The sequence below is a fragment of the Rhodanobacter sp. B05 genome, assembly GCF_002001085.1.
In the GTDB taxonomy this organism is placed as follows: Bacteria; Pseudomonadota; Gammaproteobacteria; order Xanthomonadales; family Rhodanobacteraceae; genus Rhodanobacter.
This window is the reverse complement of the sequence record NZ_MUNU01000007.1, coordinates 57,672-139,982: the sequence shown is the minus strand read 5'-3', so window position 1 is coordinate 139,982 and position 82,311 is coordinate 57,672. Positions and strand designations below refer to the sequence as shown.

Below are 82,311 nucleotides of genomic sequence, written 5' to 3'. Positions count from 1 at the left end.
GGCTCCTACGCAGGTGGTTTGCGGGTCTGCCGCGGCGCGGTGGACCCGCGCACCACCAGCTCGGGGCTGAAGCCCTCGTTGCCCTCGCGCACCGGTTCGCCGTTGGCGGCGCGCTGCAGGTCGCCGATCAGCCGTTGCGCGGCATGCCGCGCGATTTCCTCGGTGGCCTGGCGCGCGGTGGTCAGCGCCGGCCATGACTGCTTGGAGAACGGACTGTCCTCGAAGCCGGCGATCGACAGTTCGTACGGCACGTTGATGCCGTCCGAATGCGCCGCCGCCAGCACGCCGGCGGCGATCTCGTCGTTGGAGCCGAAGATCGCGCTGGGCCGGTCCTTCAGCGCCAGCAGCTTGCGCGCGCCGCGGAAGCCGTCGTCGAAGGTGTAGTCGCCGGGCAGGATCAACTTGCGATCCAACGCGATGCCGTAATCCTTCAGCGCATCCTCGTAGCCCTGGTAGCGCTCCGGGCTGGAACGATGCTCGCGCCCGCCCCACAGGAAGCCGATGCGCTGGTGGCCGAGCTGGATCAGGTGCTCGGTGATCGCGTAGGCGGCATCGCGATCGTCCACGTAGACGCAGGGATAACCGTCTTGCGGATCCTTGCGCGCCGAGATGATGCGCATGAACGGAACCTTCGCCTCGCTCAGCCTGCGGATCAGCTCCGGCTGTTCCGACATCGGCGGCGCCAGCACCAGTCCGGCCAGGTGCGAGCGACGCACCAGCGCGCTCAGCTCGTCGGCGAGCCGCGGCGAGGACGAATCGCAGGGATGGATCTGCAGGCCGAAGCCGCTGGAGCGACACACCGACAACACGCCGTGTTGCAGGTTGATGACGTAGTGCGCGTTGGGGTTGTCGTAGACCAGGCCGATCGCGTAGGCGCGCGTGCTGCGCAGACTGCGTGCGGATGGATCAGGCTGGTAGCCGAGCGCATCGATTTCGCGCTGCACCTTCTCGCGCGTGCGCGCGTGCACCGACGGCTCGTTGTTGATCACTCGCGACACGGTCTTCAGCGAGACGCCGGCCTGCTCCGCGACATCCTTGATGGTGGCACTGCGCACCCGTTGAACCTCATGCATCGTGAAGTGTATCGCCACGCGGGAATGCGCGACGCCGTGCACGCATCCTAGCGCATGCGCGGGGACGCGCAGCCAATCAGGACTGCGCCTGGCCGACCCGGTGACCGGCCAGGCCGTAGTACAGGATGTACAGGTAGCACGGCACCATCAGCACCACGAATGCAAGCTGGAAGTCGATGTGCTGCTTCAGGTGCACGAACAGCTGCGGCACGATCGCGCCGCCGGCGATGCCCATGATGAGGAGCGCGGAGCCCGCTTCGGTGTGGCGGCCAAGTCCCTTGATCGCCAGCGGAAAAATCGCCGGCCACATCATCGCGTTGGCGAAGCCGAGTGCGGCCACCAGACCCACCGAAACGTAGCCGCTGGTGGCGTAGGCGCCGATGGCAAGCAGCACGCCCAGCACGGCGGAGAGCGCCAGGTAGCGCTGTTGCGAGACGAACCGTGGAATCAGCGCCAGCCCGGCGAGATAGCCGAGCAGCATCGCGCCGAGGGTGAACGTGGTGAAGAAGCGGGTCTGTCCCAGCGGCAGATGGAAGCCCGCGCCATAGGTACCGATCGCATCGCCGGCCATCACCTCCACGCCGACGTACAGAAACAGGCACAACACGCCCAGCCACAAATGCGGAAAGCTGAAGATGCTGCCGTCCCGGTGGCCGATGCCGCTTTCGCTGTTCGCGCCGGCGGGCTTGACCTCGGGCAGCGACGAGCGAACCACCCAGATCGCCAGCACCACCAGCAGGGCGGCCATGACCAGATAGGGGACGTGCACCTTGGCAGCGAACGCGTTGAGCAGGGCGTCGCGGGCGGCCGGATCCGGCGCGGCCTTCACCTGCTGATCGATGTTGTCGATGCCGCTCAACACCAGGGCACCGAACACCAGCGGCGCCAGCGCCCCGGCCAGCTTGTTGCAGATACCCATGAAGGCGATGCGCTGCGCCGCGCTGTCGATCGGGCCGAGAATGCTGATGTAGGGATTGGACGCGGTCTGCAGCAACGCCAGCCCGGCGCCGATGACGAACAGCCCGGTCAGCGCACCGGGAAATACCCGCGCCACCACGAACTGGCCGAACATCGCCGCACCGATCGCCATCACGAACAGGCCCAGCGCCATGCCTTTCTTCATGCCGGTACGACGCAGCACCACCGACGCCGGCAGGGCGAGGCAGAAATACGACAGGTAGAACGCGAAGGGCACCAGAAACGCGGACACGTCGCTGACCTGGAACGCCAGCTTGACGAAGGTGATCAGCGGACCGTTGAGCCAGGTGACGAAACCGAAGATGAAGAACAGCACGCCGATGATCAGCATCGGTCCGAGATGGCTGCGCTGGGATGGCGTCGCCGCCAGTGTGGTGCTCATGGATGCAAGTTCTCCCCGGGTCGGCCGTGCCGCTCCGGCAGGATGACCGGGGCTGACAGGAATGTCTCCTTATTCCGCAAAAAGTGCAACGTTGTCAATCCGTGGCTCGCCGGACGGACGCCCCGGCCACCCGGACCGTTCCGCGGGGGACCCTGATCTGGCCGCTTTTGTGGCAACGCATTAGTGCGGCACGACCTCACGGACATATCGGGCGTGGCGCCGTACAAAGCCGCCAGGCCATCAGTTCAGGTGAAATCACGGATTCCCGCGCCGGCCACGCTGCATCGCCGCATCGAAACTTCGTGCAAATGCAGTCAGCCCTGTTGACAACGTTGTCATTTTGATTCCAGACTCGCCCCACATCAGGCCAATGCCCGGCCCGCGGCGTGTCCGCGCCAGGCAAACCGGGGCCACGCCGATCACGGGAGATCTCGCAGTGGGGGAAGTCGCCAACCAGCGTCACGCGGAAGCGCCGTCGAAAACGACGCCTGTCGGCGTGGCGTCGACAACCGGCACGTCGGCCGCGTCGGCGCCCGATCCGGGCCAGCCGTTCCTCGCCGCCGATGTCGGCGGCACGCATGCCCGCATCGGCCTGGTCAGTGGGCATGCCGATGGCCGGCGTCCGGTCAGCGTGTTGCATTACCACCGCTACGGCTGCGCCGACTGGGCCAGCCTCACCGCGATGCTGCTGGATTTCGTGGCGCAGCTGGCGCACACGCCGCACGCGGCGGCCGCCGCCGGCATCCGCGATTGCGCGGTCGCCTGTGCCGGCTATGTGCTGGATGACGAGATCGTCAACGGAAACCTGCCGTGGCGCGTGTCCATCAGCGACATCCGCGCGGGCCTGGGTATCCAGCGGTTGGCGGTGATCAACGATTTCGAGGCGGTCGCCTACGCCACCCAGTTCATCGACGCGGCCGAAACGCGGCCGATCATCGATGCCGTGCATCCGAAGTCCAGTGGTCCGAAGCTGGTGATGGGCCCCGGCACCGGGCTCGGTTCGGCGGTGTTGTTGCCGGGTCATCCGCGCGCCCAGGTGCTGGCCACCGAGGCGGGGCAGATTTCGCTGGCGCCCGGCAACGAGCGCGAGATCGAAATCCTGCGCCTGCTCGGTCGCGACCGGCCGTACGTGCCGGTCGAGGATGCGTTGTCCGGTCCGGGCCTGCTCAAGCTCTATCGCGCGGTGTGCGAGCTGCGCGGCGCCGATCCGCGCTGGCTGACGCCGGCCGAGGTCACCGCCGCCGCGATGGCGGGCCAGGACCCGAATGCGGTGGAGACGCTCGAGCTGTTCTGCGGCCTGCTCGGCAGCTTCGTGGGCGACCTGGCGCTGCTGTACGGCGCCAGCGGTGGCGTCTACCTGGCCGGCGGCATCCTGCCGCAGATCCAGCCTTTCCTGCTCGTCAGCACGTTTGCCGAGCGCTATTTCAACAAGGGCGTGATGCGCGCCTGGCTGCAACAGATTCCGGTTCGACTGATCGAGCACGGCCAGCTTGGTGTGATTGGCGCCGCAGGCTGGTTCCTGGACGAAGAGCGCGACAAGGGGCAGGGAACATGACATGAGCCCGATCCAGCACCACGGCGCCAAGCCGCCCGCAGTACCCGACGTCAACCCACCTGACCATCACCACCAGCACCGGACCGTCGTCAAGACGACTCTGATTCGAGCCAGCCTCTGAGGGGAGGAACACCATGAACTACCGCAAGACATTGCTCGCCGCGAGCATCATCACCAGCTTGTGCATGTCCGGTGCGATCTATGCGCAGGACAGCACTCAGGCCGACAGCACCAGCCAGGCTCAACAGGATGCCGCCAAAAAGGCCCGGGAGCTCAAGGACGTCAAGACGCTCAACACGGTGGTCGTCACCGGCATCCGCGCGACCCAGGCGATGTCGCTGGATACCAAGCGCGATGCCAATTCGCACGTCGAAGTGGTTTCGGCCGTGGATATCGGCAAGCTGCCGGCGAAGAACGTGGCCGACACCATCGCGCAGTTGCCCGGCGTGAACATCGCCGATGCCGCCGGCGCCGAAGGCGGCTTCGACGAGGCCGATCGCGCCAGCATTCGCGGCAGCGCGCCATCGCTGACCCTGACCACGGTCGATGGCCACGGTATCGCCTCGGGCGACTGGTTCATCCTTGGCGGTGGTGGCAGCCGCAGCGTCAGCTACGCCCTGCTGCCGTCGGAAGTCGTCAGCCAGGTGGTCGTGCACAAGACCTCCGAGGCCAGCCTGCTCGAGGGCGGCGCCGCCGGCACGATCGACATCATCACGCGCAAGCCGCTGGAATTCGGCAAGCCGTTTTCCGCCGAGGCCAGCCTGGGTGGCGCGTACGCCGACCTTCCAGGCAGCACCAAGCCGCAGTTCAACGGGCTGGTCAACTGGAAGAACGATTCCAATACGTTCGGCGTGCTGGTGCAGGGCTTCTACGAGGAACGCAACCTCCAGCGCAACGGGCAGGAAATGCTCGGCTATTCGTATGTGCCGACCGGTTCGGCAGTCGCCACCCAGTTGGGCCTCGGCCCAGCCACGCCCGGCAGCAACAGCACCGGCGTGTTCTACCCGAACCTGCCGGGTGCCGCGCTGTTCACGCAGACGCGCAAGCGCAAGGGTGGTTCGATCGATCTGGAGTGGAAGCCGCTCGACAACCTGACGCTGAACCTCGATGGCTTCTACTCAAAGATGGATGCCACCGACTACAACCGCAACTACATGCTGCGCGCGCGCGACCGCTTGCCGGGGGATACGCTGACCAGCTACACCTTGCAGGGCAATATCCTCACCAGTGCCGCGATGGCGGCGGAGCCCGGCGTGTCGCAGGGCATCTACGACATGATCTCGCGCCCGGGTGAAGCCGAATCCAGCCGGTACTTCACGCTCGACGCGGACTGGCAGGCCACCAGCAACCTCGGCTTCAAGTTCCAGGCGGGTACCACCAAGGGCACCGGCAGCACGCCGACCCAGGACGTGATGGAGATGGATACGGGCTATGGCCAGGCGGCCAGCTACGGGATGAATGGCCTGGGCAAACCGCTCAACTGGGCGCTCGGTGGCAACAACAGCGCCTACGACCCGAGCACCGTCGGCCTCGACTGGATCTTCGGCGACCAGGCCATCCAGGTGGTCGACAAGGAGAACTGGTTCAAGGCCGACGGCGAATTCGACTTCGATGACGGCGCGCTGTCCTCGCTGCAATTCGGCGTGCGCTACGCGAGGCATACGCATGACAGCCCGACGGCGATCGCACAAGGCATCAACTGGGGCTCCGGTATCAATCCGGGTGTTCCGATGGGTGCTGCAAATTCAGGGTTTCTCAACCCGCCCCCTGTTGGCGGCAACTATCCCGGCAGCTTCGGCAGCGATCTGGGCGTGGGCTCGATGCCTTCCGGCATCTGGTACTGGACGCCCAGCCAGCTGGCGGCACTGAACGCGAAGTATGCGAACCGGGTGGTGAACAACGATCCGGGAAGCTCGCGCTTCTATCCGAACGATATTTACTCGATGTCGGAGAACAACAGCGCGGCGTACATGCAGCTCAATTTCGGCAACTCCAGCTGGGGTGGCAATTTCGGCGTGCGCTATATCGCCACGAAAGAAAACATCGGCTACACCAGTCCGACGATCCAGGGAACCGACTACCAAAACGGTTCACCGCCTTCGGCCTTCTATCCCAATGGCTGGTACTGGAACTACAGCAAGCATCACTACGGCAAGCTGTTGCCGAGCTTCAACTTCAAGGTCAACCTGAATGACGACGGCAGCCTGCTGGCGCGCTTCGCCGCTTCGCAAACGCTGACCCGGCAAGACTACGGCCAACTGGCCGGGTTCCTCAGCCTGAGCGATCCGCAGAGCGCCACCGGCACCGGTTCCGGCTCGGGTCCCAACCCCAACCTGAAGCCGCTCATCTCGACCAACTTCGATGCGTCGCTGGAGTGGTACTTCTCGGAACGCGGTCTGCTCTCGGCCAGCGTGTACGAGATGGACATGAGCAACTACTACGACTACGGCACGGTCAACGGCACCTATCTCAACAATTACCTGACCTATGGTGGTGGCGGGACAAATCCGTCGCATACACCGGTCTACAGCAACTACCTGGTCAGCATCCCGGTCAACGTCAACGGCAACCTCAAGGGTGTGGAGCTGAACTACATCCAGCCGATCGGCGACCACTTCGGTGCCAGCGTCAACTACACGTACGCCAATGGCCATTCGACCGGCGGCACCTTCCTGTACAACCCCGATGGAACGCCGGGAAGCAACGTGGCAGGCAATCGTCCGCTGTTCGGCAGCTCCAGGAATACGGCCAACCTGTCCGCGTACTACGAGGACAGTCGCTGGAACGCGCGGATCAACTACACCTACCGCTCGTCGTTCTACGACGGCATGATGGCGGTCCAGGGCGGCTTGCTCGGCAACACCATGCCGCTGCTGCCGTACTACCAGGCGGGCACGGGCTACCTGTCGTTCTCGGCAGGCTACAAGCTCAACGACCACGTGAGCTTCTCGTTCGACGCGATGAACCTCAACAACCCGACGCTGCGCTACTACGTCCTGGGCTCACAGGCCGGCCTGGGCTTCGGCAAGGTACCCGAGGCGTTCTACACGAACGGCCGCCAGTACTACTTCAACGTGAACTTCAAGCTCTGATCCACCGCTGCATCATCGCGGGCCACGGACGGCCCGCCCTCTCCCCCTGACGGGCCCGCGGTTGTTTACGGGCCCGTTTTTTTTCCGCATGTCGTGACGTGCATGGCATGCTGATCGCCCGCGCCGGAGAACGTCGATGACCTGCCGCCCGCTACTCGCCGTCTGTGCCTGCCTGCTGCTCGGCCTGCTGCCCTCATTGCGCGCTGCACCGGCGGTCGTGCCACCCGCGCTGATTCCGCTGCCGGCAAAGCTCACACTGGCGGATGCCGGTTTTCGGGTGGACGCGCGCACGCCGGTCGTCATCGACCACTCCAGCGCCACGCGACATACGGCCAGCTACCTGATCGACTTGCTGGCACGCACCCGCGGCCTGCATCTGCGAGTGACGTCCGGCAAGCTTGAGTCACCCGCCATCGTGTTGCAGCGTGACCCGCAGGCACCCGTGGCGCAGGCCGGTGGTTATGCGCTCGACGTCACGCCGCAGGGCATCCGCATCCACGCACGCGATGACGCCGGCCTGTTCCACGGCGCGATCACGCTGTGGCAGTTGCTGACGCCCGATGCACGAACCGGCGCGGTGGACGTGCCTGGCATGCACATCCGCGACTGGCCGCGCTTCGCCTGGCGTGGCCTGATGCTGGATTCCGCGCGGCACTTCCAGAGCGTGGCCGAGATCAAGACGCTGCTCGACCAGATGGCGCAGCACAAGCTCAATACTTTCCACTGGCATCTCACCGACGATCAGGGCTGGCGCATCCAGATCAGGCGCTATCCCGAACTGACCCGCATCGGTGCCTGGCGCACGCCGCCGGACGCGGGACACGACGGCGAGCCGAAACGCTACGGTGGCTTCTACACGCAGGATGAGATTCGCGCGGTGGTGGCCTATGCCGCCGCGCGCTACATCACCATCGTGCCGGAGATCGACATGCCCGGCCATGCGCAGGCCGCGGTCGCCGCGTATCCGCAGTTCGGCGTCACCGGCCAGCGGCCGGCCGTCTCGGTCGACTGGGGCATCAATCCCTGGCTGTACAACGTCGACGACGACACCTTCACCTTCATCGACCATGTGCTCGACGAAGTGATGGAACTGTTCCCATCGAAGTACATCCATGTCGGTGGCGACGAGGCGATCAAGGATCAGTGGCAGGCCTCGCCCGCCGTGCAGGCGAAGATGCACGCGCTGGGCATCACCAGCGAGGACGCGCTGCAGGGCTGGTTCATCGCCCGCATCGGCCGGTACCTCGATCAGCACGGTCGCAAGCTAATCGGCTGGGACGAGATCCTCGAAGGCGACAACCTGCCGGCCGACGCCACCGTGATGTCCTGGCGCGGCACCGACGGTGCGATCAAGGCCGCGCTGCTCGGTCACGACGTGGTGATGTCGCCCGCGCCGGCTCTCTACTTCGACTTCGTGCAAGGCGATCTCGCCGACGAATACTCCGGCCGCCTCGGCGTGGAATCGCTGAAGGACGTGTATGCCTTCCAGGTCGTACCCGGCGTACTGAGCGCGACGCAGGCGAAGCACGTGCTGGGCGTGCAGGCCAACCTGTGGACCGAACACCTGCCCACGTTCGCCCACGTGGAACACGCCGTCTTCCCGCGGCTGGATGCGCTCAGCGAAGTGGCCTGGTCGCCGCCAGCCACGAACCATTGGCCGAGCTTCCTCGCCCGCCTGCCGGCGCAGTTCGAGCGTTACCGCGCACAGCACGTCAACGTCGCCGACGGCGCCTTCGCGGTAGACATCGCCACCGACCGCAACCTGGCACTGGCCACCGGCAAGGCCACGGTGACGCTGACGGACCAGGTCGGTGTCGCGGCCATTCACTACACGCTGGACGGCAGCGCACCCACGCCTGCCGCGCCGCGCTACGACCTGCCGTTCAACGTGACCCTGCCGGTCACCGTGCGCGCCGCCAGCTTCGCCGACGACGGCAGCCCGCTTGCCGCGTCGCGCGAACGCGTACTGGATCGCGCTGCCCTGCTCAGCCTGCCCGGCAACACGCTGCCGAACTGTCCCGCCAGCGATTTCCGCCTGCGCCTGCAACCCACGCCCGACGCGAAGAGTACTCAGCCGGTGTACGCGGTGAACGTGTTCAACACCTGCCAGCTGTTTCCCGTCACCTGGATGGATGGCGTCACCGCGATCCATGTCGATGCGGTGCGCCTGCCGCGCAACTTCGCACTCGCGCACGAGCAGAAGCTGGTGGTGTCGCGCCCGCACGCCACGCCGTTCGGCGAGCTGGTGGTGCATGCCGACCAATGCGACGGGCCGGTGCTGGCCAGCATGCCGCTGCCCGATCCGGCGCACAGCGCGCGCAACTTCACGTTGGATGCGAGGCTGCCAGCTCAGCAGGGCGAGCACGGCCTGTGCCTGATCTACACCGCGCCGATCGACGGGCCGTTGTATGCGATTGGCCGGGCGACACTCACGCCATGAGTCCCGACAGGACGGTGTCTCAGCGTCGATGAAGAGGGCGGTTACATGAGCAAACGCCTCGCCGCGTTGCACGGCTGCACCGTGGCGGCGACGTTGTTGGTCAATGGTCCGGATGACTGGATGACGCCGCGATCTGGTCCCTGCGTTCCCTCGCCGACAGATCCATCTCAAGCTCTGACGATCAACGCCGCCCGCGCAGCGCCTTGATGAACATCGCCATCGCGAGCACGCCCAGCACGAAACCGATGCCAGCCCCCCACAAACCGCCAATCGCTCCGGCCACCAGATAGCCGATGCCAAAACCCAACGGAAACAGCAGCAGGAGCGGCAGGCATCCCATCCGTCGATCCTTCAGCGCGCCGCCGCCAGCGTATCCGGCAGCGAGGGTGGATGGCGCAGCAACGCATGCTTCGCCAGCTGGGTGTCGGCGACGGACAACTCGATCAGCGGTATGACCTTGCCGCCGATCAGCGCGGCGATCGCCGCGCCGTCGCGATACAGCACGCGCGAACCGGCCAGGGCCGGCACCTTGTCGCCGACCAGCACGGTGCCGACCAGGTTCAGCGGATCGCAGCCGCTGAGGCAGACCAGCTCACCGTCGTCGTCGCGGGATCGTACCGCGCGCAACGGCGCGATCGCCTCGGGCAGGGCGAACTGCTCGCCGACCAGGCCCTCGACGAAGCGCCCGCCGCGGATCTCGCCGCGCGCCTCCAGCCGGTGATAGACGCGCAGGAGTTCACGCCACGACGGCAGCCACGGCGCCTCGCGTTCCAGCAGCTTCCAGAACACTACGCCGTAACGGCGAAGCAGAACACGCGCCACGTGTTCTGCTTCATCTGAATCGAGGCGGCGCGAAGCGCCACCATCGCCTCCTCTACCCTGTGGGGAGAGGATTGAGGTGAGGGGCTGCTCTTGCCGTGACCCTTCACCTGACTTGCCTGCGGGCACCCGCGCCTCATCCGTCCTTACGGACATCCTCTCACCCGCAAAGGGGCTCAGCAGGGGTCGCCCGGAGAGGGGAAGGGGCGTGCGCGCCAGCGACCAGCGCCCCGCATCCTCGATGCCGCCGAACTGATGTCGCCGCAGGCGCCGGTGCCGTCCGCCGTCGCGCTTCGCTGCCGGCAGCAGCAACGCGCGCAGGCCGGCAAAGCTGTCGGCGCTGACCCGGCCGGCGGCGACCAGCTCGCCGAGCGCGTCCTCCAGTTCGGCGCGCAGCAAGCGGGTGGCATCCAGCAGTTCGTCGAAGAACAGCGCGCCCTGTTCGCGCAGCGCATCGACCACGGCCTGCGCACGCGACGACAGCAGGATTTCCTGCGGATCGTTACCGGCAGCGACGGACGTCCAGACGGCCATGTCGCGCCGCGCCAGAAGCACGATCGGCGTGCTGCGCACCGGGCCACCGCCGCCGCCGCTGCCGGTGCGCAAGCGCGCCCAGCTGATCCGGCCGGCACGACACAATTCGTCCAGCCAGCTGATCGAATAGTCGTCGATGCGCGCCGGCAGGATCTCCGATTCCCAGGCGCCGGCCGCCGCCTCGTAGCCCTCGAGCTGCGCCAGTGTGGCGACCAGCGCATCCGGCCCGCTCTGCCGGGTTGCCGCGGATACATGCTGCCAGTCGAACAGGAAACGCATCAGCTGACGCCGGCTGACCGGCTCGATTTCGCGCCGCAGCCGGCCGAGCGTGTAGCGATGGATGCGCGCCAGCAGGTGACGCTCGCACCATTCGGTGTCCGTGGCATCGGCACTGAAACGGCCCTGCATCACATAGCCTTCGGACTGCAGACGCAGCAGCGCCTGTTCCGCATCATCCGCCGCGACGCCGAAGGGGAGTGCCAGCGCGGCGGCGGTCGTCGGACCGAGCCCGCCCAGTCGGCGACGTACCAGTTCCAGCAAGGCATCCTCGCGCGCCCATGGCTGCGCCGCATATTCGGCGGGTACCTCGATCGGCGGCTGCATCGATGCGCCGGGATGGAGTGCCTGCCACAACGGCAACTGTTCGGCCGCCACCCAGCACGCCATCGCAGCTGCTCCCGCGGCGAACTGCAGCCGCGTGGCGCGCTGGGCCATGGCCAGCGCCTGCAGCCGCCCATCCCAGCCATCGTTGGCAGCGATCTCGTCCGCGCCGACAAAACCCAGCAGGGTCAGCGCCTCGTGCATCTCGTCGGCATCGCGTACCTGCGGCCATGCTTCGGCGCGCACGGCATCGATCGCCGCGGCATCCAGGCGGCCGAGGTCGTCGGCGCTCTCCGTGCCGCTCAGCCCGCGCGTCTGCACGGCGCGGGTGCGGCGTTCCTCCAGCGGCGCATCGTCGAGGAAGGCATACGGTGCGGCGTTCAATACTTCGGCGGCGAGCGGACTCGGTGCGGCGAGGTCGCGCGCCACGATCTTGATGCTGCCTGCTTCGAGATCGCGCAGCACCCGCAACAGGCCATCGATGTCCATTGCCTCGCGCAGGCAGTCGTGCATGGTCTGGTTGACCAGCGGATGATCCGGCACCTCGCGTTCGCCCACGATGTTCTCCAGGCAGGCGACCTGGTCGGGGAACACCGCGGCCAGCAGATCCTCGCTCTTCATGCGCTGCAATGGTGGCGGTGTCTTCTTGCCGCCGGTGAAGCGCGGCAGGGCCAGTGCGGTTACCGCGTTCCAGCGCCAGCGCGCCGGGAACAGCGGGGCATCGAGCAGAGCCTGGATCAGCACATGCTCGGCGGTGTTCGAATGCAGGTAATGTGCGACTTCCTCCAGCGGGAAACTGTGGCTGGTCGACAGCGACAGCACGATGGCATCCTCGGTGGCTGCCGCCTGCAGCTCGAAATTGAACTGGCGGCAGAAGCGCTTGCGCAACGCCAAGCCCCACGCGCGATTGATCCGGCTGCCCCACGGCGCATGGATCACCAGCTGGGTGCCGCCGGATTCGTCGAAGAAGCGTTCCAGCACCAGGGTGTGCTGGCTCGGCAGCACGCCGAGCGCGGCCTTGGCGCGGGCCAGGTAATCGACAAGTTGCTGGGCCGCGGATTCGTCCAAGCCGAGTTCTTCGCGAAGCCATGCGAGCGCGCGGGCGTTGCTCCTCTCTCCCTGCGGGAGAGGGGTTGGGGGAGAGGGTTCGGGCGTGCTGGAATGCTGGGCGAACCCCGTACCCTCACCCCTCTCCCAAGGGGAGAGGGGCTCAAGCAAGGCGGAAATTTCTTCGCGCAGTCGCGACACGCCGAACGACAACTCGTTGCTGCGTCCTGGCGCCTCGCCCAACCAGAACGGGATGCTCGGCGGCGCGCCATGCGCATCCTCCACGCGCAGGCGGTCGCGCTCGACGCGCTGGATGCGGTAGCTGGAGTTGCCGAGCTGGAAGATGTCGCCTGCCATGCTCTCGACCGCGAAATCCTCGTTCACCGTACCCACGATGATCGCCTGCGGCTCCAGCACCACCTTGTAATCGGCCGTATCGGGAATGGTGCCGCCCGAGGTCAGGGCCGTGAGCCGTGCGCCGCGCCGGGCGCGCAGTTGTCCATGCACGGCGTCGCGATGGATGTACGCCGCGCGCGGGCCGCGGCGGGTGGTGAAACCCTCCGCCAGCATGCGCACCACGGCGTCGAACTCGGCGCGGGCCAGTTGGCGATATGGATGTGCGCCACGTACGAGCGCATAAAGTGCATCCTCGCTCCACTCGGTGCAGGCCACCTCGGCGACGATCTGCTGGGCCAGCACGTCCAGCGGTTGCGGCGGCATGATCAGCGCATCCAGCTCGCCGCGGTGCACGCAATCGAGCAGGGCCGTGCATTCGACCAGATCGTCGCGGGTCGCCGGGAACAGGCGCGCCTTCGGCGTGCCGTCGATGCTGTGGCCGGAGCGGCCGGCGCGCTGCAGGAAGGCAGCGATCGAACGTGGCGAACCGAGCTGGCAGACCAGGTCGACCTCGCCGATGTCGATACCCAATTCCAGCGAGGCCGTGGCTACCAGCACGGACAGCTCGCCGCGTTTCAGCCGCTGCTCGGCATCCAGCCGCAATTCTTTCGCCAGGCTGCCGTGATGCGCGGCGACGTGTTCCTTGCCCAGCCGCTCGGACAAATGCCGCGCAGCGCGTTCGGCCATCCGTCGCGTGTTGACGAAGACCAGGGTGGTGCGGTGTGCCTGCACCAGCTGGGCGAGACGGTTGTAGACCAGCTCCCAGCTGTCGTTCGACATCACCGCTTCCAGCGGCACCGGGGGGACTTCGATGGCGAGGTCGCGCGGGCGAGCGTGGCCCGTGTCAATGATGGTGACGTCGCTCTTCGCGTTCGCCTCCTCTCCCCTCTGGGGAGAGGATTGAGGTGAGGGGGTGGTGTGCGTCGCAACCTCATATTCGAAGGCTTCTTCGTTGTTGCTTTCCCGTGACCCCGAACCCTCATCCGCCCTTCGGGCACCTTCATTCGGCACATCCATGTGCCTCACCCTGCGGGCGGCATCCGCCGTGCAAATCGGCAGTCCTGCCGATTTGTCTCCCGGAGGGAGAAGGGAAGCCGGAGCGCCGACCAGGAAGTCGGCGATCGTTTCTATGGGCTTCTGCGTCGCCGACAGCCCGATCCGCAGCAAGCGTCGCTGGCACAGCGACTCCAGCCGCTCCAGCGACAACGCCAGGTGCGAGCCACGCTTGCTGCCGGCGATGGCGTGGATCTCGTCCACGATCACCGTGCGCGTGTCCGCCAGCATGGTGCGGCCCGACGCCGATCCGAGCAGCACGTATAGCGATTCGGGTGTGGTCACCAGGATGTGCGGCGGTTGCTTGCGCAGCAGGTTGCGCTCCACCTGCGGAGTATCGCCGGTGCGCACGGCGGTGCGGATCACCACGTCGGGCAGGCCGAGCTTCTGCAGCTCGGCGCGAATGCCTTCCAGCGGCGCTTCCAGATTCACGTGGATGTCGTTGGACAGCGCCTTCAGCGGCGACACGTAGACCACGCTGGTGGCATCGGCGAGCACGCCGCCGTGGGCGACGCCTTCGCGCACCAGCGCGTCGATCGCGGCGAGGAAGGCGGTCAGCGTCTTGCCCGAGCCGGTGGGCGCAGCCACCAGGGTGTGCTGGCCGGCCCGGATCGATGGCCACGCCGCCGCCTGCGCCGCGGTGGGCGCGCGGAAGCACTGGCGGAACCAGCCGGCCAGGGCCGGGTGGAACGCATCGAGCGGACTGGAATCCATGCGCATCGGTGGAGATCCGCGCGGGGGCGATGGAACATTCATTGGAGCATAGATGGGGTGTGCGGCGCGGTGCTCAATTGGCGACTGGTTCGATGCAAGCGCGTGGCGGGCATGTCAGTATTCACATTCGGCAGGCAAACCATGCGCGGGGGCGCAGCATGACCGTGGTTGAACAGGAGAGCGTGGTGCAGAAGGGGGCAGGGTTGTCTTCGCATCAGGAAACGGCTGGCGTTACCACCTGGCTGGACATGGCCGATGGTCAACGCCTGTTCCTGCGCGACTGGCCGCAGCCCCACGCGCGCGGGGCGGTGCTGATCGTGCATGGGCTGGGCGAGCACAGCGGCCGCTACGCGCAGCTGGCGTCATGGTTCAACCAGCGCGGGTACGCGGTGCGCAGCTACGACCAGCGCGGCCACGGCCAGTCACCCGGCCGACGCGGTGCGCTGCGGCACGGCGATGATCTGCTGGCGGATCTGGCTGCCGTGTACAACGACTATGCCGCGGCGGCGGCGCATCTCCCGCTGCTGCTGGGCCACAGCATGGGCGGTCTGGTGGCTGCGCGCGCGGTACTGGATGGCGGCGTGGTCCCGGGCGCGCTGGTGCTGTCGTCGCCGGCCTTGCGCAGCTGGGAATCGCCGCGGATGATCCGGCTGGCCGAGGTCCTCAGTCACCTCCTGCCCAACCTGCCGCTGCGCAACGGGCTCGACGCTAGCAAGCTGTCGCACGACGCGCAGGTGGTGGCCGACTATCGCAGCGACCCCTTGCGGCATGGCTGGATCACGCCGCGGCTGGCCCACTTCATCTTCAGCGATGGGGCGACCAGCATCGCCGATGCCGGCCGCCTGGAGGTACCGACACTGCTTCTGGTGGCCGACAGCGACGAGCTCGTCGATCCCGCCGGCAGCCGCGCCTTCGCCAGGGCCGCCGCAGGCACCGGGCGATTGACCACGCGCTTTTTCGCCTCGCTGTATCACGAGTTGTTCAACGAGGCCGAGCCGGGACGCAGCCAGGTGCTGATGCAGCTGGGCGACTGGCTGGGACGACAATTGCGTCACTGATAGACGTGCGCCCGAATCGCGCCCCGTGCCGGCCATGAATGTCGGCAATACTTCGGAGCAAACCCAGGGAGAGGTTTTCATGTCCGGACGATCGATCGCGCACGCGCCACGCGTGCTGGCCACCTTGCTGCTGGGCCTGCTGCTTGCCGCCTGCGGGCGCAGCCACGACGGTCATCCGCCCGCATTGCAGGGCGCACCCGCTACCGCCGGCACGGCCGCGCATCCGGCTGCGACGTCTGCGTTCGCGCTGGTCTCGGCCAGTTCGAAGACCAGCGATTCGCGCACCGCACTGACCTTGCGTTTCAACGCGCCGCTGGCCTCGGCGCAGAGCTTCGACGAGCTGATCGCGGTGACCGGTCCCAGGGGCGAGGTCGTCAGTGGCAGCTGGAGCCTGCTCGACGACGGCAGGACCTTGAGTTTTCCGTTCGTCCAGGCCAACACGCATTATGTCGTGGAGCTGAAGCCCGGCTTGCTGGCGGCGGACGGGCGCACGCTCGGCCATGCGCTGAAGCATGAAATCTATTCGGGCAACCTGCCGGCAGCGGTCGGCTTCGCCTCGCACGGCAGCGTATTGCCGGCGCGTGGCACGCGCGGCCTGCCGCTGGTGTCGATGAACGTGCACGACGCCGACGTGGAGTTCTTCCGCGTACACGACGATGCGCTGTCGGACCTGTTCTGTGCCTATCCGCGCAATGGTCATCGCGACAGCTACGAACTCGATCACGAGGTCAGCTACTACAACAAGTGTGGCGAAGGCGACGACCGCCGCAGCCGCATGCCGATCACCGAGATCGCCGATTCGGTGTATGCCAACCACTACACCCTGGGCGGCGAACCGAACGAGCGCACGGTGACCTATCTGCCCGTGCAGAACATCAGGGAACTGTCGCAGCCGGGCGTGTACATGGCCGTGGTCAAGGCGGGCGGCAGCTTCCAGGGCGGCTACGACACCGCGACTTTCTTCGTCAGCGATCTTGGCCTGCACCTGCGCGTGTACCGCGACAATGCGTTGCTGCACGTGGCCTCGCTGCGCGACGGGTCGCCGGTCAGCGGGGTCGATATCGACATCCGCGATGCGTCCGGCCGCAGCAAGCTCAAGGCCGCCACCGGCGCCGACGGCAACGCGCTGCTTGCCTACAAGGTCAAGGCCTCCGACGTGCTGGTGGCGCGCCACGGCAAGGATGTGTCGGTGCTGCCGTTCAACAAGCCGGCACTGGACGTATCCAATTTCGACATCAGCGGGCGCCGCCAGGCGCCGTTCGAAGTCTACGCCTGGTCCGGCCGCGACCTGTATCGCCCCGGCGAGACCCTGCGCGCCTCGGCTCTGCTGCGCGACGACGACGGCAAGCCGATGAAGCCGCAGTCGCTGTTCGTGCGCGTGAAGCAGCCGGATGGCCGCACCCTGGTGGAGAAGGAGCTGAAGCCGCAACAGCTCAATTATTTCGAGCTGAGCCAGGCGATCCCGGCCGATGCGCCGACCGGCCTGTGGCAACTGGAGTTTCGACTCGATCCGGCCAGCAAGGACACGGTGCAGGCGTTCCCGTTCCACGTCGAGGAGTTCCTGCCCGAGCGGCTGAAGGTCGAGCTGTCCGGCCCGCAGGCGCGCTTGCTGCCGGATCAGCCGCTGAAACTGAAAGTGGCCTCCAGCTATCTGTACGGTGCGCCGGCCGCCGGCAATCGCTTCACCGCCAAGCTGATGGTGGCGCCGGAGGTGCATCCGATCGCGGCGATGAAGGACACCTTCTTCGGCGATCCGCTGGTCGACCTGCCCAAGAGCGCCGCCGACGCGGTCGATGCCAAGCTCGATGCGCAGGGTGTGCTGGAGCAGGATGTGGCCTTGCCCGATGACGTCAAGCCGGTTGCGCCGCTGGCGGTGACCCTGTCCGGCAGCGTATACGAAAGCGGCGGCCGCGCCGTCACCCGGTTGCTCAAGCGCACCTACTGGCCCGCGGATGCGCTGGTCGGCGTGCGCCCGCTGTTCGACCCGAAGCAGGGCGCCGCGAGCGAAGCCCCGGCCGGCTTCGAGATCGCGCGCGCGAACGTCGACGGCCAGCTGGTCGCCGGCAGCCACCTGAAGGTGCGCCTGCAGCGCGAACTGCGCGATTTCTACTGGCTGTACGAACAGAACGGCGGCTGGAAATCCGATGCCAACCAGCGCCTGCAGCTGATCGACGAAAAGGACATCGACGTCGCCGCCGGCAAGTCGGTCCACGTCGAATTCCCGGTGGAGTGGGGCAGCTACCGGATCGAGGTGTACGACCCGGCCACCAAACTCACCACGGTGTTTCCGTTCTTCGCCGGCTACAGCTGGGACGACGAGAACCTCGGCAGGGAGGCGCGCCCGGACAAGGTCAAGCTGCAGCTGGACAAGGCACGCTATCGCGCCGGCGACACCATGAAGGTCACCGTGACACCGCCTCATGACGGGCCCGGCGTGCTGCTGGTGGAATCGGATCACCTGCTCTACACGAAGAACATCGACGCGAAAGCCGGCAGCACGTTCGAGATCCCGGTGACGAAGGACTGGGAGCGCCACGACGTGTATGTCACCGCCCTGGTGTTCCGCGGCGGCGAGGCGGACGAGCACACCACGCCGGCCCGTGCGGTGGGCATCGAATACGTGGCGATGGACCGCAACGACCGGCGCATCCCGCTCAAGCTCGACGCGCCGGCGCTGATGCGCCCGGGCAACCCGCTCGACGTCAGCGTGCAGGCCAGCGGACTGGCCGGGCAGCAGGCATTCGTCACGCTGTCGGCGGTCGACCAGGGCGTGCTCAACATCACCGATTACCCGGTGCCGGACGCCTGGGCCTGGATGTTCGCCAAGCGCGCGCTCGGCATCGACGCCTATGACTTGTACAGCCGCATCATCGAGGCGATGGATGGCGCGCAGGCGAAGCTGCGCTACGGCGGCGACATGAGCGGCAAGGCGCTGCCGAAGGCGGCGCGGCTCAATCCGAAGGTGCAGATCGTCGACCTGTTCGCCGGCCCGCTGGCGTTCGATGCGCAGGGCAGGGCGCAGTTGCATGTCGAGGTGCCCGATTTCAACGGCAGCCTGCGTCTGGCCGCGCTGGCTTATACCGACAGCCGCTACGGCAACGCCGACGGCAACGTCACCGTGCGCGCGCCGCTGGTGGTCGAGCCGAGCACGCCGCGGGTAATGGCCGCCGGCGACCAGGCGGTGATCAGCCTCGACCTGAAGAACCTCTCCGGCAAGGACGGCATGGCCAGGGTGACGGTCACCGGCGGCGGCCTGATCAAGGTGAACCAGGCCACGCAGAGCGTGGCCCTCAAGGACGGCGCCGGCACCACCTTGCAGATGCCGGTGACGGCCGCGGCGGGCGCCGCGGTAGCCACCGCCGACATTCATGCCCAGCTCAACGATTACCAGGTCAACCGCCACTTCGAATTCGCGGTGCGGCCGGCGTGGCCCGAAGTGGTGCGCACCACGCCGCTGGCGCTGGAGGCAGGCAAGCCCGAACACTTTGGCGCCAGTGCGATCGCCGGTTTGCTGCCGGCCACGGTGCGTGCGCGGCTCACCCTCAGCACGTTGCCGCCGTTGCCGTATGGCGCCGCGTTGCGCGGCATCCTCGACTATCCCTACGGCTGCATCGAGCAGACCACCAGCAAGGGCTACGCCGCGTTGGTTCTGGACGGCGCCACGGCCAAGGCGCTGGGTGGCCCGGTGATGAGCGACGAGGTGCGCAAGGCAGCAGTCGAAAGTGCGTTGTCACGGATCGCCTCGTTCCAGGCCAGCAACGGCCACTTCAGTTTCTGGGGCGGCTCCAGTCCGATCGAGACCTTCACCACGCCGTACGTGGTCGACTTCATGCTCGACGCACGCGACGCCGGTTTCGCGGTGCCGCAGGACGTGCTGCAGAAGGCGCTGCAACGGCTCAACGACGACCTGCTCGCCGGTGGCCATCCGTACTACGGCTACGAGCGCCACGACCACCTGCGCCTCGCCGACGAGGCCTACTCGGGCTTCGTGCTGGCGCGCGTCAACCGGGCTCCGCTGGGCACGCTGCGGGCGATCTTCGACAACGAGCGGCAGAAACTGGTGGCGCCGTTGCCGCTGCTGCACTTCGGCATCGCGTTCAAGCTGATGGGCGACAACGAGCGCGCGCAGAAGGCGATTGCCGAGGCGTTCGCCTGGAGCAAGGAACGGCCGTGGTACGTCGGCGATTACGGTTCGGAACTGCGTGACCTCGCGCTGATGGTGGCGCTCACGCACACCTACGGCATGAACAAGCCCGAGTACGACGCCAGGCTGGTCGACTGGGCGCGCAACGCCAGCGCCAACGTGCGCCAGCGCCAGCAGCAGGACAAGAACTACCGTTGGTCGTGGTCGTACCTCAGCACGCAGGAGCAGGCGGCGATCGCCCGCGTGGCCGCGGCATTCGATGCGAAGAGCCACGCACCGCTGGCCGCCTCGATGACGGTGGCCGGCAAGAGCGAAACCGCCCCGGACAGTCGCGTGTGGAGCCGCGAGCTCCGTGCCGCCGATCTCGACGCCGGGGTCAGCGTGCAGCCGACCAGCCCGGCGGCGATCTTCGCCACCCTCGACGTGGCCGGCATCCCGAAGACGGCGCCCATGCCGGACGACAGCCAGATCGACGTGCGCCGCAGTTACTTCACCACCGACGGCAAGCCGTGGAGCGGTACGCAGTTGAAGGAAGGCGACACCCTGATCGTCGAGCTGCGCATCGAGGCGCGCATGGACATCCCCGATGCGCTGGTCACCGACCTGCTGCCTGGCGGGCTGGAAGTGGAGAACCTCAACCTCGGCGGCGCGCAGCAATGGACCGGGGTGGTGATCGACGGCATCAACCTCGACCAGCACGACTCCGCCGCGCAGGTGGTGCACGAGGAATACCGCGACGATCGCTACGCCGCCGCGCTCAACCTCAGTCGCGGCGACGCAGCCCACGTGTTCTACCTGGTGCGCGCGGTGACTCCGGGCACGTACACGGTGCCGCCGCCATTGGTCGAGGACATGTATCGGCCGGCGATTCGCGGTATCGGCAAAGTCGATCCAGCGAAGATCACGGTGGTGGAACCCTGACCTCGCGATACCCGTAGGAGCCCGCTCGCGGGCGATGCTCTTGCTCCAGATGCACACCATTGATCAGATCAAGAGCATCGCCCGCGAGCGGGCTCCTACGACGATAGGGGCATGGACGTTTTCATGATCAGTTCCACTTCGTCACTCCGCTCCCGCACGCGGCGCTGGCTGCGGGGCGTGGTCATAGCGGGCGCCGCGCTGTTGCTGCTCGCCTTCGTCCTCGACCGCCTGTTCCCGCTGCACCTGCCGCCGCCGGACAGCGGCAGCACGGTGGTGCTGGCGCGCGATGGCACGCCGCTGCGCGCGTTCGCCGACGGCGATGGCGTGTGGCGCTACCCGACCACCGCGAAGAAAGTGTCGCCGCTGTATCTGACCGCGTTGCTGCATTACGAGGATCGCTGGTTCTACCGTCATCCCGGCATCAACCCGTATGCGTTGCTGCGTGGCCTCGCCGGCGGCATCGTGCATGGGCACGTCGTGTCCGGCGGCTCCACCCTGACCATGCAGGTGGCGCGCATCATCGAGCCCGGCTCGGGTTGGTTCCGTCCGCATACGTTTCGCGGCAAGCTGGTGCAGATCTTCCGTGCGCTGCAGCTGGAAGCGCACCTGAGCAAGGCGCAGATCCTCGACCTGTATCTCAACCACGCGCCATTCGGCGGCCCGATCGAAGGCGTGGAAGCGGCGTCATGGGCCTACCTCGGTAAACCGGCCAGCCAGCTGTCGCGGGCGGAGGCGGCGCTGCTGGCGGTATTGCCGCAATCGCCCAGCCGGCTGCGGCCGGATCGCCATCCCGAAGCAGCGCGCACCGCGCGCGACAAGGTGCTGCGTCGCATGCGCGATCTCGGCGTGTGGAGCGCCGCCCAGGTACGCGAAGCGGAGATCGAGCCGGTGGTCGCCCGCTCGCTGCGTGCCCCGCTGTCGGCGGCACTGCTGGCGGAGCGCCTGCATCGGCAGTATCCGCGAGAGCGGCGCATCGTCAGCACGATCGATGCGAACCTGCAGCGTGCGTCCGAGGATCGGGTCAGCAGCTATCTGTCGCGCCTGCCGGCGCAGAGCACCGCCGCGCTGCTGGTGGTCGACAATGCCACCCTGGAAACGCGCGTCTATCTCGGCACCAGCGACTTTGCCGACCCGCAGCGGCATGGTTATATCGACATGGTCAGTGCGCCACGCTCGCCGGGCTCCACCCTGAAGCCGTTCCTGTACGGACTGGCGCTGGACGACGGCCTGATCGATTCGCAAAGCCTGCTGGTCGACGCACCGCAGGATTTCGGCGGCTACCAGCCAGGCAATTTCGACGAAGCATTCAGCGGTCCGGTCAGCGCCGCCGAGGCCTTGCAGCGCTCACTCAACGTGCCGGCGGTGGACGTGCTCGACCGTGTCGGCCCGACCCGCTTCGTGGCGCGGCTGGCCAACGGCGGCATCGACCTGGGACTGCCCGATGGTGCCAAGCCGAATCTGTCGATCATCCTCGGCGGCGCGGCCACGCGACTCGAGAACCTGGTCGGTGCCTACTCCGCGTTCGCCAATGGCGGCATCGCCGGCACGCCACGCTACACCCCGCAGCAGCCGGCCAGGTTGCGTCGGCTGCTGTCGCCGGGCGCGGCCTGGATCATCCGCGAGATCCTCGGCAGCAACCCGGCCGATGTCGAAGGCGCGCCGCTCGCCGGCGTGATCAACCGGCATGCCAACGTGGCCTGGAAGACCGGCACCAGCTACGGCTACCGCGACGCCTGGGCGGTCGGCGTCACCGATCGGTGGACGATCGGCGTGTGGATCGGTCGCCCGGATGGCACGCCGTCGCCCGGTCAGTACGGCGCGGTGACCGCGCTGCCGCTGCTGTTCCAGATCGCCGACATGTTGCCGCAACGCGGTGGGCGCACGCATGCAGCGCAGCCGACCAGCGTGCGTGCGATCGACATCTGCTGGCCGCTTGGCGCCGCCGCGGCAACTACGCCGGCACCGCTGTGCCGGCAGCGCCGCACGGCATGGGTGCTCGATGATGCGATTCCGCCCACCTTCGCCGAGCGCGATCTCGGCGCCTGGTCATCCGGCCTGCTCACGCTGCGTGTCAACCGGCACGGCCAGCGGCTGAGCGGCGCCTGTCACGCCGCGCACGAACAGATGATCCAGCTCGCACGCTGGCCGGTGCTGGCCACGCCCTGGTTGAGCGTCGACGATCGTCGCGCCGCGGCATTGCCACCGCTGGCCTCGGGTTGCGCCGCCGATTCGCTCGATCTCGCCAACCCGATCCGCATCGCCGGCCTCAACCCCGGCGTCACCCTGCGCCGCGCGCCGAACAGCGATCATCCGCTGCGCGTGACGCTCAACGCGATCGGCACGCAGGGCGCGGTGCAATGGTTGCTCAACGGTCGGCTGCAAGGCAGCAGCGTGGGCGCGGCGTCGATTCTGCTCGCGCTCCCGCAAGCCGGTGACTACCGCGTGACCGCGCTGGCCGCGGATGGCGCTTTTGCCACCCTGCCGCTGCACGTGTCCGGTTGAGCGGCGCCCGCGGCCCGCGGATCGCATCCGGCGCGCCGGCGTAGCCCCGCGGACAGCGGCGGCTGCGTCATCACATCGGCCAGCCCGTGCCGTGCGGGTGCCGTGGCGCAGCGGTGAGTCAGTCGCCGCCGCTGGCGGCCCTGCGAACCGTTGATTGCAGCTCTGGCTGGGGTCGCCCGGTCGGGCCGGGCCATCCATGGGTTGCGATGACTTCGGGTATTCTCGGCCCGTCGAGAGGGAAGGCAGGGTGCTTGCGGCGAATGGGACGCTGCCGGGGGAGGCGAAAAATGGTTCTCCAGGTGAACATGGCGTGGCTCGGGCGCAGCGGCGCACCGGGTCGCAGCACCGCCGGCTGGCGCATCGCGCACCGGCTCATCTGCATGCTGTTGCTGGGCCTGGTCTGCTGGCCGCTGATGGCGGCTGGCCAGAACAAGGACACCGGGGCATTGACCTTCGGCATCCTGCCGATCGGTGGCCCGTCCGAATCGCTGGTCGCCTGGCGTCCGATGCTGGACGACATGAGCGAGGCACTGCATCAACACGTGCGCAGCATCTCGGTGAGCACCTACGAGGGTCTGGCCCAGGCGATCGCCGAGGACCGCGTGGACGTGGCTTTCGTATCCGGTCGCATGGCACTGCAGGCGGTGACCCGGGATCGCATGGAAGTGATCGCCCAGCTGACGCGCGGCGACGGTTCGCACGGCTACTATGCGGTGCTGCTGGTGCGGAAGGACTCGCCGATCCGCACGCTGGCAGACCTCTATGCCCAGCCGGGCCACTGGCGCTTCGCGCGGAGCGAAACACTGTCCACCTCGGGTTACCTGGTGCCGGAAACCGAACTCTTTGCCAGCCACAAACTGGATTCGGACACCTTCTTTGCCACTGTCAAGGTGGACAACCACCAGAACAACGCACTCGCCGTCGCCAATGGCGAAGTGGATGTGGCTACCAACAACACGGCGGACCTGGAGCGCTTCGCGCAACGTTTTCCCGATCAAGATGCGCGCTTGCATATCCTGTGGAAATCCACCCTGATTCCGCATGCGGTGATCATCGTGCGCCAGGGTCTTGCCCCTACGCTGCAGGCCGATATCGCCGCCTTCATCACCCACTATGCCAAGGATGGCCGCAATGCCGCGTCGGAGCTGGCCAAGCTGAAGCGGATCCACGACATCAGCGGCTTCGCACCGGCCAGCAACGTGGTGCTGACACCGTTCGCCGACATCGACTATCACCTCGACCGTCGGCGCGCGCTGAATGTGCGCTGGGTGAGCGATGCCGCCATGCAGGCGCGGCTGCGGAAGATCGAGAGCGAGCACCAGCAGGTTCTGCAGATGCTCGAGGGCACCGCAAGCACACCGTAGTGGTGGATCCGGGTTGTCGGCATGGCGCGTGCGGGCGATCGCAGCGGGCCGCGAGTCGGATGGCAACTGCTGCTGCGGCTTCCGGATCTGGTGGGCCCACCAGGACTTGAACCTGGAACCAGCGGATTATGAGTCCGATGCTCTAACCAATTGAGCTATAGGCCCGTGCAAGGGCGTCAGTTTACCGTAGCGTGCGCCTTGCATACGAGGATAGCGGGGCAGAACGCAGTGGTGCATGCGATGGGGCGAGGGGTAGGCTAGTCCTCCCCCACAGACCGGAGAGTACGCATGAACACCGAAGCGATAGCGAAACGGCTGGTCGAGTTGTGCCGCGAAGGGAAGTACGAGGACGCGCAGCGCGAGCTGTATGCGGATGATGCAGTGAGCATCGAGCCGGACGGTTTGCCGCCTGGCGCGTTGGGCAGTGTGCAGGGACTGGCGGCGATCTACGAGAAGGGACGGCAGTTCGGCGCGATGATCGAGGCCGTGCATGGCGGCAGCGTGAGCGAGCCGGTGATCGCGGAGAACTGGTTCAGCGTCGCGCTGGCGATGGACGTGACCATGAAGGGACGTGGCCGGGTGAACATGAGCGAGATCTGCGTGTACCGCGTGCATGGCGGCAAGATCGTGCGCGAGCAGTTCTTCTACGACGTCGGCTGAACTCCTGACTGAAATGAAGAAGCCCCGCATCGGCGGGGCTTCTTGGTCAAGCTGGCACCGTGATTACTCGACGTCGAGGAACGAGCGCAGCTGTTCGGAACGGCTGGGGTGACGCAGCTTGCGCAGAGCCTTCGCCTCGATCTGGCGGATGCGTTCGCGGGTGACGTCGAACTGCTTGCCGACTTCTTCCAGCGTGTGATCGGTGTTCATGTCGATGCCGAAGCGCATGCGCAACACCTTGGCTTCGCGCGGGGTGAGCCCGGCGAGCACGTCGCGCACGGTTTCCATCAGGCCGGTTTCGGTGGCCGAGTCGATCGGCGAGCTGGCATTGCCGTCCTCGATGAAATCGCCCAGATGCGAGTCCTCGTCGTCGCCGATCGGGGTTTCCATCGAGATCGGTTCCTTGGCGATCTTCAGCACCTTGCGGATCTTGTCCTCGGGCATCTCCATTTCCTTGGCCAGTTCTTCCGGCGTGGCCTCGCGGCCGAACTGCTGCAGCATCTGGCGGGAAATGCGGTTCAACTTGTTGATCGTCTCGATCATGTGCACCGGGATGCGGATGGTCCTGGCTTGATCAGCGATGCTGCGGGTGATCGCCTGGCGGATCCACCAGGTGGCGTAGGTCGAGAACTTGTAGCCGCGGCGGTATTCGAACTTGTCGACCGCCTTCATCAGGCCGATGTTGCCTTCCTGGATCAGGTCGAGGAACTGCAGGCCGCGGTTGGTGTACTTCTTGGCGATCGAGATCACCAGGCGCAGGTTCGCCTCGACCATTTCCTTCTTGGCGCGCCGGGCTTTCGCCTCGCCGCTGGCCATGGCGCGGTTGATGTCCTTGATGTCGATCAGCGGCAGGAACAGCTTGCGCTCGATCGCGGCCAGTTTTTCCTGCTCGGCGTCGATCGCCTCGCGGTGCACCTTGATGTTCGGCGACCACTTCTGCCGCTTGCGGCTGAGCTCGGCCACCCACTCGAGGTTGCCCTCGTTGCTGGGGAAGGTCTTGATGAACTCGGCCTTGGGCATCTTCACCTGCTTGACGAAGATGTCCAGCAGCACGCGCTCGTGATGGCGGATGTCGCCCACCACTTCGCGCAGCTTGCGCACGAAGCCGTCGATCAGCGCGCTGGGCAGCTTGAGCTTGAGGAATTCCTCGGCCATCTGGTCGCGCAGCTTGACGATCTTCTTGTCGGTGATGCTGGCCGCTTTCGGCGCGGCCTTCTGGAACTTGGCGTAGTAGTCGCGCAGCAGCTCCATGCGGCGCTTGACCTCTTCCGGGTCGGGACCGGTCGGGCCGGCTTCTTCCTCTTCCTCGGCGGCGCCCTCTTCTTCGTCGTCGCCGTCGGATTCCTCGTCGAGGCCGAGCTCGGCGGCTTCGGCGGCCGCGGCTTCCTTCTCCTTGCGGGCGAGGTCGGCGGCTTCCTCCAGGTCGAGGAAGCCGGCCAGGATCTCACTGAGGCGGCGCTTGCCGTCCAGGTGCTGGTCGTATTCCTCCAGCAGCAGTTCGATCGTCAGCGGGAAGCTGGCGAGCGCGGTCTGCACTTGGCCGAGGCCTTCCTCGATGCGCTTGGCGATGGCGATCTCGCCCTCGCGGGTGAGCAGCTCGACCGTGCCCATCTCGCGCATGTACATGCGCACCGGGTCGGTGGTGCGGCCCACTTCGGCGTCGACGGCGGAGAGCAGGGCGACGGCTTCCTCGGCGGCGGTTTCGTCGTCCGCGCCGGAGTCGGCCTTGTCGGCCACAGTATCGCCATCCGGCGCCGCGTCGTGCACCTCGATGCCGACGCCCTTGAGCACGGCCATGATGTCTTCGATCTGCTCCGGATCGACGATGTCGTCGGGCAGGTGGTCGTTGATTTCGGCGTAGGTCAGGTAACCCTGCTCCAGACCCTTCGAAATGAGGGCCTTGATTTCCGACTGTTGCTCGTGGGGAGCTTTGCTGTTCATGGATTAACCGACTGCCAAGGGGGTGCAAGAACCGGACATTATAGCGATGTGCTGCTTTTTTGACCAGTTTTCAAGGGAAAGATTCTGCAGTTCGGGCACGCAAAATTCGCGCCAAACCGCGGTACTGGCAAGCGCCGCGTGCGTCGTGCCGGGAAGCGTCGCTCAGGCCGTGTCCAGCCAGAACGTGACCGGGCCGTCGTTGACCAGCCGGATCACCATATGGGCACCGAAGCGCCCGGTTTCCACCCCCGGATGCGCGGCCCGTGCCAGTTCCAGCAGGCGCTCGAACCAGCGTCGGCCCTGCTCGGGTGGCGCCGCGCGAGTAAAGCTGGGGCGCATGCCGGAACGGGTGTCGGCGGCCAGGGTGAACTGGCTGACCAGCAGCAGACCGCCGCCGGTGTCGCTGAGCGAGCGGTTCATCCTGCCTACTTCGTCGGCGAAGACCCGGTAGCCCAGCAGTCGCTCCAGCATGCGCCTGGCCTGCGCTTCGCCGTCGTCCGGCTGCACCGCCACCAGGGCGAGCAGGCCCGCGCCGATCGAGCCGATCGTCTCGTCACCGACCTGGACACTGGCGGAGGTTACGCGCTGGATCAGGGAGATCATGGGATTCGGGATTCGGGATTCGCAAGAGCATAAGCGAAGTCCGGCCGGCCGGTGGCGGGATGGGTCCTCTACACTTTACGGACATGCGCCCCGACATCTACCTGATCTATCTCTGTCTGCGCCTGCTGGCCTTGCTGCCGTTGCGGGTGCTCCATCGCTGCGGTGCCGCTCTCGGCACGCTGGTGTTGTGGCGAGGCGGGCGCACGGCGCACCACACCGCGGTGAACCTGCGCATCGCGCGGCCAGCGCTGCCTTATGACGACCGCGCGCCACTGCTGCGCGAAGTGATGGCCGAGGGCGGCAAGTCGATCAGCGAGATCGTCAAGGTCTGGGGCAGCGACGCCGAACGCGCGCTGACGCTGGTGCGTGAGGTGCGCGGTGAAGACCTGTTCGATGCTGCGCTGGCCGCGGGCAAGGGCGTGATCATCGCCGCGCCGCACCTGGGTTGCTGGGAACTGCTGAATTACTGGCTGTGCCGCAAGACGCCGATGGCGATCCTGTACCGGCCGCCGCGCATCGCCGCCGTGGAAGGACTGTTGCGCGAGGTCCGCGGTGCGCTGGCGCCGGAGCAGATCCGAGCCGATGGCGCGGGCGTGCGCACCCTGTACAAACGGTTGGCCGCCGGTGGCACGGTGGGCATCCTGCCGGACCAGAAGCCGCGGGCGGGCGAGGGCCGGCTGGCGCCGTTCTTCGGCCGCGACGCGCTGACCATGGTGTTGTTGCCGCGGCTGGCGGCGCGCACGGGTGCCACCGTGCTGTTCGCGTTCGCCGAGCGCCTGCCGGCGGGCGCGGGCTATCGCATCCATCTGCTGGCGGCACCATCCGGCATCGACGACCCTGATGCGCAGGTCGCCTGCACGGCGCTGAATCGTGGCGTGCAGGACTGTGTCGAGCTGGCGTTTACCCAGTACCAATGGCAATACAAACGTTGGTCGGCCGATGGCCTGGTCAGCCCATACGATCGCGAGAACGGGTAGATACCGTCTCGCTCCTCGTTATGCAACCGTGCCATCGGCAGGTACGCACGACGGTGTTTCGTAGGAGCCCGCTCGCGGGCGATGCTCTTCCGAATCCCGAATCCCGAAAGATAAAGCATCGCCCGCGAGCGGGCTCCTACGTAAGATGGCCTTACGGTGGGGCCTTGTCCAGGCGCCGCAGGAACACGGTCATTTCCTTCTCGGCCTGCTTGTCGCCGCGACGGTTGGCGGCGGCGATGCCGCGACGCCAGGCATCGGCAGCGGCATCGGACTGGCCGGCTTCGAGGCAGGCCTTGCCCAGCAGCTTCCATGCCGCCGAGTAGGTCGGGTCGAAGACCACGGCGCGCTGCAACTCCTCGATCGCCGCCGTCGAGTCGTTCTCGCCGAGCAGGGCATTGCCCAGCGAGAACCGCAGCAGCGCACCATCGCGCGGGCCGCCACGTTGCTGGCGCAGGTTGTCGACCAGGGCGCTCATGCCGACCTCAAGGCTCGGTTCGATAACGCCAGTCGTCGGCCGTGTACACCTGGGTCGGCTGTGCCGGTTCCGGCGGGGTATGCCCCGCGCGGAGATCGGCCAGCGAAGTCGCCGACCAGATCACCACCCAGGACGAGCGGAACGGCTGTGCCAGCAGGGCGTAACGCAGGTCGGCCGGGGTCAGTTTTCCCGGGTGCGCCACGACCAGGCCGTCCGGATGGTCGCGCGCGTAGTCCTGCAAGGCCTGGTTGCCGTACAGCTCGGTGATCGGTTGGGTCAGCCGGCCCTCGAAATGGAACTCGCCCTCGTAGTTGCCGAGGTTGGCGAGCGGATGACCGGCGCGCTCGGCGTCGCCCAGCAGATGGGCGGCGGGGCGCAGATCCCAGCGCGGCCACAAGGTCAGCGTGAACAGGGCGTTCAGCGCGAACACGCCGACCAGCCCGGCCACCGCCAGCCGGCGCAGTTCGCCGCGGCCACGCAGCAGCAGCAGGATGCCCAGCAGCAGGAAGATCACGCTGAAATAGCGGCTGTATGGCGCGGCCGCATTGGGCCAGTCGCCATGCACCATGTTGCGATCCACCAGCAGGGGCAGCGCGAACAGCAACACGGCGAAGCCGATGCCGCCCACACCCAGCGGCCAGGTGCCGAGCCAGCCATTGTTGGCCAGTGCCGGTTGGCGCTCGCGCAACACCGCGATCGCGCCAGCCATCAACAGCACGATACCGCCAGCCTCGGGAAACAGGTAATACGGCTGCTTGCCGCTGATCAGCGAGAACACGATGAAGCTTGGTATCAGCCAGCACAGCGCAAAGCGCAGACCCGGCTCCAGCGGCCGGCGCAAGCCGGTGATGGCCACCCACACGCGTGGCCAGCCACTGAACGGAAACAGCAGCGGCAACAGCCACAGCAGGTAGAACCAGAACGGCTCGGCATGGTTCTGCAGGTTCTTGCCTTCTGACAGCTTGTCGACCACGCGGCCGGCGGTCTGGGTGAAGAACAGTCGTTGCCGGTATGCCTCGCCGCCGGAGAACCCGGCCGGCAGCGCCCATGCCAACAGCATCGCGGCGCCGAGCAGCAGCGCGAGCGTGCCGCCGCCGTACCAACGTGCGCGATGCTGACGTGCCCAGTCGTTCCACAGCGGACCGAGCAGCCACGGAAAGATGATGTGCAGCAACATCACCGGCCCTTTGGTCAGCAAGCCCAGACCGATGCACAGACCGAAAAGCAACCAGCGCGGTTCGGCCCGCTGCATCTTCGGGGTCAGGCACAGCAGGGCGGCCAGCGTCCACATGGCCAGCAACCCGTCGTACATGATCTGCAAGGCGAACAGGAACGCGCAGCCCAGCGCCAGCAGCATCCATGGCGCCGCCTTGGCCATCCACGGCCGGCTCGGGAACAGCCGCCGCGCCAGCAGCGAAATCAACACCAGTTGCGCGCCGCCGATCAGCACCTCGAGCACGCGCGGCCAGACGTCGTTGACGCCGAACGCGAACCAGCCGCCCTGAATCAGCCAGAACAGCAGCGGCGCCTTCTCGCTGTAAGGCTGGCCGTTGATGTGCGGCACCAGCCAGTGGCCCTGGTTCCACATTTCCCACGCGACCGCCAGGGTGCGGGTGGAATACAGCGGCATCGGGCCGTGCGAGAAGATCGCCAGCAGCGCCACCAGCATCCACAGCGGCAACCACGGCCACATGGTGCGCAGGTGTTCAAGACGGTTATGGGAGCTTGATGACACGGGCAGGCTCTTGGTGGACTGCGGTGATTCTAGCCTGCGCGGTGCCGGGAGCCCGACACCGGAGCGCGGTCAGGCTGGCCCCCAGTAGCCGATGCGGCGGCGCAACTTGAGTTTGCGCCACAGATTCAGCGGCTTGCGTCGGCGGTTTCTTGCGCCGCGCGCGACGAAGGCATCGATGGCGTCAAGTACGCGCTCGCTGGAACGGCCGTCGCGATACGGATGGATCGCGTCGGCGTAGTCGCGGACTGCCTGCATCAGCTCCGGTGGTCGCGCCAGCGCGCGCTCGATCGCAGGCTCGAACTGGGCCGGATCGTCGATATCGATCAGCTGGGGGCCGGGCCGGCGGTTCTTGAAGGTCACCACCGGCTTGCCGGTGAGCAGGAATTCGTTGAGCGCCGAGGACGTATCGGAGCACATCATGTCGACCTTCGGGAACAGCTCGAGGATGTTGTCGTTCTGCGCGAACGCGAGGTGTTCGTTCTGCAGCGCCTGGTAGCGCGCGCGGGTCTCCGGGTTCATCTTCGGGTGAAAGGTGACGATCCAGCGCCAGCGCCCGTCGCGGGAAAGCCGCTTCACTTCCTCGTACAGCGTCTCGGCGGCGCTCCATGAAGGCGAGAAGGTGGAGTGGTACAGGATCACCGGTGGCCGGCGCAGCGCCGGCAGCGGGCCGGCAATGTCACGCATGAAGGGGTCGAGCTTGGGCCAGCCGGTTTCCGTCACGGCGAAGTGGCCGAGCCGCTCGGCCAGCGCCTCGAACTGCGCGGTGTCGCGCGGACCGGTGGTGCAATACAGGTCGAAGAAGCCGCGGATGTAGATGTGCCGCGGCTTGCCGGCGTCGAAGCCGTGAAACACCTCGACCTTCACGCCCGGAAAGAAATGCGGCAGGTGGTTGCCCGGCGTCAGCACGGCCAACGGTTTCCACGCACGCACTTGCGACACGGTCAACAGGCGTTCGCCCTCGACCAGGTCCGCGGCCCCTGGGCCGTCGAAAAACCAGCCCGTCTCGCCGCCACGGGCGCGAATCGCCTCCTGCACCGGGCGCAGGATGGCCAGCGCATAACGCTCCGATCCGTACAGGAGATAGCGCTTGGGACCAGTCATCAGCGATCGATTTCATGCTTGTGCAGCAGGCCGGCGGCGCGCGCCACCGAATCCGGGCTGTGCACCATTTCGTAATGGCGCATGCGCTTGTAGATGGCGTAGCTTGCCGCCGTGTGGGCGATCATGAAACCCCGCCAGCCGTCGAGGAAGGCCAGCCGAAAGACGTAATCCTTGAGGAAGGCGAGCGCAAACACGAAGGGCGCCTGCCACATGCGCACCGGTTTGCGCTTGTCCAGCCAGTCCCGGCACTTCAGTTCGGTGTAGCGCAGCACCTTGAGTTGCTTGTGCACCAGGGTCGGATTGTTGGTGTGGTTGAAGGTCGCGCGCAGGGTTGGCGCGGCGCCGTCGAAGCGCAACGATTCATGTACGCGCGCATCGCTCCAGCGCGCCCGACCGCGGTGATACAGCCGCGCCAGCTTTTCGCCCACGGCCGGTCGGTACCAGCGCATCGGCCGGCCCATGTAGATCGTGCTGCGGCGCAGCCAGGCGGCTGGCGTGTCGCTCGCCATCAGCGTGGGCAGGCGCTGTTGCAGTTCGCCGGCGAGTTCGGGGCTGAGGTATTCGTCGGCATCCAGCACCAGGATCCAGTCATGGCTGCACTGGCCACTGGCAAAGTTGCGTTGCGCGCCGAAACCGAGCCAATCCTGGTGCACAACGCGCGCGCCGTGCGCCTGCGCGATCGCCACGGTGTCGTCGTCACTGCCCGAATCGACCACCAGCTTTTCGGCCGCGAACGGGACACTGTCCAGGCATCGCGCAATCGTGTCGGCCTCGTTGTGGGTGATGACGGCGAGGGTCAGCGGAAGGGCGGGCATGGGCGGATTCTAGCCGATGCATGCGGTCCGCCCGGCATGGAGTTATCATTCGCCCATGGGACGAGCACCGATGCCGGCGTCGACTGAACCGGACGCGACACGCAGCGACCGATCATCCCCGGGGACATCACACGGACGGCAAGCCTCGGGACAGAGTCTCTCGACGAGAGACTCTGAGGGTCGTCTGTCAATCAGGTGGTCGTCTGACAGCAAGATATCGGGCCTGGATGGCTTGGCGGAACAGGACCGGGCTCTGGATGTGTCTGCTTGCGGCTGGAGGTCGCGCCAACAGCAATCTGCACGAATCGTCAGCCCGGGGCAGCCCATGCGCATCAGCGTTGCCGTAATCACCTACAACTGGCCCGAGGCGCTCGAGCTGGTGCTGCGGGCGCTCGCCAGCCAGACCGAGTTGCCGTATGAAGTCATCGTCACGGACGATGGCTCGCAACCCGCCACGCGCGAGTTGCTGTTGCGCCTCGCACGCGATTATCCGGTTCGGCTGGTGCATCTGTGGCAGCCGGATGACGGCGCGCGGATGAGTCGCGCACGCAACCGCGCGATTGCCGCGGCCCGGGGCGACTACGTCATCCTGCTCGACGGTGACATGGTGGCCGAGCGTCACTTCATCGCCGATCACCGGGCATTTGCGCGACGCGGCTGTTTCGCCCAAGGTTCGCGCGTGCTGACCGACGCAAGCTCGGTCAAGGACATGCTGGGGCGCGGTCCCTCGTTCCCGGAGTTTTTCCGCCGCGGCATCGATCGACGGCGACATACCTTGCGATTGCCGCTGCTGGCACGCCTGTTTGCGCGGCCAAGCACCCGGCAGCGCGGCATCAAGAGCTGCAACATGGCGTTCTGGCGCGACGACCTGCTGCGTCTCAACGGCTTCAACGAGACGATGACCGGATGGGGCCGCGAGGATACCGAACTGGCGGTACGCGCCTTCCATGCCGGCGTGGCCCGGCGCGACCTGCGTCTGGGCGGTCTGGCGGTGCATCTTTACCATCGCACCCGCAAGCACCTCGTCGACAATCCGAACGATCGCATCCTGGAAGAGACCAAGCGTCTGGGCCTCATTCGCTGCGAGCGCGGCGTGGAGCAGTGCATGCTTGAATTCGCCGAAGCGCCGATGGACCTTCGCACTGTCCACTCAGCGGCGCTGAGCCTGCCGCCGATTCCGCCGGGCCGGATCGCGGTGGGGCGGGCTGCGGTGGCCTGAGCTCGTCGCGCCGGCTGTCAGCCCTCGTCCGGCCGGCTCAGCGCGCCGATCCGCAAGGCGAGCCCAAGCACCAGGAAGAAATAGAACGACTGCGTCATCATGCGGTAGAAGACGCTGTCGGTGAGCGCGCACAGCATGTACAGGCCGATCACTGCCACCCCGATCGAGGCCGGCGTCGCGATGTCGCCATCCGGGTCGAGCACGTGGCGGCTGAAATACCACAGTGGCACGAGGAACACGCCCAGCAGCACCAGCAGGCCGGGGATGCCACCGCTGGCGGCCGCCTCCAGGTATTCGTTGTGCGGCTGGTTGTAGCGGCCGATGATCGGATTGCTGCGACCGGCGACGATCTCCTGATGCGTGTAGGCGGCGAACTGGCCGATGCCGATGCCGGCGACGGGATGGGCCATGAAGGCACGCCCGGCCGTGCGCCACATCTCGAGCCGTTCGCGCACGGCACCCGTGGCATCGTGCCGATGATCGAAACTGGTCACTTCCGGGGCGATCGCCTCGAAACGCGACACCATCTCGTGGCGCATGCCGAACGTCGCTCCGCCGGCAACCACGCACACCGCGCCGGCCAGCAGCAAACTTGATCGCCAGCGGCCGGTGCGGCGTGCGTGCAGCAGCACCAGCAACACGAAAATCGGCGCAAACGCCAGCAACGGGCCACGACTCTGGGTCAGCAGGGCGCCATACATGCCGAAGGCCATGGCGACGACGTGCAGGACCTTTTCCCATCGACGGCTGGCGGGGACCAGAAACTGCACGAGGGCCACCGCGGAAAGCCCCAGCAGGATGGTGGCCAGTTCGATCGAGGCAGAGGCGCCCCCGTTCAGCCCGTAGGCGCGATCGATCCCCAGCACGTGGTATTGCACGAACCCTGCCGCGCCGAGCGCGATCGCGGTCAGGCTGAATCCCGCCCAGACCAGTCGCATCCGCAGCGGCAGGCTGAAGCATGCCGCCGTGGCGAGGAACAACAGGATGTGGCCGGGGCGGTCCAGCGGCCGCCAGCCAAGCTGGTGGACCAGCACGTTGACGATCACGAACCCGGTCATCAGCAACGCCGCTGCCACCGGCAGCCACGCCGCGCGGAAGCTGCGGCGCGTGCTGGCGGAACCGACGAGCAGGGCCAGCCCGATCAGAAACAACAAGCCGGTGGGCACCGCCTTGAGGCGCAGGTCGATCGAGAACGACAGCGGCATCAGGGCCACCAGGATGGAGAGCACCCATGCTTGCCAGGGTTTCAGGGTTGCCTGCACGAGGTGATCTTCCATCGGGACAACTGGGCGGGCACACGGGTCGTCGATGCACGGCTGCCATTGTGGGGCATCGCGCAGGTCGGGCGCACCGGCGCCTGTGGCAATCCATGGTTGCGTCACGGAGGTCATTCGTCGTCGTCGCCATTGTCGCGGGGAATACAGCCAGGTAATACCGCGTCCAGCCTGAACATCCACCACTCGCGCCGGTTGGCGTGGCCGGCGTAGGTGGCGCGACGCCGGTCCACGCAGGTGCCCATCGCCGTATCCAGGCTGAAGATCCAGCGCTGCGCCGGATCCTGCCGTAGCCACGCGACGGCCTCGGCGTATTGCTGCGGCCACGGCTTGAGGAAGCCGAACTCGGTGACCGGACCTTGCGCCATCAGCAGGTTCTGTTCCTTCCAGGCCAGCAGGCCGATGCTGGCCTGCGGACCGGCGATCGCACGCGCCCTGACCATCACGTCGCGCGCCGAACGGTCGCCGTTGAGCATGGGGTAGCCCCACAGGCCATACAGGCTCCACAGCACGCCCGCGAACAGCAGCCAACCCAGCGGAGCCCGGCGTACACGGGTGAATGATGCGATGACCAGCCCGGCACAGCCGATGACCAGCCCCAGCCACCAGATCTGCGGATCCAGGCTTTGCTCGATCTTCAGCGCCCAGGGCGGGTGACGCAGCAAGGCCAGTGCGGCGCCCAGGGTCAGCAACGCGCCCAGCAGCGTGGTCAGTGCGAACACCGCGAGGCGCACGCCGCGCCGGCGCAGCAGGCCGGGCAGCAGGGGCGCCAGCGCCAGTACGGCCATCGGCAGCGCGGGCAGGATGTACACATCGCGTTTGCCCGGGCTGATCGAGAAGAACAGCAGGATCAGCACGATCCAGCCCAGCGGCAGCAGGAAGCGTGCATCGCGCCGCTGCAGTCGCCGCCACCACGCCGGCAGTGCCCACGGCAGCAGCAACGACAGCGGCAGCCAGTCGACCGCGATGATGCCGAGGAAATAGAACGGCGAATGGAGATGCCCGGTCGGCGTGGCGTAGCGATGCACGGTCTGCCCGAACAGGATGTTCTGCACGTAGGCGGCGTGCTGCGGATCGCCGTCGGCACGGGCCACCAGCAGCATCGGCAGCAGCCAGCCCAGGATCGGCAGCAGGAACATGGCCACGCCACCGGCCCAGCGCCAGCCGCCGGCAGGCCGTGCCAGATGGCGCCATCCACCGCGCCGGGCAATCAGGTAAGGGACCAGCATCAGCAGGGCGAGCACACCGACGCCCTTAGTCGCCACGCCGACACCGGCAAAAAAACAGCCGACGGCAAACCAGCGCCACGCCGGCCCCAGCAGCAGGTGGCGCAGCAGGCCGTAATTGGCGAGGGTGATCCAGCCCAACAGCAACGGATCGATCTGCGCGTTGCGCATCTGGTAGGTGAAGTGGATCGTGACCAGCAAGGTGGCTGCGGCCAGCAGTGCGCTGCGATGGTTCCACAAGCGCCGCGCCAGGTCGTAGACCAGCGCCAGCGCGCCCAGGCCGGCCAGCAGGGACGGCAGCAGGAAGGCCACCCGCCAGCTGCGGGTCAGCAGGTAGGCCAGCGCCTCCAGCCACATGAACACTGGTGGCTTGTCCGGGTACAGCTCGTGGCCGCGATGCGGAAACAGCCACTGGCCGTGTTCGACCATCCAGTGCGCGACGAGGGCGAAACGCGGTTCGTCCGATGGCCACGGATCGCGCAGGCCGATGCCGAGACCGAGCAACAGCACGGCAAATACGCCGAACAGCAGCAGCTCCCCGCGGGCATCGCGTAGCCACAACGGACGGGCGCGGGACAGGGGCAGCAGGGGCTTCACGACGTGCGGCATTCTGTCTGCGAGGGGAGCGGTGCTGCCAAGCATAGCCGGCCGGTGCGGTCTTCGAGGTGTGACATGGCAATCAATCCCGCTTGCGAAGTGCCGCGTAATACATGCCGTCGAGGTCGCCATCGCCCGGCAGGATCTGCCAGCCGGTCGCGGCGGGCTGGCCCGTCGGCAGGGTGAATGCCACGACCTGCGCATCCGCCTGCGCGGCCAGCAATTCGCCGACGATCGCCTCGTTCTCCGCGCGCAGCACCGAGCAGGTGATGTAGATCAACCGCCCGCCCGGGGCAAGCAGCGGCCACAGTGCGGCGAGGATACGGCGCTGCTGCGCCTGCATGCCGGCGATGTCGCTCTCGCGCCGATGCAGGCGCACGTCCGGCCGGCGGCGCAGTACACCGGTGGCCGAGCAGGGCGCGTCGATCAGGATGCGGTCAAACGGCTGGCCCTTCCACCAGGCTTTTGGCGCGCCGGCATCGCCGATCAGCACTTTCGCATTCAGGCGCAGGCGCATCAGATTCTGGCGGATGCGTTCGGCCCGCGCCGGCTCGAACTCCAGCGCGGTCAGGTCGATGTCGGCGCGCTCGAGCAGGTGGCAGGCCTTGCCGCCGGGCGCGGCACAGGCATCCAGCACGCGCAGGCCATCGCGCAGGTCGGCGAGATCGGCGGCCACCTGGGCGGCGCCGTCCTGTACCGCGAAGTGACCATCCTCGAAACCGGGCATGCGGGTGACATCGGCGCTGTGCGGCAGAACCAGCGCATCGGCCAGCCACGGGTGTGGCGTCGCCGCGTACCCGGCTGCCTGCAACTGGTCGATCAGGATGTCGCGCTCGCTGCGCCGGCGATTGACCCGCAGCATCAGCGGCGGCTCGCGGTTGTCGGCGTCCATCACCGCGTCGGCCTGCGCCGGCCAGTCTCGCTGCAACGCGGCGGCCAGCCACGCGGGGTGGGCGTGGCGGGTCTGCGGTTTGCTGTCGAGCTTCGCCAGCAGGCTTTCGCGCTCGCGCTGCCAGCGGCGCAACACCGCGTTGACCAACCCGGCCAGCTGCGGGCGCTTGAGCGTGCGCACGGCTTCCACGGTGGCGGCCACCGCGGCGTAGTCCTGCAGTTCCAGGATTTCCAGCTGAACCAGACCCAGCACCAGCAGGGCGTGTACGGCGGGGTCCTTGTGCCGCAGCGACTTTTCCAGCAGGCCGTCGATCGCCGCATCGAAACGCAGCCACCAGCGCGCGCCTTCGCTGAGCAGGGCCATCAGCAGGGCGCGGTCACGCGGATCGGCCAGCTTCGGCGCGGAGCGTTCCATCACCTCGCGCAGCGAGGCGCCGCGCAAGGCGACGTCGGCCAGTCCCCTGGCGGCCAGCGCGCGGGTGTCGGTCTTCATCGTGGCTGGCGCAACTCGGGCCGTGCGTTGAGATAATCGATGGCGCTGATCCGCTTGCCGCCGGCGCGCTGCACGGCGGTGATGCGTAGCACGCCCTGGCCGCAGGCGACCTCGATGCCGTCCCGTCCCGCGCCCAGCACCCGGCCGGCTTCGGCGTGGTGATCCCGCGCGATCGCGTGGGCGGCGTGGATCCGCAGCATCTCGCCGGCGATCGCGCCCTCGGCGACCGGCCACGGATCGAACGCGCGCACCTGGCGCTCCAGCTCGATCGCCGCGCGGCCGAAGTCCAGCTTCGCCTCGGCCTTGTCCAGCTTGTGGGCGTAGGTCGCGCCGTCCGCCGGCTGTGGCATCGCGCGCAGCACCTCGCCGGCCAGCGTGCGACGCAGCCCTTCGGCCAGTACCTCGGCACCGAGTACGGACAGGCGATCGTGCAACGAACCACCGGTGTCGTCGCGGCGGATCGGGGTACGCCGCTGCAACATCACCGGGCCGGTATCCAGCCCGGCCTCCATCTGCATCAGGTCGACCCCGCTTGCCTCGTCGCCTGCAAGGATCGCGCGCTGGATCGGCGCGGCACCGCGCCAGCGCGGCAGCAGGCTGGCGTGCACGTTCCAGCAACCGAGTCGCGGAATCGCCAGCACCTTGCGCGGCAGGATCAGGCCGTAAGCGACCACCACCAGCAAGTCCGGCCGGTACGCCGCCAGTGCCTGTTGCACCTCGGCGGATTTCAGCGACTCGGGTTGTTCGACCGTGATGCCGACAGCCAACGCGGCCTGCTTGACCGGACTGGGTGTGAGTTTGCGCCCGCGGCCCGCCGGACGATCGGGCTGGGTATAGACGGCCACCACTTCGGCGCCGCTGGCGCGGCAGGCCTCGAAACAGGGCACGGAGAACTCCGGAGTGCCGGCAAAGACCAGCCGCAGGGTCCGGCTACACGAGGCGGATTCGTTCAAGCACTGGCCGCCTGCTTGCGCTGCTTGTCCAGCCGTTTCAGCAGCAGGCTGCGCTTGAGCGACGACAGGTAGTCGACGAACACCTTGCCTTCCAGGTGGTCCATCTCGTGCTGGATGCACACCGCCAGCGGGCCTTCGGCCTCGACGACGATCTCCTTGCCGTCGACATCCTGCGCTTTGACCCTGACCGCCAGCGCCCGCGTGACATCGGCATACAGGCCCGGAAACGACAGGCAACCTTCCTGGTAGACCTGCGAGCCGTCCTTTTCCAGGATCTGCGCATTGATCAGCGCCAGCGGCCGGTTGTGCCCCTCGCTCATGTCCGCCACCAGCACGCGCTGGTGCACATTGACCTGGGTGGCGGCCAGGCCGACACCGTTGGCGGCGTACATGGTTTCGAACATGTCGGCCACGAACTGTTTCAGCTTCGCATCGAACACGGTGACCGGCTCGGCGCGGGTGCGCAGGCGGGGATCGGGGAATTCAAGGATGGAAAGGATGGACATGGCTCACCTCGGCGCCAAAACTGCGGGCGATTTGGTAAAAACCCGCCCGGGCGCGATCTAGAATGTGCATCATTGTACGTCGGCAAGCACGCGAGCGCAGACGATTTTTGCCAACCCGCGCCTGTTGCGCGCGTTAACCATTCGGTTACACTCGACCGAGCACCTGGGGAAGGGGGATTCCCGCCAATGATCAGAAAGACAATCGTGTTGCTGGCCAGCATGCTGGTCACCGTGGCGGTGTACGCGGCGGGCGCGCAGCTGAGGGCCAATCACCCCGACAGCTATACCGTCCGCCGTGGCGATACGCTGTGGGGGATATCCGCCAAATTCCTGGCCAAGCCCTGGTTGTGGCCGGAGATCTGGCAGGCCAACCCGCAGGTACGCAACCCCCACCTGATCTATCCGGGCGACGTGCTCAACCTGTCCTTCATCAATGGGCCGAGCTTGCGGCTGGAGCCGGGCGTGCATCGCGAAGGTGAAGCGATTCCGGCAATCCCGCTGGACCAGCTGAAGATGTTCCTCAAGGACATGCGGGTGATGGATTCCAACTCCGTCAGTTCCGCACCTTATGTGGTCGGTCTGGAAGAGAACCGCCTGCGTGGCGCCGTCGGTCAGAACATCTACGTGCGCGGCCTGCAGGGCGAGCCGGGGCAGCGCTGGGCGATCGTGCGTCCCAGCCATGTGTTCCGTGGCTTCGACGAGAACAAGGCCGATGCCGATCTGGTGGCGCATGACCTGGACAGCAACGCGGCGATGGTCAATGCGCCGTGGCGCGAGGATTCGCGCAACGACGGCCACTACGGCAAGGGCGACGATCTCGGCGTCGAGGTCAGCGTGATCGGCACCGCCGAGACCCTGCGCACGGGTGACCCGTCCACCCTGCTGCTGCTCGATTCCACCAAGGAAATCCGCAGTGGCGACCGCATCATGCCGGTCGACGACAAGCCCTACGACGCTTTCTACTATCCGCACCCGCCGAAGTCGGTTCCTGCCGATGCCAAGGTGATCGGTTTCGCCGATGCGCTGGACGCGGCCGGATCGCGCCAGGTGGTGTTGCTGTCGGTCGGCTCCCGCGACGGGGTCGACAACGGCACCACGTTCTCGATCTCCGAGCCGGGCGAGACCATCCATGACGACGTGGCCAGCAACAGCTGGAACCGTGGCGTCGGCAAGACGGTGAAGCTGCCGGACGAGTACGTGGGCCACGTGATGGTGTTCCGCACCTTCGACCGGGTCAGCTACGGCCTGGTGATGGACAGCCTGCGTCCGGTGCATGTCGGTGGCCGGCTGATCCTGCCGGAATAATCGGCGCCGGCGACGACAACGGCATCTGCCTACAGGACGGCGCGGCCCACACCGCGCCGTTTCTGCTGGTGCCCACTGCGTAAACTGCAGGCGATGGACATCGACGACAAGGATGAGTTGCGCGCCTGGCTGATCGCCCTGCGCACGCCGGGCCTCGGTCCCGGCGGCCTGCGCGAGCGGCTGGATGCGGCCGGCGGTGACATCCATGCCGCATTGGCCGGATTGCAGGCGTATTCCGCGCCGCTGGGTGAGCCCGCACGGATCTGGCTGGCCCAGCCGGACGAAGGGCAACTGGTCGCCGACGAGGCGTGGCTGGCCGCGCCGGGTCATCGCCTGCTGCGTTGCACCGAGCTGGATTTTCCGCCCCAGCTGGACAATATCCCGCAACCGCCGGCGGCGCTGTTCGTGGTCGGCGACGCCAGCCTGTTGCTCTATCCCCAGGTGGCAATCGTGGGTGCGCGCGCGGCCAGCGCGGCCGGCAAGGCCCATGCGCGGGCATTCGCGCGCGCGCTGGCCGAGGCGGGTTTCGCGATCACCAGCGGCATGGCCGACGGGATCGATGGCGCGGCCCACATCGCCGCGCTGGACGCCGGCGCGAAGACGCTGGCGGTGGTGGGCACCGGGCCGGATCGGGTGTACCCGCGCAAGCACCGGGAACTGGCCCGGCGGGTCGCCGCGCACGGCGTGTTGTTGAGCGAGTTTCCACCCGGTACGGCCGCACGGGCGGATCACTTTCCCCGTCGCAACCGGATCATTGCCGGGCTGGCGCTGGGCACCCTGGTGATCGAGGCCGGCCTTCGTTCGGGTTCGCTGATCACGGCGCGGCTTGCCGCCGAACAGGGTCGCGAGGTGTTTGCCCTGCCCGGTTCCATCCATAATCCGCTCGCGCACGGTTGCCACCGGCTGATCCGCGATGGTGCGCGGCTGGTGGAGCATGCGGCCGAAATCGTCGAGGTGCTGGCCCCGCTGGCGCGTGCGCTGGGTGGCGAACTGGCGGTACGGCTGGGCCAGCCCGGCGACGGTGCCGAAGCTGATTTGCCAGTCGGCACGGGGCATATGGCGGATCCCGATTATCGTCGTCTTTTGGACGAACTTGGCCATGAGCCAGCGACAATGGACGAACTTGTGCAACGTACGGAGCTGCCGGCGGCGGCGCTGTCGTCGATGCTGTTGATGCTCGAACTCGATGTGCGGATCGAGCGTCTGCCGGGCAACCGCTACCAGCGCTTGCCGGCGGCGCGCGCGGCCCGCTGAGCTGCCGGCGCAGGCCGCCCCGCGACGGTGCGCGCTTGACAGCCGCTGGCATCACGTGGTTTCAACTATATATATGCCCGGCACGGAAACGCCGGTGGTTCACTTTCGGATATCCAGCTTCATGGCAAAAAACCTGCTCATCGTCGAATCGCCGGCCAAGGCCAAGACGATCAACAAATACCTCGGCAAGGACTTCCAGGTCCTCGCCTCCTATGGTCACGTGCGTGATCTCAAGCCGAAGGAGGGGGCGGTCGATACCGAGCACGGTTTCGCGATGGCCTACGAGGTGATCGAGCGCAACCAGAAGCACGTCGATGCGATCGCCAAGGCGGCCAAGCTGGCCGACGACATCTACCTCGCGACCGACTTGGATCGCGAAGGCGAGGCGATCAGCTGGCACATCAGCGAGATTCTGCAGGAGCGCGGCCTGACCAAGGGCAAGCGCATGCACCGGGTGGTGTTCTCCGAAATCACGCCGAAGGCGATCAAGGCCGCGGTGGCCGCGCCGCGGCAGCTTTCGCACGACCTGGTCGATGCGCAGCAGGCGCGTCGTGCGCTGGACTACCTGGTCGGCTTCAATCTGTCGCCGGTGCTGTGGCGCAAGGTGCAGCGCGGCTTGTCCGCCGGCCGCGTGCAGTCGCCGGCACTGCGCATGATCGTCGAGCGCGAGGAGGAGATCGAGGCGTTCAAGGCCCGGGAATACTGGACCATCGAGGCGCAGCTCAAGCACGTCGACGGTGATTTCAGCGCACGGCTGTCGCGGCTCAACGGCAAGAAGTTCGAGCAGTTCGACCTCACCAGCGAAGCCGACGCGACGGTTGCCCGCGACGCGCTGAAGGCGGCCGCGCGCGGTCGCCTTACCGTCAGCGAAGTCAGCTCGAAGGAGCGCAAGCGCCGCCCGGCCGCACCGTTCACCACCTCCACCCTGCAGCAGGAGGCCGCGCGCAAGCTCGGTTTCACCACCAGCCGCACGATGAAGGTGGCGCAGGGCCTGTACGAAGGCGTGGCGCTGGGCAGCGAGGGCAATGTCGGCCTGATTACCTACATGCGTACCGACTCGACCATGCTCGGCGACGACGCGATGGCCGAACTGCGCCAGCTGATCGCCCGCGACTTCGGCGGCAAGGCCTTGCCGGATGCGCCGCAGGTGTACAAGACCAAGTCCAAGAACGCGCAGGAGGCGCACGAGGCGATCCGCCCGACCTCGGCGATGCACACGCCCAAATCGGTGGCGGCCTACCTCAACGACGACCAGCGCAAGCTGTACGAGCTGATCTGGAAGCGCACCGTCGCCTGCCAGATGATCCATGCCACGCTGAACACCGTGTCGGTCGAGTTCGCCCTGCCCGACGCGGCCGGTGGCGATGCCTCGTTCCGGTCAAGCGGTACCACCGTGGTCGATCCCGGCTTCCTCGCCGTGTACGAGGAAGGTCGCGACCAGAAGAGCGCCGAGGACGACGACGAAGGCCGCCGCCTGCCGCGGCTGGAGAAAGGCGAGGCGGTGCCGCTCAAGGAAATTGTGGCCGACCAGCACTTCACCGAGCCGCCGCCGCGCTATTCCGAAGCGAGCCTGGTCAAGGCGCTGGAAGAACATGGCATCGGCCGCCCGTCGACCTATGCCAGCATCATCCAGGTGCTGCAGAACCGTGAGTACGTATTCCTTGACAGCCGCCGCTTCAAGCCCAGCGACGTCGGCCGCGCGGTCAGCAAGTTCCTCACCCAGCATTTCACCCAGTACGTCGACTACGACTTCACCGCAAAACTGGAAGACGAACTCGATGCGGTGAGTCGCGGCGAGGAGGCCTGGGTGCCGCTGATGGAGCGCTTCTGGAAGCCGTTCAAGCAGCAGGTGGACGAGAAGGCCGAGTCGGTCGACCGCAGCGAGGCGACCGGCGCGCGCGAACTGGGCACCGATCCGAAAACCGGCAAGCCGGTGTTCGTGCGGCTGGGCCGGTTCGGGCCGTATGCCGCGATCGGCGACAAGGACAGCGACGAGAAGCTGCAGTTCGCCTCGTTGCGTCCGGGCCAGAGCATGCACACTATCGAGCTCGCCGACGCGCTGGAACTGTTCAAGCTGCCGCGCAAGCTGGGCCAGGCGGAAAACGGCGACGAGGTCAGCGTGGCGATCGGCCGCTTTGGCCCGTTCGTGAAGCAGGGCAGCACCTATGCCTCGCTGAAGCCGGAGGACGATCCGTACACCATCGAGCTACCGCGCGCGCTGCAGATCGTGGCCGAGAAACTGGAGATGCTGGCGAACCGGCTGATCCTCGATTTCGGCAACGGCGTGCAAGTGCTGAACGGCCGCTACGGCGCCTACATCACCGACGGCGAGAAGAATGCGCGCATCCCGAAGGAGCAGGAGCCGAAGGAACTGACCGAGAAGCAGTGTCTCGAACTGCTGGCGGCCGCACCGGTGCGCAAGGGCCGCTTCGGCAAGAAGACCGCCACCAGGAAAACCGCGACCAAGAAGGCTGCCGCCAAGAAAGCAACGCCGGCGGTGAAGAAGGCTGCCGTGAAGAAAGCCGCGACGAAGAAGAAAGCGACCAAGAAGACGGCAACCAAGAAAACCGCCACCAAAAAAGCGGCGACGAAGAAAGCCGTGGCAGAGAAAGTCGAGGCCTGAGTGCTGCGGCGTTTCACTCTCGCCGAGCTCGATGCCGCTGCCTCGTTGCTGCACGACGGCGGCGTGCTGGCCTACCCGACCGAGGCGGTGTTCGGTCTCGGCTGCGATCCGCATGATCCGGTCGCGTTCGAGCGGATCTTTGCGCTGAAGCAACGCCCACCCACGCAGGGCGTGCTGCTGATCGCTGCGGACTTCGGCCAGGTCGAGCGTTACATCGACTTCACCGCGGTGCCGGACGAGGTGCTGCGGCAGGTGCGCGCGAGCTGGCCCGGGCCGCATACGTGGGTCTTCCCGCGTTCGGCCGAGGTGCCCGACTGGGTGGCCGGCCAGCATGCCGGCATTGCGTTGCGGGTCACTGCGCATGAACCGGCTGCCGCGCTGTGTCGTGCCTTCGGCAGTGCCCTGGTGTCGACCAGCGCGAACCCGCATGGGCGGCCGCCGGCCCGTACCGCTCAGCAGGTGGCGGATTATTTCGGCGATGCACTGGACGGCGTGCTGCAGGCGCCGCTGGGCGGCCAGCTCAGCCCCACGGTGATTCGCGACGCGCTGTCGGGCGCTATCATTCGCGCCTGAACGTGCGGGGGAGCGCACGTCGATCGCGCCAGGGGGCACGAATGGATGCGAATCATCCACGGCCGTCGTTCAGGTCGCCGTTCACATGGCGGCGCGATGCTGGCGCAGGCCAAGACATTCAAGATTCATGGAGTTTGCAGTTTGGTTATTGTCTACGATCCGTGTCAGCGCGAGCTGCCGCCACTGCTGCCGCTGCTGGAAGGCGCCGACCCGGCGCGGACCATGGCATGGCGTCATGGCGAGGCGATCAGTGCGGAGCGCTTCCTGGCCGATGTCCGCGCGGTGTCCGCCTCCCTGCCAAGTGCGGCGGCGGTGGTGAACCTTTGCGAAGACCGTTATGCCTTTCTGGTCGCGTTCTGCGCAGTGGCGTTGCGCGGCCAGATCAACCTGTTGCCTTCCTCGCGCGCGCCGCAGGCGGTGGACGAGGTGATGAGAGCTCACCCCGGTTGCTATGCGCTGGGTGAGCAGAAGCTCGATCCGCCGCCGCCGGGTTATCGGCAACTGCCGTCGCTGGAAGCAACACCGCCGGTCACGGCCGATGCCGCATGGCCGTCGCTTCCCGCCGATCAGGTGGTAGCGATCGGCTACACCTCCGGCTCCACCGGCGCGCCCAGCGCGAATCCCAAGACCTGGGGCAGTTTCCGCGCCAGCAACGCCGGCAACCTGGCGCGACTGCAGGCGACTGTCGGCGACCGTTTCGAGCTGGTCGCCACGGTGCCGCCGCAGCACATGTACGGCATGGAGATGTCCGTCCTGCTGCCCTTGCTCGGCAACGTGGGCGTGCATACCGGCCGTCCGTTCTTCCCCGGCGACGTGGCCGCGGCGCTGGCCGCGGTGCCGGTGCCGCGGGTGCTGGTGACCACGCCGGTGCACCTGCGCGCGCTGATCGAATCGGGCATCGACTTGCCGGCGATCGCGGCGATGGTCTCGGCCACTGCGCCGCTGCCGGTCGAGCTGGCTGGTGCGGCCGAGCGGCGCTTCGGCGCGCCGTTGCTGGAAGTGTTCGGCTCCACCGAGACCTGCGTATTCGCCAGCCGTCGCCCCACCGTGGACGAGGACTGGTCGCTGTATGACGGCGTGAGCCTGCACCCGCAGCCGGACGGTACGGCGGTCGAGGCGCCGCAACTGCGCGCGCCGGTCACCCTGGCGGACATCGTCAGTCTGTCCGACGGTGGCCGCCGCTTCCGCCTGTGCGGTCGTCACGCCGACATGCTGGAGATCGCCGGCAAGCGCGCCTCGCTGGCCGACCTCACCCGCCGCCTGCTGGCCATACCCGGCGTGCGCGATGGCGTGGTGTTCCAGCACGATGACGGCGACGCGCTCGGCGTGCACCGAATCGCAGCGCTGGTGGTCGCGCCGGGGTTGGACGAGCACGCCATCCTCGACACCTTGCGCCGAGCGATCGACCCACTGTTCCTGCCGCGCCCGCTGAAGCGGGTCGAGGCGCTGCCGCGCAACGAGACCGGCAAGCTGCCGCGAGCGGCGTTGCTGGAACTCCTGCAAACCCGCGGCTGAGCGCGGGCCAGGGTCTCACGGCGATCCCGTCGCAGCCGCTACAATGCGCAGCCGCGTCGTGTGGCGCGCGAGGGTGCAGGCATGAAGGTTCTGGTGATCGGCAGCGGCGGACGTGAACATGCGCTGGCCTGGAAGCTCGGGCAATCGCCACAGGTCGACGAGGTGATCGTGGCCCCAGGCAATGCCGGTACCGCGCGCGAGCCAGGCGTGCGCAATGCCGACGTGGCGATGCACGACATCGAGGGTCTGTTGCAACTGGCGAAGCGCGAGAAGGTGGGCCTGACCGTGGTCGGCCCCGAAGTGCCGCTGGTCGCCGGCGTGGTTGACAGGTTCCGCGGCGCCGGCCAGCGCATCTTCGGGCCGCGCGCGATCGCTGCGCAGCTCGAGGGCTCCAAGGCGTTCGCCAAGGACTTCCTGCAGCGACACAACATCCCCACCGCGCACTACGCGGTGTTCACCGAACTCAATCCCGCGCTGGCCCATGTACGCGAACAAGCCCATCAGAGCGGGGGCGCGCCGATCGTGATCAAGGCCGACGGGCTGGCCGCCGGCAAGGGCGTGGTGGTGGCGCTGACCCTGGCCGATGCGGAACTGGCGTTGCACGACATGCTGGGCGCGCGCAGCTTCGGCGACGCCTCGGCGCGGGTGGTGATCGAGGAATTCCTCGACGGCGAGGAAGCCAGTTACATCGTGATGAGCGACGGCAGCCATGCGCTGCCGATGGCCTCCAGCCAGGATCACAAGCGTCGCGACGAGGGTGATCTCGGCCCCAATACTGGCGGCATGGGTGCGTATTCGCCGGCACCGGTGGTCACCGCCGAGGTCGAGCAGCGCATCCTGAAGGAAGTGATCGAGCCGACCCTGCGCGGCATGGCCGCCGAGGGCGCGCCGTTCATCGGCTTCCTGTACGCGGGGCTGATGATCGACAAGCACGGCGCCCCGAAGGTGATCGAGTTCAACGTGCGCTTCGGCGACCCGGAAACCCAACCGATCATGCTGCGACTGAAATCCGACCTGGTCGAGTTGATCGACGCGGCGCTGGACGGGCGGCTGGAAAGCACCCGCGCACGCTGGGATGCGCGCCCGGCAATCGGCGTGGTGATGGCTGCGGCAGGCTATCCGGCGCGGGTGCGCAGCGGCGACCCGATCGAGGGGCTTGAAGCCGCTGCAGCGGACGATGCAAAAGTGTTTCACGCAAGTACCGCGCTCGATGCGCAGGGGCGTGTGGTGACCGCGGGCGGCCGCGTGCTGACCGTGTGCGCACTCGGCAGCGATATCGCCGCCGCGCGTGAGCGGGTGTATGCCGCGGTAGCGCGCATCCGCTACGACGGCGCATTCTGGCGTCGCGATATTGCCCATCGCGCATTGCGCCGGCACTGACCGGCGTACGCCGGCGCATGGTAGGCCATCGGACGGATTGACTTTTCCGTCCCGTCATTTTTGCGATATGCTTGCAAGCTCCCCCACGCAAGGTCGAGCCGCGCAGCCGCGCAAACGACCTCGTGCTCCCTGTTCCCGTTGAAGAGGTTTTCGCATGCGCAAGACGGTTTTGTCGCTGGTATCGATCACGGCGCTGGCCCTGGCTGGTTGCAATGGCTCCCATTCTTCGCAGCAGGCCGACTCGGGTAATCCGGGCTCGACGAGCAGCACGGCACCGGCGCCGGCCGCCACCGAAGTGAGCGGCACGATCTCTCTGCGCGCGGGGTCGCCGCAACCGTCCGCCAATGCCACCCTGGTGCTGAACCTGGCCGATGTTTCGTCCAGCGCCGCCGGTTCTGCGCCGCTGGCCAGCAAGACCTCGCCCGCCGGCGCGTTCCCGCAGACGTTCAAGCTCGGCTTCAACTCGGCCGACGTGAAGGCGGGCGACCTGTATGTGATTCAGGCGATCCTGACCGACGGCGATCGCCGCTACGTGATGCCGATCCAGGCGCCGGTGCTGGCCAAGGGCAGCAAGAACGACGGCGTGGCGATCGAGTTGGTCGCCGAGCAGACGCCGAGCGAGAAGCTGCTGGCCGCGTTCAAGGCCGAGCAGGACCAGCTCGGTGCCATGAAGGTCAGCCACGGCACCAGGCTGGAAAAGGATGCCTCGCGCGGCTGGCAGTTGTTCCGCCAGGATGGCCAGGTGCAGTTCATCCGCGAACTGGTCGACTACGGCAAGGATGGTTTCACCAGCACCGACTACGCCTACAAGGACGGCAAGCCCTGGGTGATCGTGCAGCAGACCAAGCCCAGCCGTGACGGCAAACCCACGGCCATCGATCGGGCGGGTTGGAGCGAGGACGGCACCCTGGTGCTGAAGCAGCACGAGGCCGGCAGCGACGTGCAGCCGCTTGATGCGGACGCGGCGGCGAAGCTGAAGAAGCAGGCCACCGACATTCTCGGCCTGGCGACCGGCGGCAAGAACAAGTAAGCCGTCCAGACGTCCAGACCAAAAAGGCCGCCGGGTTTCCGGCGGCCTTTTTGCTGGCGGGGTGCCGATCCGTCAGAACTTGATGCGGAAGCCCATGTTGAAGCTGTTGTTCCTCTGGCTGGTGTCGCTGAAGCGCCCCTCGTAACCGATCCAACTGGTGACATTGGGGGTCAGCTCGGCCGAGAGCCCGAGGGCGACATTGCCCCAGGCCTTGTCCGGGATGAAGCCGCTGATCGCGAACGAGCCGTTCATGGTGTTCAGCCCGGTAGTCACCAGGCGCGTCGCGTCGGCCTTGCTGTCGCGATTCCAGGCCAGCTCGGCGTATGGAGCCATGACCAGGTTGGCGACCTGCCAGTGGCCCTGCAAACGCCAGCCCAGTCGCCCGACCAGCGCCTGGCGGTGCTGCCGCCCGAACCACATCGCGGTCGCGTCGTTGCCGCGCTCGTGATAGCTGTCGACGGTGATGTCCTGCCAGTCCAGCCCGGCAAACGGGCCGGTCTTGATGTTGTCCAGGCTGAACCACCAGCCGCCGTTCACGCCGACACCGTAATGCGAGCCGTTGGTGTCGCCTGATTCGCTGACGCGTGCCGCGCCGACCTGGAAGGCGCGCTCGACACCATTGAAATCGGACTGGCCGAAGTGGCCGTAACCGCTGACATAGGCACCGCCGACGTGGTACGTCATGAAGCCCAGCGCCGAATAATCGCTCATCTGGTAACCGCCGCCGCCATGTATGTGCGCGGTGTCGTGGGCGACGCCGAGCGCGGCACCTGCCGAGAGGTTGTCGCTGGCCTTCCAGTCATAGCCGAGCGTGAGACTGGCATTGTTGCTGCTGAGCGCCGGCGAGCTTGGCGTGGCGTCGAAGCGTTGCTGGGCATAGCCGACGTTGACGAAGGCGCGGGTGCCTTCGCCCAGGCTGTCCTTGGCCATCTGGGTATTGAGGCTGCTGTCATAGGCGTTGGCCGCAGCCAGCGGCGCCTCGGGCAGCAGCGAGATCTGTTGCGGCGCCTGCAGTTCCGACATCACGACCTGGGCCAGCATCGCATGCGTGGCAGGCGTGGGGTGCACGCCGTCGGCGAACAGGTAGGTCTGGTCCGCGCCCGGTGCCACCAGGGTGCTGCCGTCGCAGTCGTGCGAGCTGGACGTGGTGCACGCGGGCGCGGTGATGTTGGTGAAACCGTATTTCGCCGGATCCGCCACGATCTGCTCGAACAGCCCGAACGTGTTGACGCCGAGGGTATGCGTGCCCAGTCCGGCGTTGAGCGTCGCGTTGTAGGACTGCGACACGCCGGTGAGGTAGGCGCTGATCCCGGGCACCAAGGCTTCATTCGCATGTGCCGACGGCGTGGCGCCGATGTCGGGCAGGTTGAACACCACCACATAGTTCGCACCGGCCTGCTTGAGCTGGTCGATGAGTACCAGTTCCTGGGTCGCCGCGGCGTTGATGTTGGCGGTGGCCTGCGCCTGGGTTTCACCTGCACCAGGGAAAATCGTGCCGATGCCGTACTGGGTCGAGTGGTAGAAGATGTCGTTGGCGCCGCCCCAGACCATGTACAGGCTGTGCGGATCGGCCTTCGCGCCGTTGGCCAGATAGCCTGTTACCTGTTGCGTGACGGTCGGAATACTCGGATCCGCGCCATCGTCGTCGGTGACCACGCCAGCGCCACCGAAGGCGTAGTCGCTGCCGCTTGCGCGCGAGGGCTGCAGGTCGAAGCCGTAGTTGTTGGCCACGATTTGCACGGCGACCTTGCCGGGGTTGACCGTGAACTTGGAGTACTCGTTGAGCGAGGTGGAGAAGAACTGGCCGGTGTCGCTGAGGCTGTCGCCGAACACCACGACGTTGTCGAACGGTGCCGATCCGGCGTGCGCGACACCGGCGCAACCCAGGGCCAGGGCCAGTGCACTGGCGAGCTTGCGCGGATGGAACATGGTGACGCTCCTGTGTTCGTTGACGAGAAGTTCTATGACAGCTAATCCTGACGCATGCCATACGTTAGCGCATGCTGCGCTGCGGATACGCATGCCGTTGGTATCGGAGCGCTCCGGATCGACGGCTTCAGCGCTTGATGGCGCGCGACAACGCGTCGGCGAAGGCGCTGTTGGCGGGGACGGCTGCCACGGGCTTCGGGGTGCTCTCGCGCGGTCGTGCGCCCCGCGCGTCGCGGGCACCGTCGCGCGCTTCGCCACCGCCGCGTCCGCCACGGGTCTGCCCGGGCTCGTCGTCCAGCCGCATGCTGAGGCCGATGCGCTGGCGCGGCAGATCGATCTCCATCACCTTGACCTTGACGATGTCGCCGGCCTTGACCGCGTCGCGCGGGTCCTTGACGAAGCCGTGCGAGAGCGCCGAGACGTGCACCAGTCCGTCCTGATGCACGCCGATGTCGACGAAGGCGCCGAACGCGGCCACGTTGGTGACGCGGCCTTCGAGGATCATGCCGGGCTTCAGGTCCTTCACGTCCTCGACGCCGTCGGCGAACGTCGGTGCGACGAACTCGGGACGCGGATCGCGGCCGGGTTTCTCCAGTTCCTTGAGGATGTCGCGCACGGTCGGTACGCCGAACTTTTCGTCGGTGAACTGCTCGGCCTTCAGGCCACGCAGGAACGCCGTGTCGCCGATGATGTTGCGCACCTCGCGCCCGCACCGGGCGATGATGCGCTCGACCACCGGATAGGCTTCGGGGTGCACGGCGCTGGCGTCCAGCGGGTTGTCGCCACCGGTCACGCGCAGGAAGCCGGCGCATTGTTCGAACGCCTTGTCGCCCAGTCGCGGCACTTTCAGCAACGCCTTGCGGTTGGCAAACGGGCCGTTCGCGTCGCGGTGTTTCACCACGTTCTCGGCGACGCCGCTGCTGAGGCCGGCCACGCGCGACAGCAGGGCGGCCGAGGCGGTGTTCACATCCACGCCCACCGCGTTGACGCAATCTTCCACGCGCGCATCGAGGGCGCGCGCCAGCTTGATCTGGTTGACGTCGTGCTGGTACTGGCCCACGCCGATCGCCTTCGGCTCGATCTTCACCAGTTCGGCCAGCGGGTCCTGCAGGCGGCGCGCGATCGAGACCGCACCGCGCAGGGTCACGTCGAGATTCGGGAATTCCTTGGCAGCAGTTTCGGAGGCCGAGTAGACCGACGCGCCCGCTTCACTCACCACGATTTTTGCGATCGTATGCGAGGCATCGGCCTTGGCCTGGCCCTTGATGAGCTCGCCGGCCAGCTTGTCGGTTTCGCGCGAGCCGGTACCGTTGCCAATCGAGATCAGGTCGACATGGTGCTGCTTGCACAGCCGCGTCAGTGACGCCAGCGACTCGTTCCACTGCCGTCGCGGTTCCAGCGGATAAATGGTGTCGGTCGCCAGCACTTTGCCGGTAGCGTCGACCACCGCGACCTTGCAGCCGGTGCGGATGCCGGGGTCCAGTCCCATCACGGTTTTCGCACCAGCGGGCGCGGCCAGCATCAGGTCTTTCAGGTTGTCGCCGAACACGCGGATCGCCTCGTCCTCGGCGCCTTCGCGTACGCGGCCGAACAGATCCAGGGTCAGATGCAGGTGCAGCTTCACGCGCCAGGTCAGCCGCACCGTTTCGCGCAGCCACGCGTCGGCGGCGCGGCCCTGGTTGCGGATGTTGGCGTGCGCGGCGACGCGGCCCTCACCTTCGGCGTGGCCCTGTTCGCTGTCGGCGGCGGGAGCAAGTTCCAGTTCGATCACGCCCTCGTTGCGCGCCCGCATCAGCGCCAACAGGCGATGCGAGGGAATCTTGCCGATCGATTCGACGTGGTCGAAGTAGTCGCGGAATTTCGCGCCTTCGTTCTCCTTGCCCGCGACCACCTTGGCGCGGATCTGCCCCTGTGCCCACAGCCAGTCGCGCAGCCCGCCGACCAGGTGGGCGTCCTCGGCGATCGACTCCATCAGGATCGCGCGGGCGCCATCCAGTGCGGCGCGCACGTCGGCCACGCCTTTCTCGGCATCGACGAAGGACTCGGCGAATGTTTCCGGGGCCAGCGTGGGATCTTCGCGCAGGCCCAGCGCCAGCGGTTCCAGCCCGGCTTCGCGGGCAATCTGCGCCTTGGTGCGGCGCTTGGGCTTGTACGGCAGGTACAGGTCCTCCAGGCGTGCCTTGGTATCCGCCGCGAGCAGGTCGGCCTTCAGGGCCTCGCCGAGTTTGCCCTGTTCCTCGACGCTGGCCAGGATCGCCGCGCGCCGCTCTTCGAGTTCGCGCAGGTAGCGCAGGCGCTCTTCCAGCAGGCGCAACTGGGTGTCGTCGAGGCCTCCGGTGACTTCCTTGCGGTAGCGCGCGATGAACGGCACGGTGGCGCCGCCGTCGAGCAGGTCGACCGCCGCGCGTACCTGTTCGGTTTTTGCGGCGATGTCATGGGCAATACGTTGTTCGATGCTTTGCATGGGGCCTTTCGAATTCCTGCGGCGACACCTTCGCGCGCCGGGTGGGCGGATAGCCGTTGATGATACCAAGCGCGTGCCGGCGCCCGGGCAGCGACGGGCCGACACGAAAACGGCGCCGCGAGTTGACTCGCGGCGCCGTCGGGTGCGCCTGCCGGATCAGGCGCTGAATGAATTGCTGTTTCCAGGCGCGGCCGGGTTCGGCTTGAACTCGCTGGCGCGGCCGTTCAGTACCAGGGTGCGCGCCAGCATGTCGTGCAGGCCCTGCTTGCGCCGGGTCCAGCCGGCCATCAGGAAGCCGATGCCGAACGTGAGCACACTGAGGAACTTGGCCAGATAGCGTACCAGCGCATGTGGGAAGCTGATCCGGTGGCCCTGCAGGTCGGTGACCCGGATGCCAAGCGCCAGCTTGCCCAGCGTGCCTTGCCACGGCGAGCTTTCGCATATGGCGAAGTACAGCCAGACCATCGCCGTGGTGATCAGCATGGGAGTGGCCATCGTGCTGTAGTACTGGCTGTAGGCGGCCAGTATCGCGTGCATGTCACCGGGTGCCGCCAGCATCGCCTGCTTCATGGTCTCCTGCGCGGCGTCGCCGCCCATTGCTTTTGAGATCAGCATTTGCGGAATGAACATGACGATCGCGTCCAGGATATAGGCCGCCACTCGTTTCCAGAATCCGGCGTGGTCCTCCAGCGCGGCGGCGGTGGTCTGCGGCAGCGCCTGCAACGGCGCACCCGGTGTCGCTTGGGGCGCGTCGCTCGCGGGGCTTGCGTCGGGGACGTCGTTGCGGAACAGCACCGACAGCGGCTGCCAGTCGGCGAGGCCTTCATACCACGCGAGATCCGCCGGGCTGACCTTGCCGCTGCGCAGCCACTCGCGCACGTCGTCCTCTTTGTATGGGCCATGCCGTTCGCCGTCGCGGCCGATCCAGATTTCCATTGTGTGCTCCCCATGCAGATCAAAGTCCGCATGATGCCATGAGAGCGCCGCCGGGCGAACTGCTCAGGCCGCCTGGCGTTTCACGTGCACCAGCAACAGCGAGATCGCGGCCGGCGTGACGCCGCTGATGCGCGCGGCCTGGCCGAGCGTGGCGGGCCGCGTGCGCTTCAGCTTGAGCAGTACCTCGGCTGACAGTCCGCGCACGCGGCCGTAGTCGAAGCCGGCGGGGATGGCGGTGTGCTCGTGCCGGCGCTGGCGTTCGATCTCCTCGCGTTGACGCTCCAGGTAGCCGGCGTACTTCACCTGCACCTCGACCTGGGCGGCCACGTCGTCGCGCTGCACCGGCGGTCCGAAACCCTCGACGCGGGCAAGCCTGGCGTAGTCAAGTTCGGGGCGGCGCAGCAGGTCGATCGCGCTGGTTTCGCGGCTCACCGCCACGCCAAGTTCACGCTGCACCGCCGTGCCCAGCGCATTGTTCGGTGCAGCCCACAGCGCGCCCAGGCGTCGCGTTTCGCGTTCGACCGCATCGCGCTTGGCGCGCAGCGCGTCGAAACGGACCTGCGGCACCACGCCCAGCTCGAAGCCCTGTTCGGTCAGGCGCAAGTCCGCGTTGTCCTCGCGCAGGTGCAGTCGGTATTCGGCGCGCGAGGTGAACATGCGGTACGGCTCGATCGTGCCGTTGCTGGTGAGGTCGTCGATCAGCACGCCGATATAGGCCTCGTCGCGGCGCGGATACCACGGCGCCTTGTCCTGCGCGGCGCGCGCGGCGTTGAGACCGGCCAGCAGGCCCTGCGCGGCGGCTTCCTCGTAGCCGGTGGTGCCGTTGATCTGGCCGGCAAAATACAGACCGGGAATCGCCTTGGTCTCCAGCCACGGGTTGAGTCCGCGCGGATCGAAATAATCGTATTCGATCGCGTAGCCGGGGCGGGTGATGTGGGCGCGCTCGAAGCCGGCAATCGACTGCACCAGGGCGAGCTGCACATCGTATGGCAGCGAGGTGGAGATGCCGTTGGGATAGATCTCGAAGGTATCCAGCCCCTCCGGCTCGATGAAGATCTGGTGCGACGACTTCTCGGCGAAGCGCACCACCTTGTCCTCGATCGACGGGCAGTAGCGTGGGCCGACGCCCTCGATCTGGCCGGTATACAGCGGCGAGCGATCCAGCGCGCCGCGGATGATCTCGTGCGTGCGTTCGGAGGTGTGCGTGATCCAGCAGCTGACCTGGCGCGGATGCTGGTCGCGCGAGCCGAGGTAGGAGAACACCGGTGCCGGCGCGTCGCCAGGCTGCTCCTCAAGGCCGCTGAAGTCGATGCTGCGCCGGTCGATGCGTGGCGGCGTGCCGGTCTTCAGGCGGTCGGCGGCGATCGGCAGTTCGCGCAGCCGCGCGGCCAGCGTGCTCGCCGGCGGGTCGCCCGCACGGCCACCTGCGTATTGCGCCTGACCGATATGGATCTTTCCGGCGAGAAAGGTGCCGGCGGTGAGCACCACGCTGCGCGCGCCGAACGACAGCCCCATCTGGGTCATCACCCCGGTGACGCGGCCCGCTTCGATGATCAGGTCATCCACCGCCTGCTGGAACAACTCGAGATTCGGCTGGGTTTCCACGATATGGCGGATCGCTGCCTTGTACAGGGCGCGATCGGCCTGGCAGCGGGTAGCGCGCACGGCCGGGCCCTTGGACGCGTTGAGCGTGCGCCACTGGATGCCGGCGCGGTCGGCCGCGTGTGCCATGGCGCCGCCCAGCGCGTCGATCTCCTTGACCAGATGGCCCTTGCCGATGCCGCCGATGGCGGGGTTGCAGCTCATCTGGCCGATGGTCTCGATGCTGTGGCTGAGCAGCAGGGTGCGCGCGCCCGCCCGCGCCGCGGCGAGCGCGGCCTCGGTGCCGGCGTGGCCGCCGCCGATCACGATGACGTCGTAGTGGGTCGGGTGACGCATCTTGTGCCCCGAGTACGCAAAAAGTGACAAAACAGGGCGCTATGGTAGCGCCATCACGCTTTCGCCGAAGGACAGTTGGCGCTGGCATGGATCCTGCTTCATCCGAGCTGCACTTTCATGGGCAGACGCTGCGCGAGGAACGCGCGCCGAGGTCGAGCGGACAGGGGTTCGATCGCGTACCGTGAGAGGAAGCAAGACGGCACCCCTAGGGGTGCCGTCGTCTTTTGCGCGCCGTGCTTTTTACCGCCTTCCGGGCCGCCCCGGCCCTGAAAGACGAAGCCCCGCGGCATGGTGGCCGCGGGGCTTCGTGCTGATAGATCTGGCGCCAGGCGGTCTCAGGAACAGGGGGAATCCAGGATGACCGTATTGCCGGGCGCCAGAAAGCGATGGTGTTGGCGTCTGCCTCAACGTACTGGGCGGAACTTGTGGCTGATATTCACCGCAAACGCGTGAACAAGGGGTGACTGAAAGGGGACTTTGTGCCGGGCCACGGCAACAGCTGACGTGGGACGTCAGTGTCGCGAAGGGTGGCGTCGACTGACTGTGAAACGAGTCACACATTGGCATGGGTGATGCATTAACCAAATCACCAACCCACTCACCGAGGAATTCGCCATGGACATGAGCTTCGATTTCCAGCCCGTTTACCCGCACCACGATCTGCTGGTCGAGATCGGCGAAGTGGAAATGGCGATGGATCATCTGAACGACTACGCCGACGACGACCGCGACTCGCTGCAGCCCGACCTGGAGTCGCGCATGCAGAGCCTGCTCGAAGCGCTCGATCATCTGGCCATCTGAACGAAACGCCCCGCGCCGGTGCGTGGCGCCGCCACGCCCGCCCGGGTGAAGTAAAACCCCGTGTTGACCGCGCCAGCCTCCGTGCAGCGATTCAGTGGTTCAGCACGTTGCCGATGATTTCAGCCAGGTTGCGCGACAAGCCGGTGCGCCCGGCCAGCTCCACGATCGCCGCCTGCGCCAACGCACGCCGCCCCGATTCCAGCCGTTGCCAGCCGTTGAACGCGGTGGCCAGTCGCGCCGCCACTTGCGGATTCAACGCGTCCAGCGCCACCAGGCGTTCGGTCAGGTAGCGATAGCCGGCACCGTCGCGGCGATGGAATCCGCTCGGGTTTCCACGCACGAATGCTCCCAGCAGTGACTGCACGCGGTTCGGATTGTGCAGGGTGAAGGCAGTGTCCTTCTCCAGTCTCATCACGCGCGGCAGCGCCGCCTTGCCGGGGTTCTGCGCCTGCACGGCAAACCACTTGTCCAGCGCCAGCGCATTGCCGGCGTAACGCTGGCGATAATCCAGCACGGCGTCTTCACCCTCGGCGGATTGTCCGCGCAGCAGCACGGCCAGCGCCGCGAGTCGGTCGGTCATGCCGGGCGCCTCGCGGTATTGGGTCGCGGCCAGCTGGCGCGCCTGCTCGCCGTTGCACAGCGCCAGCAGTTCGAGGACCCGGCGCTTGAGCCGACGCCTAGCCTGGCTGGACGCATCCAGGGCAATCGTGGTGTGCGCGGCCAGCATCCCGTAACGCTGCATCAGTGCCTCGGCGCCCAGCCGTTCGGCCAGTCGCCGCTGCAACTCCTGACGCAGTTCGTGAATGCGCTCGGGGTCGACCGCCGTCTCGTGTTCGGCCAGTTCGATCTCGCCCGGCGGGGTGAGCAGGTCGGCCAGCAGGGCATCCTCGATGAGGCCGTCATTGAACAGCCGCGCCAGCGCATCGCACCAGGCGTGCAGCGCCTCGCCGACCGCGCCATCGCGCAGGCTCTCGCAGGCGCGCGTGGCCAGCAGCTGGCCAGCTTCCCAGCGATTGAAGCCGTCGGGGTCGTGGGCCAGCAGCAGGGCCAGTTCGGCCGGCGAGTAATCGCATTCCAGGATCACCGGCGCGGAGAAGCCGCGCAGCAGGGACGGCACCGGTGCGCCATCGATGTCGCCGAAGACCAGGCTCTGTTCGGTCTGCTCCAGCACCACCACGTGTTCGCGGGTGCCGTCGGCCGGGCCGCCGTCCAGCCGCAGCGCGAGCATGTCGCCGTCGCGGGAAAACAGCGCGAGCTTGACCGGAATCGGCAGCGGCGCACGCGCGGGCTTGCCGCCGGGTGCCTGCTGGGCCAGTTTCAGCGTGTATTCCCGTCGCGCCGCGTCGTAATGCCCGTGCGCGCGCAAGCGCGGCGTACCGGGATGGCCGTACCAGGCGAGGTAGGGCATCAGGTCGGTGTGGTTGGCTTCGCCCAGCGCGATGAGGAAATCCTCCAACGTGGCGGCGCGGCCGTCGTTGCGTTCGAAGTAGCGATCCATGCCGCGGCGGAAGCCTTCCCGGCCGAGCCGGCCGGCCAGCATGCGCACCAGCTCGGCGCCCTTCTCGTACACCGTGGCGGTGTAGAAATTGTTGATCTCGCTGTACTGCGCCGGACGCACCGGATGCGCCAGCGGACCCGCGTCCTCGGGGAACTGGGCGCGGCGCAACAGCGATACATCCTCGATGCGCTTGAGCGAGGCGGAGTTCATGTCGGCCGAGAAGCTCTGCTCGCGGTAGACCGTGAGGCCCTCCTTCAGCGACAGCTGGAACCAGTCGCGGCAGGTCACCCGGTTGCCGCTCCAGTTGTGGAAGTACTCGTGCGCGACCACCGCTTCGACATGGCGGTATTCGTCGTCCGTGCTGGAATCGGGATCCGCCAGCAGGTATTTCGCGTTGAAGATGTTGAGGCCCTTGTTCTCCATCGCGCCCATGTTGAAATCGTGGGTGGCGACGACGTGGAACACGTCGAGGTCGTAGTTGCGGCCGTAGACCTGCTCGTCCCAGCGCATCGCGCGTTCCAGCGCGTCCATCGCGTAGTGGCAGCGATCGATCACGTCGGCCTCGGCCCAGATCTTCAGTTGTACCGCGTGGCCGTCGGCGCTGACGTAGTCGCGCTCGATCCGTTCCAGCCGTCCGGCGACCAGGGCGAACAGGTAGCTCGGCTTTGGATGCGGGTCGACGAAGCGTGCCCAGTGCCGGCCGCCTTCCAGTTCGCCGGCGCCGTCCGGGTTGCCGCCGGCCAGCAGCACCGGAAAGCGTGCGCGCTCCGCGCGCAGGGTCACCGTGTAGCGCGACAGCACGTCGGGTCGGTCTGGGAAGAAGGTGATGTGGCGGAAGCCCTCGGCCTCGCACTGGGTGAGCAGGAAGCCCGTCTCGCGCGGCCCGGAAAGGTACAGGCCTTCCAGCGCGGTATTGGCCGCGGGGCGCACCCGCACCCGCGTTTCCAGCACGCTGCCGTCACGCGCGCCGTCGACTTCGAGCACGCTGTCGTCGTAGCGGTAGGCGCTGGCGGGCAGTTGCCGGCCGTCGAGCACGATAGACAGCAGCTGCAGGTTCTCGCCGTCCAGCCGAAGCGCCGCCTGTTGCGCGGGATCGTGGCGCAGCTGCAGGCGCGCGGAAATCTCGCTGGCGTCGATGCCGAGGTCGACATCCATCTCGATCGATTCGACGCGCCAGGCGGGTGCGCGGTAGTCGCGCAGCCGGATCATGGCCTGGGCTTGCTCGGAAGCTGCGTGCATGGGAATGGCTTGGCTTGGGGACGGATCAGGCTAACATGAGGTGTTTTAACCGCGGGAGAATCCGGTGACTGCAGCAGGCATGGCACGCTATGGCGTGGAGCATTCCCGGCTGGGCGACCAGGCCATCGTGGTGCTGCACGACCGGCATGATCGTCGCCGCTTGCGCATCGCCCTGCGCGGGGCCGCCGTGCTGGGTTTCGAGGTGCCGTTCGCGGGTGGCCTGCATGACCTGGCCGACGGTTATCGCGACGCGAACGAGGTGCGCGACCGGCCGGGTTCGCGCTTCGCGATCATGGTGCCGTTTGCCGGTCGCATCGCCGATGCGCGTTATCGATTCGAGGGTGTCGCGCAGGATCTCGATCCCGCTGTCGTCGGCAGCGCGCGCGCGAGCCGGCACGGTTTCGTGCGCGACGCGGAGTTCGCCGTCGCCGAGCTGGTGGCAAGCGACGCCTGCGCCCGGGCCGTGCTGGGCACGGCGGCGATCCGCCCGCGGCCGGGCTATCCGCATGCGATCGACCTCGGCGTGAGCTTCACCCTGGAGGACACCGGCATCGTGCTGGAAGCGCGGATGCGCAACGTCGGTGACCGCCCCGCGCCATGTTTCTTCGGCTGGCATCCTTACTTCCGGTTGCCCGGCGGCGGCCTGGTCGACGACTGGGCATTGCGGATTCCGGCGCAGACCCTGATCCGCACCGGCGCCGACCTCATCGCGCTGCCCGGGGATGCTGCCTACGTGTCGCTGGACGATGCGCCCGCGCTGGATTTTCGCGAGCCGCGCCGGGTCGGCGACAGCATCCTCGACCAGGGTTACACCGGCCTCGATGTCGATGCCGATGGTCGCATCCGCACGCGCCTGACCGATCCGCGCAGCGGAATGGGCATCACGGTCTGGCAGGAGCGTGGCGTGATGCATGCCTTCACCGCCGACACGCTCGCCCGCGATGCGCGTCGGGCGATCGCGCTGGAACCGATGGAATGCATGGCCGATGCGTTCAACCGCCCCGAATGTGCCGAGGCGATCCGGCTGGAGCCGGGCGCCGAACGGCGTTTCCGCTGTGGCGTCGAGGTCGCCGGCGCATGAACGAGCCGATCGACAGCCTGCCCGACATCGAACAGATCCGCGCTGCCGCCGCCCGCATCGCACCGCATGCACGGGTAACCCCGGTCATGCGCAGCGCCGCCCTGGACGCGTTGAGCGGTGCCGAACTCTATTTCAAATGCGAGCACCTGCAGCGCGGTGGTGCGTTCAAGTTCCGCGGCGCCTGCAATGCGGTGTGGGCGCTGAGCGATGCGCAGGCCGCGCACGGCGTGGTCACCCACTCCTCCGGCAATCACGGCAATGCGCTGGCGCTGGCGGCGGCGACCCGCGGCATCGCCGCGCACGTCGTGGTGCCGGAAGGCGCGGTGCGTGCCAAGGTCGAGGCGATCGAGCGCGCCGGCGCGATCCTGCATCGCTGCGCGCCGACCCAGGCGGCGCGCGAGGCGATGTGCGCCGAAGTACAGCGTGCGACCGGTGCCGAGCTGGTGCATCCGTATGCCGACACCCGCGTGATGGCGGGTCAGGGCACCGTGGCGCTGGAGCTGCTGCTGCAGGCGCCCGAACTCGATGCGCTGATCACGCCGGTCGGCGGCGGCGGACTGGCCAGCGGAGTGGCGATTGCCGCGCATGCGACGAATCCCGGGCTCGCCCTGTTCGGCGCCGAACCGCAAGGTGCCGACGACGCGGTGCAATCGCTGGCCCGCGGCGAGCGGGTCAGCGGGATCGTGCCGGATACCTTGTGCGATGGATTGCGCGCCCTGATCGGGGTCTCCAATCTCGACGCCTTGCGTCGGCATCAGGTACAGGTGATCAGCGTCACCGACGCCGAAACCATCGCCGCGATGCAGCTGATCTGGTCGGAGTTGAAGCAGGTGGTGGAGGTGTCCAGCGCCACCGTGCTGGCGGCGATTCTCAGGCAGCCCGAACGCTTCGCCGGTCGCCGCGTTGGTCTGGTGATCACCGGCGGCAACGTCGATCTGCAGGCGTTGCCCTGGTAGGTCGGGTTCAGCCCGTCGCGGCTTCCACCGTGGCGTCATCGACCCTTGTCGGCGTGCCCGTGTCGGTGGCCGGCGATGCATGGCTGAACGCATGCAGGTCGAGCTGGCTGACCGGGATCGGCCGATAGTCCTCGTCGAAAGCCACTTCGCCCGGCTTCCAGCCGGCCGGCCGGCGCACCGCGCCCCAGAAGCGTTTCAGCGCCACCCAGTGCAGGCCGACCAGGCCGTAGTTGTTGTCCGCATCGACCATCGGATCGCCCACCCCGGTCGGTCGCGGTGCCAGGCCGTACAGCGCGGTGCCGAAGATCACGTCCCAGATCGACAGCACCTGGCCGTAGTTGCAGATATGCAGACGCGGTCGCTCCGGATCGACCAGCATGTGATGCAACCGGTGGAATTTCGGGTCGACGAAGACGCGCTGGAAAAACCGGCCGAAGCCGATGCGCGCATTGGTATGCGAGAAATTCTGCACCAGCTCGCCGATCAGCATCAGCCATGCGAATTCATCCGGGTCGACGCCGATCACCAGGCCGACCGTGGCCAGGATCATCGACTGGATGAAACCGTCGACCAGGCTGCCGCGGTCATTCGTCCAGCAACTCATCTGGCGCGTGCTGTGATGCATGCTGTGCAGCGCCCACCACCAGGGAATCGCGTGCTGGGTGCGGTGCATCCAGTAGTAGACGAAGTCGTAGACCACGTAGTAGACGGCGAACAGCAGATACGGATGCTGGTTGAACCACGGCATCCAGTGGGTCAGCGCCAGCGGCGAACCGGTGCTCGAGGTGGCCGTGTCGGCGCCGCCGAACAGATGGCTGAACGGGGTCAGCACCAGGTAGGTGAACAGCGGGAAGATGCCCAGCAGCATCAGCAAGGTGTAGTTGCGATCGACCAGGGTGAGCTTGCGGTCGCTCCACTGCTCGGCCGGAAACCAGGTTTCCAGCGGGCGGAAGACCAAGCCGATGATGCCGACCTGCAGCGCCGCGATCAGCAGCGAGGCGGCGATGTCGTCGGGGTTGCCCGAGAGGCCGTTCAGGTGCAGCAGGTCGAGGACTGGCACCACGGCGTGCGTACTGAGCCAGCCGACCAGGTGTTGCCATAGCGAGGGAAGATCAAACATTGGCACGTGTTCGAGAGCAGCGTGGATTCAAGGGCAGCATGGCCACATCATATCGCCGCCTCCGATCCCGCGCGCTGAACGGCTGCTCAGCCGCGGCGCCGCGCGCCGACGCCACTGACCGCCAGCAAGCCCAGCAGCACCAGCACGATGCCGGCCGCTTCCAGCAGGGATGGCTGCTCGCGCAGGATCATCCAGGCCAGCAACACGCTGAGCACCGGCACGCCGAGGCTGGACACGCTCGCCACCGTGGTGGACAGCCGCTGCAGCACGATCGACCACAACCACCAGGCGGCCGCCGAGGCCAGCAGCGCGCTGTACGCCAGGCCGCCGATGAAGGCCGGGCTCCACGTGATCGGCCGCTGCGGCACGACCAGCGCGACCAGCGCCAGCGCCACGCCACCGGACAGCATCTGCCATGCGGTGAGGTTGAGCACACCGGGCGCATGGCGGCGGAACATGCGCTTGCTCAATACCGTCCCGGCAGCCCACGCCAGGCCGCCGGCGATCGCCAGCAGCGTGCTCGTCGCGCTGCCCAGCGCATGCCATGGTTCGATGATGCACAACAGGCCGGCCGCGGCCAGCGCGAGGCCCAGCCAGTGCCGCGCCGTCGGCGTGTCGCCAAGGATCAGCCACGCCAGCAGCACCGCCCAGAACGGCATGGTGTAGGCGAGCAGGGCGACATGGCCGGCGCCGCCATCGAGCAGGGCCCACTGCTCCAGTCCCTGGAACGCGGCGGTCTGGCACAGGCCGATCAGGATCGTCGGCAGCAGCGGCGGCGGTCGCAACGATTGCCGCGAGAGCAGCAGCGCCCCGAACAGCACGGCGGCACCGATCAGGTAGCGCAGCGCCGCAAAATCGAACGGGCCGGCATACGCCAGCACCTGCTTCATCACGATCCAGCTGTAAGCCCACAACACGATCGTGGCAAGCAGGGCCAGCACGGCACCGCGCTGGGGTGGCGAAATGGATGGCATCGGCATGGGCTGGCAGGGGAATGGGCCGCAAGGAAGGCGACAAGTGTAGCGGTGTCGGCTACGGTTCGCGGATCGCCACCCGCATGATGCCGCCATGAGCAAGAGCGCCGCACCGATCCGCTGCCACTGGGCCATTGCCAGCGATGCCTTGATGTGTGCCTACCACGACACCGAATGGGGCGTGCCCCTGCACGATGACCGTGCCCTGTTCGAATTCCTCTGCCTGGAGGGTGCCCAGGCCGGCTTGTCCTGGCGCACCGTGCTGGCCAAACGTGAGCACTACCGCAAGGTGTTCCATGATTTCGAGATTGCCCGCGTCGCCGCGATGACCGACCGCGAACTGGAAAAGCTGCTGCTCGATCCGGGCATCATCCGCAATCGCCTGAAGGTCACGTCCGCCCGCAGCAATGCGATTGTCGCGCTCGGGGTGATCGACGAGTTTGGCAGTCTGGACGCCTATCTGTGGTCATTCGTCGGTGGCAACACCGTGCTCAATCGCTGGCGTGCTTCGGGCGAGGTGCCGGCCAGCACCGAGCTGTCCGATCGCATGAGCAAGGCACTCGGGAAGCGCGGCTTCCGCTTCGTCGGCAGCACCATCTGCTACTCGCTGCTGCAAGCGACCGGGATGGTCGATGATCATCTGGTCGGGTGCTTTCGACACGGCGTCGGGGGAGGCCGACCGCGTTGACCGCCACGGGCGTTGCGCCGGCCAGACATCGCTGGCGTCGATCCGCGCCCGCCACCCATCGCTGACTCTCGTGCAAGGACATCCACCATGAGCGCGCCCGACCTGTTCGACCTCTCCGGCAAGATCGCCATCGTCACTGGCGCCAGCCGCGGCATCGGCGCCGAAATCGCCAGACTGCTGGCGGCACATGGCGCGCACGTCATCGTCTCCAGCCGCAAGCAGGCCGACTGCCAGCTCGTGGTCGACGAGATCGTCGCGGCCGGCGGCTCGGCTGCGGCGGCCGCCTGCCATATCGGCGAGCTGGACCAGATCGAGGCACTGTTCGCGCAAGTCGAACAGCAGCATGGCCGTCTGGACGTCCTGATCAACAACGCCGCCACCAACCCGTACTTCGGTCCGATCACCGAGACCGATCCGGCGATCTTCCAGAAGACCGTGGACGTGAACATCCGCGGCTATTTCTACATGTGCAGCCATGGTGCGAAGCTGATGGCGAGGAAAGGCGGTGGTTCCATCGTCAACGTGGCCTCGGTCAACGGCGTGGTGCCGGGGTTCCAGCAGGGCATCTATTCGATCACCAAGGCCGCGGTGATCTCGATGACCAAGGCGTTCGCGGTGGAGTGCGCCGGAGACGGCGTGCGCTGCAACGCGCTGCTGCCGGGCCTCACCGACACGAAGTTTGCATCGGTGCTGGTCAATACGCCGGCGATCCTCAAGCAGGCGCTGGCCCATGTACCGATGCGACGCGTGGCGCAGCCTGCCGAGATGGCCGGCGCCGCGCTGTATCTGGCCTCGTCGGCCTCGTCCTATACCACCGGTGCCGCGCTCAACGTGGACGGCGGCTACCTCTCCGTCTGATTTCCGCATCCGCCGTGTCGGCGTGGAGCAAAGCTGATGACCGAAATATCCGCACACCGCGTCGCCGGCAAGAAAGCCTTCATCACCGGCGCCGCCGGTGGTCTGGGTGCCGCGATTGCCCGCATGCTGGCACGGCACGGCGCACTGGTGTTCCTCACCGATATCGACGAGGGCGGCGTACGTGCGGTGGCCGCATCGATCAATGCCGAACGCGGTTGCAACGTGGCATGGGCGGCACCGCAGAACGTGCGCGAGGAGGAACGCTGGCAGGCCGTGCTGGCCGAAGCCGATGCGGCCATGGGCGGCTTGTCCGTGCTGGTCAACAACGCCGGCATCGGCGCGCTTGGTGGCGTCGAGAGCCTGACGCCGAAGGAGTGGGCGCGGGTGATGGGCGTCAACGTCGATGCCGTCTATCTTGGCTGCAAGTACGCGCTGCCCCTGCTCAAGCAACACCAGCCCGCCGCGATCATCAACATCTCCTCGCTGGCCGCCTTCAAGGCCGACCCGGACTACAGCGTCTACAACACCTCCAAGGCCGCGGTCGCCGCGCTGAGCAAGTCGATCGCGGTCGACTGCGCGCGCCAGCGGGTCGATGTGCGCTGCAACTCGATCCATCCGGCCTTCATCCGCACCGGCATCGTCGAGCCGTTCTTCGAACAACTGGGCGAACAGGAGGCGCTGCGCAAGCTGACCCGCGGCATTCCGATGAAACGCCTGGGCGAAGTCGACGACGTGGCCTGGGCGGCGCTCTACCTCGCTTCCGACGAAAGCCGCTACGTCACCGCCGCCGAGATCCGCGTCGACGGAGGCGCCTCCGCCGTGTGAGCCCTTGATCGAGGCGCCCATCATTCCCGCCCGCAGCGGAATGACGGACCTCGAAACCTTCCACGCTTCCCCATTCCCCGGAGATTCCCATGCCCCTGATCAATCGCCGGCTCCGCCTGAAGTCCCGCCCCGAAGGCCTGGTCACGCGCGACAACTTCGACCTGGTCGAGCAGCGCGTGCCCGAGCTGAAAGAGGGCGAAGTGCTGGTGCGCACGCTGTACATCTCGATGGATCCGACCAACCGCGTGTGGATGCGCGACATTCCGCAATACCTGCCGCCGGTGGCGATCGGCGAGGTGATGCGCGCGCTGGGCCTTGGCCGCGTGGTGGCTTCGCGCTCGTCGAAGTACGGCGAAGGCGACTTGGTCCAGGGCGTCATCGGCTGGCAGGACTATCTGCTGCTGCACGAAGACGCCAAGGGCTACGTGCGCCTGCCCGCCGACCCGGGCATTCCGCTGCCGACCCTGCTTGGTGCCTGCGGCATGAGCGGCGTCACCGCCTATTACGGCATGACCGACATCGCGCCGGTGCAGCCGGGCGAAACCCTGGTGGTCTCCGCCGCCGCCGGTTCGGTCGGCTCCATCGCCGGCCAGATCGGCAAGATCATGGGCGCCCGCGTGGTCGGCATCGCCGGCGGCGTCGACAAATGCCGCCACCTCGTCGACGAGCTGGGCTTCGACGCCGCGGTCGACTACAAGGCGGCGGACTTCAGGCAGCAGCTGAAAGCGGCCACGCCCGATGGCGTGCACGTGAACTTCGAGAACGTCGGCGGCGACGTCATGAAGGCGGTGCTCGGCCGCATGGTCATCGGCGGCCGCGTGGCGCTATGCGGCCTCATCGCCGGCTACAACAGCGGCGAGCGGCCGAGCGACGACTTCGGTCCGTTCATCATGAAGCGGCTCAGCATGCGCGGGTTCCTGGTGCTCGATTACACGAAGACGAAGGAGGCCGTGGGCGCCATCGCCGGGTGGATTCGGGAAGGGAAACTGAAGACCGAGGAGACCGTTGCCGAGGGGTTGGAGAATGCGCCGGTGGTGCTCAATCGGTTGTTTGATGGGAGTCATCGGGGGAAGCTGGTGTTGCGGGTGGATGCGCAGGCGTAATGTGCGATTGCCATGCCATGTCCGGTTTCGGCCCATAAGAGCTGGTCGCGTCTGCGCTCAACCGTCGCAGCTTGCCCGGCCGTCACCTGGACCGTAAGGACCATACTGCCCCGCGCGACAGACTATCGATCAACTATTTCCATAGTTGACAAGCTGGAAAGCTCCTAGTATCTACTACATCCATAGTAGATAGCGGGCAAACAGACGCCATGAAGATTTCCCTCACCGATCGCGAAGCTGATGTCATGCAGGCGCTATGGGATCACGGGCCATCGCTAGTCGCCGAAGTCCGCGAACAATTGAGCGACAAGCTCGCCTATACGACCGTGCTCACCGTGCTGCGCACGCTCGAAGGCAAAGGCTATGTAGGACACGAAGAAGAGGGTCGCGGGCATCGCTACTTCGCAAGCGTCAAGCAGCGAGCCGCGCGCAAGAACGCCGTGCAGCATCTGACCGACAAGCTGTTCAAGGGTTCAGCCGAGTTGCTCTTTTCGCATCTGGTGTCGGAGCAAAAGCTCAGCCACGAGCAGATACGCCGCATGCGGCAACTGCTGGCCGAACGCTCCGACAAGGAGGAGCCGAGATGATTGCCTGGATGATGTATGTCGCCCTGGTCGCGCTCACGCTGAGTGCGGCGGCGCTTGCGGCCGAGCGTGCGGCAAAGGTCCGCCGGACCGCGACGCGGTGGGTGTGGATGGCAACGCTGGCCGGTTCACTGGTGCTGCCGACGGTGGTTGCCACCGTGTCGATTCGGCTCCCCGACGCCTTCAAGTTCGGCAATGCGTCGACGTCGATTGTCCTGCGCGACACAACATCAATACCGATGCCGCCGGCGCTGCTTGACCTCGAGGGTGCACAGCCATACGCGACATCCGCCCACGTCGATACGCTGTTGCGCGGCATATGGGTAGCGGCCTCCGTGCTGATGTCGCTGATCCTCGCACTAGGCTCCGTGCTTTTGCATCGGCGTAAGCGTGGTTGGAGCGAAGGACGCCTGTGTGGCGAACGTGTCCTGGTCGCGCCGGACGCGGGGCCGGCCGTCGTCGGTCTGATGCGCTCGCGCGTCGTCGTGCCGGCGTGGTTGCTGCAAGCGAGCAAAGAGCAGCAACAATGCACGATCGCCCATGAGCGCTCGCATCTGGATGCGCGCGACCCGCAGCTCGTCGCACTTGCTCTGGTGCTGCTGACGCTGATGCCCTGGAATCCGCTACTGTGGTGGCAGTTCCGCCGTTTGCGCCGTGCCATCGAGGTGGACTGCGACGCCCGCGTCCTGCAGGGTGGGCAAGACGTCGGTGCCTATTGCGAGACACTGATCCAGGTGGGCCAGCACCAATCGAGCCGCATCGGTGTGGTACCAGCGATGTCTGATTCTGCATCGTTCCTGGAATTGCGGATTCGGCACATGCTGCGCAAGCCGAAAAAGTGGACACGCGCGTCGGCGGCGGCACTGGTATGCGCTTCGCTGGGCATAGCGGTCTTTGCTGCGCAGGTAACGCCGCCCGATACAGGCCACCGGGATGCTAACGCCCCGGTCGTGCTGAGCAGCGATATGCTTGACAGCTATACAGGCTCTTACCAGATCAGCCCCATCTCGCTCGTTGCTGTGACGCGCGCCGGCAACGGTCTCACCGTCAGCATCAGCGGGCAGATCGCAGCGTCGAAACCATTTCACATCGTTCCCCTCGGCGAGACCCGGTTCGCTGTGGAGGGCAAGGACGCCGCCACCGTGCGCTTCATCACTGACGCCGGTGGCCATGCCTTGCGACTGGTCGCCTACCAGAACGGACGCGATGTTCTCGACGTGCCGCGCATCGACAAGGCTGCCGCCGACCGGATCAATGATGCGCTTGCAGCTCGCATCAAGGCGCAGAAACCGTTCCCGGGCAGCGAGAAGGCGTTGCGACTGTTGCTCAGCGATCCCGACAGCGGCGCCGGCATGAGTACTGACCTGGCCCGGGCACGCACCGAACAGAAGGCGACGAGAGAGAAGTATCTCGCCGAGCTCGGGCCGGTCGAATCCTACACGTTCACGGGCGTCAGCCAGTTCGGCTCAGACACCTACCTCGTCAAGCGCCAGCACGGTACGGAAACGGTATTTCTGGTGCTCGACGAGAAAGGAACCTTGGTAACCGCCTTCCGACACCGTTGAGTCCGTTTCACAGACGGTTTGCCCTGATGGTCCTCATGCCGGGGACCTGACCGACACCCTGCCTGCATCCGATCCACCTGTGGCCAGTTCCGGATGGCCGCAACTAGACCCCTGTGCCCGTGTTCCCCATCAAGAGTGGTGACATGAAACGTACAGCACCACGCTACGCTACCTTTCGACCGATCACTATTTGGCTTGTGTTGGCAGTTTGGATCGGCATCGGCTCTCTGTCCGCGCACGCCGCTAATCTGAAGCCGGGCACTCACGCCGGCATGCTACAGGGAGCTCTCTACCGTATCGATATCCCGGCAGACTGGAACGGCGACCTGATCATGCTGATGCACGGCTACCAGCCTGTGGGCGCGCCGATCAAAACGCCAATGACGGCAGCTGACGCGACGCCCGACTTTCTCAAGCTCGGTTACGCCGTCGCGCAGAGCCAATACGCCTCGCAAGGTTGGGCCGTAGGCGATGCTATCGTCGACAACGAACGTCTGCGCCAATACTTCATTCGCACTTTCGCCCGTCCGACCCAAACCTACATTTACGGGTTCTCGCTGGGCGGCTTGGAGACTGCGGCAAGCATCGAGCGCTACCCGCATGTCTACGCTGGCGCGCTCGTCATGTGCGGTGTGACCGTCTCGACACCCGAATTCATATCGCGCGCCGTGGTCACACCGCTGGTAGCCTTCGACGCACTAATTCCAGGCATCCTGCCCGATCTGGCCGCTCCCGACTCGCCACGGTTCATATCTCCAGCTGTCTTCAATAAGGCGCTGCAAGCGCACCCGAAGCAGGCCGCCTTGCTGGAAAAGCGTATGCAGGGCTCACCAGAAGCGCCGGCCGGCTCACTGATGCTCTATTACATGGCGCTGCGTGAATTCGAGCAGCGTGCTGGCGGCATGCCGGTTGACAACCGCAAGACCGTTTATCACGGGTTTGGCGACGATGCTGCCTTCAACCGCAAGGTGCATCGCTATGCCGGCGCGCCCTCTGCCATGGCCTATGCCCGCCGCAACGTCACATTGACCGGCCGTATCGACGTGCCGCTGGTGATGCAGTGGAACGTCTTCGATCAAACCATCCCCTCGCGATTTCATCCGATCTATCCTGACCAGGTTCGTGTGGCGGGAAACGGCAAAATGCTCACCGTGCTCGCGCCGGTCGGCAATGGACACTGCAATTTCACCGACGAGCAGATCTCTGCAGCGTTCAAGACTCTGGTGCGCGAGAGGGTAACCGGAGGACATTGATCCAATTGCAGGTACCGCCAAGTGCGGCATTTCGATGCGCATGCATCCTACATAGGCGGTGGCTTGGCCGAAGGGAAACCTCGGCGCCGATTTTCATCCGAACGGCAGCTAATTGCCTTCAAGTTGAGCGAAGCGAACGACCGGAAATGGCCGATTCTGTTGAAAAACACCCTTGTCGCGGCGTGATGGAAGTGGTTGACTGATCACCCATCGACCGAGCGAGATTTTCGCGATGATGGGACGTCAGCAGGCTGCACAATCCCCCTTGTTCTACGCCTTCAATCTTGACGATCACGTTCCCGCCAATCATCTGCTTCGTGGCATCGATCAGTTTCTCGATCTGAGCGAGCTGCATGCGCATTTGTCCGCGCACTACAGCCACACTGGCCGTCCTTCGATTGACCCGGTGTTGCTGATCCGCATGCTGATCGTGGGCTACTGCTTCGGGATTCGCTCGGAACGTCGGTTGTGCGAAGAAGTGCACCTCAACCTTGCGTATCGTTGGTTTTGCCGGCTGGGCCTGGAAGATTCGATCCCGGATCACTCGACGTTTTCGAAGAACCGGCACGGCCAGTTTCGCGACAACGACACGCTGCGGTTCGTATTCGAACAGGTGCTGGCACGCTGTCTGAGCGAGGGACTGGTCGGCGGCGAAGGATTCGCAACGGACGCGAGCGTGATCAGGGCCGACGCCAGCGGTCAGCGTGGCGTGCCAGGCGCGGAGGCGCACTGGGACAAGACAGCACCGCTCACCCGACCCGTGCGCGAGTACCTCGAAGCGTTGGACGCGGCGGAGGAGGAACGCACCCCGCCCAAGAATGTGTCGCTGACCGATCCGGCCTCGCAGTGGACCGCCGCGCCAGGCGGTCCGGCATTTTTCGCCTACTCCACCAATTACCTGATCGATACCAAGGCCGGCGTGATCGTCGATGTGGAAGCGAGCCCCGCGCATCGCACGGCGGAAGTGAATGCCACGCGCACGATGCTGGAGCGGACTGAAGCGCGCATGGGTATGAAGCCCGAGCGCCTGATTGGCGATACGGCCTATGGCTCAGCTCCCATGATGGAGTGGCTGGTCGAACAGCAAGGGATCGAACCGCACGTGCCGGTATGGGATAAATCAGAGCGATCCGATGGCACGTTTTCGCGAAGTGAGTTTGCATGGAACGAGCAGGACAACGCCTATGGCTGTCCTGGCGGCAAAGAGCTGCGCTCGAACTGGCGCGCCTTCAAAGTGCCGCGTTCCGGGGTGACCAAGGCCGACACGATCATCTATCGCGCCAGCGAGCATGACTGCCGAGACTGCTCCCTGAAAGAGCAATGCTGTCCGAACACCCCGATGCGCAAGATCGCGCGCAGCATTCATGAACATGCACGCGAGGTCGCACGCAAGATTGCCACGACGCCGCAATATCTTCGGTCACGCTGCGAACGCAAGAAGGTCGAGATGTTGTTTGCTCACCTCAAACGCATCTTGCGGCTGGATCGATTGCGCCTGCGAGGTCTGCATGGGGCGCACGATGAGTTTCTGATGGCAGCCATTGCCCAGAATCTGCGGCGAATGGCCAAGCGGTTGATGCCAACCGTGCAAGAAGCAGCAAAAGGCCTCCCCGCATAGCGCTCAAGGGCGCTCGACCCTCCGATTTTCTTCGCCGATGGATTGACGATCACGCCGCCGGCCAAGCATCCGCCGTGCAAAAAGCGAGTTTTTCAACAGAATCGGCCGAAGGCGGTCGTTCCAAAATGTCGTTTTAGCTCATTTTTGAGCGCTCCTGCTTCGAAACGGGCAGCGGCCGAAACCGCCGCACTCACGCTCAATCCGACAGCGCCAACACGCAATCATCCGCCCCATAACTGCGGCAGCACACCGCAAAGATCGACAGCTCGCTGGAAGTGAGAACAGGCCCGAGCAGGCCTTCCAGGAAGCCGCTGAAGAAGGTGCAACCGGAATGACCGGCTTCGGCGCACAGCGGGCTGTTGCGGATATGCAGCTGACCGCCTTCCTGCTCGATCTCGACCAGGGCACTGAGTGCAGGCGTGCCGATCTGCTCGATCGCTTCATTCAAGTCCAGCCTGCCGGCTTGTGCGTGGTCGCGCTCGAAGACCCAGCGCCCGATACGCTGGCCGGCCAGGCGCAACGACGATTCGCGTGCCGCTTCAGGTACCGAGCGGTCGAGGGTCAGCAGGCGCGGCATGATCTGCGGGTATTCGGTGGGCAGTTTCGACAGCACCTTGTTGACGGCGGCCTGGTCGGGTTCCAGCGGGATCAGCTCGACAAACGGCGCCTCCACCACGGGCGGTGGCGCGGCGGGTGCGCGTGTCGGTTCGGGCAGGATGAATTCGAATTCCGGCTCCGCTTGCTGCCTGTTCGCAGGCTCGGGGATCGACATCGTGGCAGGAGGCGGCGACGGTGCCGCGGTGAGCCGGGCGGGTTCGATCTCGTCGAAGGCGACGGTTGCTACAGCCGGCGTCGCCGCGGGTTTGAGCTTGTCGACCGCCGCGGTCTCGGCGGCGGGTTCAGGCTCCGGCACGGGCGGCGGCACATAATCGAGCGCGGCGCGCGAGGCGGCGAAATGCGGTCGCTGTTCGCCCTCGACAAAGGGTTCCATCTCGAAGCTGATGATGCGGTCGTAGGCTTGCAGGGCAGCTTCCAACGCGCGCTTCTTGCGCGGCGGCCCGCGCACCACGATGGTGAGCAGGATGCCGTGCGGATCCTGGACCAGGCGTTGCCGCTGCAGGGTGAAACCGTTCGCGACCGCGATGCGGCCGACTTCGATCAGCAGGCCCTCCCGTCGTTCCGACAGGGCCTGGATTTCCAGCTCGATCATCAGGCCCCCCTGTGCGCGCTGCTGGTGTACCAAGTTGTGTGTGACAGCATGCCTGAATTCGACCGCCCAAAGCGAGATGCGTGCGGGAGATCGCCAGACATGCAGTGGAGAAAGCGTGCGCCGGATCGCATGCCCGGATGAATCCGGCGCCCTGCGGGCCGTGGCGCCGCAGGGCATGTCGGGATCAAAGCAAGATGGGCTTCTTGCCGTTTGCCTTGAGTGCGTCGTTGAGGCTGCCAAGACCGGCCTGCTGCAACTGGTTCCAGCTGGCGAGCGTGCTATCCAGCGTTTGCGAAAGCAGGGTCCATGCGGATTGCGTATCCGCACTGGGGTCGGCATCGGCCCCATCGACGGCCTGCTCAAGCTTGGCCAGGTTCATCGACAGCGCGCGCAGGCTGCCCGTGTTCTGCGGCGGGCTGCCCATGCCGTTGCGCGGATCCGGGTGCAACATCACGCCGGACAGATCCTGCGTGCTGGTGATGAGCGCCTCGATCTGCGCATGCAGCGGGTTGCCGGACTGTGGCAACCGGGCATCCAGCGCCTTCAGCAGTTTGGCCGCCTTGGCACTCGCGGCGGCGGCGCGCACCTGGGCGCCCTCGACCTGGCGTGCCAGTGCGAACTCGCGCTGCATCGCGGCGACCGATACCTTCACCCGCGGGTCGGGCAACAGCTGCAGCGGCTGCCTGTAACTCTTGCCGTCCACGTGCAGCACCACGTCGTACGCCCCTGGTGGCGCCCACACGCCTTCAGCCGGACCCCGCTCCGATTCGATGCCAGCCGGCGCGGTGTAATGCAGATCCCACACGAAGCGATGCATGCCGGGCGTCGTGACCAGCCGGATCGGCCGTGGCACCCACTCGGGTGCATAGGCCAGTTTGGCCGGGTCCAGCATCGGCGGCTTGTCGTTGCTGCTGTAGCTGCGCACGAGCTGGCCTTGCGCATCGAGCACGTCCAGCGTCACCGGCCCACGCACCGAGTTCGGCAAGGCATAGTCGATATAGGCGCCATCCGGGGGATTGGCCGCCATCGGCTCGTCCTTGGGCAGCGGCGTGCCGGTGAAGCCGGCCGGGCGCGCGCGGAACGCCGGTGCCGGCTTGAACAGCACGGTGGCATCGGCGTGCACGTCCGCCACCTGGCGCAGCGCGCTGGCGTTGTCCATGATCCAGAAGCCGCGGCCGTGGGTGGCAAGCACCACGTCGTCGCCGTGCAGGGCGATGTCGCGCACCGAGGTCATCGGCAGGTTCTGTTGCAGCGACTGCCATTGCGCGCCGTCGTCGAACGACACATACATACCGCGCTCGGTGCCGGCGTAGAGCAGGCCCTTGCGCTGCGGATCGGCGCGCACCACGTTGACGAAACTGTCGCGCGGAATGCCGCTGTCGATGCGCTGCCAGCTGCCACCGCCATCGCTGGTGCGATAGATGTACGGCGTGTCGTCGTCGAGCCGATGGCGATCGACTGCGAGGTACGCCACGTTGACATCGAACGGCGACAGCTCGATCCCGGCGATCTTCGACCACGGCGTCAGCGCCTTCGGGGTGACCTGGCGCCAGTGTGCGCCGCTGTCATCGGTGCGCCAGACCAGGCCGTCGTCGGTGCCGACCCACAGTGCGCTGGCACTCGATGGTGACGGTGCGATGGAATAGATCACGCCGCGCCGCTTGCTGACATGGTTGTCGTCGGCCGCCGTGGTCGGATCGAGATTGGCCGGCGTGCCGGCATCCTCGCGCGTGAGGTCGGGGCTGATCGGCGCCCAGTGGTCACCGCCGTCGGTGGTGCGGAACAGGCGCTGGTTGGCGAAGTACAGCGTCTTGGTGCCGCGTTTGGAGAAGGTCAGCGGCAGCGTCCAGGCGCTGCGGTAATGCGCGGCCGGGTAGGCCAGGGTGGGGTCGACGCTGCGGGTCTGGTTGGTGTGCATGTCGAGCTTGTCGACCTTGTCGCCATAGACGATGTCGTGGTCGTCCGGATCGGGCGCGATCATCCCGCTCTCGCCGCCGGCGGTGACCTCGTGGAACTGCTCCATGGTGATGCCGTCGCCACTGTGGCCACGGCTGGGCAGCGCCACCGCACCGGAATCCTGCTGTGCGCCGTAGACCCAGTACGGAAACTGGTTGTCGGTACTGACGTGATAGATCTGCGCGGTCGGCTGGTTCAGCCAGCTGGACCAGGTCTTGCCGCCGTTCAAGGTGATCACGGCGCCCTGGTCGATACCGAGGATCTGCCGGTCCGGGTTGGTCGGGTCGATCCACAGCTGGTGGAAATCGTCGCCGGTAGGGTCGCCCTTCAGCGCGATGAAGTGCTTGCCGCCATCGTCCGAGCGCAACACGATGGTATCCATCACGTAGACGCGGTCGGCGTTCTTCGGATCCACCGTGAGCCGGCAGAAATACCAGCCGCGATTCCAGATGCGCTGGTCCGCGGTGATGTGGTTCCAGTGCGCACCGCTGTCGTCGGAACGGTACAGGCCACCTTCGCCACCGGTGGCATCGACCAGCGCATACACGCGGCCCGGCTGGCTCGGTGCCACCGCGATGCCGATGCGACCGGGGTGCGCGGGAAAGCCGTTGCCCTGCACCTGGCTCCAATGCGTGCCGCCATCATGCGATACATACAGGCCGCTGCCCGGCCCGTTCGAGGGCGGGTACACGCTCCACGGCGGCCGGCGGGTCTGCCACAGCGCCGCGTAGATGGTGTCCGGGTCGCCGGGCTTGAACGCGAGGTCGATCGCGCCGGTGTTGTCGTCCTTGAACAGCGCCTTGCTCCAGTGCGCGCCGCCATCGGTGGAACGGAACACGCCGCGCTCGGCATTCGGCCCGTAGGCATGCCCCAGCGCCGCGACGAACACCACGTTCGGATTGCGCGGATCGACCAGCACGCTGCTGATCTGGTAACTGTCGTCCAGTCCGATGTGCGACCAGCGCTTGCCGGCGTCGACGGTCTTGTACATGCCGTTGCCGTGGGCGATGTCCGAGCGCATGTCCGCCTCGCCGCTGCCCACGTAGATCGTCTTCGGGTCGGATGGCGCCAGCGCCAGCGCACCGATCGAGCCGACCGGCTCGCTGTCGAAGATCGGCTGCCAGGTGCGCCCCGCATCCGCGGTGGCCCACACGCCACCATCCACCGCGCCGAAATAGAAATGCCGGCTGTCGCCGGGTATCCCTGCCACCGTCAGCACCCGACCCCCGCGGAACGGCCCGACCAGTCGCCAGCTCAGGCCCTGGTATAGCGAGGGATCGACCGTGGCATGGGCGGCGAGGGTGGTGGCGAGGCCGAGGGCGAAGACGGCAAGGCAGCGACGCAGGCGCATGGAAAGCTTCCTGGTGTGGATCTGGACAAGACGTTCAGTGTAGGCCCGTTCCATGGGTCCCGCTTATGGGTCGGAAGTCATGGGGCCGATCGGGGAAGGCTGCTTTCGACGGCGGATTCAAGCGGTGGATGCAACACATTGAGAGCTGCCACGGGCAGCAGGTGTCCTTGCGTTCACCGGTGCTGCTCAAGGTTTCACAAACCGCAACGTCATCCGGTCCGATTCGCCTGCCACGTCGAGCTTCGCGTGCTCGCTGTCCGGACCGTCCAGGTCGAGTGGCAGGCGGTGCACGTTATTACTCCGACGCGGTTGCGCCGGTGCCTGCTGCTCGCGCACGACGATGCGTCGGTTCCGTCTTTTGCTCCACGCGCTGCCGTCCTATGCTGCACGGACTGCGGCGCATGCCGCTCCTGTTCGGAGGTGTGACGTGATCAAACCTGTTTCCCGCTGCCTGCTGCTGCTTCCGGCGCTCGCGCTGCCCGCGCTGGCGCACGCCGCGATGCCAAGCAGCGCGGTATCCAACCAGGTCAGCGTGGCGGGTATTCACGCCGACATGGCGCTTGATGCCACCGAGCTGGAGGCGGTGCACCTGCACTTGCACCATGTCATCAACTGTCTGGAGGGTCCGGCTGGCAAGGACTTCGATGCGAAGGCGGCCAATCCCTGTCATGGCATGGGTGCGGGAGCCATCGTCGATGCGAAGGATGAGCCCGCTGTCGAATCCAATTTGCTGTTGGCGCTGAAGCAGGCCGAACAGGGCGCGCATGCGACGACGCTCGAGCGTGCCCACGCCGACGCGCAGCAGGTCTTCAAGCTGCTGCAGCGCCATTGATTGCAGGACCACGGGCAGGGGCAGATGCCCCAACCCGTGGTCTTGACCGCTGGTCGATCCGGGCGCGGTCTTGGTGCGCCGCGTTCAGTCGCGGTCGAGGCCGCGCAGCAGGGCTTCGAGGCCTTCCTTGCCGCCGCCCGAGTCGCCGTCCTGTTCGGGTACCGTGGCCGGCACGCTGATTTCCTTGAGCTGGTGTGACTTCAGCTCGGCATTGGTCCTGGCCAGTGGCCCGTCCTGGAACGCAGTGAAGGCTTTCTGCACGTCGCCGAGTTCGCGGTTGAGCGTGTCGATGTAGGCCAGCTGGTAATCGGCGGGTCGGCCATCCCACGACATGATCGCGCCGTACAGTTCGTCGGCGTGTTCGCGCAGGCGTTCCTCGCCGGTGATCGCGCCGCCCTCGGTGGTGGCCACGATCTTCTGGCGGATCGCGTTGGCCTGTTCGCTGAGGCTGGCCAGCTGCTTGCGGCTGGCGTCCTGCGCGGGCAGGCTGGCCGCTTCGGCGTCGGCGGCGCTGCGCACGGCGTTGATGCGCGCGACCAGGTCGCTCATGTTGCCGAACAGCGTCTTGACCCGCGTGGCCGCGTCGAACTGGGCCTGGCGATCGGCGAGGCTGAACGTGTCGCGCCGGTCCAGCACCACCGTCAGCTTCGTTTCGAACACATCCTTGCCCTTGGTCATGCGCACCGTGTAGACGCCCGGCACCACGCGCGGACCGATGATCGAGTTGCCGGCGATCTGCGCCGCCGGCGGCACCCGCGGCGGCCTGGTGCGCATCGACCAGGTCACCCGATTGATGCCGCGGCGCACGCTGGCGGGCAGGCTGTCCACCAGATCACCCCTGCTGTCGAGCACATCGATCTTCAACTTGCCGAACAGGTGGCGACTGCGCTGGTAATAGGTGATCACCGCACCGTCGGTGGGGTTGGGTCCGACGAAGGCGGCATCGCCGCCGGGCCAGCCGCCGTAGCCCTGGATGCGCTGCTGCACGGGTTGCGAAGGGAGGAAGCTTGCCTCGCTGTCCAGCACCGTCGCATCGAGCGCGCGCAGCGGCGTGATGTCGTCGACGATCCAGATGCCGCGGCCGTGGGTGGCAAGCACCAGCGCGGCATCGCGATTCTGGAACGCGATGTCGCGCACCGCCACCGCGGGGAAGCGGCCACCCTTGAACTGTGCCCAGTGGCCGCCGTCGTCGATCGAGATCCACAGGCCGAATTCGGTGCCGGCATACAGCAGGTTCGGTTTCACCGGATCCTGCTTGATCACGTGCACGTAGCCGCGCAGGCCCTTGGCCTGCGTTGGCGTCACCAGCGCGGTCCACGATTTGCCGTAGTCGCGGGTCTGGTAGATGTACGGCGCCATGTCGCCGAAGCTGTGCCGGTCGAACGCGACGTAGGCGGTGCCGGGATCGAAGCTGCTGGCCTGCACCCACGACACCCACTCGCCCCTGGGCAGGCCGTGGATGTTGCCGACCACGTTGCTCCAGTGCTTGCCGTCGTCGCGGGTCAGCTGCAGGTTGCCGTCGTCGGTGCCGACCCAGATCAGGCCGGCCTGCTTCGGCGATTCGCTGATCGAGTAGATCGTGGTGTAGGTCTCGGCATACGAGTTGTCCACGGTGACGCCGCCGGATTTCTCCTGCTGCTGCTTGGCCGGATCGTTGGTGGTGAGGTCGGGCGAGATGCGATCCCAGCTCTGGCCGTGATCGCGCGAGCGGAACAGGAACTGCGCGCCCATGTAGATCGTGCCCTTCTCGTTCGGGCTCAGCGCGATCGGCGTGTTCCAGTTCCAGCGCAGCTTTTCGTTGTAGTTCGGCTTGGGCTGGATGTCGCGCGCCTCGTGCGTGTGGCGATTCACCCGGGTCACCGTGCCGCCCTGGGTTTCCATGTAGATGTAGTTAGGGTCGGCCGGATCGTCGAACATCCAGAAGCCGTCGCCGCCGCAGTAATTCGCCCACTGCGAATTGGCGATGCCGCCGGGGAAGGCCGAATCGCCGACCCAGCAGGCGTTGTCCTGCAGGCCGCCGTAGACCCGGTACGGATCGGCGTTGTCCACGCTCACGTGGTAGAACTGCGACACCGGCAGGTTGTCCGCCTTCCACCACTTGTTGCCGCCATCCTTCGAATACCACAGGCCGCCGTCGTCGCCGACGATGACGTTCTGGGTATCGCGCGGATCGATCCACACCACGTGCGAATCGCCATGGGCGCCGCCGCCGACGTTGGCGAAACTCTTGCCGCCGTCCACGCTCTGGATCAGGTTGAGGTCGGGCTTGAACAGGCGCTCCGGGTTGTGCGGGTCGACGATCAGGTTGGCGAAGTAGAACGGTCGCCACACCATCAACTGGCTCTTGTCGCGCTGCTGCCAGGTCTTGCCGCCGTCGTCGGAGCGGTACAGCGCCGAATGCGGCGACTCGACCAGGCTGTAGACGATCGATGGATTGGACGGCGCCACCGCCACCGCGATGCGGCCATACGGCTTCACCGGGAAACCCTTGTTGGCCGCACTGGTGATTTCGGTCCACGACTTGCCGCCATCGTCGGAACGGAACAGGCCGCTGGCCGACGGCGCGGTGGGCGATTCGCCGCCGGAGCGGAACGTCCAGCCCTTGCGGCGGAAATCCCACATGCCGGCGAACAGCACATTCGGGTTCTTCGGATCCATCGCCAGCGAGGAACAGCCGGTGGACAGGTTGCGGCCTTTCAGCACCAGCGTCCACGACTTGCCGCCGTCGCGGGTCTTGTACAGGCCGCGGTCGGCCGAGTCGCTCCACAGCTTGCCCGGGGCGCAGGCGTAGACGGTGTTGCTGTCCTGCGGATCGATGATGATCTTCGAGATCCGCTCGGAGCCCTTCAGCCCCATGTTCGTCCACGTTTCGCCGCCGTCGGTGGACTTGTAGATGCCATCGCCGATCGACACCGAGTTGCGCGTCCACGACTCGCCGGTACCGACCCAGACGGTGTCGTGGTGCTGCGGGTCGATCTCGATGTCGCCGATCGACTGTACCGGCTGCTTGTCGAACACCGGCGTGTAAGTGGTGCCGCCGTCGTCGGATTTCCACACGCCGCCGCTGGCGGCGCCGACGTAGATCAGCAGCTTGCCGTCCTTCTCGGGCGCGGCGGCGAGCGCGGCAATGCGCCCGCTCATGGCGGCCGAACCGATGTTGCGCGCGCCGAGGCCGGAGATCGCGCCAGCGTCGAAACGGGCCATGCCTGCGCTGCTGGCGGATGCGGCGATGGCGACAACGCTGATCAGTGACAAGGTCACGGCGAGCGCCGAAATGACGAGTTGCTTCTGCACGAGGTGTTTCATCACTTCGCTCCTTTGCCGGCGCCTGCCGGGAACGCGAACAGGCTGTCGGCCATCGGCACGTTCGCGCTGGCCTTCAGCACGGAGAGCTGCTGGCTGCCACCGCCGTCGCCGCCGCCGTCGGAGCTGGTGGTGGAGGAGAACGGGAAGTACACGCCGTTGATCCGTTCGTAATCGCCATAGTCGGTTGTCGATTTCACCAACGTGCCGCGCACCGTCATCTGACTGACCGTGCGGATGGTCAGGAAATGATCCGGGTCGAGATAGACGTATTCGACGTCGCCGTTCTTCAGCGTGAGCTTGAGCTTGTGTGCCGGGGTGCCGTCGATGTCCTCGGTGCCCAGGTAGGCCAGCGTGCTGCCCCTGGCCTTCCAATCAACCAGCGGACCGCCGATCGAGGCGTCGTCGGCC

At 66.7% G+C, this 82,311-nt stretch carries 55 protein-coding genes and 1 tRNA gene (1 of these 56 cut by a window edge); 29 read left to right on the top strand and 27 right to left on the bottom strand.

Features of this window, described 5'->3' with window-relative positions; genetic code table 11:
- Nucleotides 1–5: 5 nt before the first annotated feature.
- Together B0E47_RS02470 and B0E47_RS02465 are read right to left on the bottom strand one after the other, a co-directional pair.
- Complete coding sequence (locus B0E47_RS02470; RefSeq protein ID WP_077512188.1) at nucleotides 6–1,055, bottom strand: LacI family DNA-binding transcriptional regulator; 1,050 nt, start codon at nucleotides 1,053–1,055, stop codon at nucleotides 6–8.
- A 94-nt stretch (nucleotides 1,056–1,149) separates the two neighbouring features.
- A complete protein-coding gene (locus tag B0E47_RS02465; RefSeq protein ID WP_077512154.1) occupies nucleotides 1,150–2,433 on the bottom strand; it encodes a sugar MFS transporter in 1,284 nt (427 codons plus the stop codon).
- 436 nt (nucleotides 2,434–2,869) lie between these two features.
- Between B0E47_RS02465 and B0E47_RS02460 the strand changes: the two genes are divergently transcribed.
- The 3 genes from B0E47_RS02460 to B0E47_RS02450 all read left to right on the top strand — a co-directional run bounded on the left by B0E47_RS02460 (nucleotide 2,870) and on the right by B0E47_RS02450 (nucleotide 9,520).
- Nucleotides 2,870–3,988, top strand: a complete 1,119-nt coding sequence (locus B0E47_RS02460; protein ID WP_077512152.1) for a glucokinase — start codon at nucleotides 2,870–2,872, stop codon at nucleotides 3,986–3,988.
- 134 nt (nucleotides 3,989–4,122) lie between these two features.
- Nucleotides 4,123–7,080, top strand: coding sequence for a TonB-dependent receptor (locus B0E47_RS02455; protein ID WP_077512150.1), 2,958 nt, complete (start codon nucleotides 4,123–4,125; stop codon nucleotides 7,078–7,080).
- Nucleotides 7,081–7,216: 136 nt separating this feature from the next.
- The gene (locus B0E47_RS02450) at nucleotides 7,217–9,520 is read left to right on the top strand and encodes a family 20 glycosylhydrolase (RefSeq protein ID WP_077512148.1); all 2,304 of its coding nucleotides are present in this window, start codon (nucleotides 7,217–7,219) and stop codon (nucleotides 9,518–9,520) included.
- A 181-nt stretch (nucleotides 9,521–9,701) separates the two neighbouring features.
- Here B0E47_RS02450 and B0E47_RS16965 read toward each other — a convergent pair whose 3' ends face one another.
- The gene (locus tag B0E47_RS16965) at nucleotides 9,702–9,860 is read right to left on the bottom strand and encodes a hypothetical protein (RefSeq protein ID WP_168170995.1); all 159 of its coding nucleotides are present in this window, start codon (nucleotides 9,858–9,860) and stop codon (nucleotides 9,702–9,704) included.
- A gap of 11 nt (nucleotides 9,861–9,871) precedes the next feature.
- Nucleotides 9,872–14,689 carry a DEAD/DEAH box helicase gene (locus B0E47_RS02445; protein WP_139351309.1) on the bottom strand — a complete coding sequence of 1,606 codons (4,818 nt, stop codon included), beginning with the start codon at nucleotides 14,687–14,689 and terminating at the stop codon, nucleotides 9,872–9,874.
- Between the two features lie 242 nt (nucleotides 14,690–14,931).
- Between B0E47_RS02445 and B0E47_RS02440 the strand changes: the two genes are divergently transcribed.
- The 4 genes from B0E47_RS02440 (at nucleotide 14,932) to phnD (ending at nucleotide 24,672) form a co-directional block, all read left to right on the top strand.
- Nucleotides 14,932–15,741: an alpha/beta hydrolase gene (locus tag B0E47_RS02440; RefSeq protein WP_254422775.1), complete on the top strand. Its 810-nt coding sequence runs from the start codon at nucleotides 14,932–14,934 to the stop codon at nucleotides 15,739–15,741.
- Nucleotides 15,742–15,820: 79 nt separating this feature from the next.
- Nucleotides 15,821–20,806 (top strand): alpha-2-macroglobulin, encoded by a 4,986-nt coding sequence (locus B0E47_RS02435; protein ID WP_077512144.1) that lies wholly within the window; start codon nucleotides 15,821–15,823, stop codon nucleotides 20,804–20,806.
- A gap of 123 nt (nucleotides 20,807–20,929) precedes the next feature.
- Complete coding sequence (gene pbpC / locus B0E47_RS02430) at nucleotides 20,930–23,308, top strand: penicillin-binding protein 1C (RefSeq protein ID WP_254422772.1); 2,379 nt, start codon at nucleotides 20,930–20,932, stop codon at nucleotides 23,306–23,308.
- Nucleotides 23,309–23,595: 287 nt separating this feature from the next.
- Entirely contained in the window at nucleotides 23,596–24,672 is a 1,077-nt protein-coding gene (gene phnD / locus B0E47_RS02425; RefSeq protein ID WP_254422771.1) for a phosphate/phosphite/phosphonate ABC transporter substrate-binding protein, read from the top strand.
- 88 nt (nucleotides 24,673–24,760) lie between these two features.
- On the opposite strand, the gene B0E47_RS02420 is transcribed toward phnD, so the two are convergent.
- A tRNA-Ile gene (locus B0E47_RS02420) sits at nucleotides 24,761–24,837 on the bottom strand.
- 123 nt (nucleotides 24,838–24,960) lie between these two features.
- Between B0E47_RS02420 and B0E47_RS02415 the strand changes: the two genes are divergently transcribed.
- Nucleotides 24,961–25,332, top strand: a complete 372-nt coding sequence (locus B0E47_RS02415; RefSeq protein ID WP_077512140.1) for a nuclear transport factor 2 family protein — start codon at nucleotides 24,961–24,963, stop codon at nucleotides 25,330–25,332.
- A 63-nt stretch (nucleotides 25,333–25,395) separates the two neighbouring features.
- Here the strand turns inward: B0E47_RS02415 and rpoD are convergent, their stop codons facing one another.
- Nucleotides 25,396–27,273, bottom strand: a complete 1,878-nt coding sequence (gene rpoD / locus B0E47_RS02410) for an RNA polymerase sigma factor RpoD (RefSeq protein ID WP_077512138.1) — start codon at nucleotides 27,271–27,273, stop codon at nucleotides 25,396–25,398.
- A gap of 162 nt (nucleotides 27,274–27,435) precedes the next feature.
- Nucleotides 27,436–27,876: a D-aminoacyl-tRNA deacylase gene (dtd, locus tag B0E47_RS02405; RefSeq protein ID WP_077512136.1), complete on the bottom strand. Its 441-nt coding sequence runs from the start codon at nucleotides 27,874–27,876 to the stop codon at nucleotides 27,436–27,438.
- 83 nt (nucleotides 27,877–27,959) lie between these two features.
- Between dtd and B0E47_RS02400 the strand changes: the two genes are divergently transcribed.
- Nucleotides 27,960–28,853 (top strand): lipid A biosynthesis acyltransferase, encoded by an 894-nt coding sequence (locus tag B0E47_RS02400; protein ID WP_077512134.1) that lies wholly within the window; start codon nucleotides 27,960–27,962, stop codon nucleotides 28,851–28,853.
- Nucleotides 28,854–29,004: 151 nt separating this feature from the next.
- Here B0E47_RS02400 and B0E47_RS02395 read toward each other — a convergent pair whose 3' ends face one another.
- The 4 genes from B0E47_RS02395 to B0E47_RS02380 form a co-directional block, all read right to left on the bottom strand.
- Entirely contained in the window at nucleotides 29,005–29,328 is a 324-nt protein-coding gene (locus B0E47_RS02395; RefSeq protein ID WP_077512132.1) for a tetratricopeptide repeat protein, read from the bottom strand.
- 7 nt (nucleotides 29,329–29,335) lie between these two features.
- The gene (locus tag B0E47_RS02390; RefSeq protein WP_077512130.1) at nucleotides 29,336–31,063 is read right to left on the bottom strand and encodes a glycosyltransferase family 39 protein; all 1,728 of its coding nucleotides are present in this window, start codon (nucleotides 31,061–31,063) and stop codon (nucleotides 29,336–29,338) included.
- Nucleotides 31,064–31,132: 69 nt separating this feature from the next.
- The gene (locus B0E47_RS02385) at nucleotides 31,133–32,164 is read right to left on the bottom strand and encodes a CDP-glycerol glycerophosphotransferase family protein (protein WP_077512128.1); all 1,032 of its coding nucleotides are present in this window, start codon (nucleotides 32,162–32,164) and stop codon (nucleotides 31,133–31,135) included.
- Nucleotides 32,164–32,979, bottom strand: coding sequence for a glycosyltransferase family 2 protein (locus B0E47_RS02380; protein ID WP_077512126.1), 816 nt, complete (start codon nucleotides 32,977–32,979; stop codon nucleotides 32,164–32,166). The genes B0E47_RS02385 and B0E47_RS02380 overlap by 1 nt, the downstream gene beginning before the upstream one ends.
- A 325-nt stretch (nucleotides 32,980–33,304) precedes the next feature.
- Between B0E47_RS02380 and B0E47_RS02375 the strand changes: the two genes are divergently transcribed.
- Nucleotides 33,305–34,198 (top strand): glycosyltransferase family 2 protein, encoded by an 894-nt coding sequence (locus tag B0E47_RS02375; protein ID WP_077512124.1) that lies wholly within the window; start codon nucleotides 33,305–33,307, stop codon nucleotides 34,196–34,198.
- Nucleotides 34,199–34,215: 17 nt separating this feature from the next.
- Here B0E47_RS02375 and B0E47_RS02370 read toward each other — a convergent pair whose 3' ends face one another.
- The 5 genes from B0E47_RS02370 to def form a co-directional block, all read right to left on the bottom strand.
- Nucleotides 34,216–35,475: an O-antigen ligase family protein gene (locus B0E47_RS02370; RefSeq protein WP_077512122.1), complete on the bottom strand. Its 1,260-nt coding sequence runs from the start codon at nucleotides 35,473–35,475 to the stop codon at nucleotides 34,216–34,218.
- A gap of 110 nt (nucleotides 35,476–35,585) precedes the next feature.
- A complete protein-coding gene (locus tag B0E47_RS02365) occupies nucleotides 35,586–37,295 on the bottom strand; it encodes a glycosyltransferase family 39 protein (RefSeq protein ID WP_077512182.1) in 1,710 nt (569 codons plus the stop codon).
- 82 nt (nucleotides 37,296–37,377) lie between these two features.
- Nucleotides 37,378–38,679 (bottom strand): 16S rRNA (cytosine(967)-C(5))-methyltransferase RsmB, encoded by a 1,302-nt coding sequence (rsmB, locus tag B0E47_RS02360; RefSeq protein WP_077512120.1) that lies wholly within the window; start codon nucleotides 38,677–38,679, stop codon nucleotides 37,378–37,380.
- Nucleotides 38,676–39,602, bottom strand: a complete 927-nt coding sequence (fmt, locus tag B0E47_RS02355; protein ID WP_139351310.1) for a methionyl-tRNA formyltransferase — start codon at nucleotides 39,600–39,602, stop codon at nucleotides 38,676–38,678. The genes rsmB and fmt overlap by 4 nt, the downstream gene beginning before the upstream one ends.
- Before the next feature lie 26 nt (nucleotides 39,603–39,628).
- Complete coding sequence (gene def / locus B0E47_RS02350) at nucleotides 39,629–40,138, bottom strand: peptide deformylase (protein WP_077512116.1); 510 nt, start codon at nucleotides 40,136–40,138, stop codon at nucleotides 39,629–39,631.
- A gap of 186 nt (nucleotides 40,139–40,324) precedes the next feature.
- Between def and B0E47_RS02345 the strand changes: the two genes are divergently transcribed.
- From B0E47_RS02345 to B0E47_RS02315, 7 genes are all read left to right on the top strand, one after another.
- Nucleotides 40,325–41,443 carry a LysM domain-containing protein gene (locus tag B0E47_RS02345; RefSeq protein WP_077512114.1) on the top strand — a complete coding sequence of 373 codons (1,119 nt, stop codon included), beginning with the start codon at nucleotides 40,325–40,327 and terminating at the stop codon, nucleotides 41,441–41,443.
- Nucleotides 41,444–41,536: 93 nt separating this feature from the next.
- Nucleotides 41,537–42,697, top strand: a complete 1,161-nt coding sequence (dprA, locus tag B0E47_RS02340) for a DNA-processing protein DprA (protein WP_077512112.1) — start codon at nucleotides 41,537–41,539, stop codon at nucleotides 42,695–42,697.
- A 121-nt stretch (nucleotides 42,698–42,818) separates the two neighbouring features.
- On the top strand, nucleotides 42,819–45,320 hold the full coding sequence (locus B0E47_RS02335) for a DNA topoisomerase I (protein WP_077512180.1): 2,502 nt from the start codon (nucleotides 42,819–42,821) through the stop codon (nucleotides 45,318–45,320).
- Nucleotides 45,321–45,893, top strand: a complete 573-nt coding sequence (locus tag B0E47_RS02330; RefSeq protein ID WP_077512110.1) for a Sua5/YciO/YrdC/YwlC family protein — start codon at nucleotides 45,321–45,323, stop codon at nucleotides 45,891–45,893.
- A gap of 141 nt (nucleotides 45,894–46,034) precedes the next feature.
- Complete coding sequence (locus B0E47_RS02325; protein ID WP_077512178.1) at nucleotides 46,035–47,408, top strand: AMP-binding protein; 1,374 nt, start codon at nucleotides 46,035–46,037, stop codon at nucleotides 47,406–47,408.
- 81 nt (nucleotides 47,409–47,489) lie between these two features.
- Nucleotides 47,490–48,788: a phosphoribosylamine--glycine ligase gene (gene purD, locus B0E47_RS02320; RefSeq protein ID WP_077512176.1), complete on the top strand. Its 1,299-nt coding sequence runs from the start codon at nucleotides 47,490–47,492 to the stop codon at nucleotides 48,786–48,788.
- Nucleotides 48,789–48,942: 154 nt separating this feature from the next.
- Nucleotides 48,943–49,818 carry a YbaY family lipoprotein gene (locus B0E47_RS02315; RefSeq protein ID WP_077512108.1) on the top strand — a complete coding sequence of 292 codons (876 nt, stop codon included), beginning with the start codon at nucleotides 48,943–48,945 and terminating at the stop codon, nucleotides 49,816–49,818.
- Nucleotides 49,819–49,890: 72 nt separating this feature from the next.
- Here B0E47_RS02315 and B0E47_RS02310 read toward each other — a convergent pair whose 3' ends face one another.
- The 4 genes from B0E47_RS02310 to mnmG form a co-directional block, all read right to left on the bottom strand.
- The gene (locus tag B0E47_RS02310; protein ID WP_077512106.1) at nucleotides 49,891–51,747 is read right to left on the bottom strand and encodes an autotransporter domain-containing protein; all 1,857 of its coding nucleotides are present in this window, start codon (nucleotides 51,745–51,747) and stop codon (nucleotides 49,891–49,893) included.
- 127 nt (nucleotides 51,748–51,874) lie between these two features.
- Nucleotides 51,875–54,211: a Tex family protein gene (locus B0E47_RS02305; protein WP_077512104.1), complete on the bottom strand. Its 2,337-nt coding sequence runs from the start codon at nucleotides 54,209–54,211 to the stop codon at nucleotides 51,875–51,877.
- A 156-nt stretch (nucleotides 54,212–54,367) separates the two neighbouring features.
- On the bottom strand, nucleotides 54,368–55,147 hold the full coding sequence (locus B0E47_RS02300) for an RDD family protein (protein WP_077512102.1): 780 nt from the start codon (nucleotides 55,145–55,147) through the stop codon (nucleotides 54,368–54,370).
- A 63-nt stretch (nucleotides 55,148–55,210) separates the two neighbouring features.
- A complete protein-coding gene (gene mnmG / locus B0E47_RS02295; RefSeq protein WP_077512174.1) occupies nucleotides 55,211–57,085 on the bottom strand; it encodes a tRNA uridine-5-carboxymethylaminomethyl(34) synthesis enzyme MnmG in 1,875 nt (624 codons plus the stop codon).
- A 615-nt stretch (nucleotides 57,086–57,700) separates the two neighbouring features.
- Between mnmG and B0E47_RS02290 the strand changes: the two genes are divergently transcribed.
- On the top strand, nucleotides 57,701–57,886 hold the full coding sequence (locus tag B0E47_RS02290; protein ID WP_077512100.1) for a hypothetical protein: 186 nt from the start codon (nucleotides 57,701–57,703) through the stop codon (nucleotides 57,884–57,886).
- A 91-nt stretch (nucleotides 57,887–57,977) separates the two neighbouring features.
- On the opposite strand, the gene pepN is transcribed toward B0E47_RS02290, so the two are convergent.
- On the bottom strand, nucleotides 57,978–60,623 hold the full coding sequence (gene pepN / locus B0E47_RS02285; RefSeq protein ID WP_077512098.1) for an aminopeptidase N: 2,646 nt from the start codon (nucleotides 60,621–60,623) through the stop codon (nucleotides 57,978–57,980).
- 79 nt (nucleotides 60,624–60,702) lie between these two features.
- On the opposite strand from pepN, the gene B0E47_RS02280 reads away from it, so the two are divergent.
- Nucleotides 60,703–61,704 (top strand): aldose epimerase, encoded by a 1,002-nt coding sequence (locus tag B0E47_RS02280; protein ID WP_077512096.1) that lies wholly within the window; start codon nucleotides 60,703–60,705, stop codon nucleotides 61,702–61,704.
- Complete coding sequence (locus B0E47_RS02275; RefSeq protein ID WP_174566937.1) at nucleotides 61,701–62,660, top strand: pyridoxal-phosphate dependent enzyme; 960 nt, start codon at nucleotides 61,701–61,703, stop codon at nucleotides 62,658–62,660. The genes B0E47_RS02280 and B0E47_RS02275 overlap by 4 nt, the downstream gene beginning before the upstream one ends.
- 7 nt (nucleotides 62,661–62,667) lie before the next feature.
- Here B0E47_RS02275 and B0E47_RS02270 read toward each other — a convergent pair whose 3' ends face one another.
- Entirely contained in the window at nucleotides 62,668–63,780 is a 1,113-nt protein-coding gene (locus tag B0E47_RS02270; protein ID WP_077512094.1) for a sterol desaturase family protein, read from the bottom strand.
- An 86-nt stretch (nucleotides 63,781–63,866) separates the two neighbouring features.
- Nucleotides 63,867–64,760, bottom strand: coding sequence for a DMT family transporter (locus tag B0E47_RS02265; RefSeq protein WP_254422769.1), 894 nt, complete (start codon nucleotides 64,758–64,760; stop codon nucleotides 63,867–63,869).
- A gap of 88 nt (nucleotides 64,761–64,848) precedes the next feature.
- Between B0E47_RS02265 and B0E47_RS02260 the strand changes: the two genes are divergently transcribed.
- The 8 genes from B0E47_RS02260 to B0E47_RS02225 all read left to right on the top strand — a co-directional run bounded on the left by B0E47_RS02260 (nucleotide 64,849) and on the right by B0E47_RS02225 (nucleotide 73,248).
- On the top strand, nucleotides 64,849–65,442 hold the full coding sequence (locus B0E47_RS02260) for a DNA-3-methyladenine glycosylase I (protein ID WP_077512092.1): 594 nt from the start codon (nucleotides 64,849–64,851) through the stop codon (nucleotides 65,440–65,442).
- An 87-nt stretch (nucleotides 65,443–65,529) separates the two neighbouring features.
- Nucleotides 65,530–66,300 (top strand): SDR family oxidoreductase, encoded by a 771-nt coding sequence (locus B0E47_RS02255; protein ID WP_077512090.1) that lies wholly within the window; start codon nucleotides 65,530–65,532, stop codon nucleotides 66,298–66,300.
- 36 nt (nucleotides 66,301–66,336) lie between these two features.
- Complete coding sequence (locus tag B0E47_RS02250) at nucleotides 66,337–67,125, top strand: SDR family oxidoreductase (protein ID WP_077512088.1); 789 nt, start codon at nucleotides 66,337–66,339, stop codon at nucleotides 67,123–67,125.
- 89 nt (nucleotides 67,126–67,214) lie between these two features.
- Nucleotides 67,215–68,228: an NADP-dependent oxidoreductase gene (locus B0E47_RS02245; protein WP_077512086.1), complete on the top strand. Its 1,014-nt coding sequence runs from the start codon at nucleotides 67,215–67,217 to the stop codon at nucleotides 68,226–68,228.
- A 209-nt stretch (nucleotides 68,229–68,437) separates the two neighbouring features.
- Nucleotides 68,438–68,815, top strand: a complete 378-nt coding sequence (locus B0E47_RS02240; protein ID WP_077512084.1) for a BlaI/MecI/CopY family transcriptional regulator — start codon at nucleotides 68,438–68,440, stop codon at nucleotides 68,813–68,815.
- Nucleotides 68,812–70,377 (top strand): M56 family metallopeptidase, encoded by a 1,566-nt coding sequence (locus B0E47_RS02235; RefSeq protein ID WP_077512082.1) that lies wholly within the window; start codon nucleotides 68,812–68,814, stop codon nucleotides 70,375–70,377. The genes B0E47_RS02240 and B0E47_RS02235 overlap by 4 nt, the downstream gene beginning before the upstream one ends.
- Nucleotides 70,378–70,520: 143 nt before the next feature.
- Nucleotides 70,521–71,630 (top strand): hypothetical protein, encoded by a 1,110-nt coding sequence (locus B0E47_RS02230; RefSeq protein ID WP_077512080.1) that lies wholly within the window; start codon nucleotides 70,521–70,523, stop codon nucleotides 71,628–71,630.
- A 232-nt stretch (nucleotides 71,631–71,862) separates the two neighbouring features.
- A complete protein-coding gene (locus B0E47_RS02225) occupies nucleotides 71,863–73,248 on the top strand; it encodes a transposase (RefSeq protein ID WP_077512078.1) in 1,386 nt (461 codons plus the stop codon).
- A gap of 196 nt (nucleotides 73,249–73,444) precedes the next feature.
- Here B0E47_RS02225 and B0E47_RS02220 read toward each other — a convergent pair whose 3' ends face one another.
- Together B0E47_RS02220 and B0E47_RS02215 are read right to left on the bottom strand one after the other, a co-directional pair.
- A complete protein-coding gene (locus B0E47_RS02220) occupies nucleotides 73,445–74,458 on the bottom strand; it encodes a hypothetical protein (protein WP_077512168.1) in 1,014 nt (337 codons plus the stop codon).
- A 184-nt stretch (nucleotides 74,459–74,642) separates the two neighbouring features.
- The gene (locus tag B0E47_RS02215) at nucleotides 74,643–77,765 is read right to left on the bottom strand and encodes a hypothetical protein (protein WP_077512076.1); all 3,123 of its coding nucleotides are present in this window, start codon (nucleotides 77,763–77,765) and stop codon (nucleotides 74,643–74,645) included.
- Nucleotides 77,766–78,192: 427 nt separating this feature from the next.
- On the opposite strand from B0E47_RS02215, the gene B0E47_RS02210 reads away from it, so the two are divergent.
- Complete coding sequence (locus tag B0E47_RS02210; RefSeq protein ID WP_077512074.1) at nucleotides 78,193–78,597, top strand: hypothetical protein; 405 nt, start codon at nucleotides 78,193–78,195, stop codon at nucleotides 78,595–78,597.
- An 84-nt stretch (nucleotides 78,598–78,681) separates the two neighbouring features.
- On the opposite strand, the gene B0E47_RS02205 is transcribed toward B0E47_RS02210, so the two are convergent.
- Together B0E47_RS02205 and B0E47_RS02200 are read right to left on the bottom strand one after the other, a co-directional pair.
- A complete protein-coding gene (locus B0E47_RS02205; RefSeq protein WP_077512072.1) occupies nucleotides 78,682–81,903 on the bottom strand; it encodes a sialidase in 3,222 nt (1,073 codons plus the stop codon).
- On the bottom strand, nucleotides 81,903–82,311 hold the 3' portion of the coding sequence (locus B0E47_RS02200) for a hypothetical protein (RefSeq protein ID WP_139351304.1). The gene runs 341 nt beyond the window's last position; the window shows 409 of its 750 coding nt (coding positions 342–750); its start codon lies off the right edge, out of view; its stop codon occupies nucleotides 81,903–81,905. The genes B0E47_RS02205 and B0E47_RS02200 overlap by 1 nt, the downstream gene beginning before the upstream one ends.

Bases quoted from the DNA above. Each gene is read 5' to 3' on its own strand.
- pbpC (WP_254422772.1), top strand. From the start codon at position 20,930: ATGATCAGTTCCACTTCGTCACTCCGCTCCCGCACGCGGCGCTGGCTG.
- rpoD (WP_077512138.1), bottom strand. From the start codon at position 27,273: ATGAACAGCAAAGCTCCCCACGAGCAACAGTCGGAAATCAAGGCCCTC.
- B0E47_RS02455 (WP_077512150.1), top strand. From the start codon at position 4,123: ATGAACTACCGCAAGACATTGCTCGCCGCGAGCATCATCACCAGCTTG.
- B0E47_RS02235 (WP_077512082.1), top strand. From the start codon at position 68,812: ATGATTGCCTGGATGATGTATGTCGCCCTGGTCGCGCTCACGCTGAGT.
- B0E47_RS02275 (WP_174566937.1), top strand. From the start codon at position 61,701: ATGAACGAGCCGATCGACAGCCTGCCCGACATCGAACAGATCCGCGCT.
- phnD (WP_254422771.1), top strand. From the start codon at position 23,596: ATGGTTCTCCAGGTGAACATGGCGTGGCTCGGGCGCAGCGGCGCACCG.
- B0E47_RS02225 (WP_077512078.1), top strand. From the start codon at position 71,863: ATGATGGGACGTCAGCAGGCTGCACAATCCCCCTTGTTCTACGCCTTC.
- def (WP_077512116.1), bottom strand. From the start codon at position 40,138: ATGTCCATCCTTTCCATCCTTGAATTCCCCGATCCCCGCCTGCGCACC.
- B0E47_RS02385 (WP_077512128.1), bottom strand. From the start codon at position 32,164: ATGACTGGTCCCAAGCGCTATCTCCTGTACGGATCGGAGCGTTATGCG.
- B0E47_RS02260 (WP_077512092.1), top strand. From the start codon at position 64,849: ATGAGCAAGAGCGCCGCACCGATCCGCTGCCACTGGGCCATTGCCAGC.
- B0E47_RS02380 (WP_077512126.1), bottom strand. From the start codon at position 32,979: ATGCCCGCCCTTCCGCTGACCCTCGCCGTCATCACCCACAACGAGGCC.
- B0E47_RS02450 (WP_077512148.1), top strand. From the start codon at position 7,217: ATGACCTGCCGCCCGCTACTCGCCGTCTGTGCCTGCCTGCTGCTCGGC.
- B0E47_RS02375 (WP_077512124.1), top strand. From the start codon at position 33,305: ATGCGCATCAGCGTTGCCGTAATCACCTACAACTGGCCCGAGGCGCTC.
- B0E47_RS02435 (WP_077512144.1), top strand. From the start codon at position 15,821: ATGTCCGGACGATCGATCGCGCACGCGCCACGCGTGCTGGCCACCTTG.
- B0E47_RS02220 (WP_077512168.1), bottom strand. From the start codon at position 74,458: ATGATCGAGCTGGAAATCCAGGCCCTGTCGGAACGACGGGAGGGCCTG.
- B0E47_RS02395 (WP_077512132.1), bottom strand. From the start codon at position 29,328: ATGAGCGCCCTGGTCGACAACCTGCGCCAGCAACGTGGCGGCCCGCGC.
- mnmG (WP_077512174.1), bottom strand. From the start codon at position 57,085: ATGCGTCACCCGACCCACTACGACGTCATCGTGATCGGCGGCGGCCAC.
- B0E47_RS02305 (WP_077512104.1), bottom strand. From the start codon at position 54,211: ATGCAAAGCATCGAACAACGTATTGCCCATGACATCGCCGCAAAAACC.
- B0E47_RS02300 (WP_077512102.1), bottom strand. From the start codon at position 55,147: ATGGAAATCTGGATCGGCCGCGACGGCGAACGGCATGGCCCATACAAA.
- B0E47_RS02400 (WP_077512134.1), top strand. From the start codon at position 27,960: ATGCGCCCCGACATCTACCTGATCTATCTCTGTCTGCGCCTGCTGGCC.
- B0E47_RS02255 (WP_077512090.1), top strand. From the start codon at position 65,530: ATGAGCGCGCCCGACCTGTTCGACCTCTCCGGCAAGATCGCCATCGTC.
- purD (WP_077512176.1), top strand. From the start codon at position 47,490: ATGAAGGTTCTGGTGATCGGCAGCGGCGGACGTGAACATGCGCTGGCC.
- B0E47_RS02280 (WP_077512096.1), top strand. From the start codon at position 60,703: ATGGCACGCTATGGCGTGGAGCATTCCCGGCTGGGCGACCAGGCCATC.
- B0E47_RS02205 (WP_077512072.1), bottom strand. From the start codon at position 81,903: ATGAAACACCTCGTGCAGAAGCAACTCGTCATTTCGGCGCTCGCCGTG.
- B0E47_RS02465 (WP_077512154.1), bottom strand. From the start codon at position 2,433: ATGAGCACCACACTGGCGGCGACGCCATCCCAGCGCAGCCATCTCGGA.
- B0E47_RS02315 (WP_077512108.1), top strand. From the start codon at position 48,943: ATGCGCAAGACGGTTTTGTCGCTGGTATCGATCACGGCGCTGGCCCTG.
- B0E47_RS02270 (WP_077512094.1), bottom strand. From the start codon at position 63,780: ATGTTTGATCTTCCCTCGCTATGGCAACACCTGGTCGGCTGGCTCAGT.
- dtd (WP_077512136.1), bottom strand. From the start codon at position 27,876: ATGATCTCCCTGATCCAGCGCGTAACCTCCGCCAGTGTCCAGGTCGGT.
- B0E47_RS02370 (WP_077512122.1), bottom strand. From the start codon at position 35,475: ATGGAAGATCACCTCGTGCAGGCAACCCTGAAACCCTGGCAAGCATGG.
- B0E47_RS02290 (WP_077512100.1), top strand. From the start codon at position 57,701: ATGGACATGAGCTTCGATTTCCAGCCCGTTTACCCGCACCACGATCTG.
- B0E47_RS02415 (WP_077512140.1), top strand. From the start codon at position 24,961: ATGAACACCGAAGCGATAGCGAAACGGCTGGTCGAGTTGTGCCGCGAA.
- B0E47_RS02335 (WP_077512180.1), top strand. From the start codon at position 42,819: ATGGCAAAAAACCTGCTCATCGTCGAATCGCCGGCCAAGGCCAAGACG.
- B0E47_RS02445 (WP_139351309.1), bottom strand. From the start codon at position 14,689: ATGCGCATGGATTCCAGTCCGCTCGATGCGTTCCACCCGGCCCTGGCC.
- B0E47_RS02310 (WP_077512106.1), bottom strand. From the start codon at position 51,747: ATGTTCCATCCGCGCAAGCTCGCCAGTGCACTGGCCCTGGCCCTGGGT.
- dprA (WP_077512112.1), top strand. From the start codon at position 41,537: ATGGACATCGACGACAAGGATGAGTTGCGCGCCTGGCTGATCGCCCTG.
- B0E47_RS16965 (WP_168170995.1), bottom strand. From the start codon at position 9,860: ATGGGATGCCTGCCGCTCCTGCTGCTGTTTCCGTTGGGTTTTGGCATC.
- rsmB (WP_077512120.1), bottom strand. From the start codon at position 38,679: ATGAAGACCGACACCCGCGCGCTGGCCGCCAGGGGACTGGCCGACGTC.
- B0E47_RS02240 (WP_077512084.1), top strand. From the start codon at position 68,438: ATGAAGATTTCCCTCACCGATCGCGAAGCTGATGTCATGCAGGCGCTA.
- B0E47_RS02440 (WP_254422775.1), top strand. From the start codon at position 14,932: ATGGCCGATGGTCAACGCCTGTTCCTGCGCGACTGGCCGCAGCCCCAC.
- B0E47_RS02250 (WP_077512088.1), top strand. From the start codon at position 66,337: ATGACCGAAATATCCGCACACCGCGTCGCCGGCAAGAAAGCCTTCATC.
- B0E47_RS02245 (WP_077512086.1), top strand. From the start codon at position 67,215: ATGCCCCTGATCAATCGCCGGCTCCGCCTGAAGTCCCGCCCCGAAGGC.
- B0E47_RS02215 (WP_077512076.1), bottom strand. From the start codon at position 77,765: ATGCGCCTGCGTCGCTGCCTTGCCGTCTTCGCCCTCGGCCTCGCCACC.
- B0E47_RS02345 (WP_077512114.1), top strand. From the start codon at position 40,325: ATGATCAGAAAGACAATCGTGTTGCTGGCCAGCATGCTGGTCACCGTG.
- B0E47_RS02230 (WP_077512080.1), top strand. From the start codon at position 70,521: ATGAAACGTACAGCACCACGCTACGCTACCTTTCGACCGATCACTATT.
- pepN (WP_077512098.1), bottom strand. From the start codon at position 60,623: ATGCACGCAGCTTCCGAGCAAGCCCAGGCCATGATCCGGCTGCGCGAC.
- B0E47_RS02265 (WP_254422769.1), bottom strand. From the start codon at position 64,760: ATGCCGATGCCATCCATTTCGCCACCCCAGCGCGGTGCCGTGCTGGCC.